At 72.6% G+C, this 112,441-nt stretch carries 100 protein-coding genes and 1 pseudogene (1 of these 101 cut by a window edge); 42 read left to right on the top strand and 59 right to left on the bottom strand.

Going from position 1 to position 112,441, the window contains the following annotated elements; all coding sequences use genetic code 11:
* Positions 1-287: 287 nt before the first annotated feature.
* The 4 genes from ACZ6SA_RS39855 (at position 288) to ACZ6SA_RS39870 (ending at position 4,265) form a co-directional block, all read left to right on the top strand.
* Positions 288-737 carry a DUF3052 family protein gene (locus ACZ6SA_RS39855; RefSeq protein WP_465834099.1) on the top strand — a complete coding sequence of 150 codons (450 nt, stop codon included), beginning with the start codon at positions 288-290 and terminating at the stop codon, positions 735-737.
* A gap of 126 nt (positions 738-863) precedes the next feature.
* Positions 864-1,112 (top strand): serine hydrolase, encoded by a 249-nt coding sequence (locus ACZ6SA_RS39860; protein ID WP_465834101.1) that lies wholly within the window; start codon positions 864-866, stop codon positions 1,110-1,112.
* A gap of 266 nt (positions 1,113-1,378) precedes the next feature.
* Entirely contained in the window at positions 1,379-2,521 is a 1,143-nt protein-coding gene (locus ACZ6SA_RS39865) for an RNA-guided endonuclease InsQ/TnpB family protein (protein WP_465834103.1), read from the top strand.
* A gap of 445 nt (positions 2,522-2,966) precedes the next feature.
* Positions 2,967-4,265 carry an aspartyl protease family protein gene (locus tag ACZ6SA_RS39870; protein WP_347649422.1) on the top strand — a complete coding sequence of 433 codons (1,299 nt, stop codon included), beginning with the start codon at positions 2,967-2,969 and terminating at the stop codon, positions 4,263-4,265.
* A 228-nt stretch (positions 4,266-4,493) separates the two neighbouring features.
* Here the strand turns inward: ACZ6SA_RS39870 and ACZ6SA_RS39875 are convergent, their stop codons facing one another.
* A complete protein-coding gene (locus ACZ6SA_RS39875) occupies positions 4,494-5,342 on the bottom strand; it encodes a helix-turn-helix domain-containing protein (protein WP_465834105.1) in 849 nt (282 codons plus the stop codon).
* 138 nt (positions 5,343-5,480) lie between these two features.
* Between ACZ6SA_RS39875 and ACZ6SA_RS39880 the strand changes: the two genes are divergently transcribed.
* On the top strand, positions 5,481-6,206 hold the full coding sequence (locus ACZ6SA_RS39880; RefSeq protein ID WP_465834107.1) for an alpha/beta fold hydrolase: 726 nt from the start codon (positions 5,481-5,483) through the stop codon (positions 6,204-6,206).
* 63 nt (positions 6,207-6,269) lie between these two features.
* Here ACZ6SA_RS39880 and ACZ6SA_RS39885 read toward each other — a convergent pair whose 3' ends face one another.
* The 5 genes from ACZ6SA_RS39885 to ACZ6SA_RS39905 all read right to left on the bottom strand — a co-directional run bounded on the left by ACZ6SA_RS39885 (position 6,270) and on the right by ACZ6SA_RS39905 (position 10,601).
* Positions 6,270-6,767 carry a hypothetical protein gene (locus ACZ6SA_RS39885; RefSeq protein ID WP_347649425.1) on the bottom strand — a complete coding sequence of 166 codons (498 nt, stop codon included), beginning with the start codon at positions 6,765-6,767 and terminating at the stop codon, positions 6,270-6,272.
* A gap of 195 nt (positions 6,768-6,962) precedes the next feature.
* On the bottom strand, positions 6,963-7,604 hold the full coding sequence (locus ACZ6SA_RS39890) for a cysteine hydrolase family protein (RefSeq protein ID WP_347649426.1): 642 nt from the start codon (positions 7,602-7,604) through the stop codon (positions 6,963-6,965).
* A 211-nt stretch (positions 7,605-7,815) separates the two neighbouring features.
* Complete coding sequence (locus ACZ6SA_RS39895; RefSeq protein WP_347649427.1) at positions 7,816-8,244, bottom strand: hypothetical protein; 429 nt, start codon at positions 8,242-8,244, stop codon at positions 7,816-7,818.
* Between the two features lie 225 nt (positions 8,245-8,469).
* A complete protein-coding gene (locus ACZ6SA_RS39900; RefSeq protein WP_465834110.1) occupies positions 8,470-9,744 on the bottom strand; it encodes an extracellular solute-binding protein in 1,275 nt (424 codons plus the stop codon).
* Between the two features lie 296 nt (positions 9,745-10,040).
* Positions 10,041-10,601, bottom strand: coding sequence for a hypothetical protein (locus ACZ6SA_RS39905; RefSeq protein ID WP_465834112.1), 561 nt, complete (start codon positions 10,599-10,601; stop codon positions 10,041-10,043).
* Between the two features lie 228 nt (positions 10,602-10,829).
* On the opposite strand from ACZ6SA_RS39905, the gene ACZ6SA_RS39910 reads away from it, so the two are divergent.
* Genes ACZ6SA_RS39910 through ACZ6SA_RS39920 form a run of 3 tightly spaced genes read left to right on the top strand, consistent with a single transcriptional unit; the run spans position 10,830 to position 12,903 of the window.
* On the top strand, positions 10,830-11,078 hold the full coding sequence (locus ACZ6SA_RS39910; protein ID WP_347649430.1) for an acyl carrier protein: 249 nt from the start codon (positions 10,830-10,832) through the stop codon (positions 11,076-11,078).
* Positions 11,075-12,304: a beta-ketoacyl-[acyl-carrier-protein] synthase family protein gene (locus ACZ6SA_RS39915; RefSeq protein WP_465834115.1), complete on the top strand. Its 1,230-nt coding sequence runs from the start codon at positions 11,075-11,077 to the stop codon at positions 12,302-12,304. Before ACZ6SA_RS39910 ends, ACZ6SA_RS39915 begins: the two co-directional genes overlap by 4 nt.
* 14 nt (positions 12,305-12,318) lie before the next feature.
* A complete protein-coding gene (locus tag ACZ6SA_RS39920; RefSeq protein WP_465834117.1) occupies positions 12,319-12,903 on the top strand; it encodes a hypothetical protein in 585 nt (194 codons plus the stop codon).
* Between the two features lie 9 nt (positions 12,904-12,912).
* Here ACZ6SA_RS39920 and ACZ6SA_RS39925 read toward each other — a convergent pair whose 3' ends face one another.
* The gene (locus ACZ6SA_RS39925; protein WP_347649433.1) at positions 12,913-13,113 is read right to left on the bottom strand and encodes a hypothetical protein; all 201 of its coding nucleotides are present in this window, start codon (positions 13,111-13,113) and stop codon (positions 12,913-12,915) included.
* An 85-nt stretch (positions 13,114-13,198) separates the two neighbouring features.
* Here ACZ6SA_RS39925 and ACZ6SA_RS39930 point away from each other — a divergent pair, with 85 nt between their 5' ends.
* The 3 genes from ACZ6SA_RS39930 to ACZ6SA_RS39940 are packed head-to-tail and all read left to right on the top strand — an operon-like array spanning position 13,199 to position 16,798.
* Entirely contained in the window at positions 13,199-14,830 is a 1,632-nt protein-coding gene (locus tag ACZ6SA_RS39930; RefSeq protein ID WP_347649434.1) for a fatty acid CoA ligase family protein, read from the top strand.
* On the top strand, positions 14,827-15,873 hold the full coding sequence (locus tag ACZ6SA_RS39935) for an NAD-dependent epimerase/dehydratase family protein (protein ID WP_465834120.1): 1,047 nt from the start codon (positions 14,827-14,829) through the stop codon (positions 15,871-15,873). The genes ACZ6SA_RS39930 and ACZ6SA_RS39935 overlap by 4 nt, the downstream gene beginning before the upstream one ends.
* A gap of 7 nt (positions 15,874-15,880) precedes the next feature.
* A complete protein-coding gene (locus ACZ6SA_RS39940; protein WP_465834122.1) occupies positions 15,881-16,798 on the top strand; it encodes an alpha/beta fold hydrolase in 918 nt (305 codons plus the stop codon).
* Here ACZ6SA_RS39940 and ACZ6SA_RS39945 read toward each other — a convergent pair.
* From ACZ6SA_RS39945 to ACZ6SA_RS39960, 4 genes are all read right to left on the bottom strand, one after another.
* Positions 16,776-19,124: an MMPL family transporter gene (locus ACZ6SA_RS39945; protein WP_347649437.1), complete on the bottom strand. Its 2,349-nt coding sequence runs from the start codon at positions 19,122-19,124 to the stop codon at positions 16,776-16,778. The two genes, ACZ6SA_RS39940 and ACZ6SA_RS39945, sit on opposite strands and share 23 nt — an antisense overlap.
* A 76-nt stretch (positions 19,125-19,200) precedes the next feature.
* Positions 19,201-26,910: an SDR family NAD(P)-dependent oxidoreductase gene (locus tag ACZ6SA_RS39950; protein ID WP_465834124.1), complete on the bottom strand. Its 7,710-nt coding sequence runs from the start codon at positions 26,908-26,910 to the stop codon at positions 19,201-19,203.
* Positions 26,911-27,044: 134 nt separating this feature from the next.
* Positions 27,045-28,055, bottom strand: coding sequence for a 3-oxoacyl-ACP synthase III family protein (locus ACZ6SA_RS39955; protein ID WP_347649439.1), 1,011 nt, complete (start codon positions 28,053-28,055; stop codon positions 27,045-27,047).
* Positions 28,056-28,261: 206 nt separating this feature from the next.
* Positions 28,262-28,945: a TetR/AcrR family transcriptional regulator gene (locus ACZ6SA_RS39960; protein WP_465834127.1), complete on the bottom strand. Its 684-nt coding sequence runs from the start codon at positions 28,943-28,945 to the stop codon at positions 28,262-28,264.
* A gap of 108 nt (positions 28,946-29,053) precedes the next feature.
* Here ACZ6SA_RS39960 and ACZ6SA_RS39965 point away from each other — a divergent pair, with 108 nt between their 5' ends.
* From ACZ6SA_RS39965 to ACZ6SA_RS39980, 4 genes are all read left to right on the top strand, one after another.
* The gene (locus tag ACZ6SA_RS39965; protein WP_465834129.1) at positions 29,054-30,172 is read left to right on the top strand and encodes a serine hydrolase domain-containing protein; all 1,119 of its coding nucleotides are present in this window, start codon (positions 29,054-29,056) and stop codon (positions 30,170-30,172) included.
* Between the two features lie 85 nt (positions 30,173-30,257).
* Positions 30,258-31,394: an alpha/beta hydrolase gene (locus tag ACZ6SA_RS39970; RefSeq protein ID WP_465834131.1), complete on the top strand. Its 1,137-nt coding sequence runs from the start codon at positions 30,258-30,260 to the stop codon at positions 31,392-31,394.
* Positions 31,395-31,545: 151 nt separating this feature from the next.
* Positions 31,546-32,634, top strand: a complete 1,089-nt coding sequence (locus ACZ6SA_RS39975) for a sensor histidine kinase (protein WP_465834133.1) — start codon at positions 31,546-31,548, stop codon at positions 32,632-32,634.
* Entirely contained in the window at positions 32,631-33,299 is a 669-nt protein-coding gene (locus ACZ6SA_RS39980) for a response regulator transcription factor (RefSeq protein WP_347649444.1), read from the top strand. The genes ACZ6SA_RS39975 and ACZ6SA_RS39980 overlap by 4 nt, the downstream gene beginning before the upstream one ends.
* A 30-nt stretch (positions 33,300-33,329) precedes the next feature.
* On the opposite strand, the gene ACZ6SA_RS39985 is transcribed toward ACZ6SA_RS39980, so the two are convergent.
* From ACZ6SA_RS39985 to ACZ6SA_RS40025, 9 genes are all read right to left on the bottom strand, one after another.
* The gene (locus ACZ6SA_RS39985; protein WP_465834136.1) at positions 33,330-34,052 is read right to left on the bottom strand and encodes a VOC family protein; all 723 of its coding nucleotides are present in this window, start codon (positions 34,050-34,052) and stop codon (positions 33,330-33,332) included.
* A gap of 152 nt (positions 34,053-34,204) precedes the next feature.
* Entirely contained in the window at positions 34,205-35,341 is a 1,137-nt protein-coding gene (locus ACZ6SA_RS39990) for a thiopeptide maturation pyridine synthase (protein ID WP_465834138.1), read from the bottom strand.
* On the bottom strand, positions 35,338-36,348 hold the full coding sequence (locus tag ACZ6SA_RS39995) for a lantibiotic dehydratase C-terminal domain-containing protein (protein ID WP_347649447.1): 1,011 nt from the start codon (positions 36,346-36,348) through the stop codon (positions 35,338-35,340). The genes ACZ6SA_RS39990 and ACZ6SA_RS39995 overlap by 4 nt, the downstream gene beginning before the upstream one ends.
* Positions 36,345-38,945, bottom strand: coding sequence for a lantibiotic dehydratase (locus ACZ6SA_RS40000; RefSeq protein WP_347649448.1), 2,601 nt, complete (start codon positions 38,943-38,945; stop codon positions 36,345-36,347). The genes ACZ6SA_RS39995 and ACZ6SA_RS40000 overlap by 4 nt, the downstream gene beginning before the upstream one ends.
* 119 nt (positions 38,946-39,064) lie before the next feature.
* On the bottom strand, positions 39,065-39,241 hold the full coding sequence (locus ACZ6SA_RS40005; RefSeq protein ID WP_347622853.1) for a thiopeptide-type bacteriocin: 177 nt from the start codon (positions 39,239-39,241) through the stop codon (positions 39,065-39,067).
* 114 nt (positions 39,242-39,355) lie between these two features.
* On the bottom strand, positions 39,356-41,032 hold the full coding sequence (locus tag ACZ6SA_RS40010) for a SagB family peptide dehydrogenase (RefSeq protein ID WP_465834141.1): 1,677 nt from the start codon (positions 41,030-41,032) through the stop codon (positions 39,356-39,358).
* 40 nt (positions 41,033-41,072) lie between these two features.
* Positions 41,073-43,034 (bottom strand): TOMM precursor leader peptide-binding protein, encoded by a 1,962-nt coding sequence (locus ACZ6SA_RS40015; RefSeq protein WP_465834143.1) that lies wholly within the window; start codon positions 43,032-43,034, stop codon positions 41,073-41,075.
* Complete coding sequence (locus ACZ6SA_RS40020) at positions 43,027-45,084, bottom strand: hypothetical protein (RefSeq protein WP_465834145.1); 2,058 nt, start codon at positions 45,082-45,084, stop codon at positions 43,027-43,029. Before ACZ6SA_RS40020 ends, ACZ6SA_RS40015 begins: the two co-directional genes overlap by 8 nt.
* A gap of 174 nt (positions 45,085-45,258) precedes the next feature.
* Positions 45,259-45,942, bottom strand: a complete 684-nt coding sequence (locus ACZ6SA_RS40025) for a TioE family transcriptional regulator (RefSeq protein ID WP_347649452.1) — start codon at positions 45,940-45,942, stop codon at positions 45,259-45,261.
* Positions 45,943-46,032: 90 nt separating this feature from the next.
* On the opposite strand from ACZ6SA_RS40025, the gene ACZ6SA_RS40030 reads away from it, so the two are divergent.
* Both ACZ6SA_RS40030 and ACZ6SA_RS40035 read left to right on the top strand, forming a co-directional pair.
* Positions 46,033-47,220, top strand: coding sequence for an erythromycin esterase family protein (locus ACZ6SA_RS40030; RefSeq protein WP_347649453.1), 1,188 nt, complete (start codon positions 46,033-46,035; stop codon positions 47,218-47,220).
* Positions 47,221-47,504: 284 nt separating this feature from the next.
* Positions 47,505-48,026 carry a hypothetical protein gene (locus ACZ6SA_RS40035; protein WP_465834148.1) on the top strand — a complete coding sequence of 174 codons (522 nt, stop codon included), beginning with the start codon at positions 47,505-47,507 and terminating at the stop codon, positions 48,024-48,026.
* A 15-nt stretch (positions 48,027-48,041) separates the two neighbouring features.
* Here ACZ6SA_RS40035 and ACZ6SA_RS40040 read toward each other — a convergent pair whose 3' ends face one another.
* Positions 48,042-49,064, bottom strand: coding sequence for an aldo/keto reductase (locus ACZ6SA_RS40040; protein ID WP_347649455.1), 1,023 nt, complete (start codon positions 49,062-49,064; stop codon positions 48,042-48,044).
* A gap of 157 nt (positions 49,065-49,221) precedes the next feature.
* On the opposite strand from ACZ6SA_RS40040, the gene ACZ6SA_RS40045 reads away from it, so the two are divergent.
* Together ACZ6SA_RS40045 and ACZ6SA_RS40050 are read left to right on the top strand one after the other, a co-directional pair.
* Complete coding sequence (locus ACZ6SA_RS40045) at positions 49,222-50,082, top strand: helix-turn-helix transcriptional regulator (RefSeq protein WP_347649456.1); 861 nt, start codon at positions 49,222-49,224, stop codon at positions 50,080-50,082.
* A 94-nt stretch (positions 50,083-50,176) separates the two neighbouring features.
* Positions 50,177-51,019: an alpha/beta fold hydrolase gene (locus tag ACZ6SA_RS40050; RefSeq protein ID WP_347649457.1), complete on the top strand. Its 843-nt coding sequence runs from the start codon at positions 50,177-50,179 to the stop codon at positions 51,017-51,019.
* A 34-nt stretch (positions 51,020-51,053) separates the two neighbouring features.
* Here the strand turns inward: ACZ6SA_RS40050 and ACZ6SA_RS40055 are convergent, their stop codons facing one another.
* Positions 51,054-51,899, bottom strand: coding sequence for an SDR family oxidoreductase (locus ACZ6SA_RS40055; RefSeq protein WP_465834151.1), 846 nt, complete (start codon positions 51,897-51,899; stop codon positions 51,054-51,056).
* Between the two features lie 81 nt (positions 51,900-51,980).
* Here ACZ6SA_RS40055 and ACZ6SA_RS40060 point away from each other — a divergent pair, with 81 nt between their 5' ends.
* Together ACZ6SA_RS40060 and ACZ6SA_RS40065 are read left to right on the top strand one after the other, a co-directional pair.
* Positions 51,981-52,424, top strand: a complete 444-nt coding sequence (locus ACZ6SA_RS40060) for a MerR family transcriptional regulator (protein ID WP_347649459.1) — start codon at positions 51,981-51,983, stop codon at positions 52,422-52,424.
* Positions 52,425-52,515: 91 nt separating this feature from the next.
* The gene (locus tag ACZ6SA_RS40065; protein ID WP_465834154.1) at positions 52,516-53,871 is read left to right on the top strand and encodes an FAD-binding oxidoreductase; all 1,356 of its coding nucleotides are present in this window, start codon (positions 52,516-52,518) and stop codon (positions 53,869-53,871) included.
* 35 nt (positions 53,872-53,906) lie between these two features.
* Here the strand turns inward: ACZ6SA_RS40065 and pdxR are convergent, their stop codons facing one another.
* From pdxR to trpB, 4 genes are read right to left on the bottom strand one after another with little or no spacing between them, the layout of a single operon-like run.
* Positions 53,907-55,343, bottom strand: a complete 1,437-nt coding sequence (gene pdxR / locus ACZ6SA_RS40070) for a MocR-like pyridoxine biosynthesis transcription factor PdxR (protein WP_465834156.1) — start codon at positions 55,341-55,343, stop codon at positions 53,907-53,909.
* Between the two features lie 40 nt (positions 55,344-55,383).
* Positions 55,384-56,139 (bottom strand): GntR family transcriptional regulator, encoded by a 756-nt coding sequence (locus ACZ6SA_RS40075; RefSeq protein WP_347649462.1) that lies wholly within the window; start codon positions 56,137-56,139, stop codon positions 55,384-55,386.
* A gap of 9 nt (positions 56,140-56,148) precedes the next feature.
* The gene (gene trpA / locus ACZ6SA_RS40080; RefSeq protein WP_347649463.1) at positions 56,149-56,949 is read right to left on the bottom strand and encodes a tryptophan synthase subunit alpha; all 801 of its coding nucleotides are present in this window, start codon (positions 56,947-56,949) and stop codon (positions 56,149-56,151) included.
* Positions 56,946-58,151: a tryptophan synthase subunit beta gene (gene trpB, locus ACZ6SA_RS40085; RefSeq protein WP_347649464.1), complete on the bottom strand. Its 1,206-nt coding sequence runs from the start codon at positions 58,149-58,151 to the stop codon at positions 56,946-56,948. Before trpB ends, trpA begins: the two co-directional genes overlap by 4 nt.
* 217 nt (positions 58,152-58,368) lie before the next feature.
* Between trpB and ACZ6SA_RS40090 the strand changes: the two genes are divergently transcribed.
* Entirely contained in the window at positions 58,369-59,355 is a 987-nt protein-coding gene (locus ACZ6SA_RS40090) for a zinc-binding dehydrogenase (protein WP_465834159.1), read from the top strand.
* A 34-nt stretch (positions 59,356-59,389) separates the two neighbouring features.
* Entirely contained in the window at positions 59,390-59,791 is a 402-nt protein-coding gene (locus ACZ6SA_RS40095; protein WP_347649466.1) for a VOC family protein, read from the top strand.
* Positions 59,792-59,866: 75 nt separating this feature from the next.
* On the opposite strand, the gene ACZ6SA_RS40100 is transcribed toward ACZ6SA_RS40095, so the two are convergent.
* From ACZ6SA_RS40100 to ACZ6SA_RS40115, 4 genes are all read right to left on the bottom strand, one after another.
* On the bottom strand, positions 59,867-61,177 hold the full coding sequence (locus tag ACZ6SA_RS40100) for a family 43 glycosylhydrolase (protein ID WP_465834162.1): 1,311 nt from the start codon (positions 61,175-61,177) through the stop codon (positions 59,867-59,869).
* Positions 61,178-61,344: 167 nt separating this feature from the next.
* On the bottom strand, positions 61,345-62,358 hold the full coding sequence (locus ACZ6SA_RS40105; RefSeq protein WP_465834164.1) for an NAD(P)/FAD-dependent oxidoreductase: 1,014 nt from the start codon (positions 62,356-62,358) through the stop codon (positions 61,345-61,347).
* A 4-nt stretch (positions 62,359-62,362) separates the two neighbouring features.
* Positions 62,363-62,884 carry an isoprenylcysteine carboxyl methyltransferase family protein gene (locus ACZ6SA_RS40110; protein ID WP_347649469.1) on the bottom strand — a complete coding sequence of 174 codons (522 nt, stop codon included), beginning with the start codon at positions 62,882-62,884 and terminating at the stop codon, positions 62,363-62,365.
* Positions 62,885-62,929: 45 nt separating this feature from the next.
* On the bottom strand, positions 62,930-63,982 hold the full coding sequence (locus ACZ6SA_RS40115) for a type III polyketide synthase (RefSeq protein ID WP_443156358.1): 1,053 nt from the start codon (positions 63,980-63,982) through the stop codon (positions 62,930-62,932).
* A gap of 176 nt (positions 63,983-64,158) precedes the next feature.
* On the opposite strand from ACZ6SA_RS40115, the gene ACZ6SA_RS40120 reads away from it, so the two are divergent.
* Positions 64,159-65,031 (top strand): UbiA family prenyltransferase, encoded by an 873-nt coding sequence (locus ACZ6SA_RS40120; RefSeq protein ID WP_465834167.1) that lies wholly within the window; start codon positions 64,159-64,161, stop codon positions 65,029-65,031.
* 21 nt (positions 65,032-65,052) lie between these two features.
* Here the strand turns inward: ACZ6SA_RS40120 and ACZ6SA_RS40125 are convergent, their stop codons facing one another.
* The gene (locus ACZ6SA_RS40125; protein ID WP_465834169.1) at positions 65,053-66,204 is read right to left on the bottom strand and encodes an NAD(P)/FAD-dependent oxidoreductase; all 1,152 of its coding nucleotides are present in this window, start codon (positions 66,202-66,204) and stop codon (positions 65,053-65,055) included.
* A 160-nt stretch (positions 66,205-66,364) separates the two neighbouring features.
* Between ACZ6SA_RS40125 and ACZ6SA_RS40130 the strand changes: the two genes are divergently transcribed.
* Positions 66,365-67,507 (top strand): agmatinase family protein, encoded by a 1,143-nt coding sequence (locus tag ACZ6SA_RS40130; protein WP_347649473.1) that lies wholly within the window; start codon positions 66,365-66,367, stop codon positions 67,505-67,507.
* An 85-nt stretch (positions 67,508-67,592) separates the two neighbouring features.
* Here the strand turns inward: ACZ6SA_RS40130 and lexA are convergent, their stop codons facing one another.
* Complete coding sequence (gene lexA, locus ACZ6SA_RS40135; RefSeq protein WP_465834171.1) at positions 67,593-68,261, bottom strand: transcriptional repressor LexA; 669 nt, start codon at positions 68,259-68,261, stop codon at positions 67,593-67,595.
* Positions 68,262-68,392: 131 nt separating this feature from the next.
* Here lexA and ACZ6SA_RS40140 point away from each other — a divergent pair, with 131 nt between their 5' ends.
* Entirely contained in the window at positions 68,393-68,698 is a 306-nt protein-coding gene (locus ACZ6SA_RS40140) for a hypothetical protein (RefSeq protein ID WP_347649475.1), read from the top strand.
* A gap of 209 nt (positions 68,699-68,907) precedes the next feature.
* Complete coding sequence (gene rph / locus ACZ6SA_RS40145; RefSeq protein WP_465834243.1) at positions 68,908-71,505, top strand: rifamycin-inactivating phosphotransferase; 2,598 nt, start codon at positions 68,908-68,910, stop codon at positions 71,503-71,505.
* A 93-nt stretch (positions 71,506-71,598) separates the two neighbouring features.
* Here rph and ACZ6SA_RS40150 read toward each other — a convergent pair whose 3' ends face one another.
* From ACZ6SA_RS40150 to ACZ6SA_RS40185, 8 genes are all read right to left on the bottom strand, one after another.
* On the bottom strand, positions 71,599-72,396 hold the full coding sequence (locus ACZ6SA_RS40150; RefSeq protein WP_347649476.1) for an urease accessory protein UreD: 798 nt from the start codon (positions 72,394-72,396) through the stop codon (positions 71,599-71,601).
* Positions 72,393-73,094, bottom strand: coding sequence for an urease accessory protein UreG (ureG, locus tag ACZ6SA_RS40155; protein WP_347649477.1), 702 nt, complete (start codon positions 73,092-73,094; stop codon positions 72,393-72,395). Before ureG ends, ACZ6SA_RS40150 begins: the two co-directional genes overlap by 4 nt.
* A 26-nt stretch (positions 73,095-73,120) precedes the next feature.
* Entirely contained in the window at positions 73,121-73,795 is a 675-nt protein-coding gene (locus tag ACZ6SA_RS40160) for an urease accessory protein UreF (protein ID WP_347649478.1), read from the bottom strand.
* 22 nt (positions 73,796-73,817) lie between these two features.
* Positions 73,818-75,644: an urease subunit alpha gene (locus ACZ6SA_RS40165; RefSeq protein ID WP_465834175.1), complete on the bottom strand. Its 1,827-nt coding sequence runs from the start codon at positions 75,642-75,644 to the stop codon at positions 73,818-73,820.
* On the bottom strand, positions 75,637-76,296 hold the full coding sequence (locus tag ACZ6SA_RS40170; protein WP_347649480.1) for an urease subunit gamma: 660 nt from the start codon (positions 76,294-76,296) through the stop codon (positions 75,637-75,639). The genes ACZ6SA_RS40165 and ACZ6SA_RS40170 overlap by 8 nt, the downstream gene beginning before the upstream one ends.
* 221 nt (positions 76,297-76,517) lie before the next feature.
* A complete protein-coding gene (locus ACZ6SA_RS40175) occupies positions 76,518-78,308 on the bottom strand; it encodes an ABC transporter permease (RefSeq protein WP_465834177.1) in 1,791 nt (596 codons plus the stop codon).
* Between the two features lie 5 nt (positions 78,309-78,313).
* Positions 78,314-79,054: an ABC transporter ATP-binding protein gene (locus tag ACZ6SA_RS40180; protein ID WP_465834179.1), complete on the bottom strand. Its 741-nt coding sequence runs from the start codon at positions 79,052-79,054 to the stop codon at positions 78,314-78,316.
* Complete coding sequence (locus ACZ6SA_RS40185; protein ID WP_465834181.1) at positions 79,051-79,584, bottom strand: PadR family transcriptional regulator; 534 nt, start codon at positions 79,582-79,584, stop codon at positions 79,051-79,053. Before ACZ6SA_RS40185 ends, ACZ6SA_RS40180 begins: the two co-directional genes overlap by 4 nt.
* A gap of 87 nt (positions 79,585-79,671) precedes the next feature.
* On the opposite strand from ACZ6SA_RS40185, the pseudogene ACZ6SA_RS40190 reads away from it, so the two are divergent.
* Both ACZ6SA_RS40190 and ACZ6SA_RS40195 read left to right on the top strand, forming a co-directional pair.
* Positions 79,672-80,037, top strand: a pseudogene (locus ACZ6SA_RS40190) (VOC family protein); the annotation flags it as partial.
* Between the two features lie 110 nt (positions 80,038-80,147).
* On the top strand, positions 80,148-81,017 hold the full coding sequence (locus ACZ6SA_RS40195; RefSeq protein ID WP_465834183.1) for a GNAT family N-acetyltransferase: 870 nt from the start codon (positions 80,148-80,150) through the stop codon (positions 81,015-81,017).
* 109 nt (positions 81,018-81,126) lie between these two features.
* Here ACZ6SA_RS40195 and ACZ6SA_RS40200 read toward each other — a convergent pair whose 3' ends face one another.
* On the bottom strand, positions 81,127-82,203 hold the full coding sequence (locus tag ACZ6SA_RS40200; RefSeq protein ID WP_465834185.1) for a protein kinase family protein: 1,077 nt from the start codon (positions 82,201-82,203) through the stop codon (positions 81,127-81,129).
* A gap of 438 nt (positions 82,204-82,641) precedes the next feature.
* On the opposite strand from ACZ6SA_RS40200, the gene ACZ6SA_RS40205 reads away from it, so the two are divergent.
* Both ACZ6SA_RS40205 and ACZ6SA_RS40210 read left to right on the top strand, forming a co-directional pair.
* The gene (locus ACZ6SA_RS40205) at positions 82,642-83,775 is read left to right on the top strand and encodes a hypothetical protein (RefSeq protein ID WP_347649487.1); all 1,134 of its coding nucleotides are present in this window, start codon (positions 82,642-82,644) and stop codon (positions 83,773-83,775) included.
* A 181-nt stretch (positions 83,776-83,956) separates the two neighbouring features.
* Entirely contained in the window at positions 83,957-85,114 is a 1,158-nt protein-coding gene (locus ACZ6SA_RS40210; RefSeq protein WP_465834188.1) for a cytochrome P450, read from the top strand.
* A 244-nt stretch (positions 85,115-85,358) separates the two neighbouring features.
* Here ACZ6SA_RS40210 and ACZ6SA_RS40215 read toward each other — a convergent pair whose 3' ends face one another.
* Complete coding sequence (locus tag ACZ6SA_RS40215; protein WP_347649496.1) at positions 85,359-86,003, bottom strand: TetR/AcrR family transcriptional regulator; 645 nt, start codon at positions 86,001-86,003, stop codon at positions 85,359-85,361.
* Positions 86,000-86,602, bottom strand: coding sequence for an NADPH-dependent FMN reductase (locus ACZ6SA_RS40220; RefSeq protein WP_465834190.1), 603 nt, complete (start codon positions 86,600-86,602; stop codon positions 86,000-86,002). The genes ACZ6SA_RS40215 and ACZ6SA_RS40220 overlap by 4 nt, the downstream gene beginning before the upstream one ends.
* 99 nt (positions 86,603-86,701) lie before the next feature.
* On the opposite strand from ACZ6SA_RS40220, the gene ACZ6SA_RS40225 reads away from it, so the two are divergent.
* The 3 genes from ACZ6SA_RS40225 (at position 86,702) to ACZ6SA_RS40235 (ending at position 90,370) form a co-directional block, all read left to right on the top strand.
* Positions 86,702-87,874, top strand: coding sequence for an MFS transporter (locus ACZ6SA_RS40225; RefSeq protein ID WP_465834192.1), 1,173 nt, complete (start codon positions 86,702-86,704; stop codon positions 87,872-87,874).
* Between the two features lie 163 nt (positions 87,875-88,037).
* Entirely contained in the window at positions 88,038-88,994 is a 957-nt protein-coding gene (locus ACZ6SA_RS40230; protein WP_347649499.1) for a D-alanine--D-alanine ligase family protein, read from the top strand.
* The gene (locus tag ACZ6SA_RS40235) at positions 88,991-90,370 is read left to right on the top strand and encodes a UDP-N-acetylmuramoyl-tripeptide--D-alanyl-D-alanine ligase (RefSeq protein ID WP_465834195.1); all 1,380 of its coding nucleotides are present in this window, start codon (positions 88,991-88,993) and stop codon (positions 90,368-90,370) included. The genes ACZ6SA_RS40230 and ACZ6SA_RS40235 overlap by 4 nt, the downstream gene beginning before the upstream one ends.
* Before the next feature lie 100 nt (positions 90,371-90,470).
* On the opposite strand, the gene ACZ6SA_RS40240 is transcribed toward ACZ6SA_RS40235, so the two are convergent.
* The 3 genes from ACZ6SA_RS40240 to ACZ6SA_RS40250 are packed head-to-tail and all read right to left on the bottom strand — an operon-like array spanning position 90,471 to position 93,113.
* Positions 90,471-91,289: an SDR family oxidoreductase gene (locus ACZ6SA_RS40240; protein ID WP_465834197.1), complete on the bottom strand. Its 819-nt coding sequence runs from the start codon at positions 91,287-91,289 to the stop codon at positions 90,471-90,473.
* 28 nt (positions 91,290-91,317) lie between these two features.
* Positions 91,318-92,106: an ABC transporter permease gene (locus ACZ6SA_RS40245; RefSeq protein WP_347649502.1), complete on the bottom strand. Its 789-nt coding sequence runs from the start codon at positions 92,104-92,106 to the stop codon at positions 91,318-91,320.
* The gene (locus ACZ6SA_RS40250) at positions 92,103-93,113 is read right to left on the bottom strand and encodes an ATP-binding cassette domain-containing protein (protein ID WP_465834200.1); all 1,011 of its coding nucleotides are present in this window, start codon (positions 93,111-93,113) and stop codon (positions 92,103-92,105) included. Before ACZ6SA_RS40250 ends, ACZ6SA_RS40245 begins: the two co-directional genes overlap by 4 nt.
* Before the next feature lie 95 nt (positions 93,114-93,208).
* On the opposite strand from ACZ6SA_RS40250, the gene ACZ6SA_RS40255 reads away from it, so the two are divergent.
* The gene (locus tag ACZ6SA_RS40255; RefSeq protein ID WP_465834202.1) at positions 93,209-94,174 is read left to right on the top strand and encodes a helix-turn-helix transcriptional regulator; all 966 of its coding nucleotides are present in this window, start codon (positions 93,209-93,211) and stop codon (positions 94,172-94,174) included.
* Between the two features lie 76 nt (positions 94,175-94,250).
* Here the strand turns inward: ACZ6SA_RS40255 and ACZ6SA_RS40260 are convergent, their stop codons facing one another.
* Positions 94,251-94,688 (bottom strand): DUF6640 family protein, encoded by a 438-nt coding sequence (locus ACZ6SA_RS40260; RefSeq protein WP_465834204.1) that lies wholly within the window; start codon positions 94,686-94,688, stop codon positions 94,251-94,253.
* 155 nt (positions 94,689-94,843) lie between these two features.
* A complete protein-coding gene (locus ACZ6SA_RS40265) occupies positions 94,844-95,587 on the bottom strand; it encodes a siderophore-interacting protein (protein ID WP_465834206.1) in 744 nt (247 codons plus the stop codon).
* A 592-nt stretch (positions 95,588-96,179) separates the two neighbouring features.
* Between ACZ6SA_RS40265 and ACZ6SA_RS40270 the strand changes: the two genes are divergently transcribed.
* A complete protein-coding gene (locus ACZ6SA_RS40270) occupies positions 96,180-96,872 on the top strand; it encodes an aspartate/glutamate racemase family protein (RefSeq protein WP_347649507.1) in 693 nt (230 codons plus the stop codon).
* Positions 96,873-96,902: 30 nt separating this feature from the next.
* On the opposite strand, the gene ACZ6SA_RS40275 is transcribed toward ACZ6SA_RS40270, so the two are convergent.
* Both ACZ6SA_RS40275 and vanY-N read right to left on the bottom strand, forming a co-directional pair.
* The gene (locus ACZ6SA_RS40275; protein ID WP_465834208.1) at positions 96,903-98,942 is read right to left on the bottom strand and encodes an ATP-binding protein; all 2,040 of its coding nucleotides are present in this window, start codon (positions 98,940-98,942) and stop codon (positions 96,903-96,905) included.
* 67 nt (positions 98,943-99,009) lie between these two features.
* Positions 99,010-99,555 carry a D,D-peptidase/D,D-carboxypeptidase VanY-N gene (gene vanY-N, locus ACZ6SA_RS40280; RefSeq protein ID WP_347649509.1) on the bottom strand — a complete coding sequence of 182 codons (546 nt, stop codon included), beginning with the start codon at positions 99,553-99,555 and terminating at the stop codon, positions 99,010-99,012.
* A gap of 189 nt (positions 99,556-99,744) precedes the next feature.
* Here vanY-N and ACZ6SA_RS40285 point away from each other — a divergent pair, with 189 nt between their 5' ends.
* Genes ACZ6SA_RS40285 through ACZ6SA_RS40295 form a run of 3 tightly spaced genes read left to right on the top strand, consistent with a single transcriptional unit; the run spans position 99,745 to position 102,404 of the window.
* Positions 99,745-100,419, top strand: a complete 675-nt coding sequence (locus tag ACZ6SA_RS40285; protein ID WP_347649537.1) for a response regulator transcription factor — start codon at positions 99,745-99,747, stop codon at positions 100,417-100,419.
* Positions 100,420-100,425: 6 nt separating this feature from the next.
* Positions 100,426-101,925 carry a HAMP domain-containing sensor histidine kinase gene (locus ACZ6SA_RS40290; RefSeq protein ID WP_347649510.1) on the top strand — a complete coding sequence of 500 codons (1,500 nt, stop codon included), beginning with the start codon at positions 100,426-100,428 and terminating at the stop codon, positions 101,923-101,925.
* The gene (locus tag ACZ6SA_RS40295; RefSeq protein WP_347649511.1) at positions 101,922-102,404 is read left to right on the top strand and encodes a hypothetical protein; all 483 of its coding nucleotides are present in this window, start codon (positions 101,922-101,924) and stop codon (positions 102,402-102,404) included. The genes ACZ6SA_RS40290 and ACZ6SA_RS40295 overlap by 4 nt, the downstream gene beginning before the upstream one ends.
* 86 nt (positions 102,405-102,490) lie before the next feature.
* Here ACZ6SA_RS40295 and ACZ6SA_RS40300 read toward each other — a convergent pair whose 3' ends face one another.
* Positions 102,491-103,174 (bottom strand): response regulator transcription factor, encoded by a 684-nt coding sequence (locus tag ACZ6SA_RS40300; RefSeq protein ID WP_465834211.1) that lies wholly within the window; start codon positions 103,172-103,174, stop codon positions 102,491-102,493.
* The gene (locus ACZ6SA_RS40305; protein ID WP_465834213.1) at positions 103,171-104,418 is read right to left on the bottom strand and encodes a sensor histidine kinase; all 1,248 of its coding nucleotides are present in this window, start codon (positions 104,416-104,418) and stop codon (positions 103,171-103,173) included. The genes ACZ6SA_RS40300 and ACZ6SA_RS40305 overlap by 4 nt, the downstream gene beginning before the upstream one ends.
* A 273-nt stretch (positions 104,419-104,691) precedes the next feature.
* Here ACZ6SA_RS40305 and ACZ6SA_RS40310 point away from each other — a divergent pair, with 273 nt between their 5' ends.
* Positions 104,692-105,090, top strand: a complete 399-nt coding sequence (locus ACZ6SA_RS40310) for a DUF6223 family protein (protein ID WP_465834215.1) — start codon at positions 104,692-104,694, stop codon at positions 105,088-105,090.
* Between the two features lie 150 nt (positions 105,091-105,240).
* The gene (locus ACZ6SA_RS40315) at positions 105,241-105,609 is read left to right on the top strand and encodes a DUF6223 family protein (protein ID WP_347649515.1); all 369 of its coding nucleotides are present in this window, start codon (positions 105,241-105,243) and stop codon (positions 105,607-105,609) included.
* Positions 105,610-105,673: 64 nt separating this feature from the next.
* Here ACZ6SA_RS40315 and ACZ6SA_RS40320 read toward each other — a convergent pair whose 3' ends face one another.
* The 5 genes from ACZ6SA_RS40320 to ACZ6SA_RS40340 all read right to left on the bottom strand — a co-directional run bounded on the left by ACZ6SA_RS40320 (position 105,674) and on the right by ACZ6SA_RS40340 (position 109,012).
* Positions 105,674-106,159, bottom strand: a complete 486-nt coding sequence (locus tag ACZ6SA_RS40320; RefSeq protein ID WP_465834245.1) for a universal stress protein — start codon at positions 106,157-106,159, stop codon at positions 105,674-105,676.
* 186 nt (positions 106,160-106,345) lie between these two features.
* The gene (locus ACZ6SA_RS40325; protein WP_347649517.1) at positions 106,346-107,539 is read right to left on the bottom strand and encodes a cytochrome P450; all 1,194 of its coding nucleotides are present in this window, start codon (positions 107,537-107,539) and stop codon (positions 106,346-106,348) included.
* 35 nt (positions 107,540-107,574) lie between these two features.
* Positions 107,575-107,808, bottom strand: a complete 234-nt coding sequence (locus ACZ6SA_RS40330; RefSeq protein WP_465834218.1) for a cysteine hydrolase family protein — start codon at positions 107,806-107,808, stop codon at positions 107,575-107,577.
* A 125-nt stretch (positions 107,809-107,933) separates the two neighbouring features.
* On the bottom strand, positions 107,934-108,689 hold the full coding sequence (locus ACZ6SA_RS40335; protein WP_465834220.1) for an SDR family oxidoreductase: 756 nt from the start codon (positions 108,687-108,689) through the stop codon (positions 107,934-107,936).
* Positions 108,686-109,012 (bottom strand): carboxymuconolactone decarboxylase family protein, encoded by a 327-nt coding sequence (locus ACZ6SA_RS40340; protein WP_465834222.1) that lies wholly within the window; start codon positions 109,010-109,012, stop codon positions 108,686-108,688. Before ACZ6SA_RS40340 ends, ACZ6SA_RS40335 begins: the two co-directional genes overlap by 4 nt.
* A 226-nt stretch (positions 109,013-109,238) precedes the next feature.
* Here ACZ6SA_RS40340 and ACZ6SA_RS40345 point away from each other — a divergent pair, with 226 nt between their 5' ends.
* Entirely contained in the window at positions 109,239-110,153 is a 915-nt protein-coding gene (locus tag ACZ6SA_RS40345; protein WP_443157126.1) for an RNA polymerase sigma-70 factor, read from the top strand.
* Between the two features lie 45 nt (positions 110,154-110,198).
* On the opposite strand, the gene rox is transcribed toward ACZ6SA_RS40345, so the two are convergent.
* Positions 110,199-111,623 carry a rifampin monooxygenase gene (gene rox, locus ACZ6SA_RS40350; RefSeq protein ID WP_465834225.1) on the bottom strand — a complete coding sequence of 475 codons (1,425 nt, stop codon included), beginning with the start codon at positions 111,621-111,623 and terminating at the stop codon, positions 110,199-110,201.
* A 189-nt stretch (positions 111,624-111,812) separates the two neighbouring features.
* On the bottom strand, positions 111,813-112,441 hold the 3' portion of the coding sequence (locus ACZ6SA_RS40355; protein ID WP_443157124.1) for a LacI family DNA-binding transcriptional regulator. 412 nt of this gene lie beyond the right edge of the window; only the last 629 of its 1,041 coding nucleotides appear in the window; its start codon lies beyond the right edge, outside the window; it ends in the stop codon at positions 111,813-111,815.

Here is a 112,441-nt window from a genome sequence, read left to right on the forward strand (position 1 = left end):
GGCATGTCCATCGAGATGCGTGACACCGACGAGGACGTCTTCCGCGCCGCGGAGGAGCTCGGAATCGACCTGTCCCGGCGCGAGCCGAGCAGCGTCGAAGAGGTCTGACGACGCTGAGCGGGCCCCGCGCCGGAACACCACCTTCCGGCGCGGGCCGACGCCGCGCCGTCGGCATGCAGGCTTGCGGCGACGGACGCGTCAAGCCCTGTCGGAGCCGTGCGACCGCGATCCCGGCGGCTCGTCCAGCGGGCACCACGGTGGCGGCGGGAGCAGCACGGGAGAAGGCGGTGGCGGTGCCCGGTGAGGCGATGGAGGAGGGCATCGCCGATCTGCTCGGCATCGAGCGGGGGATGGCCGTCCAGACGAGGAACCCGGCCCCGGAGGCCGCCGCCTGGATCGACGGCGTCCGAGCCGCGCTGGAACAACGGTGCGGCGGCGAACTGCTGGACGAGAGCGCCGACGAGGTCGTCGACGTCGTGTTGTTGTGCTGGCGCGCGGGCGACGGAGGCGGCGACGACCTGGTCGACGCCCTCATGGACGCGATGGGCAACCTCGCCGACGCCGGCTGGATCTGGGTCGTCACTCCCGAGGCCGGCCATGACGGCTATGTCCTGCCGGATGAGCTCGCCGGATCCGTGCCGGCCGCGGGACTCGTCCGGACCCACGGCGTCAGTCTCGGTGGCGGCCGGCGGGCGATCAGGCTGACGTGGCCGCCCTCGCGAAGGACCAGGCGCTGAGGCGCCGGAGGAGAAAGCAGCCCGCCGTGCGGGTGTGCCGCGGCGCGTTCGACCGATGAGTTCTCCCTCCGCCGGCCGTCTACCTCCGGAAGATTTCTCCGCGTGGCCGGCGAGTGGGGGGATGCGATGAGCGAGGTACAGGACCGGATCCAGCGTCATATCGACACGCTGGTCGCCACCGGCGCGGAGACCGGCGTGCAGGTGGCTGTCTATCAGGACGGCGCGCTGATCGTCGACGCGGTGGCGGGCACGGCCGACCCGGCCACCGGGCGACCGATCACCTCCGGTACGCCGATCTTCAGCGTGATCTGGCGTGGGACCCCGGGTGTTTGCGCCGGGGGGGAAACGACAGCGCGGGAGGGCCGCCAGGTTTGAGCGGTGCCCTGATCTTCGGTCTTCGTGCGGCGCTCGGTCTGGCCGCTTCTGGTTGTCGATGTACTCCTTGTCGCACACCTCGATCATGATGTCCTCGTGGCGCGGCGCGGGATCTCGTCGGTGAACACCTTGCGCCGGTCTTTGGGCGTGAAGACCGAATGCGCATGCGGGCTGCGGACCACGCTACGGCCCTGCCGGATATCGGGGTTGGGTTCCCCATTCTGATAACCGGCGGTGACATGGACCTGATGATAGTTTGTTCGATTGTGAAACTGGTGGTGCAGGTGAAGCTCCTGCCGACGCCGCAGCAGGCGACGGCGTTGGAGGCGACCCTGCGCGCCGCCAACGCTGCGGCGACTGTGGTCGCGGCCCTCGCCTTCGAACAGCGATGTTTCCGTAACTTCGATCTGCGCAGGCACGCCTACGATCAGGTCAAGGCGGAGTTCGGGCTGGCGGCCCAGGCCGCCCAGCATGTGATCAAGAAGGTGTGCGACGCCTATCGCACGCTGCACGCCAACCTGGCCGCCGGGAATCTGGGCAGGCCCGGATCCCCGCGCCGGGTCAAGGCCGAAGCCAAGCCGGTCTCCTTCCGGCCGCTGGCGGCTCAGCCGTATGACGACCGGTGCCTGTCCTGGCAGCATGAGGCGCGGACGGTGTCGATCTGGACGACCGGCGGGCGGCTGAAAGGGGTGGCCTTCACCGGCTCAGAGGAGCACCTGGCCCTGCTGGCCGCCCACCGCCGTGGCGAGTCGGATCTGGTGTGCCGGGACGGGATGTGGTTCCTGCACGCCACCATCGAGGTCCCCGACGTCCCGGCCGCCGCGCCGGAGGGGTTCTTGGGCGTGGACCTGGGCATCGCCGACATCGCCACCACCAGCGACGGCGTCCGGCGCAGCGGTGAAGGGCTGAACGCGGTGCGGCACCGGCATCGTGCATTGCGCCGCCGGTTGCAGGCCAAAGCCACCAAGTCCGCCAAGCGGCTGCTCAAGCGCCGTCGCCGCAAGGAGGCCCGTTTCGCGGCCGACACCAATCATGTGATCGCCAAGCAGATCGTGACCGAGGCGGAACGCACCGGGCGCGGGATCGCTCTGGAAGACCTCCAGGGCATCCGCGAGCGGGTACGGCTTCGCAAGCCCCAGCGGGTCACGCTGCATGGGTGGAGTTTCCACCAGTTGGGCGGCTTCATCGACTACAAGGCGGCCCGGGCCGGTGTCGCCGTCATCTACGTCGATCCGTCCTACACCTCACAGCAGTGCTCGCAGTGCGGGCACGTGGACCGGCGCAACCGGCCCGACCAGGCCACCTTCTCCTGCACGTCGTGCGGCTTCGCTGAGCACGCCGACGTCAACGCAGCCCGCAACATCGCCTCACGCGGTGAGACGGGCTGGGCAGTGAGTCACGCTGCCTGACGCGGACCAGACCGTGCACCCCATGTACGGCGAGGAGTTGCAAGCTCGGTCGTAACCGGCTAACAGAGTCGTTTACGGCCGAGAAGCTGACCTCTACCAGATCCAGCCCCACAAGGCGTTCGCTTCGCCACCGGTAGCCGATCGTCCCAAACGCGCTACCAGTGGCGCTGAGAGCACACCCGCAGCCTCGCGCCGCCCCGTCCGCCTGGCCCGGCCGTGAGCCGGCCCAGGCGGGCCAACCGGGCCGCTCCGCTGTGACGGTGACACGACGATGACACGGCGCGGACCGGGCGGGGACACGGCCGGTCGACAGTGGGTGGAGTTGACCGGCGGGCGAGTTCACGCGGTGCGCTGTTGACACTCGGCGGCGCGCCGCGGCCCCGCCTGGGCCGCTGTGACCGTCCGCTGGACACAGGTCACAGCTGAGATGATCGAGGAGAGGGCCTTGGCTGATGGTGGAGCGTGGGACCGGCGTTCGGTGTTGCGGGGTGCCGCCTTGCTGGCCGGCGCCACCGCCGTCGCGCCGCTGCTGGGCGGGACGGCAACGGCGCGAGCCCGCGGCGCCGACGCGGACGCGCTGTTCAAGGCCGGGGAGTTCGACCAGGCCGCCCGCGCGTACGAGGAGATCCTCGGAACGGACCCCGCGAATCTGCACGCGGCCCGCCGGCGCGGCTTCATCGCGCTGCTGTCCAACCGGTTCCCGGCGGCCGAGAAATACCTCACGATGGCCGTCGAGCTGGCGCCCGACGACAGGCAGGCCAACCAGTACCTCGCCGACTGCTACATCCGGCAGGACAAGTTCGCCCTGTCCGCACCGCACTGGAAGGCGGCCGGCAACGAGCTGAACGCCACCTGGTTCGCGGCGGTCCGCGGCGAGCCGTACCAGATCCACGGCGACACCACGCAGGTGCCCTGGCTGCAGATGGACCCGTTTCCGCTGGTCGAAGCCTCGGTCAATGGCGGGTCGGCGAAGCGCTTCCAGTTCTACACCGGCGCCCCGGCACTGAGCTTGTCGGCGTCGGTGGCCAGGGAAGCAGGGGTGAGCGCCGTGGCCAGGAAGCAGATCGATCACCTGGGCGGCATCGCATGGCGGAACGTGGGGGTGCTGGCCTCGTTCGAGGTCGGCGGCATGGAGCTGCGCAACGTCCCCGTGGCCTGGCTGGAGTCGGAGTCCGGCGACGACGTCGACGCGCGGAGCGACGGCATGATCGGCATGTGGGTCTTCTACCACCTGCTGCCCACCTTCGACTACGCCGGCCGGTCGCTCATCCTGCGCCGCAAGACCCCCGAAACGGCCAGAAAGGTACGCGCCGCCGCGGTGCGGGCAGGCACCGAGCCTCTGCCGCTGTATCTGGCCCGTGAGCACCAGACGTTCAGCAGGGGCAGCATCGCCGGCTCCGGCACCCGGGTGCTGGGCGTGGGCTTCGGCGGCGTCGGCGAGATCGCCGCGGGCCTGCACGGGCCGGCGGCCGAGCTGCTGGACGTCCGTGTCGACCACGACCGCCCGATCGAGACTTTCGCCCACAGCCAGCCGGCCGTCGCCTACCCGTGCTACCCGAACGAGCTCCGCCTGGGCGACGCCGTCGCCGAAAACGTCTACTGCTACTCGGACCCGCACCTGCCGCTCAGCCCTCACGGCTTCGACGTGCTGGGCCACTTCGCCCATTGCTTCTACAAGCCCTACACCGTCACCACCGACTTCACCGACATGAACCTCTACGTCACCCGCGGCAAAGCCCGCTGATCACCGTGACCGCTCGGGCGTCAGCCGCCGCCGTGGTGCGGCGCTGGCCCCCGGACTGCTGCGCCTGGCCCGGCAGGAGGCGCCGGGCGTCTCGTTCCGGTTCCAGGCAGAGGAACTGGAGGCCGCGACGCCGTTCGCCGCACACTCCACGCGCCCGGAGCAACCTGACGCGATCTCAGGGGTGCGGCGGCGTCGACCGGCTCGTCCACGCCGAGGCTGCGCAGCAGTTCAGCACGGGTCCGGACGAGGCGGGGTCTCCGCTGTGCGCGTGATGGACGCGAGAAGAGCCAGCTTGTCGGCGCTGTCGGTGCCGGGGTCCGGGTGGAGGATGACGAGCGTCTGACCTGGCGCGCCGCTGACCCCCAGCCTCTCCCGGTTCAGCCACAGGTCGCCGACCTGGGGATGGTCGAGGTGCTTGGACGCGCCGTCGCACGTGTTCACGTCGTGGCGGGCCCACAGCCTGCTGAAGTGAGGGTGGGCGAGGGAGAGCTCGCCGACGAGCTCGATGAACCTGGGGTCGTCGGTGTCGGTGCCGACGGACTTGCGGAAGCCGGCGACCATGCCCTGCGCGGCGTCCTTCCAGTCCGGGAACAGGGCCTGCTCGGCGGGTTCGAGGAACACGTCCCGCAGGCGGTTGCGCCCCGCCACGAGTCGCGGTGACAGAGCGGTCGCCGGCGCGTTGGCGGCCAGGACGTCGAAGTAGCGGCCCTCCACGTACGCGGGCAGCGCGAGCGTGCCGACGAGCTTGGCGACACCCGTGGGAACGGACTCCTTCCTGGGCCGCCGTCGCCGCCGAGGTCCCTCCGTCCCCAGCCGTAGCAGGTAGGCGGTCGCGTCGTCGTCGAGCCGCAGCACGCGGGCCAGGGACTCGAGGACCTGGGCGGAGGGGTTGCGGTCGCGACCCTGTTCCAGGCGCAGGTAGTAGTCGGCGCTGATACCGGCGAGCATCGCGACCTCCTCCCGGCGCAGGCCGGGCACCCGCCGTACGCCCACCGAGGAGATGCCGGCCTGTTCGGGAGTGACGAGCTCCCTGCGGGCGCGTACGTAGTCGCCCAGGAGGTTGGATTCGTCGCTCATGCCGCCACAGTAGTGCGCGCGCCTTCGCGCGTGCCTGGTCCCCTCGCCCCCAGGATCGCCGGGACCCTGGCTCCGCCGGCCGGCAAGCGGAAACCTCGCCTCCGTACGAACAGCGGTGACACGGCAAGGAGCTACACCATGTCTACATTTTTGCTGGTGCACGGGGCCTGGCACAGCGGGCAATGCTGGGAACGGGTGGTGCCGTTGCTGGCCGCGGCCGGGCACCGGGCGCTGGCGCCGTCGCTGACCGGCTACGGCGACAGGGCGCATCTGCTCGGTCCCGAGGTGGGGCTGGACACACACGTCGACGACGTCGTCGAGCTGATCATCGAGCAGGACCTCACCGACGTGATCCTGGTGGGGCACAGCTACGCCGGGCTGGTCATCTCCTCCGCCGCCAACCGGATCCCGGATCGGATCTCCCATCTGGTCTATCTCGACGCGATGGTCCCGGAGGACGGCGAGAGCGCGGTGGACGTGCAGCCTGTGACCCAGGCCCTCATCGACGGCGCGGCGGAGTCCGCGGCGCCCTGGCGGATCCCGCCGATGCCGGAGTTGCCGCCGCCCCTGGGCCTGTTCGGGGTGACCGACCCGGCGGACGTGGCGTGGCTGCGGGCGATGTTGTCCGATCAGCCGGTGCTCTGCCTCCAGCAGCCGGTCCGGCTGGACGACCCGGCCGTGCGCACCATTGCGCGGACCCACATCCACTGCGTGGCCGGCGTGCCGGAGGGCATCGAGCGGCGGCCGGTCCCGGCGACACAGCCCAACGGCAGCCCGGCGCAGGTGTGGGAACTGGAGACGGGCCACGACTGCATGATCACCATGCCGGCCGAGCTCGCCGATCTGCTGCTCAAGCTCGGCTGACCCGGCTCCTGACCGCGGTCGGCCGCGCGGCGATGACGGCGCGACGCGCGGCCGGGGCGCTCCCTATGCGTGGGGGAAGTATCCGAGGACGAACTCCTTGTTCACCTTCGAGGTGGGCGGCTTCGACTCACAGTCCGGCCTCAGCGAGACGAAGTGGCTCTGCGTGTGCGGGACGTAGCAGCGGTACAGCGCCCTTCTGCCGGGGCCGGGGCTGGTGAAGAGATAACCCTCGGTACGCAGTTTGGCGTGCCGCTTGGCCGAGGGGTTGACGCTGTTCTCGCAGTCGGCCGCGCCGGACAGGAATTGGTCGCGCTTCGCGTTTCCGGAGAGGCAGCCGTAGATGGCCCTGGTGCCCGGCTCTTTCTTGGTGAGAATGGGCACCCGTCCTTCCTCGCGATATTTCGGGCCAGGCCGGGCGCCGCTGGTGACATAGTGCTTGAGCCCGTCGAAATAACGCACCAGCGGCACCGTCCTGGCCTCCGCCTGAGCGGCGGGCGCGCCGACTCCGACGATGGCCGCCGCGGCGGTCAGCGCGCTCGCTACCAGCACATTCTTCTTCATGGTCCATCTTTCCTTGCCGGACAGGGTGATGTACGGGAAGGAACATTAGCGACGTTCTCCTGCTCGGACCGACATAGGCGCCCGATATTAAGAAATGGCCGGTCGATGTCCGGTTGATGTCCGGTCTCCGCGGACGGTCCCGACGGCGGACGCGGTCAGGACCGCACGGCCCGGTCGTCCGCGGTGACGTACTGGTCAGGCCGTCCTGGCGGCCGGCGAGATGCACCATGCGGCGGCGAGCTCGTCGGCGGTGGTGATGGCGTGGGCGAAGGTGGGGCCGTTCAGCTCGTGTGCGGCGTGCATCATCTCGGGCAGGAACGCCGCGGTGGCGTCGCGCACCAGCGTGACGTGGTAGCCGAGTTCCATGGCGAATCGGCCGGTGGACTCGATGCAGGTGTTCGCCAGCAGGCCGATGAGCACGACATGGGTGATGCCGTGCTGCTTGAGCTGGAAGTCGAGGTCGGTGTTGGCGAACCCGCTCTGCGCCCAGTGCTCCCGTGCCACGACGTCGCCGGGCTGCGGCCGGAAGTCGGGGTGGAACTCCCCACCCCAGGTCCCGCGGGCGAAGCTGTGACGCTTCATGATGGCGCGTTGCGTCGGGTTGGGGTGATCCCAGGTCTCGTAGTCGCCCGGCTCCCAGCGGCGGTGCGGAACGATCATTATCCGGATGCCGGTCCTTCGGGCGGCGGCGATCACGGAGCTCAGGTGGTCCAGCAGCCCGACCTGCTTCGCCACGGACTCCACGTGCGGCCACACCTTGCCGCCCTCGGACAGGAAGTCGTTGTAGGGATCGACCAGCAGCACGGCCGTGTGGCGGGGCTCGTACACCTGGGACATGACATCCGCTCCTTGCCTGGGACGATGAGAGCAACCCAGGAACAGGCTTGTGCCCATCATTCACAAGAATCAAGTAAGCCCGGTTCAAATGCCGTTTGCCGCATACTCGGACGCCCCGGAAATCTCTGCTCTACTTTGTAAAGCCGCCCGCTCTGGTAACGACTCCCACATTCAGCGATGAAAACAGAGCATCACCGGTCAGGCCGTACGATCAGTGCTGGTGGCTTTCGATGCGGCCGCCGAGTCGAGCGTGCGGCTCGGCCAGGAGCTTCGGATCGGAGACGACGGTCCACCGGTCGCCCACGAGATACGTCCCGCCGTAGGCCCGGGCTCCTTCGTACCACGCGTCCTGGTTCTCTCGCGTGGTGAAGGTCATGACGACGTAGCGGCCGGCGCCGGTTCGGCAGGACACCTGGCGCAGTTCGCTCGCATCGACCTGGACCGACGGCCGGTCACACTCGATGGCGGCGAGGATGCGGTCCAGGCCGGCGCCGGGGAGGGGTTCGCCCGCGACGGGTCGGGTCGGGTGGTGATGGGCGGTCGCGGTGCTGCTCGGTGCGGGAGCGAAGATCGTGAAGACGGCGAGGCCCACGCCCAGGACGGTCAGGCTGGATGCCGCAATGATTCGCAGATGCCTCATCTCGCGCACCTTTCTCGGGTCCGGCGGTGGAGAGACCATGTCCAGGTACGCGCGCCGGCGGCCGCGGGTTCAACGCGAGGACTCGGCGGCGCGGGAGCGGCGCCCCGCTCTCCCGGGCCCCAGGAGGCGACTTCACGCCGGGTGGTGCGGTGTGCGCTGAGCGCGTCGAACTGGATCGCCGCGCACCCTCCCGGCCCCGCAGGCCGGCGGGGTGCGCGGCGGCGGTCAGCCGGCGAGCAGGGCGTTGGCCTCGGTGATGAGTTTCTGCGCGGCCTCGTCGGGGGGCATCCGGTTGAAGATGACCTCCTCGGAGTAGCGCCTGAGGATGCCTTCCATGGCGCTGGAGCCCTTGGGAGGGGCGGCGGGCGGGTCGGCCAGTTCGCCACGGACTTCGTTCACGAACGCCAGGGTCTTCTGGTCGGCCTCCGGGAGTTTGGCGCTGACGGCGGACAGCACCTTGGCGTTGGCGGGCAGGCCGCGGTCGCTGAGGATGTTCTGGCCGGCTTCGGCGTCGTTGACCATGAAGTCGATGAACTTCGCGGCCTCGGCGGCGTGCTCCGACCTGGAGGAGGCGGTGTAGAACATGGCCGGCTGCAGGAACATGCCGCTGGTCGTGGCGCCTTCGATCTTCGGCATGCGCACGAGGTCGAGTTCCTGGCCTGATGCCTTGGCGGCCGCGCCGAGGACGTTGGTCCAGATCATGCTCGTGGCGCCGGTGTTGGTGCCGATGAGCGTCTGTTCGATGCCGGCGTCGTACAGTTCGGAGCTCTTGTCGGCGCTGGGGGAGCCTTTGGTCCTGATCAGGTCCTGCGTGATGGCCCACCAGTCTTCGAGGGTCTGGGGGGACACGCCGATCTTGTTGCCGGCGTAGAGTTGCTCGCCCTTCTGGGCGGCGTAGATCTGCAGGTACGCGGGGTTCCAGGTCAGCTGGGTGCCGGTGATCTTCCCGTCGGTGCCGGTCGTGACCTTGGAGCAGAGTTCGACGAAATCTTCCCAGGTCCAGGAGCTGTCGTCGGGGAGCGTGGCTCTGGCGCGCTTGACCAGGGCGGAGTTGATCACCATCGCGAAGGAGTTGACGCCGGTGGGGATGGCGTACTGCTTGCCGTCGACGACGCCGGTCGCCAGTATTTTGGCGTCGATGTCGGCGGCGCTGACCTTGGAGGCCAGGTCGGCCAGCGCGCCGCGTTCGGCGTATTCGCGGAGCGCGCGGATTTCCAGGGTGATGACGTCGGGCGCGTCCCGGCCCGCGACCTGGGTGGCCAGCCTTTCGTAGTAGCTGGGAAAGTCGGAGATCTCGCCCTCGACGTCGATGGTCGGGTTCTTCGCCTCGAATTTCGCGATCGCCGCTTCGGTCATCTCGCGGCGCGCGTCACTGCCCCAGTAGGCGAAGCGCAGCTTGACCTCGTCGTCGGTGCTCTCGCCGCCGCCGCAGGCCGTGGTGACCGCCACCATGGCGGTGGCGAGCAGGGCCGCCGACCAGATCTTCTTGCCAGAGCTCACGGCTCTTTCCTCCTTGGGGTCTTCTGCTGGGGGTGGAAGGAACGTTCTCGGCACTGCGGTGCCCGTGGCATGGATCTGAGGTCTGACGTTAGCGCGATGATCGGTAAGGGAGGTAGGGGGTTTCGCGACACAGCGCCGCCGGTGTCGGGGGCGCAGGCCGTGTTGCGCGGTGCGGTCCGGTGGGCGCCGGTGTGGGGACTTCCGGAGGGCTGCGGGGGAGTCCGGCCGCAGGCGACGGCGGGCCCGCGCGGCGCGTGCCGGTGGGGCGGGGTCACCGTGCGGCCGGATCCTGGTGGTCAGGCGAAGAAGGTGATCCTTCCTTTGCCGTGGACGGTGCTGAGTCCCTTGGTGGCGCAGATGCTGATGTTGGAGGTCGGGGTGGCGGTGCCGGCAACCTTGCTGCCCGCCAGCGCTCCTTTGCTGACCCGTCCGCTGAGGAGCATGTCGCCGGGGTTGTGGCCGGTCAGCTTCTCCATCGATGGTCGCAGGGTGGAGACGCCGGCTCGCCGGCCGTCGGCGCCGTACCAGGTGATGGTGCCTTTGCCGTGTATGTCTTGCGCGCCGGCGCAGGAGGCGCGGCCGGTGCTGCGCACGGTCATGACGCCGGAGCGCATCCCGGCGGCCGAGGGCGATGAGGCGGTGCAGCCGGTCAGCGCGAGCCTGGCCTGGGCGGTGACGGTGTCCGGCAGGAACCTGACCGGCGGGGCGAACGTGATGGGGCGTTCGGCGGTGGTGGAGACCTGGCAGGTGAGCAGGGTCTGCCGGGTGGTGGCCGCGGCGGGTGATGTGGTCGCCGTCGTCATCGCCACCGCCGCGGCCGTGGCCGCGCCTGCGCGCATGAGCGGGTGAACGGGCATGTCGTCTCCTTGTCCTGGTGGTGGCCGGTGTGCGGCGCTCGGTGATCTTCCGAGGTGGAGCCCACGATAGGAGGGGGCGTGCTGCGGGGCGGCGAGCGCGGCGCCTGGCGGGAAAACTTGATCGACTTCTTAACGGCGCACGCCGTGCCACAAGTGATCAGTTGTCGCGGTATGGGCGACGCTGGGTGGCACGAGCGCTGACTGTGCCCTGGGGGAGGGAGTTTCATCGTGGGTGAGGACGACATCGCGACCGTGGTGCGGGAGCACTGCGTGCGGATCCTGAAGGTCGACCCGGGCCGGGTGACCGTGGACGCGCTGCTGCGTGAGGACCTGGAGGCCGACAGCCTGGATCTGGCCGAGCTGCACGTGGCCTTGGAGGACAGGTGGGGGCCGCTGCCTCGCGAGACCCTCGCTGACGTGCGGACCGTGGGCGATGTGATCGCCAGGGCCCGCCTGCTGCTGAGGGGATCGGTGTGAGCGTGCCCGGGGTTCGTGTCGCGGTGACCGGCCTGGGGGTGCGTACTCCGGCGGGCGCCCACCCCAAGGAGGTGTGGAACACGCTGCTGGCCGGCCGGTCCACCGCCCGCCCGATCATCTCGTTCGACACCGAAGGGCTGGGCGTCGGCTTCGCCTGCCAGATCGCCGACCTGGACATGGAGGCGTACCTGCCCGCCAAGCAGGCGTCGCGGCTCGACCGGATGGCTCAGCTGGCCTTCTGCGCCGCCACCGACGCTCTGGCCGACGCGGGCGCCCTGCGAGCGCCGCCGCAGCGCCGGGCGGTGGTGACCGGCACCTGCTTCGGCGGCAGGATGACGGACGAGGCGGTCATGCTCGGAGGGCAGCATTCCGGACGCGGCGATCCGGGCCCGCTGTGCGTGCCGATGGCCATGCACAACTCGGCGGCCGCCGCGATCAGCATTCACCACCGCATCCAGGGTCCCAGCCTGTCGGTGGAGACGGCCTGCGCCTCAGGCTCCCACGCGATCGGCGAGGCGGGCCGCCTGGTGCGCGGAGGGCACGCCGACGTGGCGATCGCCGGTGGAGCGGAGGCCTGTATCACTCCGACGGTGCTGCTGGGCTTCCGGCGTTGCCAGGTCCTGTCGCAGCGCAACGACGCGCCTGAGCGTGCCAGCCGGCCCTTCGACCGTGATCGGGACGGCTTCGTGCTGGCCGAGGGCGCCGCGTTCGTCGTCCTGGAGAACCTCGAACACGCCATGCGCCGCGACGCCCATGTCTACGCCGAGCTGACCGGCTACGCCTCCGTCTCCGACGCCCACCATCTCACCGCGCCGTCGCCGCAGGGCGAGGGGGCGGCCCGTTGCATGCGCGCCGCGCTCGCCGACGCGGGCCTGGCCCCGGAGGAGATCGCGCACGTCAACGCGCACGGCACCGGCACACCGCTCAACGACGTGGCCGAGGCCCAGGCGATCAACGAGGTGTTCGGCCCGGCGAAAGTTGCGGTCACCTCGGTCAAGGGGGTCACCGGGCACGCCATCGCCGCCGCGGGCGCCATCGAGGCCGTGGCGGCCGTGCTGGCGCTGCAGGAACGTGCCATCCCGCCCACGGCCAACCTCGAGCACGTGGACCCGCGGTGCGACGTCGATGTCGTCGACCGGGTGCGGCCCATGACGCCGCGGCCGGTCATGTCGAACTCTTTCGGTTTCGGCGGCCACAACGCCGCCCTGATCTTCTCGCCGTGCTGACCCGAGGACCTGTCGTGCGCATCTCCGCTCTCACCGGCGTCACCGCCGCCGTCCTGCCCGCCTTCCCGCTCGCCGTCCTGCTCGCCGGCGGGCCGGCCGGTCCGGTCGCCGCCGACGTCGCCACGCCCTCACCGGTCGCCGCCGGTGTTCCCGGCATCGTGCCCTCGCCGGCCGGTCCGGTCGTCGCCGGTGTTCCCGCCGCGACGCCCCGGCCTGTCGTCGCCGGCACCGGGCTCCCGTCGGCGGATGCCCCGCTCGACGCCCCGCCCGATGCCCTGCCCGATGCCCTGCCCGGTGATCAGGAAGAGGGGCTGGAAGTGGGGCAGGGCAAGATCTGCATCAACGTTCCCGTCGACGCCATCGCCAGAGCCTGGGCCAGGATCGTCGCGCCGGGTCTGGTCGTCAGTCGCGCCGCCGGCGCGGCGCCGCGCGTCGGGGTGCCAACGCCGCCCCAGCCAACGCCGTCCCAGCCGGGGGTTACACCAGTGGTGACGCCAGTGGTGACGCCAGTGGTGACGCCTGGGGTGACGCCCGCTCTGCGGTTCCCTGGCGGCGGGCTGCCCAAGGCCATGCCCTTCCTGGAAGCCGTGCCCTGCTGAGCCCGCCCGTCAGGCGATCCCGCTCACGGGGGAGCCGTGGAAGGTGCCGCCGTAGCAGGTCATGCGGCTCGTGCTGGTCGGGCTCGGCAGGACCACGCCGGTGCCGAGCATGCAGTCGATGATCGAGACGCTGAGGGCGGGCCCTGCCGTGACGACCAGGAGGGCGCTTCCTGCGGCTGTGGAGGCGAGGACGGTGATGAGGCGGCGCATGGCGAATCCATTCACTGTAAGTAATGTTCTGCTACGTAGAGTTACCATACGGTAGTGATCCAGAACGAGCTGTGAGAGGTGAGGCGTGACCACCCCGCTCTTCGACGTCGTGGCGATGACCGAACACTGGACGCGCGCCCGGCCCGGCACGGTCGCCTGCCGCGTCGATCGCCGTCGCGGCGCCGAGGAGCTGACCTACGGGCGGCTCGACGAGCTCATCACCGAGGCGGCGGCCAGGCTGGCCCGCGCCGGGGTGACGGCCGGGACGCGGGCCGCGGTGATGATCCCGCCCGGCCGGGATCTGGTCGCGGTGGTGCTGGCGCTGCTCCGGCTGCGGGCCGTACCCGTCCTGATCGACCCGGGGCTCGGGGCGCGCGCCATCGGCGCCTGCCTCGAGGAGGCCGCCGTCCAGGCGTTCATCGCGGTTCCGCGCGCTCATCTGGCGCGGCTCCTGCTGGGCTGGGCACGCGGCAGCGTGACCGCCACCGTCACGTTCGCCACGCCCGCCCTGTGGTTCGCCCGCATCCGCCGCCTCCACGCCGGCACGCCGCCGGTCGCCGCGGCGCGCCCACGGACGCCGTACGCCGACGATCTGGCGTTGATCGCCTTCACCTCCGGCTCCACCGGCGTGCCGAAAGGAGTGCCCTACCGCCACCGGCACCTGGCCGGGCAGACCGAGCTGCTGGCGCACCTGGGCGCGCTCGAGCCGGGCGCCACGGTGTATTCGACCTTCCTGCCGTTCGCGGTGGCGGCGCCGGCGATGGGGTGCGCCTCGGTCATCCCGCGGCTCGACCTGCGCCGTCCCGGACGCACCGACCCGGCCGCCATGGCCGCCTCCATCGCCGCCCACGGCGTGCGGGGCCTGTTCGCGGCGCCCGCGCTGCTGGACCGGCTCACCCGTCACTGCGCGCGCCACGGGCAGGTCCTGGACAGCCTCCAGATCGTGCTCACCGCCGGCGCGCCCCTGCCCTTCTCGGTGCTGCGGCGCGCCCAGCGGTGCCTGCCCGCGCACGCCGACGTCCGCTCGGTGTACGGCGCGACCGAATGCCTGCTGGTCGCCGTGGCGGACGCGGCCGAGCTCGCGGGAACGGCGGCGGACACCGCGCGCGGCGCCGGCACCTGCCTGGGCTCGGCGCTGCCCGGGAACCGGGTCCGCGTCATCGGCATCACCGACGAGGCGATCCCGCGCTGGTCGGACGATCTGGTGGTGCCGGCCGGCACCGTGGGGGAGATCACCGTGGCCGGCCCCGCGGTCAGCGACCCGTACCTGAAGCGCCCGCGCGAGAGCGCGCTGGCCCGCATCGACGACGACGGCGAGCCGGTGCACCGCATGGGGGATCTCGGCTGGCAGGACGAGCGGGGGCGGCTGTGGTTCGCGGGACGCAAGAGCGAACGCGTGCGCACCGCCGACGGCGAGATGTACACCGACCAGGTCGAGCCGATCGTCAACGCGCTGCCGGGCGTGCACCGCAGCGCGCTGGTGGGCGTGGGGCCGCCGGGCGGCCAGCGCCCGGTGTTGTGCGTGGAGTGCGAGCCGGGCACCCCCGGGCGCGAGCGTCGCGAGATCGTCGAACGGGTGCGGGCCGCCGCGATCGGCGGCATCGGGCACGTGCTGGCCCACCCGGGCTTCCCCATGGACGTCCGGCACGCCAGCAAGATCCGCCGCCCGCTGCTGGCCCGCTGGGCCGCGCGCGAGCTGGGCGGTGACGGGCGGTGAAGGTGCTGGTGACCGGCGGCGGCGGATTCCTCGGCCAGGCCGTGTGCCGGCTGCTGGCCGCGCGAGGCGAGCACGTCTCGACGCTGGGCCGCCGCGGCCACCCGGAGCTGGACGCGCTCGGCGTCGTCCAGCACGCCGCCGACATCCGTGACCCGGACGGCGTACGCGCCGCCGTGGCCGGCTGCGAGGCCGTCGTGCACTGCGCCGCCCTGGCCGGGATGTGGGGACCGGCCCACGCCTACCGGTCGATCAACGTGGCGGGCACGGCGAACCTGATCGAGGCGTGCCTGCGGGCCGGCGTCACCCGGCTGGTGCACATCTCCTCGCCCAGCGTCGTGCACGACGGAGGCGACCTGGAGGGCGTCGACGAGTCGGCCCCCTACGCCCGCCGCTTCCTGGCCCACTACCCGGCGAGCAAGGCGATCGCCGAACGGATCGTGCTGGCCGCCGGCAACGAGCGGCTGGCCACCGTCGCGCTGCGCCCGCACCTCATCTGGGGGCCGGGAGACCCGCATTTCCTGCCCAGGCTCGTCGCCCAGGCCCACCGCGGCCGGCTCGTCCTGCCACGCGCCCCCGGCAAGCGCATCGACACGGTCTACGTCGGCAACGCGGCCGAAGCCACCCTGCTCGCCCTGGACGTGCTCGCCCCGGGATCGCCGGTCGCCGGCCGCGCCTACTTCATCACCCAGGACGAGCCCATCACGGTCGCCGCCTGGGTCAACGGCCTGCTGGGCGCGGCCGGCCTGCCGCCGGTGACCCGGTACGTCCCGGCCGGCGTGGCCCGGATGGGAGCCGCGGTCGTCGAATACGGCTACCGGCTCGCCCGCACGCGCTCGCAACCCCCCGTCACGCGGATCGCCGCCGTCCAGGCCACGACCTCCCACTGGTTCGACGTCTCCGCCGCCCGCCGCGATCTCGGCTACGTGCCGCGCGTCAGCACGGCCGAGGGCCTGGCCAGGCTCGCCGCCCACCTGTCCGCCCACGCCGCGGACCCGGACGGCGATCGCGCCGCACGCCCGCCCGTACCACCGATCCAGCCCTGAGGTCCCGATGCCCGGCCACGTCCCGCGCCTGCCCGGCTACCCCTTCGTCTCCCGCTGGTTCGCCCGTGACGGGCTGCGCCAGCACTACCTGGACGAGGGCGACGGGGCGCCCGTGCTCATGCTGCACGGCAACCCTTCGTGGAGCTACCTGTGGCGGCGGCTGATCGAGGCGCTGCGCGGCGAGCACCGCTGCGTCGCGCCCGACCACATCGGCATGGGCCTGTCGGACAAGCCCGGCCAGGACCGCTATCCCCACACCCTGGCCTCCCGCGTGGACGACCTCGACGCGCTCACCGCCCACCTCGTCGCCGAGCGGGGCGCACCGGACCGTGGCTGGACGCTCGTGGTGCACGACTGGGGCGGCCCGGTCGGCATGGCCTGGGCCGGCCGCCACCCCGGCCGGGTGGCCCGGCTGGTCGTGCTCAACAGCGCCGCATTCCCCAACCCGCACGGCCCGAGGGTACGGCCGGCGCTGCGGCTGCCGCTGTGGCTGCTGCGTGAGACCCGCCTGGGTGAGCGGCTGTTCCTGCGCCACCACGCCTTCGCCCGCCTGGCCACGCTGCCGCCGTTCGGGGTCCGCAACCGGCTGCCCTCCGACGTGCGGGCCGCCTTCCTGGCCCCCGGCGACCGCCAGGGGAACCGGCTGGCCGTCCAGCGGTTCGTGCACGACATCCCGCTCGGCCCCGGCCACCGATCCTGGCCGCTGCTGGTGCGGGCGGGGGAGTGCCTGGCCGGCTTCGCGGACCGGCCCGTCCTGATCGGCTGGGGGATGCGCGACCCGGTGTTCGACCCGCTCATGCTGCGCGAGTGGCGACGGCGCCTGCCCCGCGCCCAGATCCACGCCTTCCGCGATGCCGGCCACTACGTGCTCGAAGACGCCCACGACCGGCTCGTCCCCGCCATCAGCGCCTTCCTGCGCCGCTGACCGGCCCGGACCGGACGCCGTCCAGCGGGTCCTCGCCCCGGACGCTTCCCACCGGACGCCCTGCGCCGGGCCCCTTCACCCCGGGCCGCCCTGACCGGGCACTGACCCGCGTTCCTGGCAGCCACCAGTTGCGATGCCCCAGCAGCCGCATCAGGCACGGGACCAGCACCATCCGGATGATGGTCGCGTCGATGACGATCGCCGCCGCCACCGCGAACCCGCCCTGCTGGAAGTCCAGCCGCCGCGTGAACATCAGGCCGCCGAACGTGACGGCCATGATGGCGGCGGCCAGCGTGATGGGACGCGCCGTGTGCCGCAGCCCGTGCAGGACGGCGGCGGTGTTGTCGCCGCCGCGGCGGTAGTGCTCGGCGATGCGGTGCACGAGGAAGACCTCGTAGTCCAGGGACAGGCCGAAGACGATGGTGAAGACGACCAGCGGCAACAGCACGTTGATGTCGGCGCCCTGCCCGCCCAGGTCCTGGAAGACGACGGTGAGCAGCCCGAAGGCGGCACAGACGCACAGCAGGTTCATGGCGAGCGCCTTCACCGGGATCAGCAGGCTGCGGAAGACGATCAGCAGGAGCGCGGACGACGCCAGCAGCACGACCGCCAGCACCCGCCACAGTCCGCCCAGCGCGCCTTCCGCCAGGTCGGCGAGCCGCGCCGCCGGCCCGGTGGCCAGCACCTGCTGACCGGCGGGCAGCAGGCGCCCGGCGAGGGCGTACACGTCCTGCTGCAAGGCGGCGCCGGCGTCGCTGTCCGGGGCGGGCCTGCCGGCGACCAGCATCACCGTCAGATCCCTGCCGTTGTCCAGCACGGTGGCCACCGACACCCGCGGGTCGGCCCGCAGAGCCTGGCCGAAGGCGAAGGTGTCCACCGGGGCGGCGCCGTCCGGGTGCGGCAGCGCCAGCGCGGTCAGCCCGGCCACCCCGTCCCGCTCCAGCTCGGCCAGGCCCGCGCCGATGTCGGTGCCGGCCAGCGCGCCCCGGTCGTAGTGCAGCCCGAGCCGCAGATGCAGCACCGGCGCGGCGGCCAGCAGCAGCACGGTGGTGGCCGCCACCGCGTACCAGCCTGGCCGCCTCATCAGATGTTCCGCGCCGCGCAGCCACGCGGGCCGCCTCGTCAGATGCTCGCCACCGCGCGCCCACGCGGGCCGCTCCGCTCCGCGCCCGGCCCGCCACCTCGGCACCCTGCCCCACTCCAGCCGGCGATCCACCCGGGCCAGCAGCGCGGGGCCCAGCGTCAGCGCGGCCGCCAGGGTGACGCACGCGGCCAGCATCCCCGCCAGCGCCAGGGAACGCGCCCACGGGACGCCGACGACCAGCAGCGCGCAGGAGGTGACGGCGACGACGGCTCCGCACCAGGCCACCGTGCTGCCCGCGGTGGCGGCGGCGCGTCCGGCCGCCACCGCGGGCGCCAGACCCGCGCGACGGGCCTGGCGGTAACGCAGCAGGATCAGCAGCGTGTAGTCCAGCCCCAACCCCAGCGACATGGTGACCGTGTAGGTCAGCATGGTCGAGTCGACGGGCACGAGCGTGCCCGCCACCGCGAGCGCGCCCGCCCCGGTCGTGATCGCCGCACCGCCCACCACCAGGGGCACGACCGCGGCGCCCACCGTCCCCAGCCCGAGCACCAGCAGCAGCGCCGCCACCGGGATGGTCACGGCCTCCATCGTCCGCAGGTCGGCCATGTCGGTGTGCGCCATCTGCCCGAAGGCGCGGCTGACGCCGAGGATGGTCACGCCGACCGCGCCCGCCGACGCGTCCCCGGCCGCCTGCCGCGCGCTCGCGAGCTGGGCGGGCAGATTCCGCTGACGGGTGAGTTCGTCACCGTGCACGCCGGCCAGAACGTAGGCGTGGCGGGGATGCCCGCCGTCGATCTCCGGCAGCGGCAGCAGCGCGCCGATGTCCGGGCGGGCGGCCAGCGCGTCCACCGTGGCGGCCATCGCCTGCTGGAAGCGCGGCTCGCCCGCGTCCAGGCGCGCCGAGGAGAAGGCCAGCAGCATCTGCTCCTCGCCCAGTTCAGGGAGCCCGCGTGCGATCATGGCCGCGGCCGCCGCGGACCTGGAGCCGGGCACTTCCAGCGAGGGCGGAGCCAGCCGCTGCATGAGGCCCGGCAGCAGCATCACCGACCCTGCGGCCAGGAGCAGCCACACCGCGAGGACGAGCCGTCCACGGCGGGCCGCCGCCCGGCCCAGCCTGCCGAGCGCGGCGGAGCCGGCGCCGGGATCGTCCGGCTGAGAACCGGAAGGTCCGGGGGAGAGGCCGGTGGGGGAGACGGCCGCGCCGCCGTGGCGGGAACGGCGGCGACGGACACCAACCGGCATGAGCGCTCCTCTTCCTCCTCCCGCCGCCCGGAACCTGCGGGCGGCGGTCCTTCTCCTGCGCTTTCCCCTGGGGCGTCTACTGGCCGGGCGCCGCCGTGTCCCGGGCCGCCTGCGGCCGCAGCCGCTCCAGGACGAGACCGGCGAGGTCGGCGACCGTGCCGCCGCTGCGCAGGATCTCCATCGGCGGGATGTCGATGCCGTACTGGTGGCGAAGCGAGGCCAGCACCTGCGCGCCCATCAGGGAGTCCATCCCGTAGTCCTCCAGCTTGCGATCGTGGGCGATCTGCTCGGCCGGCATCTGCAGGATCGACGCCAGGATCCGCGGGATGTGCTCGGTGAGGGAGGCCAGCACCTCACCGGCGTCCATCGCCTCCAGCTCCCTGGCGATCTGCTCGGGGCTGACGTCCTCCTGCCGCATCGACGCCGGCATGACCGGCGACATCCGCGGCCGGTCCAGGGCGGGCAGGACCTGGCGCAGCCGGCTCCAGTCGCAGCGGCCCACCCCGGCCACGTCCGCTCCACCGGCGAGCATGTCCTCGATCGCGGTGAACGCCTCCCGCGGGCTGATGGCCTCGACCCCGAACGCGGCCAGCCTGTCGCCCGCGCCGCGTGCCACGACGCCGGTCTGAGCCAGCGCGCCCAGACAGACCGCCAGAGCGGGCAGGCCGCGGGCTCTCCTGCGGCGCGCCAGCGCCTCCATGAACTGGTTGGCGGCCACGTACGACGTCTGTCCCACATGCCCGAGCGTGGTGGTGACCGAGGAGTACAGCAGGAACAGGTCCAGCTCCTCCTGCCGGGTCACGTCGTCGAGGACCAGCGCCCCGGCGATCTTGGGCTGGAGCACGGCCGCGATCCGGTCATCGGTGAGGTCGCCGATCTGGCCGTCGTCGAGGTGCATGGCCGCGTGGACGACGCCGCGCAGCGGCCGGCCCTCCGCCCGTGCTTCCTGGACGACGCGGGTCATCGCCGCCCGATCGCTCACGTCGGCCGCGTACACGTGCGTGTCCGCCCCGAGCTCGGCCAGGTCGCGTAGCAGACCGGCCGCTTCGGGGCTGTCGATGCCGCGCCGGCCGACCAGCGCCAGACGGCGGGCGCCGCGGGCGGCGAGCCAGCGGGCCGTCGCCGCGCCGAACCCGCCCAGCCCGCCGCTGACCAGGTAGGTGCCGCGGGGGTCGAACCGCGGCGCGCGCGGCTCCGCCTCGACGAGGACGGACTCGTCACCGCCGCCGAACGAGACGACGATCTTGCCGATGTGCCGCGAGTGGCGCATCGCCGCGAAGGCGTCCGCGACGCGGGAGGCCGGATAGACGGTGTGCGGCAGCGGCGTGACCCGCCCGGCGGTCACATCGCCGGCCAGCTCGGCCATCACGCGGGCCGACCGGTCCGGTTCCTGGGTGATGAGCGTGCCCACGTCCAGGCCGATGAAAGCGGTGTTGTTGCCGAACGGACGCATCGGCAGCCGATGGTCGGCGAAGATGTCACGCTTGCCGATCTCGATGAACCGGCCGCCGTGCGCGAGGATCTCCATGCTGCGGATCAGCGCCTCGCCGATCAGCGAGTTGAGCACCACGTCCACGCCGCGCCCGCCGGTCAGCGCCATGATCTGCTCGGCGAAGTCCAGGCTGCGGGAATCGTACACGTGCTCGACGCCGTGGGCGCGCAGGAAGTCGCGCCGCGCGCGGGTGCCGGCGGTGGCGATCACGCGGGCGCCGACGCGACGGCCGTACTGGATCGCCGCCAGCCCCACGCCGCCGGCGCCGCTGTGGACCAGCACCGTCTCACCGGCCCGCAGCCGGCCGGCCGTGCGCAGCGCGGCATGGGCGGTCAGGTGGGCCATGGGCATGGAGGCGGCCTCGGTGAAGCTCATGCGCCCCGGCACCGGCATGATCGCCCAGGCCGGGACGACGGCGTGGGTGCCCAGGCCCACGGCCTGCGCCGTCATCACGCGGTCGCCGGGGCGCACGCCCGTCACGTCCGGGCCGACGGCGGCGACCACACCGGCGCCCTCCAGTCCCAGCGGGAAGCCGCCGTAGAAGCCCTCGAGCGCCTCGCCGGGCAGCAGGTTGACGGCGTGGACCAGGTCGCGGAAGTTCAGGCCCGCCGCCCGCAGCTCGACCAGCACCTGACCGGGCCCGGGCGACGGCGGCGACAGCGGCTCCCAGACCAGGCGGTACGCGGGCCCGGGATCGCGCACCGCCAGCCGGTGGCCACCGCCTTCGGCGGGCCGGGGCGGGCGGGCCGGAGTGTGCCGCGTGCGGGGGACGAAGCGGCCCTGCCCGGTCAGGACGATCTCGTCCTCATGCCCGGGGCGGGCGAGCTCGCCGAACACCCGCTCGGCGGCGCCGCCGCCGCGGTGCGCCGACACCCGCCGGATCGTCAAGCGGGGTTGCTCGTTGGCCAGGGTACGGGTCGCCCCCCACACGGCCGAGGCCACCGGCGTGTCCCCGCCGCCGGGGCCGGGGCAGGGCACGGCCGCGCACTCGTCCGTGACCAGCCACAACGTCGCCGCTGTGGACGGCGGGAGCTGGGCGCACGCCTGGGCCACGGCGCGCACGGTGGCGATGTGGCCGGCGATCTCCTCGACGACGGCCTCGGGCGGGCAGGCGGCGCCGCGCCGGCCGGCCGGGCTCTCCACGACGAGGACGAAGGTGACGGCGGTGGCCCCCTGCGGCACCCGCCCCAGCAACCGCGCCGCGTCCTCTCCGGCGCCCGCCCGCTCGACGTGGCCCTGCCCGGCGATCAGGTCCCCCAGCGCGTCCGCCAGCGCGTGCCCGTGCGCCGGACCTTCGGCGAGCGCGGGCGCGCGTTCGTGGGCTGGAACCTGGGACGGGTCGTCCGCGTCGTTCTCCGCGTGGCCGGCGATGATGATCCAGGTCTGCGCGGCGTCGAGCGCGAGCCGCTGCGGGGCAGGGACCGTTCCGGCCGCCGCGGCCAGCAGGAGCGAGTACGCCGCGCGCCCGGGATCGTCGTCATCGGTCAGGTGCGCGACCTCGCGGTATCCCGCCTCGGCCAGCACCTGCGGCCAGCGCCCGGCCTCGACCAGCGGCGAGTGCGGCCGCAGCTCGCGGTCGGCGTTGCCCCAGTAGCCGGGCAGCATCCCGGCGTAGGCCGCGACGGGCGGCCGGTGGGGTTCGACCGCCAGCAGCAGCCCGCCCGGCACCAGGAGCCCGGACAGGCGGGCGAGCGTGCCCGCGAGGTCGGCGGAGCGGTGCAGGGTGTGGGCGGCGATCACCAGGTCGAAGGAGCCAGGAGGCAGGCCCTGCTCGGCGGGGCCGGCGTCGAGATCGAAGCGGCGGAACTCCACGACGTCCGACCCGGCCAGCCGCCGTTGCGCCCGCGCCAGGACCACCTCGTCGACGTCGGTGACCAGGTAGCGGGTACGGTCGGCGGGCAGGACCGGCAGCAGCATGGCGGCCGTGCCGCCGGTCCCCGCGCCCACCTCCACGACGCGCAGCGGCCGGTCCGCCGGCCAGCGTGCGGCGATCTCCCCGGCCAGGGCGCGAATGAGCCGGTTGCCGTGCAGGCACAGGGGAGCGATGTCGTGCACCTGGTCCAGCAGTTCGGCGCCCCCGCCGGAATGCAGCAGCTCGGCGGGGTCGTCCTCGCCGAGCAGGACGGGGACCAGGTGCCGGACGCACAGCGCGGTCAGAGCTTGTTCGGCGGCGAACGGCGTCGCCTGCCCGAAGAACGCCGCCGTCCCGTCCCGCCCGGCCGGTCCGGCGGCCGGTCCGGCGGCTGGGCCGTCGCGGTGCGGGCCGGCCAGCTCGAAACGTGCCTCGCCCAGGCGCCGGGCCAGGCCGTGCCGTTCCAGGAGCGGAAGGGCGTGCTGCACCATCGCCACGCCGCGGCCCGTCACCCCTGCCCGTACCAGGTCGGTCACGCCGATCTCCCGGCCGGCCGGGCAGTCGACGTCCTCCAGGGCGGCGGCCAGGGCGACGGCGAACGACGCCTCCGCACGGTCGGCGAAACGGCCGTGGTCCAGGGCCCGCCAGGCCGAACGGAGATCGGCGAGCCTGCCGGCGACCGCGTCGACGATCTCCACGGGGCCGGCCAGCGGCCATGGCGCGGCGGGCGTGTTCTCGTGCGGCAGGGCGCGCAGTTCGGTGCGGAAGTGCTCCAGCGGCAGGACCGTGCTGAGCTGGGTGCGCCGCAGCCGGCATCCCTCCACCTCGACGGTGACCGTGCCGTCGGGGTCGGCCACCAGGATGTCCCAGCACACCTCGTCGTCGCCGCGCGCGCGTTCGCGTACGTGCAGGACGCCCTCCGCGGCCGGGGCGCGCCACACCCGCACCGCGCCGATGGCCGAGGGCATGAAGGCGTTGCCCCGCAGCATGGTCTCCACCAGCCAGGCCACCCCCGCCTGCAGCGCGCTGTCCAGCAGCACCGGGTGCACGTGGTAGCGGCCTTCGGCCTGCGCGGGCACGCTGTAGGCGGCCAGCACCTCACCCTCGCCCAGCCGCAGGCCGGTCAGGACCCGGAAGGAGGGCCCGTAGGCCATCCCGCCGCGGGCGGTGTCCCGGTAGAAGGCGTCCACGTCGGCCTCGGCGGTGACGCGGGCACGCAGCGCGGCCAGGTCCAGCGGCGGCGGGCAGGGCCGAAGCAGCAGCCGTACACGTGCCCTGAAGTGCTCCTGCGGCGGCAGCGCCAGATCGTCGGTGCTGGTCACGACCACCGCGCCGGTCTCGGGCGTCAACGACGTCTGCGCGTACAGCGGCCGGGCGTCGGCCGACTCGGGGATCACCAGCGCCCGGGTGACGGCCGCACGGTCGACCTCCACGGCTTCGCCGGCCTCCGGCATGGCCAGCCTGGCGGCCGACAACGCCATCTCGATGTATCCGGTGACGGGCAGGACGGGCACGCCCCCCGCGCGGTGGTCGACCAGCCAGGGCGCCAGCGTGCGTTCGATCGGGCCGTGCCAGGTGGGGTGCGGGGCCGGCAGGCGCTCGCCCAGCAGCGGATGTTGCAGCGCTCCTGTGCCGCTGGAGCGCACCCACGTGTCGGGGCCGCCGATCCAGTACCGCTCGCGCTGCCACGGGTAGGGCGGCAGGGACACGACCCGGCCCGGGCGCGGGAAGTAGGCGTCCCAGTCGAGCTGGGCACCGGCGGCGATGATCTCGGCGACCGTGGCCGGCACGGCGGCGGGCTGCTCGCGGCGCAGGGTGGGCACCACGCAGGCCCGCCGGCGGGCCCGCGCGGTCATCCGGCGCAGGTAGGAGCGGAGCACCGGATGCGGCCCCACTTCCACGAAGACGTCGTGGCCGCCGGCCAGCGCGCCGTCGACGGCGTCCGCGAACCGCACCGGCTCGCGGACGTTGCGCCACCAGTAGCCTGCCGTCAGCTCGCTTCCGTCCAGCTCGCGCCCTGTCACGGTGGACAGCAGCGTGACGCCGCCCGAACGGGGGCGCAGCCCGTCGAGGGAGCGCAGCAGCGGCTCGCGGACGGCGTCCATGGCGGCGCTGTGGAAGGGATAGTCGAGGTCCAGGTGGCGGACGAACACGCCGTCCGCCTCCAGGTCCGCGCCGAGCTGCTTGAGCTGCCCCTCCGGCCCGGCGAGCGTGACGTCGCGATCGGTGTTGACCGCCGCGACCTCCACGTCCGGACAGCGGGCCAGCACCGCGCGGGCACGCTCCTCCGGCAGCCCGACGGCGGCCATCCGGCCCGTTCCCATCGTGGCGGCCTGCGCCGTGCCGCGTGCCGCGATCACGCGCGCGGCCTGCTCCAGCGACAAGGCTCCGGCGGCGTAGGCGGCCGCGACCTCGCCCACGCTGTGGCCCAGCACGGCCTCCGGGTGGACACCCGCCGCGCGCAACACGGCCAGCAGCCCGGCCTGTACGGCGAACAACAAGGGCTGGGCGACCTCCGTCGCCGACAACCGCCACTGCCGGGGCGGCCGCTCCATCTCGCGCAGCACCGACCAGCCGAGGTAAGGCCGCAGCGCGGCGTCGGCCTCCCGCACGGCAGCGCGGAAGGTCTCGTCGGTGGCCAGCAGGTCGGCGCCCATGCCCGCCCACTGCGAGCCGTTGCCGGAGAAGACGAACACCACCCGGCCGTGCTCGGCCGCGTCCACCACCGCCGCCACGCCCCGCCCTCGCTCAGCGTCCTGTGCCTCCTGGCCGGTCGCTTGCTCGGAGCTCGCCGCCTGCCCGGGGCCCTGCGCCCGCTGGGGGCCCGCCGTCCGGTCCGGGCCTTGTGCCCGTTCAGGGCCGCCCGTGCGGGGCTGATCGGCCAGCAGGCCGCGCAACGCCCTGGCCGCCTGCGCGGGCGAGTCCGCCAGCGCCACCGCCCGGCGCGGGTGGCCGCCCCGGCGGCGGGTGGAGGTGTAGGCGCAGTCGTACCAGGCCTCCTCGTCGTCGCCCAGACGCGTCAGACGGTCGGCGGTGCGCTCGATCGCCTGCCGCAACGCCGTGTCCGTCCGGGCCGACACCAGCACCGGCAGCGTCGTCCCCGGGCTCGGCGCGGGCCCGGGAAGGCGCGCCGGCGGGGGCGGCGTGGTGAGGGTGACGTGCACGTTGCTGCCGCCGAAACCGAAACTGTTCACCCCCGCCAGCGCTCGCCCGCCGCCGGGTGCGCTCACCGCGGTGGCCCTCGTCGCCACCGACAGGTTGAGGCCGTCGAAGTCGATGCGCGGATTGAGCTCCTCCGCGTGCAAGGAGGCGGGGATCCTGCCGTGCCGCAGCACCAGCAGCGCCTTGAACAGTCCCGGCATGCCCGACGCCGGCTCCAGATGGCCGAGGTTGGACTTGACCGACCCGATGGGCAACGGCCCCCGCGCGCGCCCGCGGCCGAGCACCCGGCCGAGCGCCTCGCATTCGGCCGGGTCCCCGGCCTGGGTGCCGGTGCCGTGCGCTTCGACGTACACCAGGTCGTCCGGGTCGAGCGCGTCCGGCCCGTACACCTGGCGCAGCAGCGCCTCCTGCGCTTCGGGGTTGGGCAGAGCCAGCCCCATGGTGCGGCCGTCGTTGTTGGTGCCGGCCCCGACGATGACGCCGTGGACACGGTCGCCGTCCGCCAGCGCGTCGGCCAGCCGTTTCAGCACCACCACGCCGCCGCCCTCGGCCCGTACGAAGCCGTCGGCACCGGCGGAGAAGGCGGCGCACCGGCCCGTGGGGGAGAGCATCTGCGCCTGGCTGAACCCGGTGAAGCTGCCGGGCGACACCAGCACGTTCACGCCACCGGCCAGCGCCAGCCTGCTGGTGCCCGCGAGCAGCGTCCGGTAGGCGCGCTCCACCGCCAGCAGGGAGGACGAGCACGCGGTGTCGACCGCCATGCTGGGGCCGTGCAGGTCGAAGGTGTGGGAGATGCGGTTGGCCGCGATCGACAGCGTGGCGCCCGCCATGGTGTACGGGGTGACGTCCTGTTTCTCCAGCATCTGCTGGAAGCCGTAGGAGGTGTCGGAGATGCCGACGAACACCGCGGTGTCGCTTCCGGCGAGGCCCGCCGGGTCCACGCCCGCGTCGTCCAGCGCCTCGGCCGTCATCTCCAGCAGCAGGCGCTGCTGGGGATCCATGGCGGCCGCCTCCTTGGGCGAGATCTTGAAGTACGCGGCGTCGAAGCCGGCGATGTCGTCGAGGAATCCGCCGGCCCGCGTGTAGCTCTTGCCCGGGCGGGGCGTGTGCTCGTCGACGAAGCGGTCGGCGTCGAAGCGGTCGGGCGGCACCTGCCCGACCAGGTCGGAGCCCTGCTCCAGGGCCTGCCAGAGGCCGTTCATGTCGGTGATGCCGCCCGGAAGCCGGCAGCCCACGCCGATCACCGCCACCGCCGTGTCTGTCCCCTTGGTACCGCTCATCCGCCAGCTCCCTCGATGTCACTCCTCGCAAACGATCAACTACTATGCGATGAGAGCGGGGACCGCAACGAGTGAGCCCGCCACGGCGCGGCGGTTCCGTACGCGCCGATCGGGCGATGCGCCCTCCGCGGCTCCTACCAGCGCAGCAGCACGGTGCCGGCGCTGAGCCCGCTGGCCACGCCCACCAGGGCGACGAGGTCGCCCCGCTTGAGCCGGCCGGCCCGTTCGGCCAGGTGCAACTGCATCGGCAGCGTGGAGGCGGCGAGGTTGCCGTGGTCGACGATCGTCACCTCGGCCCTGCCCGGGGAGGCTCCCATGAGCTCGCAGCCCCAGTGCAGCGCCGCCAGCGACGGCTGGTGCACGCACACCACGTCCATGTCGTCCCAGCCGAGCCCGCGCTCGGCCAGGGGCTGCCGCAGCACGCCGAAGTCCAGCTTCTGCACGCCGATGGCCAGGCCCACGGAGTCGATGGTGAAGGGCCCGGTGCGGAACCCGCCGGAGGCGTCGCGGACGAACGGCATGATGGAGGCCCGCCAGTCCGCGGAGTTCGCGCCGAACGCGTGCCCGAGCACGCCAGGGGTGCCGCTGAGCTCCAGCAGCAGCGCCGTGCCCGAGTCCGAGACCGTGTAGGACGGGATCGCCGGCTCGAAGTCCTCCTGCGACTCCACGTGCCACCGGATGCTCGAGGTGATGACCTCGCCGCAGACGATGAGGACCGTGCGGTGATGGCCGGCGGTGATGAGCGCGTCGGCGAGGTGAATCGCCCGCAGGACGCTGTTGCACGCGTCCCGCACGTCGAAGACGGGGCAGCCGGCGCCCAGCTTGGCCGCCACCATGTGTCCCGTCGCGGGTTCGACGGCGTCGCCGGACACGCCCGCGTAAATGATCAGGTCGATCGAGGGCGGCGTGTGCCCGGTCTGCCGCAGCAGCCGGCTCGCCGCCTCCGCCGCCAGGTCCGATGCCATGCACTCCGGCGGGGCGACATGGCGGCGCCTGACCCCGCTGTGCCGTTCGATCAGGCCGCGCGGAACGTCGATGCCGGGGTTGCGCTCGGCCAGCAGGTCTTCCAGCTGCTCCGTCGTCAGGCTGTCCGCCGGCAGGTGCGCCGCCACCCCCGCCACCCGGGAGTATCGTGACTTGCTCATTCCGCTCCGCCCTGCACACGTACGGACCGCATGGCCGCGCGGCGGCTCCGAGATCGCCGATCGAGCATGCCGCGTCCGCTCTCCTAGGAAACAGGCGCTCACGATAGGCAGGATCCGGCCGCGGACCTAGGGGAACCGCCGAGGAGACGACCTTGCTTGCCCGGCCTTGACCCGCGCGGTCACGAGGGCTCGGGGAGCCGGCGCGTTCAGGTTCCGGTTCCGGAGCCCGGCGCGGGCCGGGGGATCCTGGCCTCGATCGCGCTGAGCTGGGCGGCGAGGATCGCTTCGAACACGGCGTGGCGGTTGTCGGACAGGGGGCGGATGTCGCGGGAGAAATGGGCCAGGGCGGGGAAGTGCGCGGGGTCGGCGCCCAGCACCGCGACGCGGAACGACTCGAGGCCCTGTTCGTGCTCTTCGGCGGTGATGCTGCCGGCCGCCGCCTCGGAGGAGATCAACGCCGCGAGGAGGATCGCGAGCCGGTGGTAGTGCGCCGGGATCTCCTCGTCGGGCAGGCCCGACGCCCGCAGGGCCGTCAGCGTCTCCTCTATGACGAGCCGGGAGCCGGTGCCGCCCGAGACGTAGCGTGCCCAGATCACGGCGACCTGGGGATGCCGGCCGAAGGCCTCCCTCAACCGGGTGGCCACGGTGGTGATGCGCTGCTTCCAGTCGCCCTCGGGGTGGTAGCCGTCCATGGCGGCGATGAGGATGCGGTCGGTGACCGCGCGCAACAGCTCGGTCTTGTTGCGGAAGTGCCGGTAGAGGCTGGAGGAGTCGGTCCCCAGGGCTGCGGCGAGCCGGCGCACGCTGAAGGACTCGGCGTCGCTCGTGCGTAGCAGCTCCGCCGCCGTGTCCAGGATCTCTTCGGTCGACCAACGCCGTCGGCCTGTCATGTCACCCCTCTCATCCGAACCCAACCTAACCTATGCACCCGCCGTTGCACGCACCGCGTGCATAATGGGGGAGACCGTCCATCCACTCATGACGAGAGGACACGCATCGTGACCGACCCCCTTGACGCCGTGGCGCTGCGAACCGCCATGGAGAACGTCCACCGCGCGGGAGTGCCCGGAGTGTTCGCCGAGGTGCGTGACGGCGACCAGGTCTGGCGGGGCGCCGCAGGGGTCGCCGACGTCGCCACCGGCCGTCCCGTCACGGCCGACATGCGGCACCGCGTCGGCAGCATCACCAAGACCTTCACCGCCGCCTCGGTGCTGCAGCTGGTCGAGAGCGGCCAGATCGGGCTGGACACGCCGATCGGCCATTACCTGCCGCGGCTGGTCCCGGGAGACCGCGGCGACGCGATCACGGTCCGGATGTTGATCAACCACACCAGCGGCCTCGCCGAATACCTCCCGCACGCCTACCCGTCCCTCAAGGCGTTCCCCTCCTTGGCGGACACGGGGCCGCAAAGCCTGGACGACCACCGGCTCACGCGGTTCCAGCCCGCCGATCTGATCGAGATGGGAGTCACGGCGCCCGCCGTCGGCGCGCCGGGCGGCACCCCCGGGGTGTACTGCAACACCAACTACCTGCTGCTCGGCCGGCTCCTGGAACACGTGACCGGCGTTCCCGCGGAGAAGCTGATCACCCGGAACGTCATTGACCGCGCCGGGCTGCCGGACACCCGCTTCCCGGACGGACCGCACGTCCACGGGCCGCACTCGCAGATCTACGAGGCGTGGTTCGGCATGATCGACCCGCCGCGCGACTACAGCGTCTACGACATGTCGTGGGTGGGGCCCTCGGCCTCGCTGATATCGACGATGGCGGATCTCAACCGCTTCTTCGGCATGCTGCTGGCCGGGGAGATCGTCAGCCCGTCGTCGCTGGCGCAGATGCAGCGCACCGTCCCGGTCGTCTCCCAGGAGGGAAAGGTGATCGACTACGGTCTCGGCCTGCACCCGACGGAGGTCCCCGGCGGCGGGACCTTCTGGGGTCACGGCGGCACGGTCTGGGGTGGCGGGACACTGTCCATGACGCGCGCCGACGGCGGGCGGCAGATGTCCGTCGCGCTCAACCTGCAGAGGTGGAACAGGCTCGACGCCTCGGGGAAACCGCAGCCCCATCCCATCGACGACGCGCTCGCGGCCCTCTACGGAGTGGCGATGGGCGGTTGATCCCCCCGGAGCCCTCGAGTCCGGAGTACCGCAGACGCCGCGGTGGCGGGAGCCAGGTCCCGGCGAGAGATCGTTCCTGACGCCGATGAAGCGCGGCACCGGCGTCAGCAGGCTGGCATACATGCCCGACGTCCGCGCTCGCCTGCACAGGATGTTCTTCCGAGCCGCCTCCCTCTTGCCCGCTTCCGTTCACGGCCGCTTTCTCCGCCGCTTCTTCGAGTGGATGCACCACGTTCCCGACCCGCGGCGGTATGACGCCGAGCCGGTTGAGATCGACACGTACGAGCACCCGGTGCGCCCGTACGCCGTCATCGCGTACGCACGCGTGGAGCCCCTCTCGCGAGACCGCGCCGCGCGTGGGCGGGAACCGGGCACCACCGTTTCCCCGCGCACGCGGCTGCTCAGGACCGTGCTGCTGGCCGCCGCGCTCGCCGCCGGGACGGCCGCCGCCTGCCGGCCGGTGGCGGCCGAGTTGCCCCTTCCCTCCGCCTTCACCGCCCGCGCGCTCCAGGAACGCTACGAACGTGACGCGTGGCCGGGCCGGCAGTTCCTGGCGTTGAGCCGTCAGGGTGAGGGCCAGGCGATCGAGGTCGTAGGAGATCTCGCCGGCGCGCGAAGGGCCATCGTCTACGTGCCCGGCTCGGGGCAGAGCCTGGCCGCCTTCGACGACTCCCAGGAAAGCCCCGGGCGGGCCGCCCGCGCGCTCTACGACGAGGCCGCCGCGCTGGGGCCGGGGACCGCGGTGATCGGCTGGCTGGGCTACGACACCCCGTCACTCGCCCACCCGGAGATCCTCACCACCTGGCCCGCCGACAGAGGGGCGCGGCGGCTGAGATCCCTCCTCTCCGCGCTGCCGCGAACCCTGCGGATCAGCCTGGTCTGCCACAGCTATGGTTCGGTGGTGTGCGCTCGTGCCGTCGCGGGGGGTTCGCCGGTGCGCGATCTCATCGTCACCGGCAGCCCTGGCCTGGGCGTCGGACAGGCAGCCGACCTGAACACGTCGGCGCGGGTCTGGGCGGCGCTCGGCAGCAACGACGACGTCCTCCGCGCCGGCCTGCGGATCGGGCCGTTCGGGTTCGGCGCCGATCCCGTGAGCGCCGGGTTCGGGGCACGAGTCGTCGACGCCGGCGACGCCTGGCATCACACCTACCTGCGGCCCGGCAGCCGCACCTTGACGCGGATCACCCACATCGCGGTGACGGGGACGCGGCGTGCGGCGTGAGCGGCGCGGTGACGCCGGGTCCGCCCGATCCTGGAGGCACCCGCCGCGTGGGCGCCGTGCGTCCCGCCACCGGCCGCGGGAGCGTCCAGGGATCACGAGCCGGCCGGTCCGGCGATTGCCATGCGGCCGCCGTTCGTGATGCGTTGGAGAAATGATCGTCAAGGCCTGGAAGAGCCGTCCCTGGACGGGAGACGCCGCGATCGCCGCGGTGGTGCTGGCGGCGGAGCTTCTCGGCTCCCCCGCCGCGGGGCTGGACGGCAGGGTGGTGCTGATCGCGGTGGCGGCCGCGGGACTGATGCCGGCGCGCCGGCGGCATCCGATCGTCGTGGCCGCTCTCGTCGCCGTCCTCTACCTGGTGGGCATACAGCCGCCCACGTACGACGCGCCGGTCAGCGCCATGCTCATCGCCCTTTTCGCCGTGGGCAGGCACACCTCGGCGCCGACGTCGATCGTCACGGCGGTGCTGGCCGTGGCCGGCGGCGTCGTCGTCCTCGGCCCGGCGCCCGCGACGGCCCCGTTCCTGATGTTCCTGACCGTCACGCTCGCCCCGGCGTACCCGGTGGCGGTCGGGTACGCCGAGCGCCTGCGTGCGGAGCTGTCCCAGCGGCGCGAGCAGCAGGTCGCCGAGAGCGCGGTACGCGAGGAACGCCGCCGCATCGCCCGCGAACTGCACGACGTGATCGCCCACCACGTCAGCGTGGTCGGCCTCTACATGGGCGTGGCCAGGCGGACGATCCCGACCGACCCGGAACGTGCCCGGTCCGCCCTGCTCACCGGCGAGGAAACGGCCCGCCAGGCGATGACGGAGATGCGCCGCCTGCTGGACGTGTTGCGTACCGACGGCGAGCCGATCGACAACCAGGCGGGCGTCGGGGTGGCGCGGCTGCCCGCGCTCGTCGACGCGTCGGGCAACGCCACGCTGCGGGTCTCGGGTGAGGCCGTCGTCCTGCCGACGACCGTGGACCACGCGGTCTACCGCATCGTCCAGGAGGCGCTCACCAACACGCGCAAGCACGCGGGCGGGGCCCGGTCGCGGGTGCGGCTGGCGTACCTGCCCGATCGGGTGGAGGTGGAGATCGACGACGACGGGCCGGCCCGTCCTGGCACCGTCGGACCGGGACTGGGGCTGGCGGGGATGGCCGAGCGGGTGTCGCTGTGCGGCGGCGAGATCCGCGCCGGGCCCTCCCCTGAGGGAGGCTTCACCGTACACGCCCGCATCCCGCTGCCGGAGACGATGTGATCAGAGTACTGCTCGTGGACGACCACGCCGTCGTCCGCGTCGGGCTGCGCCTGCTGCTCGACACCGCACCCGATCTGACCCCGGTGGGGGAGGCGGCCGACGGGCTCGACGCGGTACGCCTCAGCCACGACCTGCGTCCGGACGTCGTCCTGATGGACCTGCACATGCCGGACATGGACGGGGTGGCCGCCACCGAGCGGATCATCTCCGAGCTGCCGGAGGTCAGAGTGCTCGCGCTGAGCACGTTCGACCTGGAGGAGCACGTGGTGGCGGCGCTGCGGGCGGGGGCGTCCGGCTTCCTGCCCAAGGACGTGTCGCCGGAGGAGCTGATCGAAGGCATCAGGATCGTGCACCGGGGCGAGGCGACGGTGGCGCCCCGGCTCCTGCTCGGCCTGATCGGCACCTTCGTGCGCCCGTCCCGCCCGCGCGCGGTCGTGACGCCCGCCGAGTTGTCCGTGCTGAGCGAGCGCGAGCTGCGGGTGCTGGAGCTCATCGCGCGTGGCCTGTCGAACGCGCAGATCGCGGAGGAGTTGGGGCTGTCGGTGTCGACGGTGAAGAACCGGGCGAGCGACCTGTTCGCCAAGCTCGGCGTGCGCGACCGTGCCCAGGCGGTGATCGTCGCCTACGAGGCCGGGCTGGTGACGCCCGGCCACGGCCGTCCGTAGGGGCCGCCGCGCGATGCGGGGCGGCGAACGCTATCGGGGGGCCAGCACGCAGAACTCGTTGCCGTCGGGATCGGCCATCACGACCCAGCTGACCTCGCGCTGGCCGATGTCGACGCGCGTGGCTCCGAGGGCGACCAGGCGGTCGACCTCCGCCTGCTGATCCCCGCCGGCAGGCGGAGCGAGGTCGAAGTGGAGCCTGTTCTTCCCGGTCTTCGGCGCCACCGGAGGACCACCCCACGTGATCTTCGGACCTCCGTGCGGCGAGCGGATCGCGGTCTCCTGGTCCTGGTCCCAGACCAGCGGCCACCCCAGCGCCTCGCTCCAGAAGTAGCCGACCTCCTGCGTGCCGTCGCACGAGAGCGCTCCGACGAACCCGCAGTCGGCGAGGAAGTTGTTGCCCGCCGGGATGACGCACATCTCGTTGCCCTCGGGGTCGGCGAGCACCACATGACCCTCCTCGGGGCGCTGGCCGACGTCGATGTGGCGCCCGCCGAGCGCGAGCACCCTGTCCACCGTCCGCTGCTGGTCGTCGTGGGTCGCGCTGGTCAGATCGAAGTGGATCTGGTTCGGGGCGGTCTTCTTCTCCTGGGTCGGCAGGCAGCGGATGCGGAACCCGGTGTCGTCGCCCGGCACGAGCACGAGCCCGTCGTGGGGGTCGTCGACCATCTCCCAGCCCAGGACCCCGGCCCAGAAGCGGGCGAGAGCGGGCGGGTCGTTGGCATCGATGCAGAGCGCGACGAGCTGGGCAGCCATCCGGCGTCTCCTATCTGCTGACTCGCCGGGACGCGGGCGGAAGCGCGTCGTCCTGGCGCGTGACGGCAGCAACGCTAGCCCAGCCGATGCGTACGAAGCCAACGCATTTCAGGCGACCCCAGGCGTGCTCGACCGCCGTCGCAGGATCGACGTCAGCCGGCGGCCGCCGGGCGGCCGGCGAAGCGGCGCAGGGCGTCCAGCCCTGACAGGCCGTAGACGTCCTCCACCGCGTCGGCCAGCAGATGGCAGGTCCTGAACCGGTCGAGCGGGGTGAGCCCGAGCCGCGTCAGGTGCAGGTACGTGTAGTTGAGCAGCACCCGGTAGCGCCGGAACGCGGGGTCGGCGAAGATCGCCTCGTGGTAGGCGGGATTGTCGAAGACCAGGCGTTGCAGCTCGCTCGGCTCGCGGCGCGGCGCCGGCGGGTCGCCCGGCCGCACCCGGAGGGCCTCGCCCGGCCCGATCATCGGCTGGATCAGCCGGCCGTCGTCCAGCGCCGCGACCCGCCTGCGGTACTGCTCCAGCAGGGACGCCCACTCCCGTATGAACGGGACGGCCGGGGCGCCGCCGTCGTCCAGGCAGGCGACGACCTCGCGCACACGCTGCGTCAGGGCCGCGCGCCGCTCCCTGAAGCCGCGCTCGAAGAGGGCGCGGGCGCCATCCGGGTCTGCCGCCCACGTGAGGTATCCCTCCGCGTGCATCCGGAACGACAGGTAGCTGCGGTCGATGCGCTGCGAGGTGTGCGCGATCGTCAGCATGAGGCTCAGCGCCAGCCCGATCCTGCTGTCGCGGCCCGCGCGCACGTGCTCCAGCATGCCGAACAGCAGGGGGGTGGCATCGACGTAGAACGCGGTGAGCAGGTCCACCGCCTCGTCGCTGCCGAGCACGTGCCGGCGCGAGTCGTACGGCGCGTCGCGGATGGAGTTGTCCGGCGGCCACGGCGTGAGCGGGCCGCGCTCCTGCTCGCGCAGGGCGAGCAGGCGGTGCCTGGACAGGCTCTCGGCCGGGTCGAGCACGGCCGTCGAGGGGTGCTCGCGCAGCCAGCCGCCGACGACCTCGGCCACGCGCGGGCGCACGTCCCGCCGCCAGACGGCCGGCTCCGCCTTGACGTTGATCCGCAGGTGCGGGCCCTGCCGCCAGTGGCGCAGCACGTACGCCGCCGCCACCTGGCCGCGCAGCCCGTCGAGGAGCGGCCGCACGGCGTCCAGCAGCAGGCCGTCCTTGTCCGGCGCGTGGTAGTGGACGTGCACGCAGTGCCAGGCGGGAGCGTCGGAATCGGGCAAGCCGGTCAAGGGGACCACCTCCGGGAGTCGGCGAGGCCGGCGATGGCACGGCCCGCCAGGAACGACATGTGCTGCTCGGTTCCTGCGCGCAGCCCCAGCCGGTTGTGGAGCAGATGCGCGCAGCGCATCAGGATCAGCGACACCGTGCGCCGCTCCGGCGGCGCGGCCAAAGCGAAGAACGCGTGGGGCGAGCCCGGGTCGAGCGGCGCGCACCGACCGGCGGAGCGCAGCGCGTCGAGGTCGTCGCGGAGCGCGCGCACCGACGACGCCCACGCGGCCAGCAGGTCGCCGCCCGACTCGGGCGTGTCCCACAACCTGCGCGTCTGGGAGAGCAGGGCGCTCTCGCGGCGCCGCCAATCCTCCTCGCTGCCGGGAGCGGGCGGGGCGAGACCGGCGCCCGGCGCCTCGCGGGCGGCCCTGGCCAGGCGGCGCGCGGCGGCGGCCAGGTCGGGCTCGCACACGGCGGCCGCGATGGTCAGCGCGGCCAGCCCGATCGCCGCCCGCCGGCCCATCTCCGTCCCGGCGCGCAACACGTCCAGCGCGAGCCCGCTCGACACCGCGAAATGCCGTTCCGCGGCGGCCACGCAGGCGGCGTCGCCGTACGCCTCGTGCTCGGGCCGGTAGCCGATGAACGCGACCGAGCCGGCGGGGTGCAGCCGCTCGTCGTAGTGCGTGCGCCGCTCGCCCCTCGCCATGGCGGCGGCGAAGGCGCGGTAGGCCGCCGCGTCGACGGAAGGGGACGGGCGGGCGGCGAAGTGGGCCGCCGCCCGCTCGCGTACCAGGTTCTGGACGCGCGGCCGCAGCGCCGGGTCCGGCACCTCCAGCCGCAGCCGCACGTGCTGGCCGCCCTCCCAGTAGCGCAGGAAGAAGGCGCGGCGCGCGGTGCCGTCCGCCGCCAGCTCCCGCGTCACCGGGTCCACCACGCCGGTGATCAGCGGGTCGAGGTCGCCGAAATGGAACAGGTGCGCGCCGACCCAGCCGTCACCGGTGGCCGCGTCCTCCCGCGCCGCCGTCATCGGCCCGGCCTTTCCGACAGCTGCACGACGTACTCGGTGACGCGGCCGCCCGCGCCGTAGCGGGGCGCCTGGTAGGGGTCGGGCAGCGCCTCTTCGAGCACCAGCAGCGCGCCGGGGTCACGCAGCGTGCGGACGAACCCGGTCAGCAGCAGCAGGTCGGTGACGTCCACGTACATGGGCTTGCGGTCCTTGCTCAGCAGGCCCGCCAGCAGGCCGCGCCGGAGATCCACCACCCGGGCGAAGAACCGGCGGGGCACTCCGTGCAGCGCCAGCCACTCGGCCAGCCTGGGCAGGTACGCGGCCTCGCCCTCGCCCTTGGCCGGCACCGGGAACGCCCCGGCTCGCAGCCGCCAGACCGCCCGCGCGACCGTCACCCGCCCGAGGTCCATCCGCGGCCAGCGCTCCACCACGCCCTCGTCCGGCGGCTCGGCCCGGGTGCGGAACACCCAGCCGGGCACCATCGCCGTGGACGGCTCGCCGAACGCCCGCACCAGGAACTGCAACCACGGCGGCAGCCAGTACTGGGCCGTCATGCCCAGGTGGACCGGCTTGACCGGGCGGCCCGCACCGTCGAACAGCGTCAGCCGGTCGCACCCGGGGTCGTAGCCGGCCACGAGCTCCGCAGGCGACACCCGCGGGAGGTGCGCGTCGGGAGCGGTGAAGGGGTGGTCGAGGGCGAGGTCGGCGGTGGCGGGGCGGACGTTGAGGCCGCCGCCGACGAGCCCGCGGCACTCGGCCACCATGACGCCGTCCTGCGCCGCCCGCAGGCCGGCGGCGGGCGGTGCCTCCCCTCCGGCCAGGGTGACCAGCCGGTGCAGCCGCGACAGCCCGCGCCCGTACCCGGCGGAGACCGAGTTGACGACCGCGCGCACGCCGCCGGGGCCCGGCACGGCCTGCAGGTAACAGCAGATCGACCCCGGCGGCCGGACGAAGCGCGGCCAGCTCTCCGCCATGGCGGCCAGGCGGGACGCCGTCAGCTCCACCACCGGCTCGCCGCCGCCGGGCCCGGCGCCGGCCCGTTCCCAGAAGCTGCGCCGCAGCTCCGTCAGCCGCGTCAGGCCGGGCGGGTGCTCGGCGCCCGGTATCGCGCGCGTGCCCGCGACCGGGTCGCGCAGCATGCCGCGCAGCAGCGCCCCGCCCTCGCCCGGCGCCTGCCGGTGGATCTCGCGGTAGAGGTCCACGGCGGCGATCCGCCCGCCGGGGCCGTACCGGTCCAGGAAGAACGCGGTGGCGGCGATCTTGACGGGCAGGTCGGGGTCGAAGAGGCCGAGCAGCCCGCGCAGCGCGTCGAGGTCGTCGCACACCCCGCGCCAGGCCGTCGCGCTCAGCCGTCCGGCCACGCCGGGCATGACGGCGCTGTGCCAGAGCAGGTTCTTGCCGGGCAGCGACGGCCCCGGCGGCAGCACCTCGCTCAGCGCCGCACGCACGTCCCCGGCCGTGCGTGCGCCGTCGCCGGGGTGGGTGACACCGTCGCGCAGCGCCTCGGCGACCCGGCCGACGGCCCGCGCGTACGGCGCCGGACCGTCCTCGGCCAGCCACGACGCCAGCCGCCCCACAGGGTCGGCGCCCTGCTCGTCGTACGGCGGGACCAGTTCGAGCAGTCCCGCGTCGACCAGCGGCTCGACCCCCGGCGCTGCGGCCAGGGTGGCGAAGTCCCGCCCGCGCACCCAGGCGAGAGCCTCCCGCACCGCGGGGCTCGCGGCCACCCCGGACAGCGGCTCGCCGTGCCCGTAGCCGAGGAACCAGATCCGGTCGCCGTCGTCGGCGGCGGACGGGTTGACGCGCAATCGGGCCCGCTCCCGCACCCGCCGGTGCCGGGTGAGCGCCGCCCACAGCGGGCGCAGGACCGCCCGGTCCAGCTCCACCATGACGTGCCAGGCCGGCTCGCCGCCGGTCCGCACGGCGGGACCGTCCGCCTCCCACCGGCCCAGGCCGCTGAGCGTGAAGGTGGCGTACGGGCTGGTCTTGACGCTCGCCCGGGCGAGGTAGCGGGCCAGCCGCAGCAGTTCCTGCCGGTCCGGCGGGCGGTCGGCGGGGCCGGCGAGCCAGGCTTCGAGCCGGCCGGCCAGCACCGCGCTGCCCTGGGCGAGGCCGTGGCGGAAGCCGGCGTCGGACACCGCCTCGCGCAGCACCGCCGTCTTCTCCCGCGACTCCTCCGCCAGCACGGCGGGCAGCGCGCCGCGCAACGTCTCCGCGCGCTGCCGCAGGGTGGTCCACGCGCTGATCCGGGCGGCCAGGTCCGCGGGCAGCGCCGCCAGCACCCCGGCGGACGCGGCCGGGCCGCCCGGCCGGCGCCCCGCGAACACCGCGCGCCGCAACGCCACCAGCCCGGACCTGAGCGGGCCCGCCGCCACGCCGCCGATCACATCGTGCAACGGACCGGACAGTTCCGCGCCCTCCCGCCGCAGCCGGGCCGAGACGTTCGCCAGCTCGTCCACCAGCCGCCACGTCCGGGTGCAGCGCATCCGGTCGAGCCCCGCCACCGGCAGCCCCGCGACGCGGACTGCCAGAACGGGCGACAGGGCATAATCGGGATCGGCGAGCCCGGCAGAGTCGCCGTCCCCCGCGACGGGGACGGCGTGCGCTACATAGGTCAAAGGAACGCGCTCCTCGAAAAGGTTCGTCAGGGGCCGAGGGCGCCCACGGCACGGGCGCCCTCGGCCCTGCTCGTCATACCGGTGGCCGTACGCAGCTCACCGGAGGGCCGACGCCGGCTCTACAGCTCCGGAGCCCAGCAGCTCATCGCCGTCAGGTACGACGAGCAGTAGCCGGGGGAGGAGGAGGCGCCGGTCTCGATGGCGCCGTGCCCCTCCGCCACGATGGAGTCGGCCGACACGACGTCGATGGAGTCGACGTCCAGGCCGCGCAGGTCGAGTTTGAGGTTCTCCGACATGTGTGTCTCCTGACATGGGGATGTGATGAACACAGTTGATGGACACAGTTGATGGACACAGTTGATGGACACAGCTGATGGACACAGCTGATGAACTCGGTCGATCCGAACGCGTCACGATGGCGTCGGATCCGGCACCACCTCCTCGTCGGCGAGGACCGGGATGTGGCGGGCCACCAGGGGCCCGCCGGTCGGTGGGGTGCCCATCGCCAGAAAGGACAGGCTCCTCAGGCAGGTCGGGGCGAGGCCGAGCACCTCGTCGGTGGTCTCGTTCGCGCCGTCGGAGTGGATGCGGGCGGCCAGGCCGAGCGCCGCGGCGGCCAGCGCGGCCCGCTGCGCGACCAGGCCCGCCTCCATCTGCTGCATGCGATACCAGCGGTCCCCGAACAGGTTCGCGCCCGCGAGCGGATCGCCCACGGGAACCAGCGCGGCGGCGGCCCCGCGCAGCGCCACCCGCGTGTTGGCCAGCAGCCGCCCGGTGGCCACGGCCTCCACCTCGCCGGCCCCGGCCAGCTCGTGGAGGGTGTGGCGGGCCGGGTCGTACCAGTAGGCGCCGCGGGGCAGGCCCTCCACCCGCAGGGACAGCAGGCACAGCGCCGTCGCGGCCGGTCCCGTCGCGGCGCCGGGCAGATCGGCGGGGTAGCCGCCGCCGGCCGCGGCCAGCACCGCGCCGAGCGCCCCGCCCGTGAGCGGCACCGGACGGTAGCCGGCGACCGGCGACGTGCGGCGCGGCACTCCCGCGGCCGGGTGGGCACCGCCCGCGGGCTCGGGAGCCGGAAGCGCCCGGCCCGCGCGCACCCGGGGCCGGGGCGGCGGCACGACGGCCGGTTCCGGCGAACCGGGGGAGCGCGGCGCGTCCGCGGAACGTGGCGAGCCGGGGAAGGCGGACGCGCAGGCCCGGTGCAGGGCGGCGGCGTGGCCGTCGGGCATCGTTCTGGGCAGCGGCCTGCTCTCATCGGCGACCGGCCGGTACATCAGCTCCCCGGCCGGGGACGACGCCGGCAGCGGCCTCCCGCACGGGGAGGAGGCGCGCGGCCGCCCGGTGTCCGGGGGCCGTGCCCCGCCGGACGGCAGGGTGAAGGTGAGCACGGCCAGCGCGGCCTCCCGGACGCCGTCGAGACCGAGCAGCCGGTCGATCTGGCCGTCAGGGAAGCGCAGGCGGGCCCGGCCGGCCAGCCCCAGCCGCCCGCCCACGGCCAGCGCCTGGGCCACGAGGACGCCGGTCTCCTGGCAGATCAGGCGGTAGCCGAAGTCGCCGTACTTGAACATCGACCGCCAGAACACCGCGGAGAGGAGGATCGCCAGGTCCGCCGGAGCGCTGTCCACAGGGACGTCCGTGAGCAGGCCGGTCAGCGCAGGGACGTGGTCGTCGTCGCGCACGCGCTCCAGCACGTGGTGCACCGGGTCGTAGTGGTAGAGGGCGGAGGGCAGGCCGGGCAGGCGCGGCCCGCCCGCGGCCGCGTACGCCTCGATCGGGTACAACCCTCCGCCCGACGGCGCGGGCCGGCCGGTGAGCAGCATGGGCGGCCGTCCCAGAGGCTCGCCGCCGTCGCCGAGGTGGTGGGACCACACGGTCCTGGTCATGCCGAGCAGGTCCCGCAGCAGCTCGCCGAGCAGGCCCAGGGCCGGGCCGTCACCGGCGGTCCAGGGCAGCCGCACGCGTTCGGCGCCGGGGTAGCGCTTGTGCCGGGTCGGCGCGGCCGCCCAGTCGATGGACAGCGGCCCCCGGTTCCGCATGGCGGCCAGGTAGCGGCTCGTGGCCGCGCCTGGCGCGCTCGTCGCCGTGGTCATGTGCACGCGGCGTCCGCCTCGCTTCCTCCGTGGAGACCGGTCAGGGGAACGGATGGGGGTACGGGTTCAGCTCCGCGGGCCGCAGGTCGCGGTCCCGGTAGCCGAGGAGCCGCGGCAGGCTGAGCAGCCGCGGCAGGCCGTGGACGCGCCGGTAGCGGTGCCCGAAGGTCATGGACATCGTCCCCGGCACGAACACCTTCGCGGCGTGCAGGCCGCATGCCCGCGCCTCCGGCGAGGTGATGTCGACGGCGATCACGTCGAGCCCGCCGGCCAGGTAGCGCCCGGCCAGCTCGGCCAGGTCCGCGCAGAGGTCGTCGTGCCCGGGCCAGCCCACCCGGGCCACCACCTCGGCCACGGTCAGCGAGGATCCTTCGAGCGGCAGGAAGCCCAGCCGGCCGAACGCGTCCGGGTGGCCGTAGACCAGCGGATGGTGCTCCAGCAGCCGCACCTCGTCGGAGTCGGCCGCCAGCCGCGCCGACGACACCGGGTCGTAGCGCTCGACATGGCCGGCCAGCATCGGGACCAGGTCCTCCAGCGCCCGGCGGAGCGCTCGTTCCGGGTCCAGGTGCGAGGCGGACCCGCACAGCGCACGCGGCCGGTCCGGCCGGCCCAGCGCGTCGACGGCCATCACCCAGAACACCGGCACCCGCTGCTCCAGCAGCGCCGCGAACGCGTGCACCTCGTACCCCAGCCGGTCCCGTACCCGCTGGGCGAGCATCGGGATGCGGCGGTCGGCGGCCGAGCCGAGGTCGACCCGCGGGATGGGCATCCGGGCGTACCAGGTGGCCAGGGCCGCGTCCCGCTCCGCCACCTCCAGCAGGCCGTACAGGATCGCCTCCGCCGGGTGGCCTCCCAGGGCGCAGCCGTTGGAGCACTCGTAGGCGAAGCCGAGGTCGTCCGCCGGGCGGGGGCCGAAGAAGGCGTAGCTCTCCGGCACCAGCACCGGGGCGTCGCGGGCGAAGGAGTAGGCCCACACCCAGGTCGTGGGGCGCTCGGGGGCGAAGCGGGTGAACAGGAAACCCGGCTGGTCGTACCAGTCGTCGGGATAGAGGCCCAGCGTGCGCGGGTCGAGGGCCTGGCCGGCGATGTCCACGTACGCGGCGCGTACGGCGGTCCGCCGGCCACGCGGGTGGATGCCCGCGATACGCTCCAGCGCCTCGGCGACGGCGGTGGCCCGCGCGGAGGCGAAGTCGTCGCTGCGGCCGTAGCCGTGGTGACTTTCGTGCTCGGTGCGGGCCGGGCTGAGCCGCGCGACGGCCATCGGGCCGCCGCCGTGCTCCTCCTTGATCAGGGCCTGCACGATGCCGGTCTCCGCGTCGACGAACCGCTGTTCCAGTTCCGCCTCCCGGCCGCTGATCCCGCTGACCCGGAAGGTCCCCCGGTCCGGCTTGGGCGCCGGGCGCGAGACGTACCGTCCGGAATGTGGACCGTCGTCAGGGCGCGCCCCGCAGTCCGGGCAGAGCGGGTCCGGCAGGAACGGATGGCGGCGCACCGCGGCCGTCGTCAGGTGGACCTTCAGCAGCGCGCCCACGGTCCGCGCGGAGCCGGTGTCGTGCCGCAGCCGGCGCACCTCGTCGGCGACCAGCGCGGCGACCGTACGTGAGACGAGCGGGGTGAGCAGGGCGTTGGGCCGCGAGTCGAGGTCGGCGGCCCACAAGGCGCGCAGCGCGTCACGTGCCACCGCGTCCGGCCGGTTGCCGGCGCGCCTGCGTCCCACACAGGTCGGGCAGCCGGGCCGGGACGGGCGGACCGACGGGCCCACCAGCACCCAGCCGGCCTCGACACGCACCGGCAGCCACGGCACCTCCCGCCCGGCCGCGCGGCGCGCCACCGCGGGGTACGGCCGCACGTCGTCGGCGTCGCTCGCGACGACGATGGCGCCGCCTCCCGGTCCGGTGGTGAGGGCTTCCCTGATGGCCGCGTGCAGGCGGCCACCGCCCAGGACGGTCACCAGGTCAGGGTCCGGGGCGGACGGGACCGTGGTGATGGTGGCCTCAGCCATCGAGCAGGACGACTCGGGTGACGAAGGGCAGGAGCCTGGCCGCCTCGGGATCGCCGTCGAGCGGCACCGCCACCGGCACCTTGCCCGCGCGGCGCAGCGCCCCGGCCATCGTCCGCACGGCCTGGGACGGGTCGCCGTCCGGCGGCCAGAGGGGACGGGCCCCGGCGTACGCGTGCTGCCGGGTGGTCCTGGACTGCCAGCGCAGCAGCAGCCGTTCCAGGCCGTCGCGCAGCGCGTCCGAGACGGTGGCGGCCACGGACACGAGCGGCTCCCGGCCCGGGACCGTCAGCGCGACGGCGGGCACCCCGAGGACGGCCGTGTGGTCGCGGATCCGCGGGGTCTCACCGGCCAGCGTGAGCTGGCGCAACAGCGCCTCGGCGACTGGGTCTCCCGAAGGTGTCAGCGGCGCGCCCTCCCCTGGGGGGTCCGCCGCCGGTGCCGGGAAGGCGGCCGGGGCGGCTGTGCGAGCCGGGCCGGTGTGGTGTTCGGGAGCGGTGTGGTGATCGGGGGTGGCAGGCAGGCGGGTGGCCAGCAGGTGCTCGCAGTGGGCCCGAAGGCCGGCGGCCAGGGCCTGCGGCCAGCTCAGGCCGGCGCCGGTGCCGACAGGCGGGTGCGGCGTGCCGGTGCCGGCGAGCCGGAGGTCCGCCGCGGGCACGCGGCGAGGCCGCCCGTCCGGCAGTTCCACACCCGACACCACGTCCTCCTCGCCGGGGTCCAGGGCCAGCAGGCCGTACGTGGCGAGGGCGGCGAGCAGGCAGCGCAGCCGGGCTGCGCGCTGGTCCGGCCCCCAGCCGTACGCCTGCGGTTGCGGCGCCCACCCGGGCAGCACGCCGAGCGGGTCGGAGACGACCGCCTGGCACACCGCCAGAGGGGACTGCGTGAGCGCCTGCTCGTCCAGCATGCCGAGCAGCCCCAGCCGGGAGCCGACCAGTTCGGCGGTGAGGCCGATCAGTCCTTCCGCGTCGGCGGCGGATGCCGCCTTCTCCGCCGGGAGGGTCCCCGGCGCTCCGGCCAGCGCCTCCGCCAGCCCGCTGATCGCTGCCGTGCCTGCGCCAGGACGGGCGCCCGCCCGGGGATGGGGCAGGAACCGGTGCGGGACCGTGTCGAGAGTGCGCAGGTCCACCCTGGTGAGCATGCGTTCCGAGCCCGTGTCGAGCCCGGTGACGTGAGCGAAGCACGCGAGCGCCGTCATGGCGGCGACCACCGTGGGCACCGGGCCTGACAGCAGGTCCTCCTCCGGAGGGGCCGGAACCGCGGCGGGCAGCCCGGCCAGCCGGTGCCAGCCCGACTCCGCCGCTGTCACCGCGGGCCGTCCCACCTGGCTGAGCCAGACCTCCCCGGAGGCGACGAGGGCCTGCCCCAGCACGACCCCGGCCGCCGCGCACGCGCGGGCCGTCGCCACCAGCTCGTCGAGGTCGGCACTCACCTGGAGCACGACGTCGGCATCGTCGGCGATCGTCCGGCGGACCACGCCGGCGTCGCCGGCGGAGGAGAGCGTCCTGATCTCCTGGCCGGGGTCGCGGCGGGCGGCGTCCGCGGCCCGGACGGCCGCCTCAGGAGCGGGGCAGATCACCGTGACCCGCCGCCACCCCGAGCCGGCACACGCCCCCGCCAGCGCCTCCAGCAGCGGGCCCGCGCCGGTCAGCACGAGGCGGGTGCGCCGTATCCGCTCGAACCGCGACTCCGGCGAGTCGAGCGCGTAGCCGATGAAGGCGATCTCCTCCGCGTACGCACGCAGTTCGGCGCCGGTCAGCCCGTGCGGCCGCGCCTGTCGCGCGTCCACCACGAACCGTTGTTCGGCGAGCTGGCCCACCAGCCGCTCGACCATGGCCCGCCGGTCGCCGGCAAGCTGCGCCGTGAGCTCGGCCAGGGTGTGGCGGCCGGTCAGTGCGGGTGCCAGCCTGGCCAGCCAGGCGTACGCCTGCCGCCCTCGCAGTGTGCACGCACCGTAGTCGCTGTGCACGTAAGCACCGTCGGGGCATTCGACGAACCGTACGTCGTCGCGTAGCTGCGGTCTCATCGCCGGATCGGCGTTTGGGAGCGCTCCCATAACCGCGATGTTAGAAACGGAAACCGTTTATGTAAACCCATAAAACCTCTTTGATGTACATCTGAATCCAGATATAATCGCGAAATTCTGCTTGTGTTCACGGAATGTCACTTACCGGATAAGCCGCCAGGCCGTGAGCATTCTCCGTCACGATGAGCTGCTGGTGACGCGGGCTCAGGGTTCGCGGGCCCGGAGGTACGCGTCCAGCGCGGCGGCGCCCTTGACCATGGCGCGGCCCCGGGAGGACAGGCGGGCCTGCCAGTCGCGCAGGGTCGACTCGAGCGGGGCGACGCCTCCGGCGGAGCGCACCTGAGCGATCAGCGGCGCGATCTGCTCCAGCAGGTAGCCGCCCCGCCGCAGCTGGTGGGCCAGCCGGACGTCCCGTACGTCGGCCGCGCTGTAGACCCGGTAGCCCGTCTGCGGATCGCGGCGCGGCCGGACCAGCCCTGCTTTCTCCCATTTGCGCAGGGTGGCGGGGCGGATGCCGAGCCTCCTGGCCAGCGGGCCGATGAACGTGTCGCCGCGCTCCTGAGGCACGGGCGCCAGATCGCGGAGCGCGGCTTCGACGGCCTGGAGGGTGCGCCGGTCGTCGAGGAGCTGGCCGTGGCTCTCGTCGATGAGCCGCAGCGCGTCCTCGGTGGCGTCCCGGTTGACCGCCCGCATGATCGACGTGGCCGTCTGGTGGCCGTGCGCGGGCGCCAGGGCGAGGAACGCGCGCAGCGCCTGGGCGTGCAGCGGCGTATAGGTGCGGTAGCCGTGGGCGGTGCGTTCGGCGGCGGGCAGGATGCCGGCCTCCTCGTAGTTCCTGACCGCCTGCGTGGACAGGCCGTGCTCGCGCGCCAGGTCCACCGGCCTCATGGATACACCACCGATTGAGAGTTTTCGCGACAGACGGGGGAATTCTGCGGGAAAAGTCTATACCGAATGTTCAACGATACCGTTGAACATATGGATATCAAGGACATCGCCCGGCCGCTCGACGGCGCGGGCGTCTCGGCGTTCCTCCGGTCGTTGCCCGCCCAGCCCCTCCTGCTCGGCCTGGGCGAGGCCAGGCACTTCGTGGGAGAGCTCGGCGAGGCGCGCAACGAGATCTTCCGGCACCTGGTCGAGCACGAGGGCTACCGGTCGTTCGCCATCGAGAGCGACTGTCTCATGGGCCTCGTGGTCGACGAGTATGTCGTGACGGGCGCGGGCACGCTCGACGACGTCATGGAACGCGGCTTCAGCCACAACTTCGGCACGTTCGCGGCCAACCGCGAGCTCGTGCGCTGGATGCGGGCGTACAACGAGGAGCATGACGAAAAGCTCCGGTTCCACGGCTTCGACGGTCCTCTGGAGTACTGGGCGGCGAGCCCGCGCCAGGCGCTCACCGCCCTGTACGCCCTCCTCGACGGGCCGCTGCCCTGCACCAGGGAAACCCTCGACGCGCTGCTGGGCCCGGACGAGCGGTGGGCGAACGAGGCCTCGGCCATGGATCCGTCCCAGTCGATCGGCCGGTCCGCCGACGCCCAGCGGCTGCGCCTGATCGCCGACGACCTGGTGGCGCTGCTCGACACGCAGGCGCCCCGGCTGGGCGCGGAGGAGTGGGAGCGGGCGGCGCTGTACGCGCGCACCGCCACCGGCCTGCTCCGCTACCACTACTGGCTGGCCGACGCCTCCCCGGCACGGTGGACCCGGCTGTCGGCCCTGCGGGACGCGATGATGGCCGCCAACCTGAGCGCCGTCGCCGAGCGCGGCCCGGCCCTGGTCTTCGCCAGCAACCTCCACCTGCAGCGGAACAAGAGCCTCATGCCGTTCGGCGACCAGGTGCTGGAGTGGTGGAGCGCGGGGGCGATCACCGCGAAGCACCTTGGTGACCGGTACGCCTTCCTGGCCTCGGCCTTCGGCGTGGTCGGCGACGACGCCCCGCACCCGGACACCGCCGAGGGCGTCCTGTCCACCCTCCCGTGGGATCAGGCTCTCATCGACGCCCGCCGCCTGGCCGAGGCCGTCACCGAACCTGCCAAGCGCGTTTCCCGCGATTTCGCCTATTTCCCTCTCGACCAGGCCCAGCTCGGCACGATCGACGGCATCGTCTTCGTCAAGCAGGCCGTCAAGCTGGACTGGCCAGGGCGCGCGCCGGCCGCGGACGCCTGACAGCCACGTCCCGCGGTCGCCGAAGGCGCTTCCCCGCACTCCGGCCGAGCACGCGATGATGGACCGACCGTCACCGCCGCCGGCGGGAGGGCACGGTCACCAAGGACCACAGGTGACCAAGGCCTTCGGGGAGGACACCGTGAACGTGAAGCGCGTCGGCATCATCGGCGTCGGCGAGATCGGCCGAGCCATCGTGACGGGACTGTGTGACGGAGGTGACACCTCCCCGGAGGTGTTCCTCTCTCCTCGGGGAGCCCGTACGGCCGCAGAGCTCCGGGCTGAGGGTGGACGACGACAAGATCGTGGTCAACGTGATGACCGGCGTCGGGAACGACGACCTGCGCCGGATGCTCGCCACCGACGCCCCCTTGGTGCGGGCCATTCCCCTGCCCGCCATCCGCGAGCGCGCCTCCGTCACGGTGACGTGCCCGTCGCACCCGGTGGTCGACTCTCTCTTCGACCACCTGGGAGGGGTTCTCCCGGTCGAGGACGAGGCGGCCTTCAACGTCTTCTCCGCGCTGACCGGAACGCTCACCACCCACTACTGGTACGTCGCCACGCTCACGTCGTGGGCCGTCGGCCGCGGCGTCCCCTCCGACGTCGCGGACCGCTACGTGCGCAGCCTCTTCCAGGGCGTCGGGCGTGCCCTGAGCGACGAGTCCCGTTCCCTGCACCAGCTCGCGGGCGACCACGAGACCCCGAGGGGGAACAACGAACGCATCCGCACCACGTGGTTCACCGCCGCCAACGCCGAAGCCCTCGGCCGTGCCCTCGACGACCTGGTCGCCCACCTCGAGAGCCGGTAGCGGGACCGGCGGCGGTCAGGCGGCGGCGCGGTCGCTGACGGGCCGGCGGCGAAGGCCCGCCTGCTGGAGAGCCGGCGGCACGTGGACCTGGTCGAGCGCGCCGACGTCGGCGCCCGGCGGGACGATCTCGTCGATCCGGTCGAGGATGTCGTCGCCGAGTGCCACGTCGACGCCGGCGAGAAGGTCGTCGAGGTGGCTCATCGTGCGCGGCCCGACGATCGCGCTGGTCACCCCGGGATGAACGATCGCGAACGCCATGGCGAGGTGGGTCATCGGCAGGCCCGCCTCCCCGGCGAGCGAGACGAACCGTTCGACGACGTCGAGCCGGCGCTCGTCGTTGAGGTGCCGGAAGAAGCCGGCGCGACGGAGCTCGTTCGGCCGGCCCTTGCGGACGCGCCCCGTGAGCAGCCCCTGCCCGAGCGACCCCCACACCAGCGTGCCCATCCCGTGGCGCTGGGCGACCGGCAGCACCTCGCGTTCGATGCCGCGGTCGAGCAGGGAGTACGGCGGCTGCTCGGTGTGGAAGCGCGCCAGAGCGCGCCGCTCGCCGGCCCACTGGGCTTCGACGATGTCGGACGCCGGCATCGTGGACGTGCCGATCGCGCGGACCTTCCCGCTGCGGATCAGGTCGGAGAGCGCGGACAGCGTCTCCTCGATGTCGGTGGCGGGGTCGGGCCGCTGGATCTGGTAGAGGTCGATGTGGTCGGTCTGCAGGCGGCGCAGCGAGTTCTCGACCGCGGTCATGATCCAGCGCCGCGAGGCGCCCTGCTGGTTGGGGTCGTCACCCATCGGGCGGCTCACCTTGGTCGCGAGGACGACATTGTCCCGTCGCCCCTTGAGCGCCTTGCCGACGACCTCTTCGGAGTCGCCGTAGGCGTCGGCGGTGTCGATGACGTTGATCCCCGCGTCCAGCGCCTTGTGGATGATGCGGGCCGAGTCGCCGGGGTCGGGGTTGCCGACGGACGTGGCGAACATCAAGGCGCCGAGCGCATAGGGGCTGACCTTGATCCCGGTCCGGCCGAGCGTGCGGTAGTGCATGGCGAGATATGCCCTTCTCCGTGAATGAACGTGGGGCACCCCTCCGGGGCGTGCCGGTTCCCAGCGTGCGGCGGTACGGGCGGCGGCGGGAGAGACGCCCTTGTCCGGGGACGGGCCGTCCCTGGCTGCGCCACGGCGTACCGGGCATGGTGGAAGCGTGGACAGAACCGAACTTGCCGACTTCCTGCGCCGCTGCCGTACCCGCCTCGCCCCTGCCGACGTCGGGCTGTCGCAGGGCGCGCGGCGCCGCACCCCCGGACTGCGCCGCGAGGAAGTGGCGCAGCTGGCGGGCATGTCCACCGACCACTACACGCGGCTTGAGCAGGCCAGGGGCTCGCGCCCGTCCCGCCAGATGCTCGCCGCCGTCGCCCGCGCGCTGCGGCTGACCGGCGACGAACGCGACCACCTCTTCCACCTGGCCGGCGAGGAGCCGCCGCGCAACACCCGGCCGGCCACGGAGCACGTACGTCCCGGCCTGCTTCTCGTCCTCGACCGGCTGACCGACACTCCCGCCCAGGTGCTGAGCGACCGCGGCGACATCCTCGCCCAGAACGCGATGGCCAAGGCGCTGCACGGCGACGCCTCCGCCCTCCCCGAGGCGGACCGCAACATCGCGTGGCGCTTCTTCACGGACCCGGCCGCGCGGGAGCTCTTCCCGGCCGAGGACCGTGAGCGTGCCGCCCGCACGGCGGTGGCGGATCTGCGTGCCACGCTCGCCCGCCGCCAGGACGACGTACGGCTGGCCGGGCTCGTACGCCGGCTCCGCGCCCGCAGCGAGGAGTTCGCGACGCTGTGGGACAGCCACCACGTGGCCGTGCGCCGCGCCGACGTCAAGCGTTACCTGCACCCGGTCGTCGGCCTGCTGGAGCTGGACTGCGAGGTGCTGGCGAACCCGGAGCACGATCAGCGGCTGATCATCTACTCCGCCCGTCCGGGCAGCAGGTCCTACGAGCGGCTGGAACTGCTGCGCGTGGTCGGCCTCCAGGACCTGGCCCACGGACGGGCGACACGTACGTGACGACCTGCGTCCCGGACGACGGGGGAGGCGGCGGTCCGGCATGACGGCGCGGTCGCCGGGGAGAGGGGGGAGACGACGGAACAGGAGGACGGCCGTGGACTGGACGCTGCGCGAAACATTCGACACGCCCGACGGGACCATACGATGGGCGGTCATGGGCCGCGGCGACCCCGTCGTGCTCGTGCACGGCACCCCGTACTCGTCCTTCCTGTGGCGGGATGTCGCGCCGGCGCTGGCTCTCACCCGTAGGGTCTTCGTCTTCGACCATCTCGGGTTCGGCCGGTCGGACCAGCACGAGGGCCAGGACCTCGGCCTCGCGGCTCATGCCAGGAACTTCCGGCGGCTGCTGGACCACTGGGAGGTGTCCCGCCCGAGCGTGGTCGCCCACGACATCGGCGGCGCGGTCGCGTTGCGGGCCCTGCTGCTGGAAGGAGCGGACTTCGGGGATCTCACCCTCTTCGACGCGGTGAGCGGCGGCCAGTGGGAGAGAGGACTCTTCCAGCTCATCCTCAAGCAGGCGGAGGTCTTCGAGCAGCTTCCCGGTTACGCGCACGAGGCCCTGGTGGCCGGCCACCTGCGCCACGCCACGCATGCCGGCTTCCGGCCAGGGGTCCTCGACGCCTTCCTGGCGCCGTGGCGGGGCGCTCAGGGGCAGGCCGCGTTCTACCGCCAGTACAGCCAGATCAGGCAGGCGGACACGGCCGGCTACGAGCAGCTGCTGGGCGGGATCCCGGTGCCGGTGCGCCTCATCTGGGGCCGTGAGGATCGCATCCTTCCCCCGGAGCACGCCCAGTGGTTGCGCGAGAGGATCCCGCACGCCGAGCTCCACTGGATCGAGGGGGCCGGTCACCTCCTTCAGGAGGACGCGCCGGCGCGCTTGACGGCCCACCTCACCGCGGGGTTCCGGCCCGGCTCACGCCACGAGGGCGGCGGGTAGCGGCGCGCGGTCAGGGACGCCGCCGAGCCCGACGTCACCCCGACGCCACCAGGTCGTCACGGACGACTGACAGGGCGACCTCCCGGTGCGCGTCGTGTTCGGCGAGGCGCGCCACGAGGGACTCCCGCACGTGGCGGTAGGTGTCGGATCCGAGCGGCAGCCGCAAGGGGACCTCGCGGCTGTCCACCAGGTCGATCATCGCGCGGGCGATCTTCTCCGGGTCGTTGTCCAGGGGGAAGGTGCCGTCCGCGAGGGCTCGTCTGGTGTCGCCCGCGGGTGTCCGGTCGTACTCGGCCATGGGCGGCGCGGTGGCCAGCGCGCCGCCGAACCCGGTCGGTGTCGCGCCGGGCTCGACGATGGTCAGGCCGATGCCGAACGGCTCGATCTCGCGAGCGACGGTCTCGCAGAAACCCTCGATGCCCCACTTGGAGGCGTGGTAGTAGCCGAAGTTCGGGTACGTGGTCTGCCCGCCTGCGGTGGAGACCTGCAGGATGCGGCCGTGCCCTTGGGCGCGCAGGTGCGGCAGCGCGGCCCGGATCACGTGGATCGAGCCGAGCAGGTTCGTCTCGATCACCTGCCGGATCTGCTCGTCGGCGGCCTCCTCGACCGAGGCGAAGACGCCGAACCCGGCGTTGTTGACCACCACGTCGATCGTGCCGAGGGCCGCGAACGCCTCGTCCACGACGTGCCGGACCCGGGCCGCGTCGGTGACGTCGAGCCGGGCCACCCAGAGACGCTCGCCGTGGGCGGCGCGAAGGTCGTCGAGAGCCTCCGGCCGGCGAAGCGTCGCGGCGACCCGATCGCCCCGCGCCAGCAGCCGCTCGGTGAGGAGCCGGCCGAAACCTGAGGACGTGCCGGTGATGAACCACGTTCTGGACATGGGCTCTTTCCTTCCGTCAGCGTGTCGCACCGACGGTATGAGTTCGAGTCTACTCGAAGTCAAACGCGTACACTGGGCCGCATGACGGCTGCTGCGGAAACGATGTTGAGCATCGGCGAAGTCAGCGCGCTGACCGGCCTGACGACGCACACGTTGCGCTTCTACGAGCAGGAGGGCCTGTTCGTCGAGGCGGTGCGCCGCAACGCCGCGGGGCGGCGGGTGTTCACCGAGCAGGAAGTCGGGTGGTTGCGGGTCTGCGCGAAGCTGCGCTCCTCGGGGATGCCTCTGTCGGACATCCGCCGGTACGCCGAACTGGTCAGGAAGGGCGCGGGCACCGAGACGGAACGGTTCGAGATCCTGCGCCTGCACGAGGCCAGGGTGCGGCAACAGGTAGCCGACCTGCAGGAGGCGCTGGACGTGATCCAGGCGAAGGTCGCGCTGTACGCCGACCATCTCGCCGCGGGCTCCGCCGGCACGCTGTGGCGCGACGGTCCCGACTGCACCCCGGCCCGCCAGGTCTCCTGATCGGAGGGGGTCCTCCTCGCGGAATTGGTCCTGAAATACCCTGAATAATCGGCCCTTATCGCGGGTACCAATTCCTGTCAGCCTGAGGGGCATGACAACGACAGCGACCCGCTTCGACGGCCGGCTCCTCACACCTGGCGACGCCGGCTACGACACCGCCCGGACAGTCTGGAACGCCATGGTCGACCGGCGGCCACGCATGATCCTCCGTGCGGCCGGCGTGGCCGACGTGGTCGCCGCCGTGCGGCTGGCCCGGGAACTGGACCTCGAGATCGGCGTGCGCTGCGGCGGCCACAACGTCGCCGGCTTCGCCGTTCCCGACGGCGGCCTCATGATCGACCTGACGCCGATGGGCGGCGTGCGGATCGACCCGGCCCGTCGCCGGGCCCGGGTGCAGGGCGGCGCGCTGCTCGGCGCGCTGGACCGGGCGGCCCAGGCGCACGGCCTGGCCACCACCGCCGGCAACGTCTCGCACACCGGCGTCGGCGGGCTCACGCTCGGCGGCGGCATGGGCTGGCTGGCCCGCCAGTACGGCCTGGCCTGCGACAACGTCGTCTCCTACACGATGGTCACCGCCGAGGGGCACGTGGTGACCGCGAGCCGCGAGCAGAACCCCGACCTGTTCTGGGGCCTGCGCGGCGGCGGCGGCAACTTCGGCATCGTCACCGAGTTCGAGTTCCGGCTGCATCGCACCGGCACGCGTGCGCTGGTCGCCGAGTTCGACTTCCGCGCAGAGGACGCCGTCCCGGCCATCGAGGGCTGGCGTGACCTGAACGCCGTCGCGCCCCGGCAGGCGACGTTCACCGCCGGCGTCGCCGGCGGTCCCGCCGGCCCGATCGCCACGCTGGGGTTCGTGTGGGCCGGGGACCCGGCCGAGGGCCGCCGGCTGCTGCCCGCGATGCGGGCGCTCGGGCGTCCCGTCGCGTCGCGCGTCACCACGCCGTCGTACCTCGAACTCCAGCGACGCGACGACTCCACCGGCGGACACGCCTACCGCCGCTACTCCAAGGGCCACTACCTGCGGCGATTCCCCACCGCGGCGATCGAGGCGTTCCTGCTGCGCGGCGGCGCCGACCTGAGCGCGAGCCCGTACCTGCCGGGCGTCGGCCTGCAGGCGCACGGCGGCGCGATCGACGACGTCCCGGAGGCGGACGCGGCGTTCAGCCACCGCGGCACGATGTTCGAGTTCGGCGCCGGTTCCCGCTGGACCGACCCGGCCGAGGACGACGCCAGGATGGCCGCCGCCCGCGACGCCGGCGCCGCACTCGAACCGTACGCGAGCGGGGTGTACGTCAACTCGTTGACCGCCGACGAGATGGCCGACGGGCGGCGCGGCATCCGGCGGGCGTACTCGGCCGCGAAGCTGGCCCGGCTGACCGCGGTGAAGACCGCGTACGATCCGGCCAACGTCTTCCACCTGAACCAGAACATCCGCCCGGCGGACTGATGCGCATGCCCTGGACGGGCCGCCGGCGCGGCGGGTCAGGCCCCGCGTACCTCCCGGACGGCCGTCGCCAGCAGCGCGACCCCCTCGGCGATGGCGCTCTCGCCGAGGATGGCGTAGCCGAAGATGAGGCCACCCGGTCCGCCGCCGGAGATCCGGTACGGGCCGACGCCGCGGATGCCGAGCCCGTGCCGGGCGGCGGCCGTCACCACCGCCGTCTCGTCGAGGCCGGGCGGGAGCCAGGCGACCACATGCTGCCCGGCGGCGACCCCCGCCGGCTCCAGATCGGGCAGGTGGGTGCGCAGGGCGTCCAGCAGCGCGTCACGGCGGCGGCGGTACACCGGACGCATCCGGCGCAGGTGGCGGTCGAACTCGCCGCGCGCCAGGAAGTCGGCGAACGTCAACTGGTCGATGACCGGTGAACCGCGGTCGGCGAGCACCTTCGCCGCGGTGACGTCGGCGACCAGCCGGGGAGGCACCACCAGCCAGCCGAGCCGCAGCCCCGGCGCGAGCGTCTTGCTGGCCGTGCCGCAGTAGACGACATGATCGGGCGCCAGGCCCTGCATGGCGCCCACCGGCGACCGGTCGTAGCGGTATTCGGCGTCGTAGTCGTCCTCGACCACCATCGCGCCGCGACGCTTCGCCCAGCGGATCACCGCTGCCCTCGCCGCGGCCGACAACACCCCTCCGGTGGGCCACTGGTGCGACGGCGTGAGCACGACCGCATCGGCGTCGGCCCGCTGGAGCGCATCGACCTGGACGCCGGCCGGGCCCACCGGGACGCCGACCACGTCCAGGCCGGCGGCGCCGGCCAGCACCCGGGCGTCGTCGTTGGACGACGGGTCCTCCAGGGCGATGCGCCTGGCGCCGCGCTGGACGAGCACCTGGATGAGCAGCCCGACGCCCTGCCCGTAGCCGTTGCAGATCACCACGTTGCCGGGGACGGCGGCCGTGCCGCGCACCCGGTTGAGGTAGTCGCACAGGGCCTCGTGCAGTTCGGGCACGCCACGCCCGTCGAGGTAGGCGAACCGGTCGTTGGGCGCGGTGGTGAGCACGGCACGAACCGAGCGCAACCAGGCGGCCCGCGGGAACTGCGACACGTCGGTGCGCCCGTACCCGAAGTCGACCCTGATGCCGGCGCCACGCGCGGCCGGCCGCGCCGTCGACGCCGCGGTGCGCGCACCGGCGGCGGGCGGCATCGACGCGGCGACCTGGGTGTAGCCGCCCGACCGGCTGGCGAGGTAGCCCTCGGCCACGAGTTGCTGGTAGGCCTCCACGACCACCCCGCGGGAAACCCCGAGGCCGGCCGCGAGGGTGCGGGTCGGCGGCAGCGACGCGCCCGCCCGCAGCCGGCCGGCCCGGACGCTCGCCCGGATGGACGCCTCGATCTGCCGGTGCAGGGGCACCCCGGCGTCGCGGTCGAGCTCGATCAGCAGGTCCTCGGCCGGCCCGGAACCGGCCCTCGATCGCCCCACAACATCGGACCCTATCGGCGTGCACCGGCTCCTGCCAGGTCTAGCTGGTGGCGCGCCAGGACAGGGACAGGCCGGTGGCGGCGCGTTCGGTGCGGATCTCCATCATGGTGCCCAGGATGGTGGCATGGTCGGACACCAGGGGAACGGCGTCGGGCGTGTAGGTGATCCGGGTGCTGACGAGCACGGGGCTGCCCTCGGGCTCGTGGAGGCGGCGGGCGGCGGCGGGGCCGAGCAGGTCCGGCCGGACCACCTCCGACGCCCGGGCGACCGCCACTCCCGCGTCGGCGAGGGCGGTGTAGAGGGAGACGGCGGTGAAGTCGCGGTCGCGGATCTGGTCGGCCACCGGCCGGCGGACCCAGGACACCTGGTGGACGGCGGGACGGCCGGCGAACTCGCGCACCCGTTCCAGCCGCAGGGCGGTGTCGCCGGGACGCAGCCGCAGCTCCGCGGCGATCGGGGCCGGGGCCCGGCGCATCGCCCGCCCGGCCACCACGGTGCGCACGGCGTGGCCCTGCTCGCGCAGATCGTCGGCCAGGCTGCGGAGCGAGCCGAGCTGGTACGCCAGATGGGGCGGGGCCACGTACGTGCCCTTGCCGGGCCGCTGCACGATCAGCCTCTCGTCGCTGAGCTCCCGCAACGCCTGGCGCAGCGTCATGAGGGTCACCCCGTAGGAGGCGCTCAGCTCCCGCTGCGGCGGCAGGGCCTCTCCGGGTGCGTAGTGTCCCGACCGGATCTTCGCGGCGAGGTCGGCGGCGATGGCGCGGTATCTCGCCTCGTGCCCGGCGTCGGGGGTCATCGTGGTGCGTCACTCCTGGTCGAGGGCCCGCCGCAGGGTCGCGAGGAAGGCCAGCAGATCGTCCGGACCCGCCCCGTCGAGCACCCGCCGCATGACCGCGGCGCCGACCACCACGCCGTCGGCGTGCCGGCCGGCTTCCCGCGCCTGGTCGGGCGTGGAAATGCCAAATCCTAGCAAGACCGGCCGGCCGGTGCCCCGCCTGATCCGCGCGGCGAGCTCCGCCGCCGAGCCGGCGAGTCCGGCCCGCTCGCCGGTGGTGCCCATCAGCGACACCGCGTAGACGAATCCGCGGCTGCGGCGCGAGATCTCCTGCAACCTCGGCTCCGGCGTGGCCGGCGACGCCAGCAGGACCAGCTCGATCCCGGCGGCGGCGGCCACCTCGGTCAGCTCGTCCGCCTCGTGCACCGGCAGGTCGGGCACGATCAGACCGCTGACGCCGGCCCGGCGCAGCGCGGCGCAGAACGCCTCGCCCCCGTCGTGCAGCACCAGGTTGTAGTAGGTGCTGGCGACCAGGGGCACGCCCAGATCCGGGACTCCGGCCAGGCCGGCGAGGATCCGGCGGGTGCTCGCCCCCCGGGCCAGCGCCGTGTCGTTCGCCTGCTGGATGGTGACGCCGTCCAGCGTGGGGTCGGAGAAGGGCAGGCCGACCTCGATCGCGTCCGCGCCGGCGGCGGCGAACGCCCGCAGGTAGTCCGTCCACCCGGGCGTGATCTCCCCGGTGACGTACGGCATGAGCAGGCCGCGGCCGGCGTCCCGGCGGGCGCGCAGGTGGTGTTCGACCGCCCCCGCGGCCAGGGTGGGGTTCGTCATACCAGCTCCTTCAGCGTGGAGGTGTCCTTGTCGCCCCGGCCGGACAACGTCATCAGCACCGTCGACCCGGCGGGCAGCTCGCCGCCGCCCGCGGCCCGGATCACCCAGGCCAGGGCGTGCGCCGATTCGAGCGCCGGGACGATGCCCTCGGTGCGCGCCAGGCGCACCGCCGCGCCGGCGGCCTCGTCGTCGGTCACCGTGACGTACCGGGCCCGGCCCAGATCGCGGAGGTGGGCGTGCTCGGGGCCGACCCCCGGGTAGTCGAGCCCGGCGGCGATGGAGTGCGCCGGGGTGATCTGCCCGTCGTCGTCCTGCAGGAACAGCGAGCGGCAGCCGTGCAGGACGCCGGGCCGGCCGCGGGCCGCTCCGGCGCCGCCCTCCGCCTCGACGCCGACCAGGCGCGCCGGGGTGTCGGCGAATCCGGCGAACGTGCCGGCCGCGTTGGAGCCGCCGCCCACGCACGCGACCACGAGGTCCGGCACGCCGGTCCGCAGCTCGGCCGCGCACTGCCCGCGGGCCTCCTCGCCGATGACCCGCTGGAACTCCCTGACCATCCACGGGTACGGATCCGGTCCGATGACCGAGCCGACGCAGTAGTGGGAGTCGCCCGTGACGCCCACCCAGTGCCGCATGGCCTGGCTGGTCGCGTCCTTGAGGGTGCGGCTGCCCGTGGTCACCGGGACCACCTCGGCGCCCAGCATGCGCATCCGGAAGACGTTCAGTGCCTGCCGCTCGATGTCGCGCTCGCCCATGAACACCGTGGCCTCCAGCCCGAGCAGCGCGGCGGCGGTCGCGGTGGCCACCCCGTGCTGGCCCGCCCCCGTCTCGGCGATCAGCCTGCGCCGTCCCATCCGCGCGGCGAGGAGGGCCTGGCCCAGCACGTTGTTGATCTTGTGCGATCCGGTGTGGGCGAGGTCCTCGCGCTTGAGGTACAGCTGCACGCCCAGCGCCCGCGACAGCCGCCTGGCCGGTGTGAGCGGGGTCGGACGTCCGGCGTTCAGGGCGAGCAGTTCCGCCAGGTCGCCGCGGAACCCCGGGTCCGCCCACGCCTCCCTGAACGCCTCCTCCACCTCGCGGCACGCCTCCACCAGCGACTCCGGCGCGAACCGCCCGCCGAACGCGCCGAACCGGCCCCGCGCCCCCGGCTCGCCCATCGTCCCCGTCGATGGGACGGGCTCCCGTCCTGACGACACGTATCGCATCCCGTGCTCACCTCGTTCTATAACTCTTGGATGAGTTCTATAACAGTGAGCATGGCACGTGTGGCGCGGGACCGGCAAGGGGGAACTCGCCGCTCCCGGTCATGACGCCCTCCGCGGCTTGACGTCAACCTTGGTTGAGGTTCTAGCGTCCCGGTGGTGGCCCGGAGCAGGGGCCGGCAGGTCCCTGCTCCGACAACTGACAGAACGGAGTGTCGTGATGCGAGCGGCGATGGTGACGAGGTTCGGCGGGCCGGAGGTCTTCGAACTGGTCGAGATGCCCGATCCGGTGCCGGGCGCCGGAGAGGTTCTGATCGGCGTGGAGATGATCGACACCCTGCTCATGGAGACGGTGGTGCGCTCGGGGACGGCGCAGGACTACTGGCCGATGCGCCCGCCGTACGTGCCCGGAGGCGGGGTGGCCGGCCGGGTTCTCCAGGTCGGCGAGGACGTGCGCCAGGACCTGCTCGGCCGAAGAGTCGTGGCCGGCATCCGCGGAGCGGAGAACGGTTACGCCGACCGCGCGGTGGCCGCCGCCGAGGCGGCGGTGACGGTGCCCGACACCGTCGACCTCGCGGTGGCCGCGGCCCTGGTGCACGACGCGACGACCGCCCTGGCCCTGTTCGACGCCACGAAAGTGGGCCGACGGGACGAGGTGCTGGTGGTCGGAGCCAGCGGGGGCCTGGGAGCGTTGTGCGTGCAACTCGCCCGCGCCCGCGCGGCGAAGGTGGTCGCGGTCGCCCGCGGCGCGAAGCTGGCGCGGCTTGAGCGGTACGGCGCCGACGCGCTGATCGACGTGGATCAGCGGGACTGGGTCGACCAGGCTCGGGCGGTGTTCGGCGGGCACGGCGCCGATGTCGTGCTGGACAACATCGGCGCTCCGCACGGCGAAGCCGCCTCGACGCTGCTCGCCCGTGGCGGGCGGTTCTCCGCGCACGGCGCGGCCGGCGGCCGTTTCTCGAGCGTCGACCGGCAGGTGGCCGACGCGTTGAACCTCTCGGTGACCGGCATCGAAGTGGCGCAACTCGCCGACCACGACCGTACGCGCTACATCGAGCAGGCGCTGCGCGAGGTGGCCGCGGGCGTGATCGCGCCGGCCATCGGGCAGACGTTCCCGCTCGACCAGGCCGGGGCGGCCCATGCCGCGATCGAGAGCCGCACCGTGTTCGGCAAGACTCTGATCACCGCCGGCGGTGCCCGTCCCTAGACGTTCGGGTCCGGCACTGGCGTAGCGTGTCGCCATGACCGATGGACCGGCTCGTTTCGGCGGGCGAGATGATGTCGTCCTGGTCGTGGTCCTGGACTGCGCCGATCTCGACCGGTCGGCGGCGTTCTGGTGCGGAGTCCTGGGCTACACCGCTGAGGCGAGCTCGGCCGGGCACTGTCGCCGGCTCCTGCCTCCAGGAGGCAACGGCGTCGAGCTGCTGTTGCAGCAGGTTCCCGAGCCGAAGGCGGCCAAGAACCGGGTGCACCTGGATCTGCGGGTGCCTGACCTGGAGGCGGAGGCGGCCAGGGTGGTGGCCCTGGGAGGGCGGCGCGTCACCGGCGATCTCGTCGTGGAAGGCGGCCTGGCCTGGCACGTGTTCACTGATCCCGACGGCAACGAGTTCTGCGTCCTGCAGCCGTCAGAGAATCCCGCATGACGGCCGCTCTCCGGAATCCGCCCCGCGGCCGGTCGCGGCGCGGGTCTGGGGCCGCGGAGCGGCGGAAACCGGACCTCAGCCGTGGTCGCGGCGGCGGACGTACAGGCGGCGGCCTCGCGGGCCGGTCCATTCCAGCCGGACGACGCCGGGTACGGCGGCCTCGTCGCGGCGCGAAGGGTCGGACCAGTAGCCGAAGCGCGGGTTGCGGAAGAACGTCGCCCAGAGCCGGCCTTCGTGGTCCTTGAAGATGTTGTTGTGGCCGGCCCCGACGCCCATGGTCCACCGTTCGGAGTACGGCCCCTCGAAGCGGTCGGAGACGGCGACGACCGCGTCGTAGTGGTACTGCGCGCGGCCCTCGCCGGGCGGGTCGTAGGCGTAGCGGGTGCTGCCGTCGGGGTTGGCCGAGCTGCGGTTCCAGGCGGCGTGCAGGAGGTAGTACCTGCCGTGGTGCTTGAACACGTACGCGCCTTCGAGGTACGGCTCGGGCGCGTAGGGCGTCTGCCGGAACGCCGGGAGGCCGGTCACCGGGACGATGTCCTCCATGTCGTCCCTGAACTTGGCGTACAGGTGGTTGTGCAGCACCAGCCACGCGTCGCCGCCCTCGGTGTAGAGGCTGCCGTCGATGTGGTGGTACGCGCCGGGCTCGATGAAGCCGGGCCCGCCGATGAAGGAGTCGCCGAAGGGCTTGTCGTGGTTGCCCTCCACGAGCCGGTACGGCCCTTCGACCCCGCCCTCGCTCACGAGCATGAACGAGCCGACCTTCCGGGAGTGGTCGCCCATGCACGCCACGATGTACCACGTGCCGCGGAAGTGGTGCACCTCAGGGGCCCAGGCCGCGGCCCGCTTGCCGAACTGCTCGTCGTTCCAGTACTCCTGCCACGGGGCGACCACCACCCTTCCCGGCCGGTTCTCGCCGGCGAACTCGGGCGACCACACCTTGCCCTTCTCGGCGCCGGGCCGGATGCGCGTGGTGTCCGCCAGCCTCCACGGCCCTCGCAGCGACGAGGACACCCAGACGAAGATGCCGTCGTTCCACGGGGCCGGCCCGTTCTGGCCGGCGGCCCGGGTGGTGCCCGTGGCGACGTAGACCGGACGGCCTTTGACCACGAAGCAGTTCACGTAGGTGTCCCGCATCCAGACCCGGCCCAGTTCCGCGTCCCTGGGGCGCAGCTCCAGCGGCAGGATGAAGGAGTTGTCGGCGCGCGGCCACAGGTCCGGGCGGGTGTCGGCGAGGCCGTAGGGCTCGGGGTCGGGCCAGTTGGACGGGTGTCTCCGCATCGACGCGGCCTCCGCGCTCGCGGGCAGCGCCGCCGCCCCCACCACTCCAGCGGCTCCGGCCAGCACGAATCTCCGGTTCACCTGCGGCTCGTTTCCGGCATCAGTCATCGGTCACGTCCTCTCGCGTCAGCCACTGCCCAGCGGCCGGCATGCGGAGAGTCTGCCGAAGTCTGTTGATTTACGTCAATAAGTCGGAAGAAATCAGCTGCTTCGTCCGGCCGCCCCCGTGCGGCGGTGGGTGGCGTCGCCTGCCGCGCGAGGATCGCGTACGCGAGTCAGGCGAGAATCCTCACGATGTTCGTGAACAGGCCGGGCAGGCGGCGGGCGGCGGGCACCACCAGCCGGGCCGTGCCGGGGCGGCGGGCGGCCTGCACCAGCGCGCCCGTCAACAGCCGGTGCGTGCGAGAAAGCCGCAGCCACGCGCCGTCGTAGTCCTCAGGCCGGTCCTCGGCCAGGCACCTGACCAGCACTTCGGCCGAGCGCACGGCCAGCGAGACACCCTCGCCGGTGAGCGCGTCCACGTAGCCGGCGGCGTCCCCGACCAGCAGGACGCGTCCGGAGCGGCGGGCGCGCACCGCCTGGCGCAGCGGGCCCGCGCCGCGCACCACGGTGACGGCCGGGCCGCGCAGGCGGCGGCTCAGGCCGGGGAAGTCGCGCAGGTGCTCGTCGTAGCTGCGCCGCACCGAGCTGAGGATCGCGACGCCGATCAGGTCCCCGGCGACGGGCGTGACGTAGGCTTCGCCGGCGCGCGACCAGTGGACCTCGACGAAGTCGGTCCACGGCTCGATCCTGTAGTGCCTGCGCTGGCCGTACCTGCGGGGTCCGCGCGGGGGCAGGCCGAGGCCGAGGGAGCGGCGCAGCGGGGAGTGCAGCCCGTCGGCGGCCACCAGCCAGCGGGCCCGCAGCCCGGCGGCCCGCACGCCGTCCCGGTCCTGCTCGACGCGGGTGATCTTGCCGGTGACCGTCGTGACGCCCAGCTCGGCGGCCCGCCGCGCGAGCGCCGCGTGCAGGTGCGTACGGCGCACGCCCAGGCCGGGAGCGGCGGCGAAGGCGGCCCGCACCTCCCGCCGGCCGTCGAGGTAGTGGATGCCGCGGAACGCGTGTCCCTCGACCTCGACCCCCATCGCCGCCAGCGCCGCCACCCCGCCCGGCATGACGCCCTCGCCGCACGCCTTGTCCACGGGCCCGGCCCGCGGCTCGACGACGACCGCGTCCATCCCGGCCAGCGCCGCGTGCACGGCCGTCGCCAGCCCCGCCGGGCCGCCGCCCGCGACGAGCACGTCGATCACGCCGTCACCGCTCGGACGCGAGGGTGAGAGCCGCGTTCTCGCAGCGGATCCGCACCACCATCAGCACGGCGTTGAGCACCGTGAACGCCAGCGCGGTCATCCAGGCCGTGTGCACCAGCGGCAGCGCGAGCCCTTCGACCGCCACCGCCACGTAATTGGGATGCCGCAGCCACCGGAACCGGTAGGGGCCGCGCGTCACCAGCGGCAGGCCGGGCACCACGATCACCTGCGTGTTCCAGCGCGGCCCGAGCGAGGCGATGCACCACCACCGCAGCCCCTGGGCGGCCACGACGAGGGCGAGCATCGGCCAGCCGAGCGCGGGCAGGAAGGGCCGCTGCGCCAGCACGACCTCCAGCGGCGCGCAGACGAGCAACCCCGTGTGCAGGGCCACCATCCACGGATAGTGACCCTGGCCGGAGACGACACCGCCGCGGGCCATGCTCCACGCGGCGTTGCGCCGGGCGACGACCAGCTCGGCCACACGTTCCAGGCCGACCAGCACGACGAGCAGCAGATACCAGGTCATAAGGCAGGCACCAGCAATCGGGTCATGAGCACGGAACGGGCACGGTCACCAGCGGATCAGGACGAGTTCGGAGCAGAAGCCCGGCCCCATGGCGATGATCAGTCCCCAGGTCCCCGGCTCCGGCCGCCGGGTGGCGAGGGTGTCACCGAGCACGTGCAGGACCGAGGACGAGGACAGGTTGCCGTTGGCCGCCAGCGAGCGCCACGTCACCTCGAGGGCGTCCGCGGGCAGGGCGAGCACGTCCGACACGGCTTCGAGCACCTTCGGCCCGCCGGGATGGCACACCCACGCCGTCACCTCCCCGGCCGTCACGCCGTGCTCGGCCAGGAAGCCGTGCACGTCGTCGGCCAGATACCGCCGCACGACCTCCGGGACGCTCGCGTCCAGCAGCACCCGGAACCCGGTGTCGCCCACCTGCCAGCCCATGACGTGCTCCGAACCCGGATACAGGTGGCTGCGCGTGGCCACCACGGTGGGACCGGCCGCCTCGCGTGCGCCGCCGCAGGCCACCACCGCGGCCGCGCCGTCGCCGAATAACGCGCTGGCGACCAGGTTCGCGGGCGAGGAGTCGCCCCGCTGGACGGTGAGCGAGCACAACTCCACCGACAGCAGCACGGCCACGTGGTCCGGCCAGCCGCGCAGGTAGTCGTGGACCCTGGCGATGCCCGCCGCTCCGGCAACGCAGCCCAGGCCGAAGACGGGCACCCGCTTGACGTCGGGCCGCAGTCCGAGCGCCGCCGCCAGCCGGGCGTCGACGGACGGCGCGGCGATGCCGGTCACCGACGTGAACATGATCATGTCCACGTCCGCCGGCTCCAGCCCGGCCGCGTCCAGGGCGGCCTTCACGCTTTCGAGCCCCAGATCCACGGCGACCGAGACGAAGGCGTCGTTGGCGGCGCCGAAGCCGCTGAGCTTCTCGTACTGCTCGACGGGCAGGGCGAGGTTGCGGTAGTCCACCCGGGCGCTGCGGTGCAGGCGGTCGAGGAGGCGCCGGTCGCCGTTCTCCGGCAGGCAGATGCGGGCGGCCATGTCGGTGAGCTCGGACTGCGGGTAGCGGTGGGGAGGGAAGGCACAACGGACTGCGGCGATACGGGTCATGCAGTTCTCCCTCGTCAGCCGACAACTCCTGCTTCCCGCACGTTTCCCGTCCGACCGGTCGTTTAAGCCACGCCGGGACGGCGGAGTTCGCGCCGAACGCGTACCCGAGCACGCCAGGGGAGCCGCCGAGCCGCACGGGAATTCCCGGCGGCCATCGCCCGGACTACGATCACCTTGTGACTGACCGCGACCCCGCGGCCGCCGCGGTCGTGCACGGCGGGCCGGGACGGCCGGCCGTCGGGCTGGTGCTCGCGTGCCACCCCGGCCCGACCGTGGCCGTGACCGCTCTGGTCACGGCGCTGGCCGTGGCCGCGGGACGCGACGCGGCCGGGTGCGTGCTGGCGGGCGCCGCCGTGCTGGCGGGGCAGCTCTCGATCGGCTGGTGCAACGACGCGATCGACGCCGGGCGCGACGCGGCGGCCGGGCGCACGGGCAAGCCCGTCGCGGGCGGCATGGTGAGCGCGCGCGCCGTCCGGATCGCCGCTCTCGTGGCGCTGGCCTGCTGCGTCCCGCTGTCGCTGGCCTCCGGCTGGCGGGCGGGCGCCCTGCACCTCGCCGGCGTGCTGGCGGCCTGGGGATACGACTTCGGGCTGAAGGCGACGCTCCTGTCGTGGGCGCCCTACGCCGTGGGGTTCGGCGTGCTCCCGGCCTTCGTGACGCTGGGCCTGCCCGGCGAGCCGTGGCCCGCGTGGTGGGCGGTCCTGGCCGCCGCGCTGCTCGGAGTGGGCGCACACCTGGCCAACGTGCTGCCGGACATCGCGGGTGACCTGGACACCGGCGTACGCGGCTGGCCGCAGCGCATGGGCGCCTCACGCGTACGGCTTGTGGTCCCCGTGCCGCTGCTGGCCGCCACCTGCCTGCTCGTCCTCGGCCCCGGAGGCGCGCCCGGCGTGGCGGGCGGGCTGGCCGTGGCCGCCGCCTCGGTCCTCGCGGCCACGGGGCTGCTGCCGGCGGCCAGGTCGTCACGGGTGCCGTTCGTCACCGCCGTCGCCGTGGCGGCCGTGGACGTGATCCTCCTGATCGCCGGCGGCGCCTCGCTCACCGCGTGACGCGCACGGTTCCCGGCCCGTTCACCGCCCGGCGCGCAGGGATCCGCGCAGCCACCGCGTCGCCACGGCCAGCGCGAGCGGGGCGGGCACCGTACCGGCCCCGAGTCCCACCTCCACCAGCAGGTCGAACACCTCCTTGCGGTGCGCCGCGGTCGCGATCGCCGCGTCGATGAAACCGGGGGACTGGGCCAGGCGGGCCAGCACGTCGGTGGTGCGCAGGTGCCGTCCGAGGGCCTCGCGCAGCTTGCTCCGGTACAGCGTCAGCGGATCGCCCGGCGACTCCACCGCCGCCTCGGCCGCCAGCCGCCCGGACAGCAGCGCGTAGTAGATGCCCTCCCCGGTGAGCGGGTTGATCAGGCCCGCGGCGTCACCGGCGAGCAGCACCCGTCCGGCGCCGGGCGCCGGCCGTCCGGTCGAGAGCGGAAGGTGGTGGGCGCGCAGATCGCGGGGGTGCCGGTCGGGCAGCAACTCGGCGAGCCTGCCGTGCAGCACCTGACGCCCCGGCGCTCCCGCCGCGCGCAGCTTCGGCAGCAGCATGCCGAAGCCGACGTTCGCGGTGCCGTCGCCGATGGGGAACGACCACGCATAGGCCGGCCAGCCCGCCTTCTGCATGGCGATGAGCTGGACATCGTCCTCCTCGGGCACGTCGGCGTAGCCGCGCACGGCGATGGCGGTGTGCTTCTCGGCGGCGGCGGGCAGGCCGATCAGGCGGCGCACGACCGAGCCGGCCCCGTCGGCGGCCACGACCGTACGGGCCCGCAGCCCTCCGTCGATGACCACGCAGGACCCGTCGAAGCCGAGATCCCTGACGCGGTGCCGGCGTACCTCGACGCCCCTGGCCCGCGCGGCGGCCACCAGACGGGCGTCGAACACCCGGCGCGGCACCACGTGATTGGGCCGCGCGGCCTCGGCGGAGACCCGCATGCCGCCCGGCGAGACCACGGTCAGGAGGGGAGCAGGCCGGTAGTCGTCGATGAGCGCGGGCACTCCCAGCCGGGCCAGCTCGTCGCGCCCGTGGGCGGCGATGCCGTCACCGCACGGCTTGTCGCGGGGGAAGTCGGCCCTGTCGAGCAGGAGCACCCGCAGCTGGGGACGCAGTTGCACGGCCCGCAGCGCCGCCGCCGAGCCCGCCGGTCCCGCTCCCACGATCGCCACGTCCCACATGCGGTCCATGCGAGGTCTGTCCCACCGCACGCCCGATCGGAAACTCCTCACGCTCCGCGGGAACTCGCCCACCGGCTCGGCGTGCGTCCGCGGCTGATCTTGATCCCGTGTGACCTGCTCCTGCCCGGGTACGGCTTCTCCACTCCCCCTGACTCGCAGAGGAGGTTCCATGGCCGAGCAGACTGACCGGGAAGGCGCGTGGGCCCAGCGGGTCGAGGGCGAGTTGCCCACGCGCAGGCACCAGGAGGAGATCGAACAACGCCTGGCGCACGGGTTGGAGGGCGCCCCCACGATCGAGGACCGGACCATCTCGACCTTCGCCAGAGGCGAGCTACCGCATTTCGCCGGCGAAACCGGCACCTTCCTGAAATGCCCGTACATCGACGACGTCCACGCCGTGGGCGACGCCGAGGTGGCCGTGTTCGGCGTGCCGCTGGACGCCGGCGCGACCTACCGGCCGGGCACCCGGTTCGGTCCCCAGGGCATCCGCCGCTGCACCGGCCTGTTCGGCACGTACTGTTACGAGCTGGGCGTGGACCTGCGTGAGCAGCTCAACATGGTCGACATCGGCGACGTGTTCACCATCCCCGGCAACCTGGAGAAGTCCTTCGACCAGATCAGCCAGGCGATGTCGCACGTGATGTCGCAGGGCGTCTTCCCGGTCGTCTTGGGGGGCGACCACTCAATCGGCTTCCCCACCGTCCGCGGCCTGACCCCACACGTGGACGGCAACATCGGCATCATCCACTTCGACCGGCACGTGGACACCCAGGAGACCGACCTCGACGAGCGCATGCACACCACGCCCTGGTTCCACGCGACCAACATCAAGAACGCCCCGGCCACCAACCTCGTCCAGATCGGGATCGGCGGCTGGCAATCGCCGCGCGCCGGCGTCAAGGTGGGCCGGGAGCGGGGCACCACGATCATCACGGTGGGAGACGTCGAACGCGCCGGCGTGGAGAAGGTCGCCGAGATGGCGCTGGAGATCGCCTGGAAGAATGCCAGGGCGGTCTACCTGTCCTTCGACATCGACGTGATCGATGCCGGGTTCGTGCCCGGCACCGGCTGGCCGGAGCCCGGCGGCCTGCTGCCCCGCGAGGCGCTCAACCTGGTACGGCTCGTCTCCGAGCCCGGCCTGGCCGGGATCGAGATCGTGGAGTGCTCTCCGCCCTACGACTGGGCGGAGATGACCTGCCTGATGAGCAGCCGCGTCATCCTCGACAGCCTCGCCGTGCAGGTGCGGGCCGGCAAGCTGGGCCGCAAGCCGTCCACCTCGGGTCGGGCCGCGTGGGGCCCGTACCCGTCCTGATCGCTTGCTCACGGGCATCCGGCCACGTCACCTGGGCTGGCTGGGAATGCACGCACGCCGCGTCGCGCAGCCGCCGGCCGGTGGATCAGACGCTGCGTACGACAGAGACGACGATGCCCAGCACGACGGCATCGTCGCCGTCGATGATGTCGTAGGCGGGGTTGCGTGGTTCGAGACGGACGTGGCCGTCGCGCCGGCGGAACACCTTGACGGTGGCCTCACCGTCGATCATCGCGGCGACGATCTGGCCCGAGTGAGCCTCGGGCTGCTGCCGTACGACGACGATGTCGCCGTCGCAGATCGCCGCGTCGATCATCGAGTCGCCCCGCACCCGGAGGGCGAACACGTCGCCGCGTCCGGTGAGGTCGCGGGGGAGAAGGAGCGTGCCGTCCACGTGCTCGTCCGCCGGGATGGGGATGCCCGCGGCGATGTCCCCGACCACGGGCACGGTCACCACGTCCGCGGCCGGTTCCGGCGGCGCGGCCCGCAGGAACAGACGCACGTCGATCGGCCGGGTCATCGACGTGCCCCGGCGGAGGAAACCCTGCTCCTCCAGGCTTCTGAGGTGTCTCGCCACCGACGAGGACGACCGGAGCCCGACCGCACGGCCGATCTCGCGTGTGCTCGGTGGATAACCGTACCTGACCACCCAGTCCCGGATCGTGGCCAGGATGCGCTGCTGGCGCTGCGGCAGAACGGAGAAGTCGAGATGTTCGAACGCGTCGGTGTCGCCGTAGGTGGTCACCTGCGACATGGTAAAGGCCGGGTCGGTGCGAGCCGCTGCTCCTAGTTGTGCGGATCGAAGCGCCATGACCTTGACGGACACGCCCCGCGGCCGCGAAGGGCGGGAATCGACGGTGGGTTATGGTCCGTACCATGTGCCCGATGCCGTCGGCCGAGATGGTCACCCTGATCTCGTTTCTCGCCGTCTTGTTGATTTTCTTCAGCATCGACGTGCGGTCGAGGGAGTCGGCGGCCTCGGGCCCGTGGCATGCGCGCATGTTCGGATGGACCTCCAGGGTCGGCGGGATCTCCACCGCCCTGGCCCTCGCCTTGGGATGGGTGGACCTTTTCCTGCCGGACGAGAGCAGCCTGATCCACGTGGCGTCGGTGGCCGTTCCGGGGTCCGTGGCGGTGTTGTGCGCCATCGTCCTGGGGCTGGAGATGCTCTGGATGCGTCACTCTTCTTGACTGCTTCCGCTGCCTGCGCGGGACATCGGGCCCTGAAAGGGAAGAGAGGGCCGAGCCTGAGCGTCAAGGCCTTGGCGAGGGTTGAGAGCCTCCTCCCGCCACTTTTACTTTATAGCAGATCCTGGCGCCTCATGAGACCTCGGAAAGTGCTCCATACTTGCCCACTGCGAACCACCCGACGAACGATGGAGCACGGAAAATTGGGTTACGTGATGGGCTTCGAGCACATCGATGCGACGAACATCGCAGAGGTCGGAGGGAAGGGGGCGCACCTGGGCGAGCTCTCGCGAATCGACGGCGTCCGCGTGCCGGACGGCTTCTGCGTCACGACGGACGCCTTCGAGCGGGTCGTGGCCGGGGCCCCGTCGATCGACGCTCAGCTTGACCTGCTGGCACGAGTGAACCCGGACGATCGCGAGGCGATCCGCACCCTGAGCGCCGATGTCCGGCGCGCCGTCGAAGGCATCGCGGTCCCCGACGATCTGGTGGCGGCGATCAGCGGGGCGCTCGCCCGGTTCGGGGAGCGGACCTCCTACGCGGTGCGTTCCAGCGCGACGGCCGAGGACCTGCCCACCGCGTCCTTCGCGGGCCAGCAGGACTCCTACCTGAACGTCGTGGGCGTGGAGGCCGTCGTGCGGTACGTCCGAAGCTGCTGGGCCTCGCTGTTCACCGAGCGGGCGGTGACCTACCGGTGCCGTAACGGCTTCGACCACCGGAAGGTACGGATGGCGGTGGTCGTCCAGCAGATGGTGTTCCCCGACGCGGCCGGGATCCTCTTCACGGCGGATCCCGTGACCTCCAACCGGAGGGTCGCCACCGTGGAGGCCGGTTGGGGGCTCGGCGAGGCGCTGGTGTCCGGTCTGGTCGCCGGGGACGTCTACACGGTGCGCGACGATCAGGTCGTCACCGCGGAGGTCGCCACCAAGACGCGCTTCGTCCAGGCGTCGCCGGGGGGCGGCACGCGGGAGGCGCCGACCGATCCGGGGCGGCAGGCACAGCCGGCCCTGACGGAGGCGCAGGTCGTGCGCCTGGTGCGGTTGGGCCGGCGCGTCGAGGAGCACTTCGGCCGGCCCCAGGACATCGAGTGGTGCCTGGCCGGCGACGACTTCCACATCGTCCAGAGCCGGCCGATCACCACCCTGTTCCCCCTTCCCGCGACCGATGACCAGGAGAACCACCTCTACGTCTCCGTCGGTCACCAGCAGATGATGACCGACGCGATGAAGCCGCTGGGACTCTCCCTGTGGTGTCTGACCACCCCACGGTCGATGCACGAGGCCGGCGGACGGTTGTTCGTCGACGTGGCCCCCCTCCTGGCGAGGCCCTCGGGCCGCGCGAACCTCATCGAAGGGCTGGGGAGGTCCGACCCGCTCATCAGGGACGCGTTGCAGAGCGTCGTCGACCGCGGCGACTTCCTGCCCTCGCTTCCTGACGACGATTCCGGCGCCGCGCCCGCCGGTGACTCACCCGCACCGATCGAGGCCGATCCGGCCATCGTGGCCCAGCTGATCCGGAACAACGAGGAGTCCGTCGCCACCCTGCGGGGCAAGATCCGGAGTTTGTCCGGGCCGGCGCTGCTCGACTTCATCCTGGACGACATCGCGGAGCTGAAGCGGGTCCTGTTCGACCCGCGGAGCCACCAGGTGATCATGGCGGGGTTCGATGCGGCCTGGTGGCTCAACGACCGCCTGGAGGCGTGGCTGGGCGAGAAGAACGCGGCCGACACGCTCACGCAGTCCGTCCCCCACAACGTCACGTCGGAGATGGGGCTGGCGCTCCTCGACGTCGCTGACACGATCCGGCCGCACGCGGACGTCGTGGCGTTCTTGCACCGCGTCGTGGACGAAGGCCGCGAGGGCGACGCCTTCCTGGGGGAGTTGCCCGGGCTGGCCGGCGGGCAGGAGGCGCATGACGCCATCCGCACCTACCTCGACGAGTACGGCATGCGCTGCGCGGGCGAGATCGACATCACCAGAACGCGCTGGAGCGAGAATCCCGCCATGCTCGTGCGCACCATTCTCGGCAACATCAAGAACTTCGAGCCGGGCGCCGGCGAACGACGCTTCGAACAGGGACGCCAGGAGGCGCAGCGGAAGGAGCAGGAACTGCTGGCAAGGTTGCGCGCCCTGCCCCACGGGGAGCAGAAGGCGGAGGAGACCAAGCGGATGATCGACCGCGTCCGCACCTTCGCCGGCTACCGGGAATACCCCAAGTACGGCATGATCCGCCGCTATTTCGCCTACAAGCAGGCGTTGCTGCAGGAAGCCGATCGCCTCGTCGCGTCCGGCGTTCTGCGCGAGAATGACGACATCTTCTTCCTCAGGTTCGAGGAGCTGCAGGACGTCGTGCGCACCAACAAGGTGGACGCCGAGCTCGTGCTGGAAAGGCGTGCGGCGTTCCGCTCGTACGAGCCGCTCACTCCGCCCCGGGTCTTCACGTCGGACGGCGAGGTCATCACGGGCCGGTACCGGAGCGAGGACGCCCCGCCCGGCGCGCTGGTCGGCCTTCCGGTCTCGGCCGGGTCCGTCGAGGGCCGTGCCCGTGTCGTCATGGACATGGCGCGGGCCGACCTGGAGGAGGGCGACATTCTGGTCACCGCCTTCACCGACCCCAGCTGGACGCCGCTGTTCGTCACCGTCGCCGGACTGGTGACGGAGGTGGGCGGCCTCATGACGCACGGGGCGGTGATCGCGCGGGAGTACGGCCTGCCGGCCGTGGTGGGCGTGGAGCAGGCCACCCGGCTGATCCGGGACGGGCAGCGGATCCGCGTTCACGGGACTGACGGCTACGTCGAGATCCTCGATTGATCTACAATGTAAAGGCCCCGGCCGGTTTCACTGACCTCCTGTTCCCACAAGGCACGGGCTTCGCCCGTACTCCACTGCAAGAGAGCTCCGCGTTCAGGTGAGGGCCTGAGCCGCGTCGAGGAGGCGGCTCAGGTGCAGCGTGTCCGTGGCGAGGGCGGTGACCAGGACGGCGGGGCCCGCGAGCGGGGTCAGCACGGCCTGCCCGTGCGCCGGGTCATCGTCCAGCAGCCTGACGGTGGGTGGCCGGTCGTCGAGGGCCGGGTCGACGATGAGGAGCTGGCCGGCGGCGCGGTGGCCGGCCAGGACGGCGGGGCCGTCCCAGCCGGGGGCGTCCGGTCCGTAGCGGGTCTCCTGGTCCAGGAGTGGGTGGCCGTCGCGGCTGACGGTGAGGCGGGTGGTCAGCCGGCCGGGCGTCTCGCCCGTGCGGCCGAGGACCTGTTCTTCGCGCAGGACGAAGCGTGCGGTGGGGGCCAGTTCGACGGTGCAGGTTTGGCGGAGGTTGCTGCCGGCGGCGGAGATCAGCGGCTGGGGCAGCCAGTGCAGACTTGCCTGGTCGGCCGCGGTCAGGTGCAGGTCGTAGGTGGCGTGGCCGGGGGTGGGGCCGCGCAGGGCGATGGTGGCGGCGGCGGTGGTGATGTGCAGGTGGGCGCCCGCTTCGGCGGTGGCTTCGATGCGGAGCCGGTCGCCGCCGAGGGGGGCGTTCATGGCGCCGATGATGCAGACGCGCGCGTGGTCGCCGTGGGGGTGGGTGCGGCGCAGGTCGAAGGGGCCGGAGCCGTGGAGGAGGGGAAGGGTGGTGGTCTTTCCTGTTCGGGTGGCTTTGATGCGGGCGGTGGCGTGTACGCCGAGCGTGGTGGGTTCGCCGGGTGCGGTCTGGGTGGTGAGGGTCATGTGGTGGCCGTGGTCCAGGCGGTCAGGCGGTGGCGGAGCCAGTCGGACACGGGTTTGACGCCGTCTTCGGTTCTGAGGGCGGTGAAGGCGACGGGCAGGTCGCCGCGCTGGGCCTTGGCGTCGCGGGCCATGGTGTGCAGGTCGGCGCCGACGTGTGGGGCGAGGTCGGTTTTGTTGATGACGAGGAGGTCGGAGGTGGTGATGCCGGGGCCGCCTTTGCGGGGGATGTCGTCGCCGCCGGCGACGTCGATGACGAAGATCTGGGCGTCGGCCAGGCCTTTGGAGAAGGTCGCGGTGAGGTTGTCGCCGCCTGATTCGATGAGGATGAGGTCGAGGGGGCCGAGCCGGTGTTCGAGGTCTTCGACGGCTTCGAGGTTGGCGGAGATGTCGTCGCGGATGGCGGTGTGGGGGCAGGCGCCGGTTTCGACGGCTCTGATGCGTTCGGTGGGCAGGACGGCTTCACGTAGCAGGTATTCGGCGTCTTCGCGGGTGTAGATGTCGTTGGTGATGACGGCGATGGACAGGTCGTCGCGTAGGGCGCGGCAGAGGGCGGCGACGGTGGCGGTCTTGCCGGTGCCGACTGGTCCGCCCAGTCCGATGCGCAGGGCGCGGTGGTGGCTGCCGGGGTGTGGGGAGGGGGAGTGGCCGGGGCCGTGCGGGTGATTTTCGGGGGGTTCGTGGTTGTGGTGCAGGTGCATGGTGCTCCTGTGGTGGGACGGGTGGGTCAGGAGGCGAACAGTCGCGTCGGGCGGGCGGCGTGTTGTTCGGCGGTGATGTCGAGTAGTGGGGCGGAGCGTGCGGGCAGGGCCGCGACGCCCTCGGTGCGGAGGCGTTGCGCGGCGTCGGTGGCGTGTTGTGCGATGTGGTCGAGGTCGGTGGTCAGGTGGGCGAGGATGGCGGTGGCGTCGAAGGGGTCCAGGCTGAGCAGGCGGACGGTGGCGGTGGCGGGGGCGCTGACGCTGTCGTAGGCGGCCGCGTGGGCGGCGTCTTGGGGGGTCAGGCCCGCGGCGCGGGCGGTCAGGCCGAGGACGATGGGCTGGTGTGTGCCGCGTGGCCGGGCTGCGGCCAGGGTGTCGAGTTCGGGGGAGGGCCAGGTGGCGCGGGCGGCGCGCAGGAGTTGTCGGCCGAGTGTGCGTGTGACCTGCCGTTGGGCGGGGGTGGGGGTGCGGGCGTCGGCGGCTTCTTCCAGGAGGAGTGGGTCGTGGCCGGTGGCGGCTGCGGCGGCCAGTCCGGCTGCGACGAGGCCGTTGGTGTGCAGCCGGCCGCGGCAGAATTCTCGCAGGCTTGCCGCGTCGTGTACGCGCCCGGTGGTGACGGCCGCCTCGGCTCCGCCCGAGTGGGCGTGCCCGCCGGAGGGGAAGCGGCCGTCGGCGAGGAGGAGCAGTGCGGCGCGGTTCATGGGGTGTCCTTGTTCGTGGTGGTCAGAACAGGAAGTACCGCTGGGCCATGGGCAGGTCGGCCGGTGGTTGGTGGTGGTCGATGGTCTCCTCGTCGATCGTGACTTCGTAGGTGTTGGGGTCGACTTCGATGCGGGGTGTGGCGCCGTTGTGGCGCATGTCCTTTTTGAAGATTTTGCGGGTGTCGCGGATGGGGCTGAACGTTTTGTCGGTGTTGACCCGTCCGGGAAGGCCGGATTCGATGGCCCGTGCGGTGACGAAGTTGACGGAGTTGGCGGCGGGGGCGTGGCCGGTGGCTCCCCACATCGGGCGGGGCAGGATCGGCTGTGGCGTGGTGATGGAGGCGTTGGCGTCGCCGATCTGGGCGTAGGCGATCTGGCCGCCTTTGATCACTCGGTGCGGTTTGACGCCGAAGAACTTCGGCTCCCACAACACCAGGTCGGCCAGCCTGCCCACCTCGACTGAGCCGACCTCGTGGTCGATGCCGTGTGCGATGGCCGGGTTGATGGTGTATTTGGCGATGTAGCGGCGGGCCCGGTGGTTGTCGGCGCCGTTTCGGTCGTTCTCGAGAGGGCCGCGTCGGTGTTTCATCACGTGGGCTGTCTGCCACGTCCGCATGATCACTTCGCCGATGCGGCCCATGGCCTGGGCGTCGGACGACATGATGGAGATGGCGCCGAGGTCGTGCAGGATGTCCTCGGCGGCCATCGTGGCGGGCCGGACCCGCGAATCGGCGAATTGCTGGTCTTCCCGCACCATCGGGTTGAGGTGGTGGCAGATCATCACCATGTCGATGTGCTCTTTGACCGTGTTGACGGTGTAGGGCCGGGTGGGGTTGGTGGAGGCGGGGAGGACGTTCGGCAGGCCCGCCATTTTGATCATGTCTGGGGCGTGGCCGCCGCCCGCGCCTTCGACGTGGAAGACGTGGATGGGGTGGTCGCCGATGGCGGCGATGGTGTTGTCGACGGTGCCGGCTTCGTTGAGGGAGTCGGCGTGCAGGGCGAGTTGGACGCCGGTCGTGCGGCACACTTGCAGGCACCGGCGCAGGACGGCCGGGGTCGCGCCCCAGTCTTCGTGGATCTTGAAGCCCAGGATGCCCGCCTCCACCTGGTTGAGCAGCGACTCCGTGGACATCGTGTTGCCTTTGCCGAGCAGTCCGATGTTGACCGGGAAGGCGTCCAGCGCCGCGAACAGCCGGGCGATGTGCCAGGAGCCCGGTGTGACGGTGGTGGCGGTGCTTCCCTCGGCGGGGCCGGTGCCGCCGCCGATGAGGGTGGTGACTCCGGAGGCCAGTGCCTCGTGGATCTGTTCGGGGCAGATGAAGTGTACGTGGGTGTCCACGCCGCCCGCGGTGAGGATCTTGCCGTTGCCGGAGATGACCTCGGTTTCCGGGCCGATCACGAAGTCGGTGGCGGTGGTGTGCCCGTCGTGCAGCCGGTCCATGGTTTCGTCGTTGTAGGCCTTGCCGAGTGCGGTGATGCGGCCGTCGCGGATGGCGATGTCGGCTTTGACCACGCCCCAGTGGTCCAGGATGACCGCGCCGGTGATGACCGTGTCGGGGGGTTCGGGGGCGCCGAAGCGGGTGGAGTCGCGTGGCGCGCAGGATTGGCCCATCGATTCCCGGATCACCTTGCCGCCGCCGAAGATCATCTCGTTTCCGCTGTGGCCGGGGCCGCCGCACCAGTCCTCGGTGATTTCGATCCGCAGGTCGGTGTCGGCCAGGCGGATGCGGTCTCCGGTGGTGGGGCCGAACCGGTCGGCGTACTGCTCGCGGGTGAGTGGCTGATGGCGTTCGTGGCGTGAGGGCTGGGGCGCGGGCGGGGCGGGCTCTGGTGCCGGGGGCTTAAGCATGGAGTTCGCCTCCGACCTTGCCGTTGAGGCCTTCGATGATGCGTGTGCCTTCGATGGGCACCAGTTCGATCTCCAGTGGGCAGTTGGGTTCGAAGCGCACCGAGCTGCCGGCGGGGATGTTCAGGCGCTTGCCGTAGGCGAGGTCGCGGCCGGGTTGGATGTCGAGCAGGGCGTTCGCCTCGTAGAAGTGGTAGTGGGAGCCGACCTGGACGGGACGGTCGTCGGTGTTGGTGACCGTCACGGTCGTGACCTCGCGGCCGGTGTTGAAGGCGACAGGGCCGGCGTCGCGCGGGTGGTCGATCTTGCCGGGGTGAAGGAGTGGTGCTTTTCTGGTGATCGCCGGGATGGGGTCGCGGAGGGTGACCATTTTGCTGCCGTCGGGGAAGGTGGCCTCGATCTGGAGGTCGCGGATCATCTCCGCGACCCCGTCCATGACGTCTTCGGGGGTGAGCACGGGTGGTTCTGGCGGTTGCGGCATCGCCATGAGCTTTTCCACGCTTGTGCCCGCCCGGGCGCCTTCGAGCACGTAGGCCGTCAGGATGGCGACCGCTTCCGGGTAGTTGAGCGTGATCCCCCGTTCTTTGCGTTTGCGTGCCACGTCCGCGGCCACGTGCATCAGCAGGCGTTCCTGTTCGTGCGGGGTCAGATGCACCCGCCACCTCGCTTTCGCTGCGCTCCGGGTCCGCCGGAGCCGTCGGTTCGCTTGGGGCGGGGAGCGGTGCCCGCCTGTAAGATCGGCTTATCGCCTACTGAACGTAACGCGCCGGATACTTTGTGTGATGTTGCGTGACGGTGAGGGGTCCCTCACCCGTGGCCGGGATCAGCCCGGGGCGGACCGCGCTCGTCCCTATGCGGTTCCGGCGGCGGTCCGGATCACGCTGTTTCGGTGCTGAGGGCCTGCGCCACGGGCCGGCGCGCCGCCAGGCGTGCGGGCAGGGCGGTGAGTGCCGCCGTCGCGAGGAGCGTCGCGATCACGGCGCCGAGCAGCCAGGACGAGGGAGGGTCCACCGCGTTCCTGGCGGCGAAGAGCGAGAGCAGGCCGGTGCCGAGAGGGACGCCGATGAGGGCGCCGGGCACGCCGGGCAGGAGCTGGGCGGCGGACAGCCCTGCGGAGACCTGCCCCGGGGTGGCGCCGAGCGTGCGGGCGACGGCCATGGTCGCCCGGGCTTCCATGGCGGTGGTCCAGGTGAACGTGATGGTGTTCACGACGGCGAGGGCGATCAGCAGGACGGTGACGGCGAGCATCAGCAGGCGGTCGTGCTCGCCCCGCAGGTTGGGCAGGACGGCGGAGCCGTTCAGGCCGTAGCCCCTCTCGGGCTGGGCGTGGAGGGTCAGCAGGGTGACGATCCCGATCACCGTGGTGGCGGTGGAGCACGCCTGCAGCACGGCGCGGCCCGGACGGCGGGCGGTCAGCCGCAGCCCGAGCAGCAGCGGCGTGGGCAGCAGCGCCGACAGCGAGGTGAGCCACGGCCGGTGGCGGGGCTGGTGCGCGGGCGCGGTCAGCGCCGTGACGGTCGCCGTGCGCAGGGTGCGCAGCGTGGGACGCAGCGTGGACAGGACCGCCACCGCCACGGCGAGGACGGTCGCCGTGGCCACGGTGGCGCCGCTCGGTCCTGCCGCCTCGCCGATCCGGCTGGCGGTGGGGCTGGCGATGACGGGCGCGGCCAGGCGGGCGATCACCAGCCCCAGGGCGTCGCCGGCCAGCGCCAGCGCCAGGTACTCGGTGAGCAGGACGGCGGCGATCAGGCCCGGTGCGGCGCCGACGGCCTTGAGCAGCCCGGCGCGGCGCGTCTGCTCGACGGCGCGTCCCGCGGCCAGTGCCGCCACTCCGGTGATGGCCAGGAAGCTGAGCAGCCAGCTCCCGACGACCAGGATCGGCTGGCTGTTCTTGAGCAGGCCCATGTCCGCTGCGGCGGTGAACTGCCAGGAGTGGAAGTTGACGGGCATGGCGGGGTCGCGGTGGGCGTCGCGGAAGGCTTCGGTGGCGGCGGGGTCGCGCAACTTGAGGTCCACGGCCGTGGTCACCGGGAGATCACGGGACGAGGCCAGCGTGCGGGCGTCCTCCCGGGTCATCCAGGCCAGGCCGCTGTAGTCGCTCCCCCCGCCGCCCGGGCCGATCTGCGACGCACCGGGGTAGACGGAGGTGGCCGCGGTCACGGCGATCCCGACGACGGGGTACGGCCGGCCGGCGATGGTGACGCGGTCGCCGACGCCGGCGCCCAGCGCGGTGGCGAAGCCGCGCTCGAGGACGGTGCCGCCGGAGCGTACCCAGTGGCCCGCGGTCACCAGCGGCCGGTTGACCGGGCCGGGCTTGTCGGCGAAGCCGTGCACCACCACGCGGGACGGCGTGGCATCGCGCGTGGTGAGGTCGGCGTAGACGATGCGGTAGGGGCCGTGGTGGGCGATCACGTCGGGAGCGCTCGCCAGCGAGGCCAGGGCCGAGGTCACGGCGGGGCCCGCGGCGCCGGAGAGCGCCACCACGTCCGGCCCGGCGGTGGCCGCGCGGGTCTGCTCGTACAGCGCGTCGCTCACGCCCCGCAGGGACAGGCCCAGGGCCATCGTGGCGGTGGCCACGGTCACCGCGAGCAGCAGCATCGCGGCCTGGGCCCGGTGCCTGCGCAGGTCGGCCAGGACCAGGCGCAGGACGAGCACGAGGGAACCCATGACGTTCAGCCCTCCAGCCCGATCAGCCCGCCGAGCCCGCGCGGCTGCGAGCCGGTCAGCCGGGTGTCGTCGACGAACATCCCGTCGCGCATCGAGACCAGCCGGTCCGCCGTGGCCGTCACCCGCTCGTCATGCGTGACGATCACGAGGGTCTGCCCGGCGGAACGCAGTTCCTGGAAGATCCTCAGCACGTCGAGGGTCGCCGCGGTGTCGAGGTTGCCGGTCGGCTCGTCGGCCAGGACGACCAGCGGGTCGTTGACCAGGGCGCGGGCGACGGCGACCCGCTGGCGTTGCCCGCCCGACAGCTGCGAGGGCAGGTGCCGGGAGCGCGCGGCGAGCCCGACCCGTTCCAGCAGCAGGCCGGCGCGGCGCCTGGCCTGGCGGCGCGGGCGTCCGGCCAGCAGCGCGGGCAGCTCCACGTTCTCGGCCGCCGACAACTCCTCCACCAGGTGGAAGGCCTGGAAGACGAATCCCACCGACCGGCGGCGCATGCGCGCCAGGGCCCGCTCGCTCAGCGTGTCGATGCGCCGCCCGGCCACCCACACCTCCCCGCCGGTTGGCCGTTCCAGGCCGCCAAGGAGGTGCAGCAGCGTGGATTTCCCGCAGCCGCTGGGCCCCATCACCGCCAGCGTCTGTCCCTGAGGCACCTCCAGGTCGACCTCGTCCACCGCGCGGACCCGGCCCTGTCCCTGGCCATGCGTCTTCACCAGCCCGCAGGCCCGGACCGCGGCACTCGGCACGTTCATCCACCCTCGACTTCGTCATCGGCCTTGGACCAGGCCCGCTCGCAGGCGTCCAGCCAGCGCAGGTCGGCCTGCAGCCGCAGCACGACCCCTTCCAGCAGCAGGCCGGCGCCCGATCCTGCCGGTTCGGCCAGCGCGGCCTGCTGCGCCTCGCGCAGCCGGCGCAGCAGCTCGCGGCGCTGCGCCGCCACCAGCTCCACCGGGTCGGCCAGCCGGGCCGCCGCGGCGGCGGCGAGCTTGAGATGGAACTCCGCCAGGTCCGGTTTCGGCCAGCCCACCTCGGCCAGCCAGGCGGCCACGCGCTGCTGCCCGGCCGGCGTCAGCGCGTAGATCTTGCGCTCCGGCCGCTCAGGCAGGCCGTCCGCCCGCTCGCAGGCCACGAGCCCCGCTCGCTCCAGCCGGTTCAGCGTCACGTAGATCTGACCGCGGTTCATCGACTCGCCCAGCGGGCCAAGGCTGCGCCGCAGCCGAGCGTGCAGGTGGTATCCGTGCGACGGCTCCTTGGCGAGCATCGCCAGCACCGCGTCCTGCATGGCACCTCCCTAACGGTTGGCTAATAGATAGCGGTTATCCATAGGAGGTGTCAAAGCACGGCATCCTCCGGGCATAGGGTTGGCGGCATGGCACTGCGACCGGTCCAGGTGAACATCAAGGCTCGGGACGACTCGGCGCTCGGCCGGTTCTGGGCGCAGGCGCTCGGCTGGGGCGTTTCCAGCGAGGGACCCGGCGTGACCAACCTCGAACCCGAGGGCTTCGCCTGGCCGGACCCCGGCGCCTTCTACGTCGACCTCGTCAGGGTCCCGGACCCCGAAACGGTGAAGTACCGCGTGCACCTCGACCTCGCCACCACCTCTGCGGCCCATCAGGCGGAGCTGGTCGCGCGCCTGAAGGAGCTCGGCGCGACGCCCGCCGACGTGGGCCAGGGCGACGTCCCGTGGACGGTCCTGGCCGACCCGGAGGGCAACGAGTTCTGCGTCCTCGGCCCGGCCTGACGCGGGGCGGCCGGGCGCGGGGCGTGACCACGGCGACCGCGGTCGCCAGCCGCGGGCCGGAAATCCGGGTGCGGAGGGGCGGCGGGGTGGTGTGTGATTGGGGGATGACGATCGAGATGGGCGGGCCCGGGGTCGACGGGCTCGGTGACGTGGTGCGAGTGCTGGGGGAGTGGCAGCACGACGGGCAGCCCGTGCAGGTGCATCCGGGGGACTTGGGGTGGTTCTGGCGGTTCGGCGCGGAGCGGACTGCGCAGGCTACGCGGACCTGGAGCCGGGCTGGGGACATTCTGGCCGTCGGGCTGCTCGATGGCGCGGACCTGGTGCGGCTGGCGTTCGCTCCGCAGGCGTGGCAGGACGAGGAGCTGGCGCGGCAGGTGGCCGGCGACGTGTCGGCATCTGAGCGCGGTGTGCTGCCCGAGGGCAAGGTGTACGTCGAGGCGCCGATGGGCGCGCTGGTCCGGGACCTGCTGTCCGGGGACGGCTGGGAGAGCGGCGAGGCGTGGACGCCGCTCCGGCGTGACCTGGGCGCGCCTGTGCCGGATCCCGGTTTTCGCGTCGAGGTGGTCGGGCCGGAACAGGCGCCTGAGTGGGCCGCGGTCCTGCGGGCGTCGTTCGACGGGTCGACGTTCACCGAGGAGCGCTGGCACGCGATGGCGGCAGGCGCGCCGTATGCCGGCGCGCGGTGCCTGGCCGTACGCGACGAGCGGGGCGAGGCGGTGGCGGCCGTGACGGTGTGGTCGGCGGGTGCGGGCAGGCCAGGGCTGATAGAGCCGCTGGGGGTGCACCGCGCGCACCGCGGTCACGGTTACGGCCGGGCGATCACGGTCGCCGCGGCGCGCGCACTCCAGGAGGCGGGCGCGTCCAGCGTGGACGTGTGCACCCCCAGCTCCAACGTCGGCGCCGTCGCCACCTACCAGTCGGCCGGCCTCGAGCCGTTGCCCGAGAGACGTGACCTGTACCGCGACGCTTCCTGAGGCTTCGATGCTCAGGCCGGCCGGTGGTTCCCTACGTCCTGCCGACGACACCTGCGGGCGCCGGGAAGCCGGTGAGCCATCCATGCCGGGGCCGGCCTCCACGCGTACGTCAGCATGACGATGAGCTCCGCATCCCGCCGAGCCGGCGGATCGCCTCCATCGGGTACGGGGTCCGCCTGCTCTGGCGCTGGAACGCGCGGTTGAAGTCGGACATCACCTTGGCGACCGGCGCGTGCCGGGCGAGGACGGCCGCGGCCTCCTCCGGGATTCCTGCGGGGCGCTCGCCCTCCGCGTAGGCGCGCACCAGAGCGTAGCGCCCCTCGCTGTCCTCTCTCCGGAGTCCGTACAGAGCGGTGACCAGCCAGTTCGTCAGATAGGTGGCGCTGTAACAGCGGTCGTAGGTCTGGTGGCGGTCGAAGAAGCCGGCCTCGGCCGGCGACAGCTCGAACCCGGAGGAGATGGACAGGCCGTAGTCGGCGAAGTACAGGCGCCGGCCGTCGGTCAGGATGTTCTCGAAGTGCGCGTCGAAGTGCAGGAGCCCGCGGCTGTTCATGAAGGAGACGCCGGCCGCCAGTTCCCTGTCCACCATGACGCAGGCCCGGCCGGCGGCTCGGCCCCCTGCCTCGACCTGAGCGCCCAGCCACTGGTGCAGGTTCTGCGGGATGTACTCCAGGAACAGCGCGACGCTCGCCGACGACTGCCGCAGGGCCTGGATCCGGCGGCGTACCTGCGATCCGCCGCCCCAGTAGGCAACAGCCCGCTCGACGTCGGCCAGTTCGTCGGGCAGGGGCGTCGAGTCCGGCAACACCCGCCAGTGATACATCAGGGGAAAGCCCTCGTGTTCCGCCGCCAGCACCCAGTTCGTCGTCATGGTGTGCACGGCGAGCTCCCTCCAGACTCCGAAGCCCGGCCCGCCGATGATGCCGACGCCGTAGTGACAGAAGTCGGGCAGATCAAACAGGTTCGCCGTGGACCGGACGTGCTCGGGCCGCCTCTCCAGGTCGGTCAGGGGCACCCGCTTCACGAAGACCGGGGTTCCGGCGACCTCAAGCAGGGCCGACGTCCCGCCGATGCCGGATCCGATCGGCAGGGCCGTGTCCACGAGCTCGCGCAGGGCGCGATCGCTGCGCAGAGCCAGGGCCGTGGAGACGGAACCGTGGGCGGTCAGGCGCGCACCGCGCGACATGTCAGGACACTTCACTGCGGCTTCCACCTGGGCGCCGACCTCGATTCTCACCATGGCCGCGCAGTCGCGCCCAGCGCAACGGCGCGTGGCTCCGCGGATCGGCCTCCGGAACGGGCAGGAGGGCGGACAAGATCCGTAGAAGACGACAGACCTGAGCACCCACTGACTGCACCTTAGTGAAGAGCGCGAGCTGGGCGTCATCAGGGACGACCTGCGCTGCACCGCGGTCCGCGTCAACCGTCCGGTACGTCGCCGGGAGCGGTGTGCCGGCCTCACGCCGCTTCGAGCACGGTCGTGAGGGCGTGGATAGATGCTCCCCTGTTCACCGATCGTTAGGGGAGGGGAGGTTTCGCTGGTGGCCGCGAGACGGAGGATGAAGGTGTGCCTCCCGTATGACGGATGGCCCAGCCCCATGGCGCGATCGAGAGGAACGTCCCCATGTCAGGTTCCCTGTCCCGGCGAGCTTTACTGGCCGGCGTGCCCGCCGTCGGCCTGGCGGTCGCGCTGCCCGGCGCCGCTTCGGCCGCGGAGAGCGCCTACGCGGCCTTCCGCGTCGTACGTCGCCGCCCCGGCGAGCCCGGCCGGCCCGAGGTCGTGCTGCCCGCCGGTTACGAGATCCTGCCCGGTGAGAAATACTCCGTGGCTTCTCGGGCGGAGTACTACACGTTCGTCCAGGGCCCGCACACCGCCGCGGGGATCGAGGTCACGGTCCGCTGGCCGGACGAGCGGGTCGAGGCCGTCGTCCACCAGGACACGCGGCTGGAGCTGCGCCGCGTTCCCGGCGACAGGCACAGCGTGTCGTTCACGCTGCCGATGACGCAGCCCTCGCCCGACGCCAACCAGCCGACGCTGCAGGTGTGGAGCCATCCCGACGTCTCGCCAGGCATGAACTGGCGGATCGAGCACAACGACCCTGACCGCGCCGCGGGCCCATGGACGACGGTGCCGTGGCCGGCAGGCCCGGTCAGATCGGTGATCCACCAGCTCGTCGCGGCGCACACCATCCTGCGGGACTCCGGCATGGTCGACGTCGCCGCGGCGAAGGGACACCGGTTCGTGCTGATGGGCATCGAGACCAACAACACGCTGCACGCCGACAATCCTCCGCACTGGCACATCTCGTACAACTCCGGTGCGGACTTCAGCGCGCCCACCCACAATCCGCACTTCTGGCTCGACCCGTCCGGCCGTAATTTCTACAACGGCATGGACGTCACCGGTCTGGGCCGGCTGAAGTACTACGTGGGCGATCCGGCGCCGCTGTACGACTTCGTGGGGGAGGCGAACGGCGGCCGTGGCGACCTCGTCGTCACCTTCACCCTCCGGCAGGACGGCGGCATCGACATCGTTTCGCCGCAGGGCCGCACGTACGCCATCGCGGCCGGGCGCGGGGGCGATCTGGTGGAGGAGGTCACCGCGCTGCGTGACGGCGAGCCCTGGCTGCGCGTCAGCACCGACGACCGCGTCCGCCAGGGCGTGCTGGTCGTGCGCGTCGAGGGGCTGCGGGACCGCGCCGATTCCAGCGTGCGGGTCTACCGTTATGACCGGCTGACGGGAGTGGGGCTCCCGTAGCGATGAAGAAATTTCCACCGAAGTAGCCTCTTACCTGCGTTAACGGAGGCATGTGGCCGCCCTGTGGTGGGTTGGTCAAGAGAGCCGGAATCCCATCGGCTTGACCTTGACGCGACGTCAACGTCTTGACTTGGCCAGGCGGGCAACCACCCGCTGCCCATCAAGAAAGGCACCGAAGGCGATGACGCTCCCGTACGACCGCCCTGATCCCCTCACGCCCCCTCCCGAGTACGCGGCCCTGCGCGAGACCACCCCCGTCGCCCAGGTGAAGACCCCCGGCGGCGGGCCCGCCTGGCTCGTCACCTCCTACGACGCCGTTGCCGCCATCCTGGCGGACCGGAGGTTCGGGCTCGCCCCGCCCGGGACCGCGCACCCCGGGAACGACACGCTCTTCCAGGACGGCGAGGCGCACGGGCGGCTGCGGCGGCTGGTGTCGAAGGCGTTCGGGCCGCGCGGGATCGAGGCGCTGCGCGATCGAGTCGAGCGGCTCGCAGACGACCACGTGGCCGCGATCGCCCGGGGCGGACCGCCCGCCGAACTCGTGGCGGAAGTGGCCGGGCCCGTGTCGATCGCAGCGATCAGCGAGCTGCTCGGGGTGGAGATCGCCGACCGCGAGCACTTCCAGGCCGTGGCCGTGGGCGCCGGCGGTGTCGACTTCGTCTTCGGCGGCGAGGAGGAGATGGCCCGGGGCGCGCAGGCATGGGAGAAGCTGTTGGCGTACGCCGCCACCCTGGCCGAGGCCAGGCGCGAGGACCCCGGCGATGACCTGCTCAGCTCCCTGATCACCGTACGGGACGCCGAGGACGGCAGGCTCAGCGACGGCGAGCTCGTCGCCATGGCCGCCACCATCGTCTCCGCCGGATACCTGTCGGCCCGCAACGCCATCTCCGCGGCCGTGCTCAGGCTGCTGCGCGAGGGACACCTGGCCACGGCCCCCGAGCGGCTCGGCGCGACCGTCGAGGAGGTGCTGCGCCTGCAGTCCGGGCAGACCGGCGAGCCCTTCCCCCGCTTCGCCCAGACCGACGTCGAGCTGGCCGGGACGCGGATCCAAGCCGGTGACCTGGTGTTGGTACGGCTCGAGGCCGCACACCGCGACCCCCGGCACTTCGCCGATCCCGACGCCTTCGTGCCGGAGCGGACATCGAGCCCGTCACTGGTGTTCGGGCACGGCGTGCACTACTGCCTCGGCGCGCCACTGGCCCGCCTCGAGGTCGCGGCCGTGATCGGAGCGCTGGCCCGGCAGCTGCCCGGTCTGCGCCTGGCGGGCACGGCCGAGAGCGTCGAGTGGGTCCGCGACGGGGTCGACGCCGGCCCGAAGGCTCTCCACGTCACCTGGTGAAGCCGTGCCTGGTGTGAGCAGGGGCGTCAGCTGACATCGGCGTGAAGCACCGAACCACTCATCTGCGCTCCCGACGCCGGCGGGACCAAGGTCAGGCGGGCGAAGGAGAAGATGCCGATCACGTTGATGTGCTGGCGGACGAAGGGCGACAGCCGCGTTGCGAATCTCCTCATTGCTGCCGGGAGCCCGAGTGTTGCAAAACAGCACGTCACCAGCGGCGTCCGCCACGAGGTGGGCATGTGCGCTATGCGGCGGAGGCCGCATAGCTGCGGAGGAAGGCCCGCACGCCTGCGGTGACGAGCCGGGTGACTTCTTCCTGGGGAAGGGGGACGGCGCCGTAGAAGGTCTGCTGGTTCACGTCGGTGACGGTCAGCAGGGTGAGGTGGGCGGCGGCGACGTCGGCGTCGTCGATCCGGAGCAGGCCGCGTTCGGCGATCCGGCGCAGGTACGGCGCCAGCCGCAGATGCCCGGTCTGCGGGCCGGCGACGACCCACGCCTCGAGAATCGGCGGCGGGATGTGGGCCGCCTCAGCCTCGATGGCCCGGACCAGGGCGAAGTGGTCGGGGAAGGCGGTGACCGCGGCGACCCGGTCGAGGGAGAAGTCGATCAGGTCCTGCTCCAGGTCCACGATCTTGTGCAGGTGCCGGTCCATGATCTGCGCGATGGCCGCGGTGACCTCGTCGGCGCCTTCGAGCGCCACGGTCAGGAACAGCTGCTCCTTGTCGGTGAAGTGCCGGTAGATGGTCCGTTTGGACACCCCCGCCTCGGCGGCGATCGCGTCCACGCCGGCCCGGGTGTAGCCGTCGCGGCCGAAGACGCGGCGGGCGGCCCGGGTGATCGCCTGTCGCTTCTCCGGCCGGCCGTACGGCTCGGCCTGGCGCAGGGTCATCGACGTCCTTCCCGCTGGAGACTCCTCGGTGCAGTGTAGGGGTGTCCGGCGCGCGGGCGGGCCTTGCCGGCCAGGGCGTCGAGCAGTTCGTGCAGCAGGTCGGTGGTGTGGGGGTCGGTCAGCCGGCGATCGTGCGTGAAGCGGGTGTCGCAGTGGAAGACCGTCACCTCCGGTTTGACGACGACGTCCGCTCCCACCGAGGCCAGGATCTGGCGGAGGGCGAGCTGGGCGCGCACTGAGCCGAACGGTCCTGGTGAGGCGCCGGCGATGGCCACGGGCTTGCCGCGCAGCAGCCCTTCGGGTGCCGTGCTGGCCCAGTCGATGGCATTCTTCAGCGCGGCCGGAACGGAGGCGTTGTGCTCCGGCGTGGCGATCAGCAGGGCGTCGGCTCCGGCGATGCGGGCACGCAGCGTGGTGACCGGAGCGGGTGGCGTGCCGGTGTCCAGGTCCTGGTTGTAGAGGGGCAACCGGCCCAGGTCGCGATCGATGTCGATGGCGACCCCGCCGGGATCGAGCGCGCGGGCCGCGTGCAGCAGGGCCGTGTTGTGGGAGTCCGCGCGCAGGCTGCCGGACAGGGCCAGGACGTTGAGCTCGGTCATGTCTCTCCTCATGGGTTCTCGCCAACGACGAAAAAGTACACCAGTCAGTGTCAAAAGGAAACAGATTGGTGTACTTTGAGGCACGTGATCGCCGTAACCGTGCAAAAGAGACGAATCGCCGTTATTTACCTCGTGCTCCTGGCCACGCCGACCTCGCTCAGCGCCAACAGCACCATCACCGTCATCCCCGAGCTGGCCCGCGCCCTGGGCGTCTCGGCCGCCGACGCCACCTGGGCCGCCACCGCCTTCGGCTGGGGCGGCGTCCTCGGCGCCCCGCTCACCGCCGCGCTGCTGCGCACCCGCGGCGTCCGCGCCGCCACGCTCGCCAACGCCGCGCTCGTCCTCCTCGGCACCCTTCTGGTCGCCGGCGCACCGACGCTGCCGACGTTGCTGGCCGGACGCGCCGCCCAAGCCGCCGGCGGAGGCGGCCTGGTCACCATCGCCATCACCCTGGCCGGGACCACCTCGCGAGCGGGCGCCGTCACCGCCGGGGTCGGCCTGGTCGGCGCATTCGGCCCGCTGGCCGGCTCCACGCTGTCGGCGATCTCCTGGCGGGTGCCGCTGCTGCTGTCCCTGCCCGCGCTGCTGGCCGTCCCCGCCGTCCTGCGCCGCGCCCCCCATCACGACAGCCGCGAAGGCGCCGGCGCCACCCGTACGGACACCGTCGGGACCCTTCTGGTGATGGCGCTGGTCAGCGCCTTCGTCCTCATCCCTCGCCTGGAACTGGCGGCGGCCGCCGCCGCGGCCGTGGCCGGCCTGCTGCTGGCCCGGCACGTCCGCAGGAAACCCGCCGGGTTCGTCCCTCGGCCGGTCATCCGCTCCCGGCCGTTCATCACCGCGGCAGCGGCGGCCGGCACGCTGTCCACCTCCTACTTCGCTCTGCTCTACACCGTGCCCCGGCTGCTGGAACACCACTGGACGAGCGAGCGGATCGGGTGGACGACGCTCATGATGCTGACCGCCGGCTCGATCGCCTCGCTGCTGTTCACCCGGTGGACCTCCCGGCTCGGTGCGGCCGTCACCCGGGCCGTCCTGCCGGCCACGGGCGCCGTGGCCGTCGCCCTGCCGCTGGTCGCCCCGTGGCCGGTGCTCACCGCGGCGTCCACCGCGTTCGCGGTGTTCGCCGCCACAGCGGCGATGGCCTGGTACGCGGCCCGCGTGGGCGAGGTCGTGCCGCACGAGCACCGGGCCACCGCCGTGAGCCTGTTCACCCTGTGCTACCAGCTGGGCGGCGCCTTCGGCCCGGCACTGGCCACTCTCCTGCTCGTGTGAAACCCGCGGCGCCCGCGGACGCGCCGCGGTCGGGAAGCGGACAGCGAATGGCCTGGTAACCGGTCAGGCGAAGAGCCGACACTCGGCGGGCTGGTCCTGCGACGGCGGAACGCCGTACCGCCGGCGGCGTTGTCTCCGTGCCACCGAGGAAGGCTGATCGATCGTGACCGAACGCGTGCGCGTGGCCGTGCTGGCGGGCGGACCGTCCGCCGAGCACGAGGTGTCGCTGCAGTCGGCGCAGGCCGTGCTCGACGCCCTGCCGCAAGATCTGTACGAGCCCGTCCCCGTCATCATCGACCGGCAGGGCAGATGGCCGGTGGAGCCGCGGCCCGATCTGGCGGACGTGGTCTTCCCCGCGCTGCACGGGCCGTTCGGCGAGGACGGCGTCGTCCAGGGCCTCCTGGAGACGCTGGGCATCCCGTACGTGGGCTGCGGCGTGCTGGCCTCGGCCGTGGGCATGAACAAGGTCGCGATGCGGCGCGCGTTCTCGGCGGAGGACATCCCGGTCACTCCCCACGTGTGGTTCACCGAGCACGAGTGGCGCACCACCACCGACCCCTGGGGCCTGGTGAAGTCGCTCGACTGGCCGATGTACGTCAAACCGGCCGGCATGGGCTCCTCCATCGGCATCTCGCGGGTCACCTCCATGGAGGAGCTGCGCGCGGGCGTGGACCTGGCGCTGGCCCACGACGGGATGGCCGTCGTCGAGCAGGGCGTGACGGCGCGCGAGATCATCTGCGGCGTGCTCGGCGGCCATGACGCGCCGGACGTCTCGGTGCCCGGCGAGCTCATCGTGCCCGGCGACTGGCTCGACTACGAGGCGAAATACCTCAGCGGGGCCGAGATCGCCACCATCCCCGCCGCGCTGCCGGAGCGCGTGGCCGAGGACGTGCGCGAGCTGGCCCTGCGCGCGTTCCGGGCGATCGGCGGCTACGGCCTGTCCCGTGTCGACTTCCTCTACGAGGAGGACACGGGACGCCTGTACGTGCTGGAGATCAACACCATGCCCGGTTTCACGTCCCGTTCCGTCTACGCCAGGGCCTGGGCCGCCAGCGGTGTCCCGTACCCGGACCTGCTGCGCCGCCTCATCGACCTGGCTTTCGCCAGGAGCCGCTCATGATCCCCATGACGCTGAACGAGATCGCGCGGGCCGTCGGCGCGAGCCTCCACGACGTGCGCGACGCGCAGGCGACGGTGACGGCGCCCTCGGCGGTCGACTCCCGCGAGGTGCTGCCCGGCGGCCTGTTCGCCGCGACGGCCGGCGCCAACGTCGACGGTCACGACTACGCGGCCGGCGCCGTCGCGGGCGGCGCCGCCGCCGTGCTGGCCTCGAGGCCCGTCGGCGTGCCCGCCCTCGTGGTCGAGGACGTCCAGGTCGCGCTCGGCCTGCTGGCCAGGCACCTGCTCGAACGCATCAACCCGACCGTGATCGGCCTGACCGGCTCCGTGGGCAAGACCACGACCAAGGACCTGCTGGCCCAGGTGCTCGAACGGCACGCCGCGACGGTCGCCACCGACAGATCGTTCAACAACGAGCTCGGGCTGCCGCTCACCGTGCTGCGTGCCGATGCCACCACCCGCTACCTGGTGCTGGAGATGGGCGCGGGCCGCAAGGGCGACCTGACGTATCTGACCGGGCTCGCGCCGCCGCAGGTCGGCCTGGTGCTCAACGTCGGCACCGCACACGTGGAACGCATGGGAGCCGGGCCCGCCGACGTGGCCGAGGCCAAGGGCGAGCTGGTCGAGGCGCTCGCGGCGGACGGGTTCGCGCTGCTCAACGCCGACGACCCGTACGTCAGGGGCATGGCCGGCCGGACCAGGGCGCGGATCCTGTGGTACGGACGGTCGGCGCAGGCGCAGGTACGCGCCGGGAACGTGCGGATGATCGACGGGGGGCGGACCGCGTTCGAGCTGGTGACGCCCTCCGGTCGCGCCCCGGTCGAGCTCGACCTCATAGGCGAGCACCAGGTGAGCAACGCCGTGGCCGCCGCCGCCGTCGCCACCGTGCTCGGCCTGGGCGCTGCCGAGATCGCCGACGGGCTGAGCGCCGCACGGCGGCGCTCAGCGGGCCGGCTGGAAATCGCCGAACGACCTGACGGCATCACCATCGTCAACGACGCCTACAACGCCAGCCCCGAATCCGTGCGGGCCGGGCTGCGGGCGGTGAAGGCCCTGGCCGGAGCCCGTCGTACCGTCGCCGTGCTCGGCACGATGGGGCAGCAGGCGGACGCCTCGCGCGTCCGGCACGCGGAGATGGGCCGGCTCGTCGCCGGTCTCCGCTTCGACGTGCTGATCGCGGTCGGAGCAGGAGATCCGGTCGCGATGGCGCAGGCGGCGCGGTCGTCGAACCCGGAGATGGCCGTCCACACCGTCGAGGACGTGGCCGGGGCCCTCAGCCTGGCCACCGCGCTGCTTGAACCGGGAGACGTGGTGCTCGTCAAGGCCTCCAGCGAGATCGGGCTCGGCGCGTGCGCCCGCGCGCTGGCCGGCGCCTGACCTGTCCCGGCGCGGACGCGGACACCGGACGCGGACACCGTCCGGCGCATCCGCACGTCATGGGGACAAGGGTCGGCCTGCCGGGTTCGGCCCGCGCGGGTCAGGGCGCCGCGCGGAACCGTTCAGCGTGTTCCCGCACCCACTGGGCGAAGGTTCGCGCGGGCGTGCCGGTGACGTCCTCGACGGTGGGCAGGACCACACCGCCGGCCTCGGGCGGGTTCGTGGCCAGGTGGATCCCGAACTCCACGTAGTCCTCGTCGTATCCGTAGCCGCGCAGCCGGGCGCGCTCCGCCTCCTCGCTCAGGTGCACGAAGGCGATGTCCTGCCCGGTGGCCTCGGCGATGATCCGGGTGCGCTCCGCAGGGGTAAGGGCCTCGGGCCCGGTGATCGGGTAGCTACGGCCCTCGTGGCCCTCGTGGGTGAGCGCGGTGGCGGCCACGGCGGCGATGTCGGCCTCGTGCACCATCGCGCTGGGGAAGGTGGCGAGCATGGACACGGTGCCCCGGGAGCGGATCTCGTCGGCCCATTCGAGCGCGTTGCACATGAACTCCACCGGCTGGAGCAGGGTCCACCGGATCGTACTGGACTCCAGGGCGCTTTCGACACTGGTGGGCGACCAGCCGCCGAGGACCGTGGCCCGCGCGATGCCGTGGCGTGCGGCGAGGTCGATGATCTCGGGGCCGTTGGTCAGGTCGCCGTCGCCGCCGAAGGTGATCAGGTGGATCGCGTCGACCCCTTCGAAGGCTGCTTCGAGCGTGGCGGCATCGGTGAGGTCGCCCGCCACCACCTCGACACCGGTCGGGAGGGCGGCTTTGGCGGGGGTGCGGGAGAGCGCGCGGACGGCGTGCCCGGCTTCGTGGAGTTGCGCGGCGAGGTGCCGCCCGACCTGGCCGGTCGCTCCGGTGACGAGGATGCGCATGTTCGTAGGTCCTTTCGTGCGGGTGTTGTCAGTCGGTGCTGGCGCGCAGGGCGCGAAGCCCGAGGACGAAGCCGAGGGCGGCGGTCGTGCCGGCGGCGAGGAGTCCGTAGCCGACGTCGGGGGTCGCGATCTGACCGGCGAAGAGGTCGCGTTCGGCCTCGACGACGTGGGTGAGGGGGTTGAACTGCGCGAGGACGCGGATCCACTGCGGTCCCTCATCGAGGGGCAGCAGCATCCCGGAGAGGATCATCAGCGGGAAGAGGACCGTCTGGTGCACGGTCCAGAACATCCAGTCCTGCGCGCGCACGGCGATGGCCAGCGCGTAGCTGAGTGACCCGATCCCGACGCCGAGGACACCCAGGAGCACCAGGCCCAGGACGCCGCCGCCGGCATCGGGGCGGAACCCGAACGGGACCATGATCAGCACGATCACGACGGCCTGGACGACGAGTGGCACGAACTCCTTGAGCGCGCGCCCGACGAACAGCGACGAGCGCGCCAACGGCGTGACCAGGAGGCGTTCGTGCGAGCCGCCCTGGAGGTCGTACTGGAGGTTCGATCCGGTCCCCGCCGTTCCGAAGAGCGAGGTCATCACGAGGATCCCCGGGACGAACCACGCCCACGGGGACTGGTGTGCGGTCCCGGTCGTCGTGTCGTGCACGACCAGGGGCCCGAAGAGGAGCAGGAAGAACAGCGGCTGGATCAGTCCGACGACCAGGGAGAACGGGTCACCGGCCACGGGGCGCAACTCGCGGGTCATCACGATGAGGATGTCGCCTGCGACGTTGCGTCTGCGCGGTGGGGTGATGGTGCTCATGCGACCCTCTCCGGTGTCTGGTCGCGGTCCTCGGTGCCGGTGTCCGGTCGCCCGCCGGCGTCGCGCAGGCTCCGGCCGGTGAGTTCGAGGAACACGTCATCCAGCGTGGGGAGCCGGGTGTCGGCGGCGACCACGGTGATCCCCTGGTCACGGGCGGCGGCGATCGCGCTCGGCAGTGCCGCGCGGCCGTCGGCGACCTGCCCGGTGACCGCGTCACCCTGCCGGGTCACCGTCGCGACACCGTCCATCGCCGCCATGAGCCCGCGCAGGCGCTCGGCGGAAGCGTGGTCGGTTGTTTCCAGCGTCAGCCGGTCTCCGACATGACGCTGTTTGAGCTGGGCCGGCGTGCCCTCGGCGATGATGCGCCCGTGATCGATGACGACGATCCGATCCGCCTCCTGATCGGCCTCCTCCAGGTAGTGGGTGCTGAAGACGACGGTCATGTCGCCGCGGCGCCGCATCCCGGTGATGTGGTCCCAGAGGTTGGTGCGGTTCTGCGGGTCGAGGCCCGTCGTCGGCTCGTCCAGGAACATCAACGCTGGCAGGTGCACCAGCCCGATCGCCAGGTCGAGGCGCCGCCGCTGGCCGCCGCTCATCGCCTGCGTCTTGCGGCGCGCCAACTGTTCCAGACCGAGCGCCGAGAGCAGTTCGGCGGCCCGGGCGCGGGCCGCGGCCCGGTCGAGGCCGTAGATGCGGCCCTGGGTGACGACCTCGTCCAGGGCTCGCTGGGCGTGCCCGGCGCCGTTGCCCTGGCCGACGTAGCCGATGCGCTCGCGCACCAGCGGAGCCTGGGTCCGCACGTCGAAGCCTGCGACGCGCGCGGTGCCTCCCGTGGGTGGGAGCAGCGTCGAGAGCATCCGCATGAGCGTGCTCTTGCCCGCGCCGTTCGGGCCGAGAACGGCGACCGTTTCCCCGCGCGCCACGGAGAGGTCGATGCCACGGACGGCGCGGACCTCATCGCCGTCGGGAGCCCGGAAACTCCGGGACAGATTGCCAGTGCTGATCATGTGTCGACGTACGCTCCATTCCGCTTCGATGGCGGTCCCCATCATCACCGGGCTTGTGGCCGCTATATGTCCACAAGTCGGCCTAGAGTGGTTTCATGTCGACCGGCACCCGCGTCCTCGAACTCCTCGGCCTGCTGCAGAACCGGCGCCACTGGCCCAGCCACGAGCTCGCGCGCCGCCTCGGCGTCAGCCAGCGCACGCTCCGCCGCGACATCGACAGCCTCCAGGAGCTCGGATATCCGATCACCGCCACACGGGGCACCGGCGGCGGCTACCAACTCAGCCCCGGCGCCTCGCTCCCACCCCTGGTACTCAGCGAGGACGAGGCCGCCGCCATCGTCATGGGGCTCCAAGAGATCACCTCCGGCCCCTCCCCGACGTCAGCCGACGCCGCGCTGAGCGCCATGGCCAAGATCGTCCAGGTGCTTCCCGTACGGATCCGGCGCCGCATCGACAGCCTTCGCGCCGTCGCCGTCCCGGCGCGCGACCCCGAGGCGCGCGTGGACATCACCGATGTCGCCTCGTTGACGACCCTCGCCCTGGCCTGCCGCGACACCGAGACGGTGCAGTTCGCCTACCGCACCCGCACCGGTCAGACCGCTGCCAGAACAGTCCACCCGCACCACATCGTCCGCGTCGAGAACCGCCTGTACCTCATCGCCTGGGACCTCGACCGGGCCGGCTGGCGCACCTTCCGCGTCGACCGCATCGGTGACGCGGGCCGCACCGGCACGACGTTCGCCCCCCGCCCCCTTCCCGCCGACGACCCCGTCGAGTACGTGCGCGCCCGGATCAGGGCGATGCCCGCCAGGTATCCCGTCCGCGCCACGGTCGGGGCCCCCGCCGAACGGGTCCGGGAGGAGATCGCGCACTACGGGACGGTGGAACCCGTCGACGACACCTCGTGCCGGGTGGAGATCGCCACGGACTCCCTGGACTGGGCCACCTTCTGCATCGGAGCGCTGGACGCCCCCGTGGTGGTCCACGGCCCGCCGGAAGCCGTCGCCTACATGCGCGCCTGGGGACGACGCCTCACCGCCGGCACCCAAGAGACCCCGTGACGGCCGGTGAAGGGTGGACGGTGAACACCCGCTGGCCGTCGAGCCACGCGCTGTGCCGCCGCGCTCGGCGCTCAGCTCATGACCGGGTAGTGGAGTCCATGGGCATGCGCACTGCCGCCGCTGTCGCGACGAGCAGGGACAGGAGCAGGACGATCGCCATGAAGACCTGCCCGTGCAGGCCGAGGACGAAGACGGTCCGGCCGGCGAACTCCGGGTCGTAGGTCGCGGTGCCGGGGAACAGGAGCGCACCGATCATGCCGAGCCACGGGGTGGCCAGGATGGCGGCGGCGTGCAGCAGCGTGTTGCGGCCAGGCCGTAGTGCGAGGGCCAGGCCGGCGAGTCCGAGGAGCACGGTCATCACCATGTATTGGGCGTCGTGCCATTTGGCGTGCGGCGGCCAGGCGGGGTTGAAGGCGTGCTGTGCCGCCAGGTCGGGGATGACCAGGTCGGCGAGCACGGCGCTGACCGTCGTGATCGCTGCGACGGCAATGAGCAGGACTCTCGGGAGAGGCATCAGATCGTCCAGGTGTGGGCGGGGGTGAGTGAGCGGTCGAAGAGCCCGTTGGGCAGGAGAGGGAGGACCGCGTCCAGCAGGGTGGTCAGCGGCGCGGAAGTCCAGTGCGCGGCGGCTCCGGCCTGATCGCTTTCACGTGTACGTCTCCTTGACGGTCAGTGCAGGCCCCGCTTGCCCGGGGCCCAGAACGGTTTGGTCTTGATCGAGGTCCGTGGCCAGTTGCGCTCGCGTACCAGGAAGTCGCGCACCAGCTGGCAGGTTCTGGCCTCGCCGGCCACGTAGGCGGCGCCGGCGTTGCCCGGCAGGTCGAGCTCGGCCGCGGCGGCGAGCAGCACCGGGGAGGCGATGGCGGGGGCGCCGTGGCGGTGGACGCGGCGCAGCGGCGGCGCCCCGGGCAGGGGGAGGTCGTGCTCGGGGGTCTCGCTCTCCAGGACGCCGAACACCTGGGCCGAGGTTTCCAACGCTCTGATCATCGGCCCGAAGGCGGCGCTGGCGGTCTCCTCCCCGATGAAGACGTGGTAGGCCGACTCGCGGATGGAGAAGTCGCCTTGCGGCCACCAGAAGGTCGTCCGGTCCCCGGGCCTGGCCGCCCGCGCCCACGTCAGGCCGATGCCGTCGCCCGCATACAGGTGGACGCGCAATTCGATCGCCGTCCTGCCGGGGTCGAGGTCCCAGATCGTGTAGGTGCGCAGTGTCTCGGCCGGGCGCAGGATGCCCGACATCGACAGCGGGTCCTTCAACTGGATCCTGATGTGCTGCCCGGGTGTGTAGGGGAACACGATGGGCTGGTCGGTTTCCAGCCGGATCCGTCGCATGGCGGGGGTGACCTGCTCGGCGACGGTGACGGTCGCCTCTATGGCGTACTTGCCGAACAAGCGGTCGCGCATCGTGCGTGCCATCAGAGCCTCCTGAGGGGACCGTCGCCTTCAGGCGATGGGGGAATCGGGAGCGGGAGGGCCGCCAAGGCCCGGGCGTTCAGTGGCAGAACCTCGGACACCGTCGCCTCCTGCGGACAGGATGGTGCTTGTGCTTTCGGGCATCGGTCAGGGCTTGGCCGTCGTCTCCCGCGTAAGCGGGGCGAGAAGCCGCTTCCTTCACGGAGCGGAGGAGTCACGTCAGGAGTCCTTACGCCGCCGTATGGTGGCGGATCTGGACATCCGCCACCATACGGCCGCGCCCATCGCCATCGCCGCGAGAAGGATCCACCACTGAGGTTCTACGACGACTCCTTATTGCTTCTAGATTACTTAGAGGCATTAAGGAAACATAGATGCCCTAAGATGTCAACGGCGGTCAGGGGAACGACCTGAGGGGTGAGGGGTGAGGGGTGTCCGCACATACCAGCAGACGACAAGTGCCGATCATGTGTCGACGTACGCTCCATTCCGCTTCGGCGGCAGGCCGGGTCCGGACGGCTGGACACCTTCTGGCCTTAAGAATGAGCAGGCACCCCGTCTAGCCTGCCGCCACAAGCTGGCGAAACGGGGTTTCATGCGCACTATCGGTCTCATCGGCGGGTTGAGCTGGGAATCGACGGTGATCTACTACCAGATCATCAACCAGCGGGTACGCGAGCGACTCGGCGGCAGCCATTCCGCCAACAGCCTCATCTGGTCGGTCGACTATACGACCGTCGAGGACCTCATCTTCGCCGGCCGCTGGGACGAGGTGAGCACGTTGCTGACCGGTGCCGGCGGGAAACTGGCGGATCTCGGAGCCGACCTCCTGCTCATCTGCAGCAACACCTTCAGCCGGGTGAGCGACGACGTCGAGCGGGCCGTGAGCGTGCCCGTGCTGCACATCGCCGACGCGCTGGGCGCCGAGATCCGCGCCAGGGGCATGCGCAAGGTCGGCCTGCTGGGCACCCGGTTCACCATGGAGCAGCCCTTCTACCGGGACCGGCTGGCCGCCCACGGTTTCGACGTGGTCGTCCCGCGGCGTGAGCAGCGCGACCTGGTCCATCGCGTGATCTTCGACGAACTGGTGCGCGGGGTGCTCCGGGAGTCGTCCAGGGACGCGTACGCCCGGATCATCGATGGTCTCGCGGACGACGGAGCCGAAGGCGTGATCCTCGGATGCACGGAGATCGAGCTGCTGGTCGGCGAGAAGGACAGCGCCATCCCGGTGCTGCCGAGCGCCCGGCTGCACGCGGAGGCGGCGGCCGGCTTCGCGCTCGCCGACTGATCGTGCACGCCGTGGCCGGGATGCGGCGGGTCAGGCGGACCGGTCCGCCGGCGCGCCTGCGCCGTACAGTTCCCGGTGCCACAGGCCGGCGCAGACGCGTTCGATGCCGGCCGCCAGGTGGCGGCGGTAGGTGGTGAAAGGCAGGCCCAGGCGTTCCGCGGCCAGCTCCTGGGTGGGAGTCCCGCGCAGGAACGTGACGGACAGCGCCCGGTGGAACTTGACCGCACGCGGATCCTCGCGCAACTCGTCGATCGCCTGGCGGAGCACGTCGCCCAGCGCCGCGGCGGGATCCCGCCCGGCCCGCTCGGCGATCAGCCTGGTGCGCGCCAGCGGGGAAGCCGCCAGCGCGTCCGGCCGCGACAGCAGGCGCAACGCCTTGCGCACCGCCTCGGCGAACTGCGCCCGCGACAACACCGCCAGTTCCGCTGCGGCGGCGCTCGGGCCGCCGGCCGGGCCCGCGACGAGCGGATGGTTCATGCGCTCCAGCCAGGTCTGCGCCGGCACCGCGCGCCAGTCATGAACGAACAGGGTGTAGGCGTCATCGCCGAGCCGCGGCTCCTCGGAGAGGGTACGCATTCCGTAGTGCCGTAGCTGTTCCACCCACTCCGGGTCCGGATGCCGTAGCGCGATGGAGGACCATGCCAGGCGCTCGGCCCGCAGGCAATCGGCGATCATCCGCCACCGGATCGCCTCCGACAGCGGCGAGTGCTCGCGATACTGCGGCAGCGCCCACATCCGGCCGACCGCCACGTGTTCGCCGGCGCGCAACGGCGTGGTGGCCCGCGCATGCGTCCACGCCGCGGCCACGACGGGATCGGCCGCCAGCTCCCGCTCGTCGGGTTCCGCCAGGCGCAACCAGGCGGAGAAGGCCACGGGCTCGCCGGTTTCGGCCCGCCGGTACAGCCGGAACGCCTGCGGCTGCCGGTCGGCCCAGAAGGCGGCACAGAAGACGGCCCCGGAGGCGGCGCCCTCCGCGGCTGCGGCCACCCGGACCAGCGTGCCGACGTCCTCCTGCCGCACCGGTTCCTCCTGGTACTCGTCCTCGTCCCGGCAACGGTGCGAACCGGCCGGCGCCCCGTTGCCGCGATGCAGGTAGAGCAGCGCCGCCACCGCGCCTGGCACGTCCACGTCGCTCGCCGTGCGCACCCTGTCCGCCAGACGCGCGTGCAGCCGGTCGTGCATCGCCGCGTGTCCCTCGGGATCGCGCCACCGCAGGTCCGCCTCCACCACCTCGCGCACGACGTCATGCGGAAACAGCCCGAGACGGCACGACTCCACGAACGGCAACCGCCGCAACCAGCCGAACAAATTCGCGGCGTCCCGCGGAAAGACCGCCCGCAGCAGGTCTTCTGTCATCACCCGCGCATGCGCGCAGACCTCCAGAGCGTGCCGATGCGCCGCCGAGGGCAACTCGCCCACCAGCTGATCCAGCAACGTGCCCACCACGCCCTGATCCGGCGTCCACCGCCTGCCGGCCCCGCCGTCCTTCACCGCCACGGCCGCCCCCAGCAGCAGCGCCAGCGGATGACCTCCGGCGAAGGCCAGCAGCGGCTCGCGCGACTCGGCCGGCACCCCGCGGGAGTCCAGCAGGGCCTGCGCGTCTCCGGCCCGCAGGTCGCGCAGCGGCAACACCTCCAGCGCACCCGCCCATCCCGGATCGGCCTGCCATCGCATGTCCGGCGGACATCGCCCCGCGATCACCACCAGCGCCCCCATGGGCACGCGCGGCAGGAACCGCTCGCGCAGCCACTCCTCCCAGCCCCGCACGCGTTCGACGTTGTCGACCAGCAGCACCGCGTCCGCTTCACGAAGCGCCGCCTCGGCCTCGGAGCCCGCCGGCTCCGGCAGGAGCCCGTCCACCATGGACACCGGCCGCCCCGCCGCCGCGGCCTCGCCGGCGAACCGCCGCAACAAGGCCGACTTCCCCACGCCGCCGGGACCGTGCACGTACAGAACGCTGCAGCGGCCGCCGTACAACGCCGCGGTGAAAACCGCGAGCTCCTCCTCCCGCCCCACGAACGCCGTCTCCCTCGCGGCTTGCAGGCGCCATCCCAGCAGTCCCGATGACATATCCCTTGACCCTTCTCCGATCGCCCGTCGGTTCTCGGGCGCGAACCCGTCAACGTCCCCGCCCCGGTCAGCCCAGGCCGGGGTGGGGCCGGCGGGGCGGTGGTGTGCCGCCGCGGTCCGGGCGGTACTCGAAGTGCCACCACTCGTTGTCGTAGATGCGGTAGAGGTCGTAGCGGGCGCCGTGTTCCTCCAGCCAGCGCGCGCCTTCGTGGGGGCGCACGTCCAGCGCGATGCCCTTGACGTGGCTGGATTCCGCCGCCGGCAGCACGAGCATGCGCGCCGAGGCCGGGGAGCCGGAGCGGCGCACCTCCTCGTCGAACATCCGTTGCTGGACGAGGGGATCGCGGTAGCCCGAGGTGAGGCCGAGCAGCTGGCCATGACCCCAGAGCGCCCTGGTACGGGCCGCGGTGAACGCCGCCAGAGCACCGTCGGCGAGCCCGGTGAGGTCCTCGGCCGGGAAGCGCATCCGTAACGCCCAGGAGCACGCCAGTTCACGAGCGCGGCCGGGACGGCGGACGAACGCCGCGGGCAGCAGCAGAACGGCGAGCACCAGCGTGACCACGGCGAACAGCCGGTCGCGGGGCCGAGGTGGGATGGTGCGTGGTTCGTTCATGGCGACTACGATTGGCGCCGAATATGCGTGCGTTGTCCGCCGCATGTCATCGTTTCTCGACGGCGGCCACCGCCGGCGCGACCGTGACACGACCATGACACGGCGCGCACGAGGCGGGGACACGACCGGCCGACAGTGGATGGAGATGACCTGCGGGGAGCTACGGAGCGTGCGGTGAAACTCGGCGGCGTGTCGCGAGTGTTGTTGATCGAGGATGACCCGGCCGTGCGGGAGGGCCTGGAGCTGGCCCTGACCCGGCACGGGCACCGGGTGCGCGCGGTGGAGTCCGGCGAGCAGGGGCTGGACCGGCTGCGTACGGACCTGCCCGACGTGGTCGTGCTCGATCTGATGTTGCCCGGCATGGACGGGTTCGAGGTCTGCCGGCGCATCCGGGCCGCCAGAGAGGTGCCGATCATCATGGTGACCGCGCGCGGCGACGACATGGACGTGGTGGCCGGGCTGGAGGCGGGCGCCGACGACTACGTGGTCAAGCCGGTGCAGCCCAGGGTGCTGGAGGCCCGCATTCGCGCGGTGCTGCGGCGGATCGGCCGGGACCAGGCTGAGCTGGAGCGGCACGGAGACCTGACCATCGATCGGGCCGGGCTGGTGGTCACCCACCGCGGCGTGCCGGTCAGCCTCGCCCCTACCGAGCTGCGCCTGCTGCTCGAGCTCTCCGGCACGCCGGGCCGGGTGCACAGCCGCCAGCAGCTGCTGGAGTCGGTGTGGGAGCACGGGTACTTCGGCGACTCGCGTCTGGTGGACGCGTGCGTGCAGCGGCTGCGGGCGAAGATCGAGGAGGACTCGGCGGCGCCCGTCTACGTGCAGACGGTGCGCGGGTTCGGTTACCGGTTCGGGCCGGTGTAACCGCCGGTGGCACCACGGCCGAGCCCGGGGCTGCGTGCCCGGCTGCTGTTCGCGTTCGCGCTGCTGTGTGTGGTCACCGCGGCGGCGGTGGCCGGCGGGATGTACGTCGGGGCTCGCAACGCCATCCTCCAGCGAGCCCAGGACGCCGCGGTGCAGGCGACGAAGAGCCAGCTGAAGGAGCTCTTCCCGTTGCGGAGTGCGGAGCCCGGCCCGGACGAGCTCCGCGGCATCGCCAACAAGATGACCGAAGGAAACGTCCGCGCGATGGCCATCTACCGCGGGGCGTACTCCACAGGCGACCCGGCGCCGGCCGACCCGCCGGTGGGCTCGCCGGGGCTCCGCACGCAGGGCGGTGACACGCCGGTCGTGCGTCCCGAGATGCTTCCACTGTCCCTGCGGCGCGAGGTGGCCGGCGGCAATGTCGCGTGGCAACGCGTGCTGGTGTGGCAGGGGGCGCCCTTCCTGCTCATCGGCGCGCCGCTGCTGATCGCCGAGCCGGACGGGACGGCGCGGATGTCCGGCATGGAGGTCTACGTCCTGCACAGCCTGCTTCCCGAACAGCGCAGCATCAACGAGCTCGCCGCACGCGCCTGGCTCACCGGCGGGGCGGCCCTGGCGTTCGCGGTCGTCCTGGCCTTGCTGGCCACCCGTAGCGTGCTGCGGCCGGTGCGCGAGCTCGGTAGGGCGGCACACATGCTGGGCGAGGGCGAGCTGCGAGCCAGGGTCGAGGTCCGCGGCGCCGACGAGCTGGCCGACGTGGCGCGCACGTTCAACAACACCGCAGCGGAGCTGGAACGGCACGTCGAGCAGCTGCGCGAGATGGAGGCCGACGCCCGCCGGTTCGTGGCCGACGTGTCGCACGAGCTGCGCACCCCGCTGGCCGCGCTCGCCGCGGTCGCCGACGTCCTCGACGACGAGGCGGACGGGCTGCCCGAGCCCGCCGGCAGGGCCGCCAGGCTGGTCAGCCAGGAGACGCTCAACCTCACCGGCCTGGTGAACGACCTCATCGAGATCAGCAGGTTCGACTCCGGCGTCGCGGCCCTCGCACTGAACGAGGTCGACGTGGCCGAGCTGGTGCGCGCGACCCTGCGTACCCGGGGCTGGCCGGAGCGGGTGCACACCGAACTGGCCTCCGCGGTGACGGCCCGGCTGGACCCGCGCCGGGTGGACGTCATCCTCGCGAACCTGGTCGGCAACGCCCTGCGGCACGGCGAGCCACCGGTGTCGGTACGGCTGCGCGCCGACCAGGACGGGATCGCCGTCGAGGTCCGCGACCACGGACCGGGGCTGGACGAAGCGGTGCTGCCGCACGTGTTCGACCGCTTCTACAAGGCCAGCGCGGCCAGGGCCAGGTCCGAGGGCAGCGGCCTCGGCCTGGCCATCGCGCGGGAGAACGCGCGCCTGCACCGAGGCGACCTCACCGTCACCAACGCCCCGGACGGCGGCGCCGTCTTCACGCTCCGCCTGCCACGCCGGGCACCCGACCCGGATGGAGGCCACGGGTGAAGGCCTGGCTCGCCCGCCGCGTGCTCGCCGCGGGCCTCGTGTCGTTCGTCGCCGTGGCCGGCTGCGGCGTGCAACCCAGCGACGCCATCCCCGCGGGCGCCCCGCCGAGCGGACCCGTCGCACCTACCTGGAAGATCACCCTCTACCTGGTGAAGGACGGCCGGCTCAGCACGGTGACGCGGCGATCCGCTCGTGGACCAGCCCGAACGAACGCGCTCATGCTGCTGGCGGAGGGACCCACGCAGAGCGAACAGGCGGAAGGGATCACCACCGACATCCCGCGCGAAGCCGCCCCGTTCTCGGTGGCCGCCAAGCCGGGCCACCTGGTGGTGACCGTAGCCACCCCGGCAGACGAACTGCCGGCACTGGCCGTCGACCAGATCGTGTGCACGGCCGCCGCCCTGTCGCCGGAGAACCCCGCCCAGGTCACCGTCCTCGGTGCGGGCCAGAGCATCGGCCCCCAGGAGTGCCCGGGGTGACGACGGTGTCCTCCCGGGCTCCGCGGGGCTCGTACACGCGGAGGAAGGCAGCCCGGTCGCTGCCCTGAGCCCGGCCTGGCCGCGCCCTACGTCGCCGGGCTGACCAGCCCTGTCTGGTAAGCGATGACGACCAGTTGCGCACGGTCGCGCGCACCCAGTTTCGTCATCGCGCGGCTGACATGGGTGCGTGCGGTGGCCGGGCTGAGAAACAACCGGGCGCCGATCTCGTGGTTGCTCAGGCCCTGCCCCACCAGGGCCAGCACTTCGCGTTCGCGCTCGGTCAGCTCCGCGAGCCGGTCCTCCGCAGCCCGGGCGGCTGTTCGCCTGGTGGTGAACTCGCCGATGAGGCGTCGGGTGATCCGCGGTGCCAGCAGCGCGTCCCCGGCGGCGATCACCCGGACGGCATGCAGCAGCTCGGCCGGCCCGGCGTCCTTGAGCAGGAACCCGCTGGCGCCGGCCTGCAAGGCGTCGAAGACGTACTCGTCGGTGTCGTAGGTGGTGAGGATGAGGACCCGCACCTGCTCCAGCCCGCGCGTCCGGACGATCTGGGCGGTGGCCTGGATCCCGTCCAGTTGCGGCATGCGGATGTCCATGAGGACGACGTCGGGACGGCCGGCGCGGGCCCGTTCGACCGCTTCTGCGCCGTTGGTGGCCTCGCCCACCACCGTGATGTCGTCCTCGAGGTCGAGCAGGACCTTGAACCCGGACCGCACGAGAGCCTCGTCGTCGGCGAGCAGCACCCTGATCGGTGAGGCGGCCGCCGCGTTCACAGGCGCGACCCGGTCGGCGCGAGGGGCAGCCGTGCCCTGACCTCGAACCCGCCGCCCGCGAGCGGCCCGGCGTCGAGCTCCCCGCCCAGCAGCCGGCAGCGCTCGCGCATGCCGGCGATCCCGCGGCCGGGCTCGGCCGAGCGGCCCGTGCTGCTCGGATGCCGGGCCGGCGGGCGCGGATCCGCCGAGTCATGATCCCGGGCGGTACGGCCCTCATCGGTCACGCGGATCTCCAAATCCTCGATCCCTGCCTTCAGCTCCACCGTCACGCGGGTCGGGCCGACGTGGCGGATCACGTTGGTGATCGATTCCTGGACGATCCGGTAGGCGGCGCTTCCCACCGCGCTGGGCAACGGCGTCGCGGGCGAGGCCTCATCGAGCTTGACGTCGAGTCCCGCCTGGCGTGCCTTGGCGGCCAGTTCGTCGATCTGCCCCAGCCGGGGGTACGGCTCCCGCCCGCCGTCATCGTCGTCGTCACGGAGCACTCCGAGGATGGCCCGCATCTCCCGCAGCGCCCGGGAACTGGTCTGCTCGATGGCCCGCAGCGCCTCGCGCGCCACTTCCGGCCGCTTGTCGAGCACGTGCGCGGTGACACCGGACTGCACGTTGATGATCGCTATGGCGTGAGCGACGGTGTCGTGGACCTCGCGCGCGATCCGGAGCCGTTCGGCGTCCACCCGCGCCCGCGCTTCCTCCTCACGAGTCCGCTCAGCCAGCTCGGCGCGCTGCTGAGCTTCGGCCGCGATGACCTGCCGGGACCGGACGGACTCGCCGAGGGCCGCGCTCATGACCGACGCGCCGATCCGGAAGTACACCCAGCCGATGGCGGCGCGTGGTTCGATGTCGGCCGCGGCGACCAGCCAGCCGATGGTGAGCACCGAGGTGCCCACGCCGGCGATCACCAGCGCCCGGCGCCCGTCACCGTAGGCGGCCAGGGTGTACAGGGCGACGAAGAGCCCGAGCCAGCCGGGCCCGTCCGGGAAGCCGAGACCGTAGTACACCAAGCTGGCCGACGCGGCGACGACGAACACCGGAACCGGCCACCGGCGGCGGACGGCGACGACCACACCACTGGCGACCAGCAGGGCATATCCCAGGTTTCCGAGGTCGGTCAGGGGACGCTGGACCACCTCGCCGGCATTGCGGACTATCGTGCCCTGCACCTGCATCACGGTGATGAACAGCGCGAGCAACACCTCCTGCGCCGGCACCGGCAGGCGCAACGACACGGCGCGGCCTTTCATGCCTCGATCCTACGGTCGCCGCCCGCGAGAACACTCCGCCCAGCGGCGCGGCCGCCTACGACGACGGGCGTACCGGGGCACGAGCCGTCTACGCGGAACTGCGTAGAGGCAGCCATCCGCAGGCGGAGGCCGTGCCTGCGTCGACGGCGCGACGATCGAGTCAGTGAAACCCCGCCGGGCGCTCACGCTCGTCACCAAACCCCGACCGGCATAGGCCACGCCACCGCGACCCACGCGCTGCGGGTGCCCGTCATCCGACCGAAAGGATGCTCCATGTCCGTCCTGGTTGTGCTGGCCACGCAGGTGGCCTCGCCAGTCTGTACGACGGCCGCTGAATGCGCGGGCCAGGGTGTCGACACGTTCATCGGGACCCCTGCGCGCGTCTGGGCCAGCGTGGCCGCGCTGGTGGCGCTGGCCAGCGTGATCGTCGGCTGGCCGGCGCACCGCTCCGTCCGCCGTGGCAACGGCGGGAGAGGGGCGGCCACCGTGGCTCTGGGGGCGGGGCTGATCGGCGGGCTCAACGGCGCGGTGAAACTGGCCGTCGCCGACGGTGGTCTCGGCACCGGCAACGGAGTGTTCGGGGCGGCCGTGGCCCTGGTGCTGGGGCTGGCCGGTGCGGTCCTCGGCGGCCTGGCTCTGGCCCGCTCCCGCCGGACCGAGCCGAGCGGCTGACCGCGGCCAGGACAGGCCCGCGATCGAGACCCACGCACACAACCCGATCACCACACGGCGCCTCCGAGACGCGCGCTCGTCACCGGCATCTCGACCGGCACAGGCGATCCAGCGCGCCGCGGGGCCCGTCATCCGACCGAAAGGATCTTCATGTCCCTCCACCACCTGACCACCGCCGCCGCGCACGTTCTGGTCCAGCCCGTCGATGCCTACACCTTCACCTCCGGGCGTCTCTGGTCCGTGGTGGGCGCGCTGCTGGGGCTGGCCGGCGCCGTCATCGGCGGGCTGGCTCTGGCCCGCTCCGCCCGCCGTATCGGCAACGGCGGGAGAAGGGGGGCCGCCGTGGCCCTGGGAGCGGGGCTGGCCTGCACGGTCATCGGCGGGCTGGTTGTGGCCGCCGCCGAGGGGGGTCCCGGCACCGGTTACGGAATAGTCGGAGGCTGGGTGGACCTGGTGGTCGGGCTGATCGCCATGGTCCTCGGCGGGCTCGCTCTGGCCCGCTCCCGCCGCACCGCCTGACCCGGCCCGGGACGGTGCCCGAGCCACGGCCGCCGCAGCGCGTACGTCACTCGATCGGACGGCTTCAACCGGAGGGTTCGGGGACCAGCAGCACCGGCTGGTCGGCGTGGCGGGCGAGGTGCTTGGCGACCGAGCCGGTCAGAAGGTGGGTGCCCCACTCATGCCGGGCCGCGCCGATGACGATCATCAGGGCTTGGTGGCGGGCGGCCAGATCCACCAGCTGCCGCGCCGGATCCCCATGGCCGACCTGCCAGCTCCACGGGAGCGGGTGACCGGCGAGCAGGGCCTCGACCTGGGCGCGTTCGCCGGCCACCGCCTGCTCGGCGTAGGCGTCCCAGTCGCAGGCGTCGGGATCGATGGGGTAGTCGTCCAGATCGACGACATGCACCACCAGCAGCCGCGCTCCCAGCCGGACGGCCAGGTCGGCGGCGGTCGCCAGCGCGCGTCGCGCGGCCGGATGCCGGTCGTATCCCACCACCAGCCACAGCGCCTGACGTTCGGCTCCCTGCCCGGGTGCTGCAGGCGTCGGATGCTCACCGCGGTGGTTCATCACGCTGCTCTCCCTCACCCTTCGACGTGAGCTCGTCCGGCTGGGGCAGGAAGGCGCGGATCGTTCTCGCACAGCGGATCGTCGAGCGCATCGCGGGGCCGGGTGCGGCGGCGGGCCCCACCGCCGCACCCGGCAAACCGGGCTTCACCTGGCATTATATCGTGTCGGCTCTCTACGGCCCTGGGCTCACCAGGTCGCCCGCAGCGTGTGCACGCCGTACACGAGGCTGAAGACGCGGAAGTCCACCTGCTCGTACGGATCGGCCAGGGCGAGGCCGGGGAAGCGGCGCAGCAGCGCGGGGAAGGCGATGCGCATCTCCATCCGCGCCAGCGGCGCCCCGAGGCAGTGGTGCACGCCATGGCCGAACGCGACGTGGCCGGCGGCTCCCCGGGTGACGTCGAGGGTCTCAGGATCGTCGACGAAGGCTGGGTCGCGGTTGGCGGCGGGAAACGAGCAGATCACGAGCGAGCCCGCCGGGATGGCATGCCCGGCGATCTCCACCTCCGTCGTGGTCGTGCGTGGCAGCAGCGACTGCACAACGGACAGCCAGCGCAACAGCTCCTCGACGGCGGGCTCGACCTGGGCCGGATCCTCGCGGATCATCGCCAGCTGGTCAGGGTGCCGGAGCAGGGCCAGGGTGCCCAGGCCCAGCATGTTCGAGGTCGTCTCGTGCCCGGCCAGCAGCAGCAGGCTCGCGATGCCGATCAGCTCGTCGGTGCTGAGATCGTGGCCGTGCTCGCGTACCAGCATGCCGAGCAGGTCCTCGCCCGGGTCGGCCTGCGCGCGGCTCACCAGGCCGGCCATGTAGGCGCGGTCCTCCCGCTGCGCCGCGACGCGCTGCTCCATCGGCAGGGAGGCGTCCAGCATGCGCGCGGAACGCTCCTGGAACTCGGCGCGGTCGGCATGCGGCACGCCCAGCAGCTCGCAGATCACCAGCGACGGCACCGGCAGCGCGAAGTGCGCCACCAGATCAGCCGGCTTGCCCGCCCGCTCCAGATCGTCCAGAGCCGCCTCGACGATCTCGCTGATCCGCGGCTCAAGCCGGCGCATCCGCCGTACCGTGAACTCCGGGGTGAGCATCCGGCGCAACCGCGTGTGCTCGGGCGGGTCGAATCCGATCAGCTGCCCGGCCTGCATCTTGGCCAGCTCGTCGGCGTTCATCTGCCCCGATCCGGGGAACGGCGTCAGGGCGCTGCTGAACCGGACCGGATCCGCCAGCACCCGGCGCACCTCCTCGTGGCGGCAGACCAGGTACGCGGGCAGGCCGAACGGCGTCTCCACCCGCACCACACCCTCGCCGTCGCGAACCCGGGCCAGCTCCTCGACCGGGTCAAGCCCGTTCCGCCGCATGTGCAGCGGCAATTCCAGTGCTTCCGTCATCATGTGTCCTTTCGTCCGGTGATCGTGTGGGACCGTCAGGCGCGGGCGGTGGACTCCACGCCGCTGCTGGTGGCGATCCCGGCCAGCACGAGCTGTGTGACGCTACGACGGCGTCCCAGCCCGTCGTGGTGGTGAAAGGCGTCAGCCAGTTCGACCGCACGGGCCACCACCTCCGAGCCGGTGGAGGGAGTGGTGGGGAGGCCGACGACGAAGTTCTGCGGATCGATGAGAACAAGTGCGGTCGTCGTGCCGATCGTGGTGACGGGCATGAGTGAGCCCTTTTCTGAAGATGTCGTCCGATGAGGCGGCCAGTGAGTCTCCGAGGGCGAGGCTCGGGGGAGCCCTTGTTCTCGGGCCCGGGTGGTGGAGTTTCGAGAACACGGGCAAGGTCGGCTCAGGGCTGGGTGTCGAGCCACTCACGGAAGGTGGGTCCGGCGAGCGTGGCATGCGGGCTGGGCAGGAATCCGCCGTCGGCGGCGATCTCGGCATCGGGCATGCCGGAGCCGTCGACCCCGACGACCTTGACGCCGCGTCGGGCGCCGAGAAGTGCGGCCGCCTCCGACAAGGTCTCCTTGCGGGGTCCGGCGATCTCGGGGATCGGTGTTCCCGGGGCGGGCGTGCCGGGGGCGAGGGCAAGGTCCGCCAGTGTCTCGGCCACCGTGCGGCAGGCCACGAGCTGGGCGGGCAGGGCCGGGACGTAGGCGACGTCGCCGCCCTGCTGCCAGTCCAGGAGCTGACCGACGAACTCGTGGAACTGCGCGGCCCGCAGAACGCGGGCGGGCAGCGGGCCGGACAGCAGGAGTTCCTCGTGCACCTTCTTGGCGGCGAGGAAACCGGCGGTGGCCCTGTCGACGCCGATGATGGACGCCATGGCGATCCGGGTGACCCCCGCCTTCTCGCCCGCCTCCTGCAGGTTGCGTGCCGACGCGCGGAAGAACTCCGTCGCGGCCTCCTGGTCGGAGGCGTGCCACGAGGCGGCATCGATGATGGTCTCGACCCCGGTGAGGGCCTCGGCGAGGCCCTCACGGGTGATGATGTCCACGCCGGTGGCCCGGGACATCGGCACGACCCCGTACCCCAGCTCTCCCAGCACGTCGACGACGTGCCGGCCCAGCCGCCCGGTCGCCCCGGCCACTGCGATCTTGCTCATGTCCATGCCTTTCTGGTCGTTGTCGTTCCGGCCGGAGCGTCCAGTCGGGCGTAGAGCTCGGCGGGGACGCGCTCCCCGGACGGGTTCGGGGTGAGGACCGCCTCCACCAGCTCCAGCGCGGCCCGTTCGGCGTCGGTGAAGTAGGTGGCGTCGCGCCAGGTGGCCACGGCGGTGATGCGCTCCTCGGTTTCGCCGAGCTCGCGCAGGTTGCCGGTCTCCCGGATGGTGAAGCACGTGCTGCCGGGGGTCTGCCCGGCGCGCAGCTGGATGGGAATCGGGCCGTCGGTGAGGGACCGGTGCAGAGGACCGGCGACTTCCGCCATCTCGGGGAGGAAGGGGAGAGGGTTCGGCATACGCGAACGTCGGGGCATGGGATGGACTTTCTCGCTCGTGGTGTCACGTCGTTACGAGCAAGAGATCCCGGCGACCCGATCCTTGTGACAGGAAGGCCCATGTGACATAGACCACCGGCCGTCGGTGTCACAGGGCAGCGAGGGCCGGGATCGTATGGATATGCCACGGTCGCGAACGAAGAGGCGGGAACCTGCGATGAGCGAACGCAGCGAGCAATCGACGGGCCCGTCGATGGACGCGGCCACCGAGGCGTTCGTCGTCCACCGCAACCTGCTGTTCACCCTCGCCTATGAGATGCTCGGCTCAGCCGCCGACGCCGAGGACGTCCTGCAGGAGACCTGGCTGCGGTGGGCGGGCGTCGATCTGGGCCCGGTGCTGGACCAGCGCGCCTACCTCGTCAGGATCGCCACCAGGCAGGCGCTGAAACGGCTGCGTACGCTGGGCAGGCGCAAGGAGTCCTACGTCGGGCCGTGGCTGCCCGAGCCGCTGCTGACCGCGCCGGACGTGGCCGATGACGTCGAACTGGCCGACAGCGTCTCCATGGCGATGCTGCTGGTCATGGAGACGCTCGGGCCGACCGAGCGGGCGGTGTTCGTGCTGCGCGAGGTGTTCGACCTGGACTACGAGGAGATCGCCCAGGCCGTCGGCAGGAGCCCGTCCGCGGTTCGCCAGATCGCCCACCGGGCGCGGTCGCACGTCGCCACCCGCCGGCCCCGCAACACCGGCTCCCCGGCCGAGCACCGAGCCGCGATCGAGGCCTTCCAGCGAGCGGTCGAGACCGGCGAGTTGCAGAGCCTGCTCGACATCCTCGCGCCGGATGTCGTCGCTCTGAGCGACGGCGGCGGAATCAGGCACGCCCTGCCGCGACCCGTTGTGGGGGTCGGCAACGTGGCTCGCCTGCTGGCCGCCGGCTGGTGGAGGCGCGACGCGGAGAGGTCGGCCGAGCTGGTGCAGATCAACGGCGGCCCTGGGCTGCTCGTACGGGTCGACGGGGAGATCGACGGCGTGGTGGCGGTGCGCGTGGAGAACGGCTACGTCACCGGCGCCTACCACGTTCGTAATCCCGAGAAGCTGTCGCACGTGCGGCGGGAGACCGCGATGAGCCGCTGAGGCGGGAACGCCCACCGCCGCGGTTCTCCGGTTGCTCGGGCGAGATCAGCCGGCGGGCTTGCCGAACCAGCGGGAGAGGTGGTCGTCCAGGTCCTGCTGATCGTCGCCGATCCAGGCGACGTGGCCGTCGGGGCGTAGCAGGACGCACGGAACATCCAGTGCCGCCGTGGGATCCGCGAGGTGATCGACCCGGTCCGACCAGCCGCCGACGGCCAGGCGTCCGGTTCGGTCCAGCAGCAGGCCGCGACCGCGGTGCAGCAGACCGTAGAGGCGGCCCTGTTGCACGTCGATGTCGCGCAGGCGGCGGCCGAGCAGGTCGGGGCCTGCGCCGAAGTCGTAGCGGACGCCGATCGCGGTGATCTTCTCGATCAGGTGGCGGTTCACCTCGTCGAAGTCCATCAGTTCGGTGAGCAACTTGCGCGCGGCCCGCGCGCCCGGTTCGGCGGACAGCAGTTCCATCTGGGCCCGGGTGTTGTCCAGCACGTCCTCGGCGACCGGATGGCGTTCGGCCTGGTAGGTGTCCAGCAGCGTTTCCGGCGCCCAGCCGCGGATCTGCGCGGCCAGCTTCCAGCCGAGGTTGAACGCGTCCTGAACGCCCAGGTTGAGGCCCTGCCCGCCGGTGGGCGGATGGATGTGTGCCGCGTCGCCGGCCAGCAGCACCCGGCCGACCCGGTAACGTTCGGCCAGCCGGGTGGCATCCCCGAAGCGGGACAACCAGCGCGGGGAGTGCACGCCGAAATCGGTTCCGGCGATGGCGCGCAGCTGTTGCCGGAAATCCTCGAGGGTGGGCGGTTCCGCGCGGTCGCCGACTCCCGCGGAGGGGACGACGACGCTGTAGACGCCTCCGCCGAAGGGCCGGAGCCAGAACGGCTGGCGGGTCTCGGGGATCTCGCTCACCCTGGCGGCGATCTCCTCCTGCGGCACACCCACTTCCATCTCGCCCATCAGCGTCTCGGTCCGCGAGGGCTCGCCGGGGAAGCCGACACCGAGCAGCTTGCGCACCGTGCTGCGCCCGCCGTCACAGCCGACGAGATAGCGCGAACGCAGCTGTTCCCCGCCGGCCAGCTCGACGGTCACACCCTCGTCGTCCTGCTCGAAACCGGCCACCGCGCAACCGCGCCGGACCTGCGCGCCCCGTTCGGTCGCATGTTCTTCGAGCAGGCGTTCGATGACCGGCTGCGGGATGCCCAGCAGATAGGCGTGCGCGGAATCCAGACCCTCGGGCGCGGGTTTGGCGATGCTGGCGAAGAAGCCGCCGGCCGGACGCTGCCTTCCGTGCTGGAGCATGCGATCCAGCAGCCCGCGCATCGCCATCAGCTCGAGACTGCGAATATGCAGGCCGACGATGCGGACGAACGACTTGGGCTCGGTTTCCTTCTCCAGAACGAGTACCCGCACGTCGTGCAGCCGCAGTTCGGCGGCCAGCATCGCGCCGGTCGGCCCGCACCCGGAAATGATCACGTCGAACATAGGTGTTGCCTTTCGGGAGTGCCTGGTGGCGAGGCGCTCCCGGCGACACCTACGTCGATCGCCCGGCCGTGACGGGAAGGGGGAGCACCCACATCGATACAGCGTTCATGGGTCTCACCTCCCGGGGCGGCGTCACGGTCACCCGCAAGCTACAAGCCCGAGCATCACCCGGTCCAACCCTTTTCCCGGCTACCGTTCGCCCGGGGATGTTGTGGAACGGCGGGCCACAAGGGTCGGGGTGACGGAGAAACGGACCGCGGCGGTACGGCCGGCGATGCGTTCGAGCAGCAGCCGGCCTGCGGTCTGCCCCATGATGGCGCCGTCCTGGTCGACGCTGGTCAGCGCGACGTGCGCGAGGCCGGTCAGGCGTGCGTTGTCGTAGCCCGCCACCGAGATGTCGCCGGGCACGCTCAGGCCCGCCTCGTGGACGGCGGCGAGGGCGCCGAAGGCGGCCTGGTCGGCGCCGGCGAAGATGGCGGTGGGGCGGGGATCGCGGGCCAGCAGCTCGCGCGCGCCGTCGTAGCCGCCTTCCTCCGTGTAGGCGGTGGCGGCGACGGCGATGTGGTCGGCCAGGCCGTGCTCGGTCATCATCCGCTCGTAGGTCGCGGCCCTGATCGTGTGCAGCAGGGTGGCGGCGCGGCCCCCGACGGTGTCCTTCTGCGTGATGTGCGCGATGCGGCGATGGCCGAGCGCGATGAGGTGCTCGACCACGAGCTCGGCGCCGACCTCGTCGTCGTCGAGCACGCAGTCGTACAGTGCCGAGCGGTCGTGGCGGCCGAGCACGACGAGGGGGATGTCCTTCGCGAGTTTCTCCAGTT

The sequence above is a fragment of the Nonomuraea sp. NPDC049378 genome, assembly GCF_055586745.1.

Bases quoted from the DNA above. Each gene is read 5' to 3' on its own strand.
- ACZ6SA_RS39860 (WP_465834101.1), top strand. From the start codon at position 864: ATGAGCGAGGTACAGGACCGGATCCAGCGTCATATCGACACGCTGGTC.
- ACZ6SA_RS39875 (WP_465834105.1), bottom strand. From the start codon at position 5,342: ATGAGCGACGAATCCAACCTCCTGGGCGACTACGTACGCGCCCGCAGG.
- ACZ6SA_RS39880 (WP_465834107.1), top strand. From the start codon at position 5,481: ATGTCTACATTTTTGCTGGTGCACGGGGCCTGGCACAGCGGGCAATGC.
- ACZ6SA_RS39885 (WP_347649425.1), bottom strand. From the start codon at position 6,767: ATGAAGAAGAATGTGCTGGTAGCGAGCGCGCTGACCGCCGCGGCGGCC.
- ACZ6SA_RS39890 (WP_347649426.1), bottom strand. From the start codon at position 7,604: ATGTCCCAGGTGTACGAGCCCCGCCACACGGCCGTGCTGCTGGTCGAT.
- ACZ6SA_RS39895 (WP_347649427.1), bottom strand. From the start codon at position 8,244: ATGAGGCATCTGCGAATCATTGCGGCATCCAGCCTGACCGTCCTGGGC.
- ACZ6SA_RS39905 (WP_465834112.1), bottom strand. From the start codon at position 10,601: ATGCCCGTTCACCCGCTCATGCGCGCAGGCGCGGCCACGGCCGCGGCG.
- ACZ6SA_RS39925 (WP_347649433.1), bottom strand. From the start codon at position 13,113: ATGCGCCGCCTCATCACCGTCCTCGCCTCCACAGCCGCAGGAAGCGCC.
- ACZ6SA_RS39940 (WP_465834122.1), top strand. From the start codon at position 15,881: ATGCCCGGCCACGTCCCGCGCCTGCCCGGCTACCCCTTCGTCTCCCGC.
- ACZ6SA_RS39945 (WP_347649437.1), bottom strand. From the start codon at position 19,124: ATGCCGGTTGGTGTCCGTCGCCGCCGTTCCCGCCACGGCGGCGCGGCC.
- ACZ6SA_RS39950 (WP_465834124.1), bottom strand. From the start codon at position 26,910: ATGAGCGGTACCAAGGGGACAGACACGGCGGTGGCGGTGATCGGCGTG.
- ACZ6SA_RS39955 (WP_347649439.1), bottom strand. From the start codon at position 28,055: ATGAGCAAGTCACGATACTCCCGGGTGGCGGGGGTGGCGGCGCACCTG.
- ACZ6SA_RS39960 (WP_465834127.1), bottom strand. From the start codon at position 28,945: ATGACAGGCCGACGGCGTTGGTCGACCGAAGAGATCCTGGACACGGCG.
- ACZ6SA_RS39970 (WP_465834131.1), top strand. From the start codon at position 30,258: ATGAAGCGCGGCACCGGCGTCAGCAGGCTGGCATACATGCCCGACGTC.
- ACZ6SA_RS39975 (WP_465834133.1), top strand. From the start codon at position 31,546: ATGATCGTCAAGGCCTGGAAGAGCCGTCCCTGGACGGGAGACGCCGCG.
- ACZ6SA_RS39985 (WP_465834136.1), bottom strand. From the start codon at position 34,052: ATGGCTGCCCAGCTCGTCGCGCTCTGCATCGATGCCAACGACCCGCCC.
- ACZ6SA_RS39995 (WP_347649447.1), bottom strand. From the start codon at position 36,348: ATGACGGCGGCGCGGGAGGACGCGGCCACCGGTGACGGCTGGGTCGGC.
- ACZ6SA_RS40005 (WP_347622853.1), bottom strand. From the start codon at position 39,241: ATGTCGGAGAACCTCAAACTCGACCTGCGCGGCCTGGACGTCGACTCC.
- ACZ6SA_RS40010 (WP_465834141.1), bottom strand. From the start codon at position 41,032: ATGACCACGGCGACGAGCGCGCCAGGCGCGGCCACGAGCCGCTACCTG.
- ACZ6SA_RS40015 (WP_465834143.1), bottom strand. From the start codon at position 43,034: ATGGCTGAGGCCACCATCACCACGGTCCCGTCCGCCCCGGACCCTGAC.
- ACZ6SA_RS40020 (WP_465834145.1), bottom strand. From the start codon at position 45,084: ATGGGAGCGCTCCCAAACGCCGATCCGGCGATGAGACCGCAGCTACGC.
- ACZ6SA_RS40025 (WP_347649452.1), bottom strand. From the start codon at position 45,942: ATGAGGCCGGTGGACCTGGCGCGCGAGCACGGCCTGTCCACGCAGGCG.
- ACZ6SA_RS40030 (WP_347649453.1), top strand. From the start codon at position 46,033: ATGGATATCAAGGACATCGCCCGGCCGCTCGACGGCGCGGGCGTCTCG.
- ACZ6SA_RS40040 (WP_347649455.1), bottom strand. From the start codon at position 49,064: ATGCACTACCGCACGCTCGGCCGGACCGGGATCAAGGTCAGCCCCTAT.
- ACZ6SA_RS40055 (WP_465834151.1), bottom strand. From the start codon at position 51,899: ATGTCCAGAACGTGGTTCATCACCGGCACGTCCTCAGGTTTCGGCCGG.
- ACZ6SA_RS40060 (WP_347649459.1), top strand. From the start codon at position 51,981: ATGACGGCTGCTGCGGAAACGATGTTGAGCATCGGCGAAGTCAGCGCG.
- ACZ6SA_RS40065 (WP_465834154.1), top strand. From the start codon at position 52,516: ATGACAACGACAGCGACCCGCTTCGACGGCCGGCTCCTCACACCTGGC.
- ACZ6SA_RS40075 (WP_347649462.1), bottom strand. From the start codon at position 56,139: ATGACCCCCGACGCCGGGCACGAGGCGAGATACCGCGCCATCGCCGCC.
- trpA (WP_347649463.1), bottom strand. From the start codon at position 56,949: ATGACGAACCCCACCCTGGCCGCGGGGGCGGTCGAACACCACCTGCGC.
- trpB (WP_347649464.1), bottom strand. From the start codon at position 58,151: ATGCGATACGTGTCGTCAGGACGGGAGCCCGTCCCATCGACGGGGACG.
- ACZ6SA_RS40090 (WP_465834159.1), top strand. From the start codon at position 58,369: ATGCGAGCGGCGATGGTGACGAGGTTCGGCGGGCCGGAGGTCTTCGAA.
- ACZ6SA_RS40095 (WP_347649466.1), top strand. From the start codon at position 59,390: ATGACCGATGGACCGGCTCGTTTCGGCGGGCGAGATGATGTCGTCCTG.
- ACZ6SA_RS40100 (WP_465834162.1), bottom strand. From the start codon at position 61,177: ATGACTGATGCCGGAAACGAGCCGCAGGTGAACCGGAGATTCGTGCTG.
- ACZ6SA_RS40110 (WP_347649469.1), bottom strand. From the start codon at position 62,884: ATGACCTGGTATCTGCTGCTCGTCGTGCTGGTCGGCCTGGAACGTGTG.
- ACZ6SA_RS40115 (WP_443156358.1), bottom strand. From the start codon at position 63,982: ATGACCCGTATCGCCGCAGTCCGTTGTGCCTTCCCTCCCCACCGCTAC.
- ACZ6SA_RS40125 (WP_465834169.1), bottom strand. From the start codon at position 66,204: ATGGACCGCATGTGGGACGTGGCGATCGTGGGAGCGGGACCGGCGGGC.
- ACZ6SA_RS40130 (WP_347649473.1), top strand. From the start codon at position 66,365: ATGGCCGAGCAGACTGACCGGGAAGGCGCGTGGGCCCAGCGGGTCGAG.
- lexA (WP_465834171.1), bottom strand. From the start codon at position 68,261: ATGTCGCAGGTGACCACCTACGGCGACACCGACGCGTTCGAACATCTC.
- ACZ6SA_RS40140 (WP_347649475.1), top strand. From the start codon at position 68,393: ATGCCGTCGGCCGAGATGGTCACCCTGATCTCGTTTCTCGCCGTCTTG.
- ACZ6SA_RS40150 (WP_347649476.1), bottom strand. From the start codon at position 72,396: ATGACCCTCACCACCCAGACCGCACCCGGCGAACCCACCACGCTCGGC.
- ureG (WP_347649477.1), bottom strand. From the start codon at position 73,094: ATGCACCTGCACCACAACCACGAACCCCCCGAAAATCACCCGCACGGC.
- ACZ6SA_RS40160 (WP_347649478.1), bottom strand. From the start codon at position 73,795: ATGAACCGCGCCGCACTGCTCCTCCTCGCCGACGGCCGCTTCCCCTCC.
- ACZ6SA_RS40165 (WP_465834175.1), bottom strand. From the start codon at position 75,644: ATGCTTAAGCCCCCGGCACCAGAGCCCGCCCCGCCCGCGCCCCAGCCC.
- ACZ6SA_RS40175 (WP_465834177.1), bottom strand. From the start codon at position 78,308: ATGGGTTCCCTCGTGCTCGTCCTGCGCCTGGTCCTGGCCGACCTGCGC.
- ACZ6SA_RS40180 (WP_465834179.1), bottom strand. From the start codon at position 79,054: ATGAACGTGCCGAGTGCCGCGGTCCGGGCCTGCGGGCTGGTGAAGACG.
- ACZ6SA_RS40185 (WP_465834181.1), bottom strand. From the start codon at position 79,584: ATGCAGGACGCGGTGCTGGCGATGCTCGCCAAGGAGCCGTCGCACGGA.
- ACZ6SA_RS40195 (WP_465834183.1), top strand. From the start codon at position 80,148: ATGACGATCGAGATGGGCGGGCCCGGGGTCGACGGGCTCGGTGACGTG.
- ACZ6SA_RS40200 (WP_465834185.1), bottom strand. From the start codon at position 82,203: ATGTCGCGCGGTGCGCGCCTGACCGCCCACGGTTCCGTCTCCACGGCC.
- ACZ6SA_RS40205 (WP_347649487.1), top strand. From the start codon at position 82,642: ATGTCAGGTTCCCTGTCCCGGCGAGCTTTACTGGCCGGCGTGCCCGCC.
- ACZ6SA_RS40210 (WP_465834188.1), top strand. From the start codon at position 83,957: ATGACGCTCCCGTACGACCGCCCTGATCCCCTCACGCCCCCTCCCGAG.
- ACZ6SA_RS40215 (WP_347649496.1), bottom strand. From the start codon at position 86,003: ATGACCCTGCGCCAGGCCGAGCCGTACGGCCGGCCGGAGAAGCGACAG.
- ACZ6SA_RS40220 (WP_465834190.1), bottom strand. From the start codon at position 86,602: ATGACCGAGCTCAACGTCCTGGCCCTGTCCGGCAGCCTGCGCGCGGAC.
- ACZ6SA_RS40235 (WP_465834195.1), top strand. From the start codon at position 88,991: ATGATCCCCATGACGCTGAACGAGATCGCGCGGGCCGTCGGCGCGAGC.
- ACZ6SA_RS40240 (WP_465834197.1), bottom strand. From the start codon at position 91,289: ATGCGCATCCTCGTCACCGGAGCGACCGGCCAGGTCGGGCGGCACCTC.
- ACZ6SA_RS40245 (WP_347649502.1), bottom strand. From the start codon at position 92,106: ATGAGCACCATCACCCCACCGCGCAGACGCAACGTCGCAGGCGACATC.
- ACZ6SA_RS40250 (WP_465834200.1), bottom strand. From the start codon at position 93,113: ATGATCAGCACTGGCAATCTGTCCCGGAGTTTCCGGGCTCCCGACGGC.
- ACZ6SA_RS40255 (WP_465834202.1), top strand. From the start codon at position 93,209: ATGTCGACCGGCACCCGCGTCCTCGAACTCCTCGGCCTGCTGCAGAAC.
- ACZ6SA_RS40260 (WP_465834204.1), bottom strand. From the start codon at position 94,688: ATGCCTCTCCCGAGAGTCCTGCTCATTGCCGTCGCAGCGATCACGACG.
- ACZ6SA_RS40265 (WP_465834206.1), bottom strand. From the start codon at position 95,587: ATGGCACGCACGATGCGCGACCGCTTGTTCGGCAAGTACGCCATAGAG.
- ACZ6SA_RS40270 (WP_347649507.1), top strand. From the start codon at position 96,180: ATGCGCACTATCGGTCTCATCGGCGGGTTGAGCTGGGAATCGACGGTG.
- ACZ6SA_RS40275 (WP_465834208.1), bottom strand. From the start codon at position 98,942: ATGTCATCGGGACTGCTGGGATGGCGCCTGCAAGCCGCGAGGGAGACG.
- vanY-N (WP_347649509.1), bottom strand. From the start codon at position 99,555: ATGAACGAACCACGCACCATCCCACCTCGGCCCCGCGACCGGCTGTTC.
- ACZ6SA_RS40305 (WP_465834213.1), bottom strand. From the start codon at position 104,418: ATGAAAGGCCGCGCCGTGTCGTTGCGCCTGCCGGTGCCGGCGCAGGAG.
- ACZ6SA_RS40310 (WP_465834215.1), top strand. From the start codon at position 104,692: ATGTCCGTCCTGGTTGTGCTGGCCACGCAGGTGGCCTCGCCAGTCTGT.
- ACZ6SA_RS40315 (WP_347649515.1), top strand. From the start codon at position 105,241: ATGTCCCTCCACCACCTGACCACCGCCGCCGCGCACGTTCTGGTCCAG.
- ACZ6SA_RS40320 (WP_465834245.1), bottom strand. From the start codon at position 106,159: ATGAACCACCGCGGTGAGCATCCGACGCCTGCAGCACCCGGGCAGGGA.
- ACZ6SA_RS40325 (WP_347649517.1), bottom strand. From the start codon at position 107,539: ATGACGGAAGCACTGGAATTGCCGCTGCACATGCGGCGGAACGGGCTT.
- ACZ6SA_RS40330 (WP_465834218.1), bottom strand. From the start codon at position 107,808: ATGCCCGTCACCACGATCGGCACGACGACCGCACTTGTTCTCATCGAT.
- ACZ6SA_RS40335 (WP_465834220.1), bottom strand. From the start codon at position 108,689: ATGAGCAAGATCGCAGTGGCCGGGGCGACCGGGCGGCTGGGCCGGCAC.
- ACZ6SA_RS40340 (WP_465834222.1), bottom strand. From the start codon at position 109,012: ATGGCGGAAGTCGCCGGTCCTCTGCACCGGTCCCTCACCGACGGCCCG.
- ACZ6SA_RS40345 (WP_443157126.1), top strand. From the start codon at position 109,239: ATGAGCGAACGCAGCGAGCAATCGACGGGCCCGTCGATGGACGCGGCC.
- rox (WP_465834225.1), bottom strand. From the start codon at position 111,623: ATGTTCGACGTGATCATTTCCGGGTGCGGGCCGACCGGCGCGATGCTG.